The 115,343-nt window shown below is 67.5% G+C and carries 104 protein-coding genes and 1 riboswitch (1 of these 105 running past the window's edge); of the genes, 34 read left to right on the top strand and 70 right to left on the bottom strand.

Translation table 11 applies throughout. The features are described from left to right. A protein-coding gene (locus R2733_15730) for a GNAT family N-acetyltransferase (GenBank protein ID MEZ5377958.1) crosses the window boundary here: on the bottom strand, positions 1–177 show its 5' end (the start). Its footprint begins 309 nt before the window's first position; 177 of the gene's 486 nt are visible here — the first part of the coding sequence; its start codon is at positions 175–177; its stop codon lies beyond the left edge, outside the window. Between the two features lie 240 nt (positions 178–417). Here R2733_15730 and R2733_15725 point away from each other — a divergent pair, with 240 nt between their 5' ends. Further along, positions 418–1,281, top strand: a complete 864-nt coding sequence (locus tag R2733_15725) for a bifunctional 5,10-methylenetetrahydrofolate dehydrogenase/5,10-methenyltetrahydrofolate cyclohydrolase (GenBank protein ID MEZ5377957.1) — start codon at positions 418–420, stop codon at positions 1,279–1,281. A gap of 25 nt (positions 1,282–1,306) precedes the next feature. On the opposite strand, the gene R2733_15720 is transcribed toward R2733_15725, so the two are convergent. The 5 genes from R2733_15720 to R2733_15700 form a co-directional block, all read right to left on the bottom strand. Next, a complete protein-coding gene (locus R2733_15720; GenBank protein ID MEZ5377956.1) occupies positions 1,307–3,268 on the bottom strand; it encodes a multicopper oxidase domain-containing protein in 1,962 nt (653 codons plus the stop codon). A gap of 183 nt (positions 3,269–3,451) precedes the next feature. Continuing rightward, positions 3,452–4,312 carry a crotonase/enoyl-CoA hydratase family protein gene (locus tag R2733_15715; GenBank protein ID MEZ5377955.1) on the bottom strand — a complete coding sequence of 287 codons (861 nt, stop codon included), beginning with the start codon at positions 4,310–4,312 and terminating at the stop codon, positions 3,452–3,454. Between the two features lie 58 nt (positions 4,313–4,370). Further along, a complete protein-coding gene (locus R2733_15710; protein ID MEZ5377954.1) occupies positions 4,371–5,108 on the bottom strand; it encodes a GNAT family N-acetyltransferase in 738 nt (245 codons plus the stop codon). A gap of 62 nt (positions 5,109–5,170) precedes the next feature. After that, positions 5,171–5,617 (bottom strand): hypothetical protein, encoded by a 447-nt coding sequence (locus R2733_15705; protein ID MEZ5377953.1) that lies wholly within the window; start codon positions 5,615–5,617, stop codon positions 5,171–5,173. Continuing rightward, on the bottom strand, positions 5,614–6,528 hold the full coding sequence (locus R2733_15700) for a LysR family transcriptional regulator (GenBank protein MEZ5377952.1): 915 nt from the start codon (positions 6,526–6,528) through the stop codon (positions 5,614–5,616). The genes R2733_15705 and R2733_15700 overlap by 4 nt, the downstream gene beginning before the upstream one ends. A 72-nt stretch (positions 6,529–6,600) precedes the next feature. Between R2733_15700 and R2733_15695 the strand changes: the two genes are divergently transcribed. Beyond that, positions 6,601–7,557 (top strand): EamA family transporter, encoded by a 957-nt coding sequence (locus tag R2733_15695; protein MEZ5377951.1) that lies wholly within the window; start codon positions 6,601–6,603, stop codon positions 7,555–7,557. Positions 7,558–7,704: 147 nt separating this feature from the next. Here the strand turns inward: R2733_15695 and R2733_15690 are convergent, their stop codons facing one another. Together R2733_15690 and R2733_15685 are read right to left on the bottom strand one after the other, a co-directional pair. Then, on the bottom strand, positions 7,705–8,004 hold the full coding sequence (locus R2733_15690; protein ID MEZ5377950.1) for a hypothetical protein: 300 nt from the start codon (positions 8,002–8,004) through the stop codon (positions 7,705–7,707). Between the two features lie 4 nt (positions 8,005–8,008). Then, entirely contained in the window at positions 8,009–8,194 is a 186-nt protein-coding gene (locus R2733_15685) for a hypothetical protein (GenBank protein MEZ5377949.1), read from the bottom strand. Positions 8,195–8,590: 396 nt separating this feature from the next. Between R2733_15685 and R2733_15680 the strand changes: the two genes are divergently transcribed. Further along, positions 8,591–8,836 carry a hypothetical protein gene (locus tag R2733_15680; GenBank protein ID MEZ5377948.1) on the top strand — a complete coding sequence of 82 codons (246 nt, stop codon included), beginning with the start codon at positions 8,591–8,593 and terminating at the stop codon, positions 8,834–8,836. 1,054 nt (positions 8,837–9,890) lie between these two features. On the opposite strand, the gene R2733_15675 is transcribed toward R2733_15680, so the two are convergent. From R2733_15675 to R2733_15665, 3 genes are all read right to left on the bottom strand, one after another. Continuing rightward, positions 9,891–10,400 carry a hypothetical protein gene (locus tag R2733_15675; protein MEZ5377947.1) on the bottom strand — a complete coding sequence of 170 codons (510 nt, stop codon included), beginning with the start codon at positions 10,398–10,400 and terminating at the stop codon, positions 9,891–9,893. 254 nt (positions 10,401–10,654) lie between these two features. Then, positions 10,655–10,963: a hypothetical protein gene (locus R2733_15670; protein MEZ5377946.1), complete on the bottom strand. Its 309-nt coding sequence runs from the start codon at positions 10,961–10,963 to the stop codon at positions 10,655–10,657. Positions 10,964–11,246: 283 nt separating this feature from the next. Beyond that, positions 11,247–12,320 (bottom strand): hypothetical protein, encoded by a 1,074-nt coding sequence (locus R2733_15665; protein MEZ5377945.1) that lies wholly within the window; start codon positions 12,318–12,320, stop codon positions 11,247–11,249. A gap of 299 nt (positions 12,321–12,619) precedes the next feature. Between R2733_15665 and R2733_15660 the strand changes: the two genes are divergently transcribed. Further along, complete coding sequence (locus R2733_15660) at positions 12,620–13,090, top strand: cyclic nucleotide-binding domain-containing protein (protein MEZ5377944.1); 471 nt, start codon at positions 12,620–12,622, stop codon at positions 13,088–13,090. A 90-nt stretch (positions 13,091–13,180) separates the two neighbouring features. Here the strand turns inward: R2733_15660 and R2733_15655 are convergent, their stop codons facing one another. Beyond that, positions 13,181–16,012, bottom strand: coding sequence for a vitamin B12-dependent ribonucleotide reductase (locus tag R2733_15655; protein MEZ5377943.1), 2,832 nt, complete (start codon positions 16,010–16,012; stop codon positions 13,181–13,183). Between the two features lie 1,017 nt (positions 16,013–17,029). On the opposite strand from R2733_15655, the gene R2733_15650 reads away from it, so the two are divergent. Then, complete coding sequence (locus tag R2733_15650) at positions 17,030–17,794, top strand: pyrimidine reductase family protein (protein MEZ5377942.1); 765 nt, start codon at positions 17,030–17,032, stop codon at positions 17,792–17,794. Positions 17,795–17,800: 6 nt separating this feature from the next. On the opposite strand, the gene R2733_15645 is transcribed toward R2733_15650, so the two are convergent. From R2733_15645 to R2733_15635, 3 genes are read right to left on the bottom strand one after another with little or no spacing between them, the layout of a single operon-like run. Then, positions 17,801–19,135 (bottom strand): lytic transglycosylase domain-containing protein, encoded by a 1,335-nt coding sequence (locus R2733_15645; protein MEZ5377941.1) that lies wholly within the window; start codon positions 19,133–19,135, stop codon positions 17,801–17,803. A gap of 53 nt (positions 19,136–19,188) precedes the next feature. Continuing rightward, positions 19,189–19,704, bottom strand: a complete 516-nt coding sequence (gene nrdR, locus R2733_15640) for a transcriptional regulator NrdR (GenBank protein ID MEZ5377940.1) — start codon at positions 19,702–19,704, stop codon at positions 19,189–19,191. A gap of 50 nt (positions 19,705–19,754) precedes the next feature. After that, entirely contained in the window at positions 19,755–20,216 is a 462-nt protein-coding gene (locus tag R2733_15635) for a LysM peptidoglycan-binding domain-containing protein (GenBank protein ID MEZ5377939.1), read from the bottom strand. A 220-nt stretch (positions 20,217–20,436) separates the two neighbouring features. On the opposite strand from R2733_15635, the gene lexA reads away from it, so the two are divergent. Together lexA and hrpB are read left to right on the top strand one after the other, a co-directional pair. Further along, positions 20,437–21,081, top strand: coding sequence for a transcriptional repressor LexA (lexA, locus tag R2733_15630; protein ID MEZ5377938.1), 645 nt, complete (start codon positions 20,437–20,439; stop codon positions 21,079–21,081). Positions 21,082–21,167: 86 nt separating this feature from the next. Further along, positions 21,168–23,600, top strand: coding sequence for an ATP-dependent helicase HrpB (gene hrpB, locus R2733_15625; GenBank protein MEZ5377937.1), 2,433 nt, complete (start codon positions 21,168–21,170; stop codon positions 23,598–23,600). Between the two features lie 206 nt (positions 23,601–23,806). Here the strand turns inward: hrpB and dapE are convergent, their stop codons facing one another. Further along, positions 23,807–24,874 (bottom strand): succinyl-diaminopimelate desuccinylase, encoded by a 1,068-nt coding sequence (gene dapE / locus R2733_15620; GenBank protein MEZ5377936.1) that lies wholly within the window; start codon positions 24,872–24,874, stop codon positions 23,807–23,809. Between the two features lie 9 nt (positions 24,875–24,883). Then, a complete protein-coding gene (locus R2733_15615; GenBank protein ID MEZ5377935.1) occupies positions 24,884–25,480 on the bottom strand; it encodes a DUF3995 domain-containing protein in 597 nt (198 codons plus the stop codon). 22 nt (positions 25,481–25,502) lie between these two features. Here R2733_15615 and R2733_15610 point away from each other — a divergent pair, with 22 nt between their 5' ends. Continuing rightward, on the top strand, positions 25,503–26,081 hold the full coding sequence (locus R2733_15610) for a TetR/AcrR family transcriptional regulator (protein MEZ5377934.1): 579 nt from the start codon (positions 25,503–25,505) through the stop codon (positions 26,079–26,081). Positions 26,082–26,109: 28 nt separating this feature from the next. Here the strand turns inward: R2733_15610 and R2733_15605 are convergent, their stop codons facing one another. Next, complete coding sequence (locus R2733_15605; GenBank protein MEZ5377933.1) at positions 26,110–26,952, bottom strand: 2,3,4,5-tetrahydropyridine-2,6-dicarboxylate N-succinyltransferase; 843 nt, start codon at positions 26,950–26,952, stop codon at positions 26,110–26,112. Positions 26,953–27,066: 114 nt separating this feature from the next. Here R2733_15605 and R2733_15600 point away from each other — a divergent pair, with 114 nt between their 5' ends. Further along, the gene (locus R2733_15600) at positions 27,067–28,860 is read left to right on the top strand and encodes a PQQ-dependent sugar dehydrogenase (GenBank protein MEZ5377932.1); all 1,794 of its coding nucleotides are present in this window, start codon (positions 27,067–27,069) and stop codon (positions 28,858–28,860) included. Positions 28,861–28,930: 70 nt separating this feature from the next. Here R2733_15600 and R2733_15595 read toward each other — a convergent pair whose 3' ends face one another. The 7 genes from R2733_15595 to R2733_15565 all read right to left on the bottom strand — a co-directional run bounded on the left by R2733_15595 (position 28,931) and on the right by R2733_15565 (position 36,408). After that, entirely contained in the window at positions 28,931–30,040 is a 1,110-nt protein-coding gene (locus R2733_15595; GenBank protein ID MEZ5377931.1) for an aminotransferase class I/II-fold pyridoxal phosphate-dependent enzyme, read from the bottom strand. Further along, a complete protein-coding gene (hflX, locus tag R2733_15590; protein ID MEZ5377930.1) occupies positions 30,040–31,530 on the bottom strand; it encodes a GTPase HflX in 1,491 nt (496 codons plus the stop codon). The genes R2733_15595 and hflX overlap by 1 nt, the downstream gene beginning before the upstream one ends. Continuing rightward, positions 31,530–32,408, bottom strand: coding sequence for a diaminopimelate epimerase (gene dapF / locus R2733_15585; GenBank protein ID MEZ5377929.1), 879 nt, complete (start codon positions 32,406–32,408; stop codon positions 31,530–31,532). The genes hflX and dapF overlap by 1 nt, the downstream gene beginning before the upstream one ends. Positions 32,409–32,424: 16 nt before the next feature. Continuing rightward, positions 32,425–33,333, bottom strand: a complete 909-nt coding sequence (gene miaA, locus R2733_15580; protein MEZ5377928.1) for a tRNA (adenosine(37)-N6)-dimethylallyltransferase MiaA — start codon at positions 33,331–33,333, stop codon at positions 32,425–32,427. Further along, on the bottom strand, positions 33,330–34,088 hold the full coding sequence (locus R2733_15575; protein ID MEZ5377927.1) for a phosphotransferase: 759 nt from the start codon (positions 34,086–34,088) through the stop codon (positions 33,330–33,332). Before R2733_15575 ends, miaA begins: the two co-directional genes overlap by 4 nt. Before the next feature lie 30 nt (positions 34,089–34,118). After that, the gene (locus R2733_15570; GenBank protein MEZ5377926.1) at positions 34,119–34,892 is read right to left on the bottom strand and encodes a hypothetical protein; all 774 of its coding nucleotides are present in this window, start codon (positions 34,890–34,892) and stop codon (positions 34,119–34,121) included. Between the two features lie 211 nt (positions 34,893–35,103). After that, positions 35,104–36,408, bottom strand: coding sequence for an inositol-3-phosphate synthase (locus R2733_15565; GenBank protein ID MEZ5377925.1), 1,305 nt, complete (start codon positions 36,406–36,408; stop codon positions 35,104–35,106). A 61-nt stretch (positions 36,409–36,469) separates the two neighbouring features. Between R2733_15565 and R2733_15560 the strand changes: the two genes are divergently transcribed. Both R2733_15560 and R2733_15555 read left to right on the top strand, forming a co-directional pair. Continuing rightward, entirely contained in the window at positions 36,470–37,345 is an 876-nt protein-coding gene (locus tag R2733_15560) for a LysR family transcriptional regulator (protein MEZ5377924.1), read from the top strand. Between the two features lie 92 nt (positions 37,346–37,437). Next, positions 37,438–37,893: a GNAT family N-acetyltransferase gene (locus tag R2733_15555; GenBank protein MEZ5377923.1), complete on the top strand. Its 456-nt coding sequence runs from the start codon at positions 37,438–37,440 to the stop codon at positions 37,891–37,893. 90 nt (positions 37,894–37,983) lie between these two features. Here R2733_15555 and R2733_15550 read toward each other — a convergent pair whose 3' ends face one another. The 3 genes from R2733_15550 to R2733_15540 form a co-directional block, all read right to left on the bottom strand. Then, positions 37,984–39,180: a hypothetical protein gene (locus R2733_15550; protein MEZ5377922.1), complete on the bottom strand. Its 1,197-nt coding sequence runs from the start codon at positions 39,178–39,180 to the stop codon at positions 37,984–37,986. A 103-nt stretch (positions 39,181–39,283) separates the two neighbouring features. Continuing rightward, on the bottom strand, positions 39,284–40,723 hold the full coding sequence (miaB, locus tag R2733_15545) for a tRNA (N6-isopentenyl adenosine(37)-C2)-methylthiotransferase MiaB (protein ID MEZ5377921.1): 1,440 nt from the start codon (positions 40,721–40,723) through the stop codon (positions 39,284–39,286). Between the two features lie 40 nt (positions 40,724–40,763). Beyond that, a complete protein-coding gene (locus R2733_15540) occupies positions 40,764–41,753 on the bottom strand; it encodes a TIGR03560 family F420-dependent LLM class oxidoreductase (protein MEZ5377920.1) in 990 nt (329 codons plus the stop codon). A gap of 59 nt (positions 41,754–41,812) precedes the next feature. Here R2733_15540 and R2733_15535 point away from each other — a divergent pair, with 59 nt between their 5' ends. Beyond that, positions 41,813–42,250, top strand: coding sequence for a MarR family winged helix-turn-helix transcriptional regulator (locus R2733_15535; GenBank protein ID MEZ5377919.1), 438 nt, complete (start codon positions 41,813–41,815; stop codon positions 42,248–42,250). 24 nt (positions 42,251–42,274) lie between these two features. On the opposite strand, the gene R2733_15530 is transcribed toward R2733_15535, so the two are convergent. The 8 genes from R2733_15530 to recA form a co-directional block, all read right to left on the bottom strand. After that, entirely contained in the window at positions 42,275–42,964 is a 690-nt protein-coding gene (locus R2733_15530; GenBank protein ID MEZ5377918.1) for a 6-phosphogluconolactonase, read from the bottom strand. Then, positions 42,954–43,862, bottom strand: a complete 909-nt coding sequence (locus R2733_15525) for an ROK family protein (protein MEZ5377917.1) — start codon at positions 43,860–43,862, stop codon at positions 42,954–42,956. Before R2733_15525 ends, R2733_15530 begins: the two co-directional genes overlap by 11 nt. Next, positions 43,859–45,223, bottom strand: coding sequence for a glucose-6-phosphate dehydrogenase (gene zwf / locus R2733_15520; GenBank protein MEZ5377916.1), 1,365 nt, complete (start codon positions 45,221–45,223; stop codon positions 43,859–43,861). Before zwf ends, R2733_15525 begins: the two co-directional genes overlap by 4 nt. Beyond that, complete coding sequence (gene gnd / locus R2733_15515) at positions 45,223–46,254, bottom strand: decarboxylating 6-phosphogluconate dehydrogenase (GenBank protein MEZ5377915.1); 1,032 nt, start codon at positions 46,252–46,254, stop codon at positions 45,223–45,225. The genes zwf and gnd overlap by 1 nt, the downstream gene beginning before the upstream one ends. Before the next feature lie 85 nt (positions 46,255–46,339). Then, positions 46,340–47,548, bottom strand: coding sequence for a tetratricopeptide repeat protein (locus R2733_15510; protein MEZ5377914.1), 1,209 nt, complete (start codon positions 47,546–47,548; stop codon positions 46,340–46,342). Between the two features lie 94 nt (positions 47,549–47,642). Then, on the bottom strand, positions 47,643–48,749 hold the full coding sequence (gene hxpB, locus R2733_15505) for a hexitol phosphatase HxpB (GenBank protein ID MEZ5377913.1): 1,107 nt from the start codon (positions 48,747–48,749) through the stop codon (positions 47,643–47,645). A 33-nt stretch (positions 48,750–48,782) separates the two neighbouring features. Next, positions 48,783–49,892 (bottom strand): IMP dehydrogenase, encoded by a 1,110-nt coding sequence (locus tag R2733_15500; GenBank protein ID MEZ5377912.1) that lies wholly within the window; start codon positions 49,890–49,892, stop codon positions 48,783–48,785. Between the two features lie 2 nt (positions 49,893–49,894). Further along, the gene (gene recA / locus R2733_15495) at positions 49,895–50,959 is read right to left on the bottom strand and encodes a recombinase RecA (protein ID MEZ5377911.1); all 1,065 of its coding nucleotides are present in this window, start codon (positions 50,957–50,959) and stop codon (positions 49,895–49,897) included. Between the two features lie 252 nt (positions 50,960–51,211). On the opposite strand from recA, the gene R2733_15490 reads away from it, so the two are divergent. Beyond that, positions 51,212–51,538, top strand: coding sequence for a hypothetical protein (locus tag R2733_15490; protein MEZ5377910.1), 327 nt, complete (start codon positions 51,212–51,214; stop codon positions 51,536–51,538). Positions 51,539–51,619: 81 nt separating this feature from the next. On the opposite strand, the gene R2733_15485 is transcribed toward R2733_15490, so the two are convergent. Continuing rightward, on the bottom strand, positions 51,620–53,089 hold the full coding sequence (locus tag R2733_15485) for a DUF4214 domain-containing protein (GenBank protein ID MEZ5377909.1): 1,470 nt from the start codon (positions 53,087–53,089) through the stop codon (positions 51,620–51,622). Positions 53,090–53,152: 63 nt separating this feature from the next. Beyond that, entirely contained in the window at positions 53,153–54,055 is a 903-nt protein-coding gene (locus tag R2733_15480; protein ID MEZ5377908.1) for a TIGR03560 family F420-dependent LLM class oxidoreductase, read from the bottom strand. Between the two features lie 77 nt (positions 54,056–54,132). Here R2733_15480 and R2733_15475 point away from each other — a divergent pair, with 77 nt between their 5' ends. The 5 genes from R2733_15475 (at position 54,133) to R2733_15455 (ending at position 58,762) form a co-directional block, all read left to right on the top strand. Continuing rightward, positions 54,133–54,792 carry a nucleoside deaminase gene (locus R2733_15475; protein ID MEZ5377907.1) on the top strand — a complete coding sequence of 220 codons (660 nt, stop codon included), beginning with the start codon at positions 54,133–54,135 and terminating at the stop codon, positions 54,790–54,792. Between the two features lie 161 nt (positions 54,793–54,953). After that, positions 54,954–55,451 (top strand): OB-fold domain-containing protein, encoded by a 498-nt coding sequence (locus R2733_15470; protein MEZ5377906.1) that lies wholly within the window; start codon positions 54,954–54,956, stop codon positions 55,449–55,451. Continuing rightward, positions 55,448–56,590 carry a hypothetical protein gene (locus R2733_15465; protein MEZ5377905.1) on the top strand — a complete coding sequence of 381 codons (1,143 nt, stop codon included), beginning with the start codon at positions 55,448–55,450 and terminating at the stop codon, positions 56,588–56,590. Before R2733_15470 ends, R2733_15465 begins: the two co-directional genes overlap by 4 nt. Before the next feature lie 95 nt (positions 56,591–56,685). Continuing rightward, a complete protein-coding gene (locus R2733_15460; GenBank protein MEZ5377904.1) occupies positions 56,686–57,525 on the top strand; it encodes a 2OG-Fe(II) oxygenase family protein in 840 nt (279 codons plus the stop codon). 127 nt (positions 57,526–57,652) lie between these two features. Beyond that, positions 57,653–58,762, top strand: coding sequence for a sugar-binding protein (locus tag R2733_15455; GenBank protein MEZ5377903.1), 1,110 nt, complete (start codon positions 57,653–57,655; stop codon positions 58,760–58,762). Here the strand turns inward: R2733_15455 and R2733_15450 are convergent. From R2733_15450 to R2733_15440, 3 genes are all read right to left on the bottom strand, one after another. After that, positions 58,735–60,087 carry an MFS transporter gene (locus R2733_15450; GenBank protein MEZ5377902.1) on the bottom strand — a complete coding sequence of 451 codons (1,353 nt, stop codon included), beginning with the start codon at positions 60,085–60,087 and terminating at the stop codon, positions 58,735–58,737. The two genes, R2733_15455 and R2733_15450, sit on opposite strands and share 28 nt — an antisense overlap. 32 nt (positions 60,088–60,119) lie before the next feature. After that, positions 60,120–61,121: an asparaginase gene (locus tag R2733_15445; protein ID MEZ5377901.1), complete on the bottom strand. Its 1,002-nt coding sequence runs from the start codon at positions 61,119–61,121 to the stop codon at positions 60,120–60,122. A gap of 123 nt (positions 61,122–61,244) precedes the next feature. Further along, on the bottom strand, positions 61,245–62,204 hold the full coding sequence (locus R2733_15440; GenBank protein MEZ5377900.1) for a LysR family transcriptional regulator: 960 nt from the start codon (positions 62,202–62,204) through the stop codon (positions 61,245–61,247). Between the two features lie 149 nt (positions 62,205–62,353). Between R2733_15440 and R2733_15435 the strand changes: the two genes are divergently transcribed. From R2733_15435 to R2733_15410, 6 genes are read left to right on the top strand one after another with little or no spacing between them, the layout of a single operon-like run. Beyond that, a complete protein-coding gene (locus R2733_15435; GenBank protein ID MEZ5377899.1) occupies positions 62,354–63,229 on the top strand; it encodes a xanthine dehydrogenase family protein subunit M in 876 nt (291 codons plus the stop codon). Positions 63,230–63,240: 11 nt separating this feature from the next. Further along, complete coding sequence (locus tag R2733_15430) at positions 63,241–63,714, top strand: (2Fe-2S)-binding protein (protein MEZ5377898.1); 474 nt, start codon at positions 63,241–63,243, stop codon at positions 63,712–63,714. Beyond that, positions 63,711–66,125, top strand: a complete 2,415-nt coding sequence (locus tag R2733_15425; protein MEZ5377897.1) for an aerobic carbon-monoxide dehydrogenase large subunit — start codon at positions 63,711–63,713, stop codon at positions 66,123–66,125. The genes R2733_15430 and R2733_15425 overlap by 4 nt, the downstream gene beginning before the upstream one ends. A gap of 28 nt (positions 66,126–66,153) precedes the next feature. Then, positions 66,154–67,056 (top strand): XdhC family protein, encoded by a 903-nt coding sequence (locus R2733_15420; GenBank protein ID MEZ5377896.1) that lies wholly within the window; start codon positions 66,154–66,156, stop codon positions 67,054–67,056. A 44-nt stretch (positions 67,057–67,100) separates the two neighbouring features. Then, complete coding sequence (locus R2733_15415) at positions 67,101–68,018, top strand: MoxR family ATPase (GenBank protein ID MEZ5377895.1); 918 nt, start codon at positions 67,101–67,103, stop codon at positions 68,016–68,018. Next, complete coding sequence (locus R2733_15410; protein MEZ5377894.1) at positions 68,015–69,316, top strand: VWA domain-containing protein; 1,302 nt, start codon at positions 68,015–68,017, stop codon at positions 69,314–69,316. The genes R2733_15415 and R2733_15410 overlap by 4 nt, the downstream gene beginning before the upstream one ends. Here R2733_15410 and R2733_15405 read toward each other — a convergent pair. Next, complete coding sequence (locus R2733_15405; GenBank protein MEZ5377893.1) at positions 69,285–69,698, bottom strand: hypothetical protein; 414 nt, start codon at positions 69,696–69,698, stop codon at positions 69,285–69,287. The genes R2733_15410 and R2733_15405 overlap by 32 nt on opposite strands. A gap of 142 nt (positions 69,699–69,840) precedes the next feature. Between R2733_15405 and R2733_15400 the strand changes: the two genes are divergently transcribed. Genes R2733_15400 through R2733_15385 form a run of 4 tightly spaced genes read left to right on the top strand, consistent with a single transcriptional unit; the run spans position 69,841 to position 74,696 of the window. Beyond that, on the top strand, positions 69,841–71,199 hold the full coding sequence (locus R2733_15400) for an exopolysaccharide biosynthesis polyprenyl glycosylphosphotransferase (protein ID MEZ5377892.1): 1,359 nt from the start codon (positions 69,841–69,843) through the stop codon (positions 71,197–71,199). Beyond that, a complete protein-coding gene (locus tag R2733_15395; GenBank protein ID MEZ5377891.1) occupies positions 71,196–72,452 on the top strand; it encodes a hypothetical protein in 1,257 nt (418 codons plus the stop codon). The genes R2733_15400 and R2733_15395 overlap by 4 nt, the downstream gene beginning before the upstream one ends. Then, entirely contained in the window at positions 72,452–73,555 is a 1,104-nt protein-coding gene (locus tag R2733_15390; protein MEZ5377890.1) for a glycosyltransferase, read from the top strand. The genes R2733_15395 and R2733_15390 overlap by 1 nt, the downstream gene beginning before the upstream one ends. A gap of 1 nt (position 73,556) precedes the next feature. After that, positions 73,557–74,696 (top strand): GNAT family N-acetyltransferase, encoded by a 1,140-nt coding sequence (locus tag R2733_15385; protein MEZ5377889.1) that lies wholly within the window; start codon positions 73,557–73,559, stop codon positions 74,694–74,696. A 10-nt stretch (positions 74,697–74,706) separates the two neighbouring features. On the opposite strand, the gene R2733_15380 is transcribed toward R2733_15385, so the two are convergent. The 7 genes from R2733_15380 to R2733_15350 are packed head-to-tail and all read right to left on the bottom strand — an operon-like array spanning position 74,707 to position 82,690. Continuing rightward, a complete protein-coding gene (locus tag R2733_15380) occupies positions 74,707–75,816 on the bottom strand; it encodes a cellulase family glycosylhydrolase (protein ID MEZ5377888.1) in 1,110 nt (369 codons plus the stop codon). Next, entirely contained in the window at positions 75,813–76,607 is a 795-nt protein-coding gene (locus tag R2733_15375; protein MEZ5377887.1) for a polysaccharide deacetylase family protein, read from the bottom strand. Before R2733_15375 ends, R2733_15380 begins: the two co-directional genes overlap by 4 nt. Further along, a complete protein-coding gene (locus R2733_15370) occupies positions 76,604–77,722 on the bottom strand; it encodes a glycosyltransferase family 4 protein (GenBank protein ID MEZ5377886.1) in 1,119 nt (372 codons plus the stop codon). Before R2733_15370 ends, R2733_15375 begins: the two co-directional genes overlap by 4 nt. Positions 77,723–77,726: 4 nt before the next feature. Continuing rightward, complete coding sequence (locus R2733_15365; protein ID MEZ5377885.1) at positions 77,727–78,845, bottom strand: glycosyltransferase family 4 protein; 1,119 nt, start codon at positions 78,843–78,845, stop codon at positions 77,727–77,729. 25 nt (positions 78,846–78,870) lie between these two features. Further along, the gene (locus R2733_15360; protein MEZ5377884.1) at positions 78,871–79,917 is read right to left on the bottom strand and encodes a glycosyltransferase family 1 protein; all 1,047 of its coding nucleotides are present in this window, start codon (positions 79,915–79,917) and stop codon (positions 78,871–78,873) included. Further along, positions 79,899–81,203 (bottom strand): hypothetical protein, encoded by a 1,305-nt coding sequence (locus R2733_15355; protein MEZ5377883.1) that lies wholly within the window; start codon positions 81,201–81,203, stop codon positions 79,899–79,901. Before R2733_15355 ends, R2733_15360 begins: the two co-directional genes overlap by 19 nt. Further along, positions 81,200–82,690, bottom strand: coding sequence for a flippase (locus R2733_15350; GenBank protein MEZ5377882.1), 1,491 nt, complete (start codon positions 82,688–82,690; stop codon positions 81,200–81,202). Before R2733_15350 ends, R2733_15355 begins: the two co-directional genes overlap by 4 nt. Positions 82,691–82,807: 117 nt before the next feature. On the opposite strand from R2733_15350, the gene R2733_15345 reads away from it, so the two are divergent. After that, positions 82,808–83,656, top strand: a complete 849-nt coding sequence (locus R2733_15345; protein ID MEZ5377881.1) for a hypothetical protein — start codon at positions 82,808–82,810, stop codon at positions 83,654–83,656. Positions 83,657–83,663: 7 nt separating this feature from the next. Here the strand turns inward: R2733_15345 and R2733_15340 are convergent, their stop codons facing one another. The 9 genes from R2733_15340 to R2733_15300 all read right to left on the bottom strand — a co-directional run bounded on the left by R2733_15340 (position 83,664) and on the right by R2733_15300 (position 95,334). Continuing rightward, positions 83,664–84,923 (bottom strand): competence/damage-inducible protein A, encoded by a 1,260-nt coding sequence (locus tag R2733_15340; protein MEZ5377880.1) that lies wholly within the window; start codon positions 84,921–84,923, stop codon positions 83,664–83,666. A 48-nt stretch (positions 84,924–84,971) separates the two neighbouring features. Then, entirely contained in the window at positions 84,972–87,224 is a 2,253-nt protein-coding gene (locus R2733_15335) for a bifunctional diguanylate cyclase/phosphodiesterase (GenBank protein ID MEZ5377879.1), read from the bottom strand. Between the two features lie 116 nt (positions 87,225–87,340). Then, a complete protein-coding gene (locus R2733_15330; protein ID MEZ5377878.1) occupies positions 87,341–87,934 on the bottom strand; it encodes a CDP-alcohol phosphatidyltransferase family protein in 594 nt (197 codons plus the stop codon). Then, positions 87,931–89,301, bottom strand: a complete 1,371-nt coding sequence (rimO, locus tag R2733_15325; GenBank protein MEZ5377877.1) for a 30S ribosomal protein S12 methylthiotransferase RimO — start codon at positions 89,299–89,301, stop codon at positions 87,931–87,933. The genes R2733_15330 and rimO overlap by 4 nt, the downstream gene beginning before the upstream one ends. Before the next feature lie 47 nt (positions 89,302–89,348). Further along, positions 89,349–89,897 carry a copper resistance protein CopC gene (locus R2733_15320; protein MEZ5377876.1) on the bottom strand — a complete coding sequence of 183 codons (549 nt, stop codon included), beginning with the start codon at positions 89,895–89,897 and terminating at the stop codon, positions 89,349–89,351. Positions 89,898–89,904: 7 nt separating this feature from the next. After that, the gene (locus R2733_15315; GenBank protein ID MEZ5377875.1) at positions 89,905–90,822 is read right to left on the bottom strand and encodes an SMP-30/gluconolactonase/LRE family protein; all 918 of its coding nucleotides are present in this window, start codon (positions 90,820–90,822) and stop codon (positions 89,905–89,907) included. Continuing rightward, positions 90,819–91,469, bottom strand: a complete 651-nt coding sequence (locus R2733_15310) for a VOC family protein (GenBank protein MEZ5377874.1) — start codon at positions 91,467–91,469, stop codon at positions 90,819–90,821. The genes R2733_15315 and R2733_15310 overlap by 4 nt, the downstream gene beginning before the upstream one ends. 10 nt (positions 91,470–91,479) lie before the next feature. Beyond that, positions 91,480–92,436, bottom strand: a complete 957-nt coding sequence (locus R2733_15305) for a calcium/sodium antiporter (GenBank protein ID MEZ5377873.1) — start codon at positions 92,434–92,436, stop codon at positions 91,480–91,482. Positions 92,437–92,532: 96 nt separating this feature from the next. Then, positions 92,533–95,334, bottom strand: coding sequence for a DNA translocase FtsK (locus R2733_15300; GenBank protein MEZ5377872.1), 2,802 nt, complete (start codon positions 95,332–95,334; stop codon positions 92,533–92,535). A 464-nt stretch (positions 95,335–95,798) separates the two neighbouring features. Here R2733_15300 and R2733_15295 point away from each other — a divergent pair, with 464 nt between their 5' ends. Then, the gene (locus R2733_15295) at positions 95,799–97,379 is read left to right on the top strand and encodes a DUF4173 domain-containing protein (GenBank protein MEZ5377871.1); all 1,581 of its coding nucleotides are present in this window, start codon (positions 95,799–95,801) and stop codon (positions 97,377–97,379) included. 5 nt (positions 97,380–97,384) lie between these two features. Here R2733_15295 and R2733_15290 read toward each other — a convergent pair whose 3' ends face one another. Beyond that, positions 97,385–98,095, bottom strand: a complete 711-nt coding sequence (locus tag R2733_15290; protein ID MEZ5377870.1) for a TetR/AcrR family transcriptional regulator — start codon at positions 98,093–98,095, stop codon at positions 97,385–97,387. A 149-nt stretch (positions 98,096–98,244) separates the two neighbouring features. Here R2733_15290 and R2733_15285 point away from each other — a divergent pair, with 149 nt between their 5' ends. Continuing rightward, complete coding sequence (locus R2733_15285) at positions 98,245–99,168, top strand: NAD-dependent epimerase/dehydratase family protein (protein ID MEZ5377869.1); 924 nt, start codon at positions 98,245–98,247, stop codon at positions 99,166–99,168. 27 nt (positions 99,169–99,195) lie between these two features. Here the strand turns inward: R2733_15285 and R2733_15280 are convergent, their stop codons facing one another. The 6 genes from R2733_15280 to R2733_15255 all read right to left on the bottom strand — a co-directional run bounded on the left by R2733_15280 (position 99,196) and on the right by R2733_15255 (position 104,960). Beyond that, positions 99,196–100,059 carry a sugar nucleotide-binding protein gene (locus R2733_15280; GenBank protein ID MEZ5377868.1) on the bottom strand — a complete coding sequence of 288 codons (864 nt, stop codon included), beginning with the start codon at positions 100,057–100,059 and terminating at the stop codon, positions 99,196–99,198. Further along, entirely contained in the window at positions 100,056–101,801 is a 1,746-nt protein-coding gene (locus R2733_15275) for a ribonuclease J (protein MEZ5377867.1), read from the bottom strand. The genes R2733_15280 and R2733_15275 overlap by 4 nt, the downstream gene beginning before the upstream one ends. Further along, complete coding sequence (dapA, locus tag R2733_15270; GenBank protein MEZ5377866.1) at positions 101,801–102,688, bottom strand: 4-hydroxy-tetrahydrodipicolinate synthase; 888 nt, start codon at positions 102,686–102,688, stop codon at positions 101,801–101,803. Before dapA ends, R2733_15275 begins: the two co-directional genes overlap by 1 nt. Continuing rightward, positions 102,688–103,320, bottom strand: coding sequence for a hypothetical protein (locus R2733_15265; protein MEZ5377865.1), 633 nt, complete (start codon positions 103,318–103,320; stop codon positions 102,688–102,690). The genes dapA and R2733_15265 overlap by 1 nt, the downstream gene beginning before the upstream one ends. A gap of 158 nt (positions 103,321–103,478) precedes the next feature. Continuing rightward, positions 103,479–104,342: an SURF1 family protein gene (locus R2733_15260; protein ID MEZ5377864.1), complete on the bottom strand. Its 864-nt coding sequence runs from the start codon at positions 104,340–104,342 to the stop codon at positions 103,479–103,481. Between the two features lie 9 nt (positions 104,343–104,351). Continuing rightward, positions 104,352–104,960, bottom strand: coding sequence for a TetR/AcrR family transcriptional regulator (locus tag R2733_15255; GenBank protein MEZ5377863.1), 609 nt, complete (start codon positions 104,958–104,960; stop codon positions 104,352–104,354). 114 nt (positions 104,961–105,074) lie between these two features. Between R2733_15255 and R2733_15250 the strand changes: the two genes are divergently transcribed. From R2733_15250 to R2733_15240, 3 genes are all read left to right on the top strand, one after another. After that, positions 105,075–106,523, top strand: a complete 1,449-nt coding sequence (locus R2733_15250) for a carotenoid oxygenase family protein (protein ID MEZ5377862.1) — start codon at positions 105,075–105,077, stop codon at positions 106,521–106,523. 181 nt (positions 106,524–106,704) lie between these two features. Next, positions 106,705–107,436, top strand: coding sequence for a hypothetical protein (locus R2733_15245; protein MEZ5377861.1), 732 nt, complete (start codon positions 106,705–106,707; stop codon positions 107,434–107,436). Beyond that, a complete protein-coding gene (locus R2733_15240; GenBank protein ID MEZ5377860.1) occupies positions 107,433–107,924 on the top strand; it encodes an NUDIX domain-containing protein in 492 nt (163 codons plus the stop codon). The genes R2733_15245 and R2733_15240 overlap by 4 nt, the downstream gene beginning before the upstream one ends. A 28-nt stretch (positions 107,925–107,952) precedes the next feature. Here R2733_15240 and R2733_15235 read toward each other — a convergent pair whose 3' ends face one another. From R2733_15235 to R2733_15215, 5 genes are all read right to left on the bottom strand, one after another. Further along, positions 107,953–109,158 carry a PLP-dependent aspartate aminotransferase family protein gene (locus R2733_15235; GenBank protein MEZ5377859.1) on the bottom strand — a complete coding sequence of 402 codons (1,206 nt, stop codon included), beginning with the start codon at positions 109,156–109,158 and terminating at the stop codon, positions 107,953–107,955. Positions 109,159–109,220: 62 nt separating this feature from the next. Beyond that, positions 109,221–109,367, bottom strand: a riboswitch (SAM-I-IV-variant riboswitch). Between the two features lie 43 nt (positions 109,368–109,410). Beyond that, positions 109,411–110,712 (bottom strand): APC family permease, encoded by a 1,302-nt coding sequence (locus tag R2733_15230; GenBank protein MEZ5377858.1) that lies wholly within the window; start codon positions 110,710–110,712, stop codon positions 109,411–109,413. Between the two features lie 130 nt (positions 110,713–110,842). Next, a complete protein-coding gene (locus R2733_15225; protein ID MEZ5377857.1) occupies positions 110,843–111,979 on the bottom strand; it encodes a hypothetical protein in 1,137 nt (378 codons plus the stop codon). After that, positions 111,976–112,767, bottom strand: a complete 792-nt coding sequence (dapB, locus tag R2733_15220; protein MEZ5377856.1) for a 4-hydroxy-tetrahydrodipicolinate reductase — start codon at positions 112,765–112,767, stop codon at positions 111,976–111,978. Before dapB ends, R2733_15225 begins: the two co-directional genes overlap by 4 nt. Positions 112,768–112,866: 99 nt before the next feature. Then, the gene (locus R2733_15215; GenBank protein MEZ5377855.1) at positions 112,867–115,233 is read right to left on the bottom strand and encodes a polyribonucleotide nucleotidyltransferase; all 2,367 of its coding nucleotides are present in this window, start codon (positions 115,231–115,233) and stop codon (positions 112,867–112,869) included. Between the last annotated feature and the right edge of the window lie 110 nt (positions 115,234–115,343).

The raw sequence follows: 115,343 nt of genomic DNA, 5'->3' as shown, positions 1-115,343 counted from the left end.
CTCGCCGTCGTCCTCCGCCACCCAGATCTGACCGAAGCGATCGCCGCTCAGCAGCGGCTCGAGTCCGGCCAGGACACGTGGCCGATCGAACGGGTGGTCGTCGATCCGGTAGAAGGCGTCGATCAACAACAGCAGCCGATCTCGGTCTCCGGAGATGGCTCGGCGAATCGTGGGCACGGACACACGATGCCACCGGCGGACAGTGATGCGGCCCGAACCGTCGCAGGACCCACAATCAACCGGCCAACGCCGCTTCGTCGTTCGATGCCTGAGCGGCCGCCCCGATGAGGGCGGCACGAGCTTTCGCTAAGGTGACTACTGCCGCTACTGGCGCTTGGGTGGACCACCACCGGGGACGCGGCGCACTCACCAATGCCGTAGCGCCTGGGCTCTTCGAACCACATGAACGGAGCGCCCATGTCACGCCCCCAGTCGCTGCGCGGCACCGAACTCGCCAACGAAATCCTGGCCTCGGCCGGCGAACGAGCACGAACCTACGAGACCACCTACGGCCGACCACCGTGCCTGGCGACGGTGCTGGTCGGCGACGACCCCGCATCGATCACCTACGTCCGAATGAAGCAGCGTCGGTGTCAGGACGTCGGCGTGGCTTCCCAGCGTGTCGCCCTCCCTCACACCTCGACGACCGCCGAGGTCGTCGAGGCCGTTCGCCAGCTCTCCTCCGATGAGCAGATCGACGGCATCCTCGTGCAGCATCCGGTGCCCCCACACGTCGATGAGCGGGCAGTGTTCGAGGCCATCACTCCCGCCAAGGATGTCGACGGGGTGACGATGCACTCCTTTGCGTCGATGTCGTTCGCCGCCGGATCATCCGGTAGTAGAGGGTTCGAGTCGTGCACGCCGTCGGGCATCGTTCGTCTTCTCGACCACTACGACATCGAGGTGGCCGGCAAGCACGCAGTGGTCATCGGGCGCAGTCCGATCCTCGGCAAGCCGATCGGCATGCTGCTCCTGGCGAGAGATGCGACGGTGACGTTCTGCCACTCGAAGACCGTCGACCTGCCTGGCATCGTCGCCGCTGCCGACATCGTGGTTGCAGCAGTCGGCCGTCCGAACTTCGTCCGTGGCGAGTGGCTGCAGCCAGGCGCGGTCGTGGTCGACGCCGGCTACCACCCCGGCAACGTCGGCGACGTCGATCACCAGAGCGCTGGCTCACGCGCCGGCGCGATCACTCCCGTGCCCGGTGGTGTGGGTCCGATGACGATCGCCGTCCTCGTCGAGCAGACGGTGGAGGCGGCCTTCCGGCACCGGTCGGCGTAGCGCCGCCGGTGCCGGCCGGGACTCGCTACGGGAGCACCTCGAGTGGGCGCATCATGTCGTGGTCCTCGTGCGACAGCACATGGCAGTGCCACACATAGCGACCGGGACGGTCCCACTTCATCTTGATGCGCGTGACCTCTCCGGGGTGTGCCGTCACGACATCGCGTGGTGCCGCCTCGTAGTGTCCGGATTTGTCGAGCTTGTTCTTTCGGTCGACGCGACGGTTCTCGAGCCGGAATCCTTGGCCGACCGCCCCGTTGTGCTGCATCACCGGTTGCGGCACCACATCGGCGGTATAGGGCATGCGATCGATGATCTCGAAGTTCACCAGGTGGAGGTGGACGGGGTGAGCGTCCATGGTCGAGTTGTAGATCTCCCACACCTCGGTCGAACCCAACGCCGGGGTCTCGGTGATCGGCGCGTGCCAGGGCAGCGTTCCGTTCTGCACGGTCCCGTTGATGTCCTGGGTGCGCCACGCCGTACCGAGCATGGGCTGGAGCCGTCCGTACTCATCGGCACCCTCGTAGAGCCCGACGGCACGTACCTTGTCCGCTGCACCCTGCACGCCGCGATATCGCGGCAGGTTCGAAGGATCGAACCGATCGGGCACCGCATGGTTCAGCGGCACGACCACGTCGAACGCCATGATGCGGTCGGTCCGCCGATCCGGGAAGAAGTCGTCAGGATCACCGATCAATTCGCCGCCGAACGGGGCATCGCTGGCGGTGTTGGTCAGGATCGCTCGTCGACCTTGCAGCGCCGCGAAGTCGATCACGAGGTCGACGCGCTCGGACGGGCCCAGCAGCAGGTGATCCATCTGCCGGGCGGTTCCGAGACCCTGGTCGGCCCCGACCACCCAGAACGGAAGTGGTGCGCTTGCGTCGTCGAGGCTGTCATCGCCAAGCCCGACCGAGCGCAGCTGCAGCGCGAAGAACCGGGAGTCGGAGCCGTTCAGCAACCGGACGCGGTAGTGGCGGGGCTCGACCTCGGCCTTCGGCCAGACGATGCCGTTGACCATGATGAGGTCGCCGAAGAACTCGGCGAGCCCCGACGGCTGCGGCACCGCATCGTCGGCAAGGCCTTGGTCGGTGATGAAGTCGGCCCAGGCGGGATCGCCGGGGAACGCCGGATAGAACAGCTCGCCGTTGTCGCGGAGCATGCGGTCCTGCACCACGTAGCCGAGTTCGTACTGCTCGGCGGGGAGCCCCAGCGGGTTGTCGTGGCGACCAGTGTCGACGTCGTCGCGCAGGATGTAGAAACCGGCGAGACCCGCATAGACATTGAGCCGCGTGATGCCGAGCGCATGGTCGTGGTACCAGAGTGCGCCGGCTTGTTGGTCGTTCTCGTACAGATAGTCACCGCCGGTGAACGCGGGCCCCTGCACGCCGAAGTTCTGCGAGAAGAACGCTTCGGGGTAGCCATCGGCCTCGGCGCTCGAGTGTCCACCGTGGAGGTGCGTCACCATCGGCACGCCGGTGTCTTCGATGCGCAGGTGCTCATAGCCGTGGAGGCTGTACGCCCAATGGAACGACTCGTCGACCGGGAGCAAGTGGGGTCGGCCGACCGGCAGCCAGTTCCGCCACCGCACCTTCACCGGACAGTTGGTCCTGGCTTCGATCGTGCGGCCCGGCCAGCTGTGACCGCTCTGGTCACCGTAGGTGTAGACCTTCGTTGCCAGCTTGCGGCCCCGTGCATCACGGGCGCCGGTCTGGTGCCAGGTCTGCTTGGCTCGGATCTGGTACACGTCGACGTCGCCGCTGACGACCGGCGTGAACCGTGAAGCCAGCGCGTTCGGTACGAGCTCGGTGAACAGCCGCTGGCGTGCAGGGTCGACCAGCCCGGCTGCCAGTGGCGACGCAAGCGCCACACCCCAGCCCCCGAGGAAGTTGAACGATGCCGCTGCTGCGGTGAGGCCCGATGCGGCCAGGAACGACCGTCTCGAGATGCCAGCCCGATCGGTGATGCCGCCCGATGGTTGCTTGTTCATGATGCCCTTCGTTGACGCGGAGGGACACCGTGATGGGCTCACTCAGCTGGACCCGGGCTCCCTCGACTACCGAAACAAAAGGTAAAGCCAAGGGTGCATCACTCGAATGGGTGATACGGCTGTTCGAGCCTGAGGAGTACCACCCACACTGACCAGGAGAAACTTGTCAGAGTCTTGACAGACTCAGTCGTCGTTGCGGCGCTCGCCATAGTCGCCGAAGGGGCGATCTCGCTCCCGCACCGCTTCGCGGAATCCCACTTCCATCGAGCGATCGACGAAGTCGGCGCCTTCCTGGCTATGGCGGGCCACACCGTCGAAGATCGTGCCGAGCAGACGAGACGTTGCCGGGTCGTACTGATGATTGGCAACGCTGTTCAGCGCCAGGGTGATCATCTCCAGCTGGTTCGACGGCACCTGGGCGATCCGTTGGGCGAGGGCCATGGCGTGCGCTGCAAGTTCGTCGTCGGGCACCACCTCCAGGATGGCGCCCATCTCCAGCGCCTCGTTGGCGGTGAACTCGTCGCCGGTGAGCATGTAGCGGCGGGCTCGCTGCATGCCCATCCGCGCCACCCAGTTCCACGGGGCCTCCGGCACGCCCCACACGCGTGACGGTGGATAGCCGAACCGGGCCGACTCGGCGGCAACAATCATGTGGGCGTTGAAGACGACGTTGGTACCACCGGCGATGCACCATCCTTGGACGGCAGCGACGGTGGGCTTGGTCGACTCGTGGAGCTTGGCCCACGTGTTCGCATAGGCGCCGATCATGTGCAGGTCGGCGGCGGTGTCCCACAGCCGCTTGCTCGTCTTCTCGTCGCTCGACTGGGCGGCGGTCGACCAGTCAAGGCCGTAGCCGGCACAAAAGGCGGGACCTTCCGCATCGAGAAGGATCACCCGGACGTTGCGATCCCGCTGCGCATCGTCGAGCGCGGCACCGAGCTCGTCGCGAAACTGCGGTGTGATCGTGTTGTAGGCCTCGGGTCGGCACAGCGTCAGCCGCCGTACGTGTCCGTCATCGGTCACTCGAACTGCGTGGTCTGCCATCCCGATGGTCTACCAGGCATCACGGCACCGCCGCGGACGCTTCTGTCGACATCTTCGATCATTCGGTGTGGACGTACCAGTGCGACTCGGTGACCGTGCCATCGGGCAACTCGTGAGGGATCGTCTCGACGATGACGCTGCCCGTGCTGCCGATGACCGCCTGCATTGCGGCATTCTCGACGGACGTGCCGATGTGGACGACCGGAATACCGGCATCGTGGATGACCGCAAGCACGCCAGCCATCGCTTCCTTCGCGAAACCCTTTCCGCGGTATACCGGCAACACCCAGAAGCCGAGGTTCCACTGCCCTGGTGGCCGATGATTCGTGATCACGGCGCCGGCGACACACTCGCCGCTGTCGATCTCGCAGACGATCAGATGGCAGCGACGCCCGACCGACGAGAAAGCGCCAAGGAGCGCGTTGGTGGCGCCGCGCATCTCGCTCGTCCAGCCGTTTGCGGCAGCGGCCGAATCGTCCATGACCGCGTTCCCGGTGATGACGTCGTCGCGCTCGAGCCGTCGGATGACCAGCCGTCGGGTGGTGTGATGGACGGTCTTCGGCAGTGGATCGTCACTGACCGGTTCCGCCTTCGCGATCAACCAGATCGCAGACCAGCACGTGGGGAGGATGATTGCCGAGACGCCCAGGATGACCCAGCGGTTGCCTCCCACTCCAGCGGCAATGAGGAGTACACCCATGATCAGGCCGACCCACACCTGGACGGCCACCATGCCTGCCACCCAGCTCGGCGCCAAGGTCCAGAGCTGCCGGAGGAGTGTCGACGCGCTTCTCATCGCTTGGATCGTCGGTCGATCTCAACGCCAGCTGTAGAAGCGAGCAGCCACTCGCTGCCAGATCAGCGGTGGCGGGGCGCTTGCCGTTTCGGAGTCCACCGCACGCTGAGCTCGTCGCCATCGTCCAGCGCCCGCCATCGTTCGAGCATCGCATCGAGCTCGTGGTCGAGCGACGTGGGCCGACCGGCCTTCCACGCGAAGTAGATCTCGTTGACCCGCACCTCGGCGGCCTCGAGCTCGCCGAGGTGGCGAGCGATCACGGCACGACCCTGCGGCGTTCGCTTTCGACCCAGCGAGGCGAACGTCGCCCCCTCTGCGACACAGCCCCAGAAGCCGTGCTCGATGCCGAGGGCGTCCTCGATGACGAACGTGTAGAGATCGTGCGGTAGGTCGGCGCCGGCCGCCATCGACGGACCAGGAACCACCGTGCGCGGCGGGCGCAGCGCCGTCCATCCGCAGGTTCGACCCTGTCGGCGGAACGTGACGTCCATCGGCTTGGGCGTCGTCATGCGTCGGCGGTCGTGAGTGCGTCGGCGGTTGTGAGTGCGTCGATGATGGCCTGGACCGCCGGCGATTCCGACATGGTGCGGCGGTACACCACGGCAACATCTCGCGTCGGCACCGGATCGGCGACGGCGACGGCAACGAGGTCGTCGTGCAGGGTGCTCCGGCCGAGCCGGGGCACGAGGGCAATCCCGAGCCGAGCCCTTGCCATGGCGATGTGGGACTCGAACTCTTGCGATTCGTGGATGATGCGAGGACGGCGTCCGGTGCCGTCGTACATCCGGCTGAGCCACTGGCGGCAGATGGTTCCCTCAGGTGTGGCGATCCATCCCTCGTCGATCAGGTCGTGAGGGGTGAGCACGTCTCGGGTTGCCAGCCGGTGACAGCGGTGGAGAATCACGTCGGCCACGTCGTTGGCGATCGACCGTCGCTCGACGTGGTCGGGGACGTCGATGCTGACGTTGCCCCACGAGTGCACGACACCCAACTCGTACTGTCCGGTGGCCACCAGCTCGATCGTGTCCCACGGCTCGCGCTCGACGAGCGCGAGTTCGAGATCGGGGTGTGCCGCCAACAGCCCGGGCATCGCCGGAGCGACCAGGCCGCGCATGGCAGTCGAGAACGCAGCCAGGCGCACCTGCCCGGCAACGGCACCCACCGAGCGGTGGAGTCCGGACTCGAGCCGCTCGAGTTCACCCAACAAGCGGCTTCCGGCGGCGACGAGCTCACGCCCCTGAGCGGTGAGAACCACACCGCGTCCCACTCGTTCGAGCAAGGCGATCCCCGTCTGACGCTCCAATCGCTTGATCTGTTGGGACACCGCGCTCGGCGTATAGCCGAGGGCGTCGGCGGCGGCGACCACCGATCCCTGGACGTCGACCGCTCGCAGGGCACCCAAGGTGGCCAAATCGATCATGAAGCAACACTACATGAAATCATCATTCAACAATCGCTGGTACTTCATGATGATCGGCTGCACGCTGGCCTCATGCCGCTGCGTGACTCGCTCCTCGCCACCCTCGTCGCCACGATCTGGGGGTGCAACTTTCTCGTCATCGAGTGGGGCATGAGCGGTGTTCCTCCGCTGCTGTTCGTCTCGATCCGCTTCGTCGCCGTGGTGTTCCCGGCGATCTTGCTCGTCCCTCGGCCCGAGGCCAGCTGGCGGACGATCATCGGCGTCGGCACGTTCATGTCGCTCGGGCAGTTCACGTTTCTCTACGTGGCGCTCGACGCCGGACTTCCGCCCGGTATCGCTGCCCTGGTACTCCAGGCCCAGGTGGTGTTCACCGTCGCCATTGCCGCCGTGGTGCTCCGAGAGCGGCCACATCCGCAACAGGTCGTCGGCGTGTTCGTCGGTGTCATCGGCCTGGTGTTGGTCGGCCTCGGGCGGGGCGGCGACGTTGCGATCACCGCGTTCGGGCTGTGCCTCCTCGGTGCGCTGTCATGGGGGATCGGCAACGTGGTGTCGCGCTCGTCGGGCGTCACCGGTGGGTTGTCGCTCACCGTGTGGTCGGCACTGATGGTCCCGCTCCCCGCGTTTCTGCTCGCCCTTGTCGTCCACGGTCCGACGGCGGTGGCGGAGGGCCTCGGTGCGTTCGGGTGGCGTTCGGCGGTGTCGACGCTTTACACGTCAGGACTGGCGTCGCTCGTCGGCTATGGCATCTTCAACACCCTGCTCGCACGACACCAGTCGTCCCAGGTCGTCCCATTCGTGCTCCTCGCTCCCGTGGTGGCGATGAGTGCGGCCGCCGCCCTCCTCGACCAGCGACCAAACGCCCTCGAGATCGCCGGTGCCGCTTCGATGGTCGGTGGCGTCCTGATCGTCCTGCGGTCCGGCAGGACTTCAGGACCTTCCGCTGTCCATGCCATGAGCGAGGCGCTGGAAGCCGATCGACCGACGGCCACCGGCGTCGAACTCAAGTCGTACACGCCGACACGACACTGAGCTGTCCCTCACCGGCCGACACCAGGACCACGACGAAGCCGATATTGAAGCGTCGCCTATCGGCACCCTGGGGGCATGCCCCATCCGGATATCAGCCGCGCGTTGTGGGCGAGGTCGGGGCGGGCGGAGCACCCGGCACGACTGGAATCAGAAGTTCGTCACCTCGTCAACGACGATGGCGCCGGGCTCAAGCTCGACACCCCGGAATCGGCACACCAGATCACCGATCGTGACGAAGGCGTACCGAGTTGATGGATTGTCGGCATCACGCCCGAGGACCGGCCACGCACCGGCGAAGGTGAACAGCAGAGCTTGCGCCTCTTCGTGTGTGAAGGACTGAACCATCGAGGAACCTGCAGCTGCGATCGCCTCGGGAAACTCTTCGGCGTAGATCGCCGCCCGGTCGTTGAGGACGACGCTCAACGCCCGCCAGTTCGGAGCCGTCACTTCGTCAGGAAGCTTCGTCGAGCGCTTGCCGCGTTCGACTCACCGATTCCGACAGGGCCTTCGCTCGGGCACGGTCACTCTCGCTGATGTTGGACGGTCGAGGCTCAGCGGCACGGGCACGAGCCTCCGCCAGCCGCTCGGCGCTCCAACCCAGCCGCTCGGCGATCTGCTCCAGCGTCTCGACCTGCATGCGGCTAGGTTAGCCCGCAGCGCGGTATCCATGTCCGACGGTCCGAGTTGCTCGGCATTGAACAGCTTCGCATTCAGGCGCTCCCAGCGACGGCGACGGCGACGGCGACGGCGACGAGACACGCTGGAACGCTCGATTCCGCGCTCGCTGCCACTCAGGACAACCCGCATCGAAGCGGTACTGTCTCGAGATGGAACAGCACCGTCAAAGGTCGACACCGCGACGACATGCTTCGTCGGCACCGGTCGGAGCGACGTGATTCGGCGAAGTGCGTCGTGGGGCCACCTCGCTGCTATCGGAGCGCTCCTGATCGTCGCCGGCTGCGGAAGCGGAAGCGACGCCCAGGCGACCACCACCCCAGCATCGGTCATCCAGCCCGCAGCGACATTACCACCCTTGTTCCCCATCGCCGAGGAAGTCCGAAAGGTCGAAGAGGGCGTGGCGAACAACTGGACCGATCGGTCTATTCTTTCCGGCGTCACCGTGGCGGAAGCGACCGAATGGGGCAGACAGAGCGGGTTCACCAAGATCGTTGTTGCCGATGTCGAAGAGGACCTGCCAGCTATCGGCGGACCAGGTTTCACTCTCGTTATCCGCGAATCCGGCGGAATCGTCGAAAGCGCTTGGGCCACCAAGCTCTAGGCGGACCGCAACAAGCGGGTCAGCGCCCCTGACAATCTGCCCCACTGAACCGGCCCAAGAAGGCCGGAGATCAAACCCCTCGACAGCCCCCTACCGATCCCACGTCGAAGCGCTCACCCGTGCCCCACAACGCCAGCTTGATGACGCTCCCAATATTCGTGCACATGACGACCACGCCTACGCCGCAGGGTCGGCCTCGCACATCAAGCCTTCGATCGAGCATTGCCCTCGCCGACCTTTCGGCCAATGCACAGCTCACGCCCCCCTGACCTCACGTGCTTCGTGGGCTCGCTCGTCAGGGCTAGCTAGATCGACGGCTACGGACCGAGTCTTGATCGGCGGCTCTTGCCCGCGCAGCGATCACCGTGAAACGCAGTACGGTCCCGATGTCACAGCGCATCACCCTCACCACAGGAGAGCGCTGGATGAGCACGAACGACATTCTCTGGAGACAATGTGGGCCTTCCGCGTAGCGCTGCGCAGCGCATGATTGCCGCAGCTCTCTCCCACGTGGTGGGCATAACCTTGGCGTCGGTTGGGGTGGTCACAGACTCGAACCGATATCTGGCGTTCGGAGGCCTAGCGTTCTTCGTCTCGATCATGTGGCTGGAAGTCGAAGCCGAGCGTTGCCGTTCGGAGCTCCTCGTACTTGCTCGACGGAAGCTTCCATGGACCACTCCCCAGAGCGTGGTGCTCAGCCCGGAAGGATGGCGCTCCGTGTCGCTCGCCGCAGGCCTATCGGCGAGATCCGGTTCAATGCTGTACTACATCTTCGTTGGCGGCTTCTTCTTGCCCATCTTGGTCGCGATCGCTCTCACGCAGATTTCGATCGGGCCCTAGGAAGTGTCGAAGCGCACGGGCAGGATCCGACCGATCACAACCCGGGTGAGATCGAAGGTCATGCTCGCAGCGACCCAGGTTCTCCTCCACGACTGAACTGGCTTGGCCAACGACATCGCCGAGAGCATCCCCTACCACTCATGAACCGAGTCTCGGAAAGCGTCACCAAACGCCGGCTCGGCGGCGGCCGTTCAGGCGGGCGTGGTGCGTCGTTTCAGCCGCCGGAGAATCCCCATTGCGGGTTGAGCAGTTCAATGTCGTGAAGGGACACCGTCGATCCGTCTGAGGTTTCGACCAACGCAGTGTGTAGCAGCGCTCTGACCGGGCCTGAGCCTCCGCCGTCGGGGGACGCAACGATTGGATCGAGCACCTCGATGGTGCCACTGATGACCGTCCAGACGTCTTCTACGTGCTCACCGTCGAAATCGGTTGCGATGTCATGGCATGGCCACACCACCAGACCGGTTCCAACCTCCACGTACCCGCTCCACTCATCGTGTTCGAGGTCGAAGACTGCCGGATCGCTTCCCTTGGCCGCCTTCGTGGACGCGCGAACGGTGAGTCGCATCGTGCCGTCGTTGTCGCGAACGGTGAATCCATTGCCGCAGCTGTCGTGCTCGGTGAATTGGGCGGACTCGATGTCGGGTATTCCACGTGCGGCGCCGCACGAAGTGGCAGCGCCAAGGATCAGGGCGACGGCGGCCATCCCCGGCAAGTGAGTCATGTGTGACTATCGGCTTGGCCGAGCTTCAGCTGAACACCGTCGACTTGGTGACGGGGCCCATCGGTAGCGTTCGACATCGAGGTCGAAGGCTCTCCTCGAAGGCATGACATGTGCGATGCCAGCGTCAAACGGCCAGCGGAAGTGTCCAACACCACCCGCCCAGGGCGCTTTCGGGGCGCGCCCTCCTGATCGCCGGCCTGAGGTCGCACGATCTCGACGGGCGACCACGCTCAAGAATGCCGGCTACTGGTGTGTCAATCTCTCTCCGGCCAACGGTCGGGCCAGATGTCGATCACGTGGACCACCACGCCCCCGGGATCGTCGGACCAGGCGTCGAGGCCAACCAGGAGGTGGTAGCCGGCAACCGTACGCGCAGCCTCGACCGTGAATCGGCGTACGCCCGGCGACTGGTCGATCTCGGGCAGACTCCACCAGTCGACCAGCGACAGCGCCTCGATCGCTTCAGGGAGATCGTGAGCCCGGAAGACCTCCGCCCGGTCAACCGGAAGTTGGTCGTCGATACTGGCCCGTGCGTGATCCGGAACACGGACCGGTCGTCTCACCTGCTGTCGGCTCGGGCTTCGTCGTCGGACTTCGCCATAGCCTCCGGCAGCCGTTCGACGGCTCTCGCTAGCGATGCCTCAGCAACTGGCGAAAGGGGACGAGCGGACACCGCATCACCGGCGAGCGCAGCCGCTCGATCGGGCTCGACGGCAGGCATGGTCTCGGTCGGCTCCATACTCGGACACTACAGCGCCACCGTGACAACGGTCGCGCAAGCCGCGACCCCGGCGCTCCCACACCATGTGTCCTCGGCCCTGAACGCCGGCCAGGGGCCGCGAGTGTTCATTGATACGGCTCTCGGTAGGTGGCCGCTGCGGGAAGGTTGAGATCTCGTGTGGCCTTCTCGACCTCTTCCTTCCAGGTGGGGATCCCGAACATCGCAAAGAGGCGACGTGGAGACAGTGGCCGAGCGTCGCTTTGCAGAGCGGCTCGGAGGAACCTCGACTGGGTCGGGGTGAGGTCGCCTGCGAGCCTGAAGGTGAACCGGTTGCCGTCGACCTGTAGGTCGGTGGACACGAAATCGGATGCCGGGTCGACGGGATGATCCCAGGTCGCTGCGAGCCAACGACGCACGGCCGTCAATAGGTGGTGTGCGGCCACGGTGAGATCGGCGAAGAATTCGTCACGCTCGGGAACAGTCCCGAACGGCCCATCGGGAACGAGGGGGACGCGCACCAGCGACACCTCCTGGCGAGTGTGTTCGCCCCGTTGTCGTTCCTGGAGCGCCTGGTAGGTGTCGGCTGCGACGAACGCCGTGGCCACCGGCCCTTCGAGCCAGTACGCCGACGACGGAAGACCGACCACCGACAGCAGACCGTTGAGTGGGTGGAGTACCGACCGCATCTGTTCACGGGTGCCGGTGAGTTGCACACCGTCGCTGATCGGCATCGCCGCACCGGCGAGTCCGACATCGAGGACCGCCGCCAAGGAATCTTGCAGCCACAGGTGTTGCGGGTAGAGCGGGAGTTGGTCGATGGTGAGCCGCTCGGGTCCGGCTTCGTAGCCGCTCGCGATCTCTGTTCGCCAGAGCGGGGCTCGGGCGACGTCGGTGGCGATCCATCCACCACGCAGACCCTGCTCGGCCAGCGCGTCGGCGAGCGGGTCGAGTCGGCCGCCTTCGCTGCCGGCGATGACGATCCTGATCGTGGAGTGCTCGCCCTGGTGTCGAATGGTGAGTTGGCTGGCCGGCCACGGCACAACGGTGTCCTGCCACCCGAGGTGGAACTCGTCGCCGTAGTCCGTGAGTCCCGTGATGTCGGGAGCGGGAGTTGATTTGGTTGCTTCGGGAGCGATCTCGTGGATCGCCTCCCATACGAGGTCGGCATGCGCCTGATCGATGCCGTCCATCGAAGCCATCAGACTGACACCGTCGTGCGTGTCCCCAGCTACCTGCTGCAGAAGCGGTTCGGTCGGTAGGGGCGGTACAGGATGGAAACGCAGGGTCATACAACCAACACCCTCAGGGGCCAACCAGTCCGGAACGGCTGAACCACCCCAACCTAGGCGTGTCTTCTAGCGCTCGCGGACCGCCAGTCGAGGAACGTCGTCATACGCCGGGACGATGACGCACGCTATGGGCGGGCAGTCCTGCTCGAGACTGCCGACGGTGGGCCGTGCGAGCTGCGAGTCAATCCGACCATCTCTAGCATGAAGCCATGCAGTCTCACGAAGTCCTGCTGCGGGAGATGGAGTCACTGCAGCAGATGCCAGACGAGTTGATCCGTTGGCTCGCAGACCATACTGCGGTTACTTCCTTCAGCCGAGGTGAGGTGCTCATCGAGGAGGGCACCTCGACGCGAAACTGCTACTTCATCATCAGCGGCGAGACCGACGTGTTGTTCGAAGGCCGCTCGCTCGGCCCAACCGGCGCAGGCCAGCCTGAAGGTGAGATGGCGATGTTCTTCCGTCAGCCGCGCTCAGCCACCACCGTGGCGAACTCGGACACCGTCACGGTTCTCGACCTCCCCGCAGCCGCCTTCGACGAACTCCAGAGAACAAATCCCGAACTCTCGAACCGCTTCCAAGCCGAACTACTTTCCTACTTGGAGCGAGCCCGCGGGATCACCTCCTCGGATGCGCAGGATCGAGCCAGGCGCACGACCGCAGATCCAGACCCGGAGACGTAGCCGCTCATCACGGGCGCGCCCGGGGCGTCCGACGACCAACTCGTGACACCCGGCGCACACGACACCGGGGTCACGAGCTGGTCGCCTACATCACGAACAACCGCTCGTGGTACCGCACGACGGGCAGGCGTGGCAGCTACCGGCCCGCTGCATCTTGATGCCGCAGGTGAAGCAGAGCGGGGCATCGGGGTCGACGACGGGCTCGGCGTGAGCGGTCGTGCGCTGCTCCTCGGCGGCGATCATGTCGATGATGTCGTCGGCCGAGTCGACCGAGGGCGGATCGGCGGCGATGTCATGGCCCTGCACCGTGGTGGTGTCCTCGACGCCGGGCAGGGTCTGCTGGGTGCGCTCGTTGACGGTGAAGATGCCGAGCTCGGCCCGCTCCTCGTAGCTCAGGTAGAGCACCGCCAGCTTGCGGAACAGGTAGTCCATGATCGAGCTGGCGATCCGGATCTCGGGATCGTCGGTCATGCCGGCGGGTTCGAAGCGCATCCCGGTGAAGGTCTGCACGTAGTTGCGCAGCGGCACGCCGTACTGCAGGCCATGGCTGAGCGAGATGGCGAGCGCATCCATGATCCCGGCCAGGGTGGAGCCCTGCTTGGCGACCCGGAGGAAGATCTCGCCCGGACGACCGTCTTCGTATTCTCCGACGGTGACGAAGCCCTTGCAGTCGGCGACACGGAAGTCGAACGTGCGGCTCTGACGGTTGCGGGGCAGACGCTCACGAACCGGCTTGTAGACGACCTTCTCGATCACCTCGGTGACCGGTGCGGTCACGGCGGCGACCGCGGCCTCGGCGGCGGCATCGGAGCCGGCGCTCGAACCCTCGGCGTCACCCTTCTTCGCCATGGAGAGCGGCTGGGCGACCTTGCAGTTGTCGCGGTAGATGGCGATGGCCTTGACACCCATCTGCCAGGCGTCGATGTGGAGCTGCTCGACGTCTTCGACCGTGACCTCTTCGGGCATGTTGACGGTCTTGGAGATCGCCCCCGAGATGAACGGCTGGACGGCCGCCATCATCTTCACGTGACCCAGGTAGTGGATCGGGTTGTCGCCCATCGAGCAGGCGAACACCGATACATGCTCGGGATCGAGGCCAGGAGCGCCGAGGATCGACTTGTTCTCGTCGATGTAATCGATGATCGCCTGGGCAGCCTGGTCGGAGTAGCCGAGACGCTTGAGCGCACGTGGCACCGACTGGTTGACGATCATCATGGTGCCGCCACCGACGAGCTTCTTCATCTTGGCCAGACCGAGGTCGGGCTCGATGCCGGTGGTGTCACAGTCCATGAGCAGACCGATCGTGCCGGTCGGGGCCAGCACCGTGGCCTGGGCGTTGCGCACACCGACCTGGGGAGCGAGCTCGCAGGCAGCGTCCCATGACTGCTGGGCTTCGCCGAGGATGTCGAGCGGGGCGAGGTCTTCATCGATCGACGCGTTGGCCGCCCGGTGCTGCTCGAGCACCCGCAGCATGTGCTCCTTGTTGTCGGCGTAGCCGGCGTGGGCGCCCATGCGGCTCGCGATCTTGGCCGAGGTGAGGTAGGCGTGACCGGTCATCAACGAGGTGAGCGAGGCGGCGAGCGCCCGGCCCTCGTCGGAGTCGTACGGCAGGCCGAGGTTCATCAAGAGGGCGCCGATGTTGGCATAGCCCAGACCGAGCTGACGGAACTGGCGTGAGGTCTCACCGATGCGCTCGGTCGGGTAGTCGGCCCGGCCGACCATGATCTCCTGCGCGGTGAACACGTGCTCGATGGCGGCCTTGTAGCCGTCGATGTCGAAGGTGTTGTCGTCGTTCAGGAAGCTGAGCAGGTTGAGGCTGGCCAGGTTGCACGCCGAGTTGTCGAGGTGCATGTACTCGCTGCACGGGTTCGAGCCGTTGATCTTGCCCGTGTTGGCGGAGGTGTGCCAGCGGTTGATCGTGGAGTCGAACTGCATGCCCGGATCGGCGCACTCCCAGGTGGCCTGGGAGAACTGGCGCATGATGTCGCGAGCCTTGACGGTCTTGATGATGGCGCCGTCGGTACGGGCGACGAGCTTCCAGTCACCGTCGTCGAGGACGGCCTGCATGAACTCGTCGGTGACCCGGACCGAGTTGTTGGCGTTCTGGTACTGGATCGAATGACTGTCGGCACCGTCGAGGTCCATGTCGAAGCCGGCCTCACGCAGCACGCGTGCCTTGCGCTCCTCGGTGGCCTTGCACCAGATGAACTCCTCGACATCGGGATGATCCACATCGAGCATGACCATCTTGGCGGCACGACGGGTCTTGCCGCCCGATTTGATGGTGCCGGCCGAGGAGTCGGCGCCGCGCATGAAGCTGACCGGGCCGGAGGCGGTGCCGCCGCCCTTGAGCAGTTCGTGCGAGGAGCGGATACGCGACATGTTGACGCCGGCGCCCGAACCGCCCTTGAAGATGGTCCCTTCCTCGACGTACCAGTTGAGGATGGAATCCATCTTGTCGTCGACCGACAAGATGAAGCAGGCGGAGGCCTGCTGGGGTACGCCGGCGACGCCGATGTTGAACCACACCGGCGAGTTGAACGCAGCCCGCTGGTGGATGATCAGATACTTGAGTTCGTCGGAGAAGATGTCGGCTTCGGCGTCGGAGGTGAAGTAGCCCCCCTCCTTGCCCCACGTGGTGATGGTGTCGACGACGCGGTCGGCGACCTGGCGGAGCGAGCTCTCACGCTCGGCGGTGCCGAGGGTGCCGCGGAAGTACTTCTGGGCGAGGATGTTGGTGGCATTGACCGACCAGCTGCTCGGCACTTCGACGCCGAGCTGTTCGAAGGCGACCTCGCCGGTCTTCCAGTTGGCGAGACGGGCATCGCGGCGCTCCCAGCTGACGGTGTCATAGGGATCGACGCCGGCGGTGGTGAAGTAGCGGCGGAGGCCGATGCCGGTCTGCTCTGGTGCTAGTGCCATGAAGTTTGCTCCTGTGCGCACCGGCGAACGGGCGTCCGGTGCCGTTGTTCCCGTACGAGCGCTTGCCGCCGCGTGGGGTGGGGATTGGGTTGAGGGGGTGGGTCGACTCCTCGACACCGAGGCTGAGGAGCGCCGGTGCTGGCATGAGTCGGTTCAGGTGCCACGACGCAGGTCGAGGCGGTGTCGCTGCTGATGTCTGTCGCTGCTGATGCTGCTCCACCGAGACGAGAGCGTCTCGATGGAACGTGTTGCTGCCGCCCGAGAGCTTCGAGCATGTTCGCTCGACGCGAACGTTGTCTGAGGAAGGAAACCGACGGAGGGACGATCTTCTTCCTGCGGGTATCACGGGTTCTCAGGGGTCGCCCGGCCACGAGGATGGCGTGGGCGCATCGTGCGCTCCGTACCACCCGCCCGTTCCACCCACAGCGCCGTAGCGCTCTGAGTGTTGGAGCTGGTCGTGCGGGTGTCTTCCGACCAGGAGTTTTCCCCCTTCGAACTCTGGGCCGCCACCATGGGTGACCTACCAGATGTTGTAGTGAGGAGCGCTCCCGCGCCGTTCGACGCACAAGATGTAGGGGCGCATTACAGCATCGTAATTACGCCGATGTCAATGCTTCATTCGTGTGAATATTGCCGACGGAGAGTGGTTGGCCGCCGTCGAGGCGTGGCCAGAAAATCCCCGAAATTCGACCGGCCCGGTGACGTAGGTCGAGGCTGGTCACAACTCATGGCTTGCCACGCGAACGTGTCCCTCGCCCATGTGCAGTATCCGCCCAAGGGTTTCCTGCGTACAGGCCCCGGCTTCCACATCTCCGGACCGGTCGGTCCTCGATGACGCTCACCATACGGAGGCGCCACTGTGGATCACAAGGGGATGACCCTGTGGATTTCGATGGTTTTTCCCCCATCCCTGTGGACAGGGTTCGCTTGTCGAAAGAGCCGCCTGCAGCGCCGAAGATGGAGTTGGAACGAGGTCCGGTCCAGGCGCTGAGTGGCCGGCCGTCTAGGGTGCGGCTCGTGAGCGACACCACTTCCTTCACCGAGCTGGTCCCGACGACAGGACGGGTCGTCGACCTCCTGCGAGACATCACCGACGAGCCCCGTTCCGCACTCGCCGATCGGCCATGGGTGTACTCGAACATGGTCACGAGCCTCGATGGCGCGATCAGCATCGACGGACTGTCCGAAGCGCTCGGCGGCCCCGCCGACCAGGCGCTCTTCGGCGCGCTGCGTTCGGTCGCCGACGTCATCCTCGTCGGGGCCACCACCGCGATCGAGGAGAACTACCGACCCGCGAGCGACCGCCACGCCGCCGCCCGAGTGGCGCGAGGCCAACAACCCCGGCCAACCATCGCCATCCTCACGCGCAGCCTCTCGATCGAACCCGGCCATCGGGTCTTTGCCGATCCGAGCGCCCGACCCCTCATCATCACCACCTCGACCGCGCCAGCCGACCGCCGCGACGCGCTCAGCGAGGTTGCCGACCTCGTCACGGCCGGCGACGACGACATCGACCTCGCGGTGGCGCTGGCCGAGTTGGCTGATCGTGGTCACCAGCGGGCGCTGCTGGAAGGCGGACCGACCGTCAACGGTCAGTTCATTGCGGCCGACCTCATCGACGAATGGAACATCTCGGTGTCCCCCAGGTTGACGGGCGGCGACAGCGTCCGAGCCGCCCACGGTCCCGACCCCGGCGCTTCCCGGTCGATGACGCTCACTCGACTCTGGCTGGCCGACGGCATGCTCTTCGGCCGATGGGTCCGAGCCGAGCATCACGACTGACGGCACTCAGTCGAGCGACGAGCCTCGCAAGGCGGCAATCGCTGGACCCTGGCCGGGATCGGCCACCGACGTCGGTGTCGGTTCCAGCCCCACGATCTCGCGGTACTGGGCGGCGAGGTCCATCACCATCACTCCATACGGCACCGAACGGTTGTAGCCCAAGAGCGCCCGCTGATAGTTGGCGTCGTCGGCGAGACCACCGGTCGTACCACACAGGTGATTGGCGGCGGCCATCGCCGCGTCGTACATGTTGTGCGGATCGACCTCGCCGTCGCCGTTGCCATCGCCGCCGTAGCGCACCCAGCTCCCAGGAATGAACTGCATGGGACCGACCGCCCGATCCCACACCGGGTCGAGGTCATAGCGACCGCCGTCGGTGTCGGGGATGGAGGCAAATCGGGTGCCGTCGAGCACAGGACCCAGGATCTCGCCACTGGTCCGCCCGTCGGCGCCGACCACGTTGCCGCCAAACGTCCCGTGCCCGCTCTCGACCTTGCCGATGCCGGCGAGCTGATCCCACCGCACTTCACACCAGGGCTTGTCCTCACCGGTGCGCAGCGCCGCTCGGTAGTACGCGTCGAGCACGATGACCGGGAAGCCGGCTCCGACGACCGGCGCCGTGAGGAGGGCGGATTCGAACGCCGGTTCCAACCGCGCCACGTCGGCCGCTGCCGCCAGTTGTTCGCTGTCGGCCTCGACGATCGCCGACGCCACCTGCGAGAGCTCCAGCGCCGTGCTGTCGAGCTCGGTCGTCAGTCGCCGGTGTTCGGCTTCGGCCGCGACCAGCGACGCACTGGCGGCTCGTTGCGCCCCGACCAGCACGTCCTCGGTATCGGACGCAAGCGTGGGAATCGGACTCGGACCCGTCTCGGTCGTGAAGGACTCGAGATCGAGAGCGGTCGAGCCGACGAAGGTCCCGAGCGCGAAGTCGGCGAGGTCTGCCTCCACACGATCCAGCTCGGCTGCGGCCGCGTTCACCTCCGAGGCGGCCAGAGCGAGATCAAGTCGCAGCTCCCGCTGGACCACGAGCAGGTGAGCGTGGCGGCTCCGGTTCCGATCACCCAGGGCGACGGCGTCGAGCTCGCGCTGGCGGGCCGCCGACAGCTCGACCGGAATCGACCCCATGCCGCTCAGGTCGACCTGGACCTGACGAGCGATGTCGGGGTGAAGGCTGGTGGGGTTGGGAAGCAGTTCGGCCAGGTCGAGCAGATCGGTGGACGACGAGGCGGTGATCGGCGCGGCAGCGCCGGACGACGGCGAGGGGACGACCACGGACACGACGAGCGCCACCACCATCCATTTCGCGGCGTGCAGACCGCGTCGCCTTTCCGATCGCCTCACCTAAGGAGTGTCGGCGGCAACCGGCCGGTGCTTGAGCACCCGACGACGAAGTTCTAGACGACCTCAGGGGAGTCGCACTTGATGAGCGACATCTCGCGTTCGAAATCGGCCACACCGGTGAAGCCTTTGTAGACGCTGGCAAACCGCAGTGCTGCCACCTGGTCGACGTCGCGCAGACGATCGAGAACCGCGAGACCGACCCATTCGGAGGTCACTTCGCCGCCTTCGAGTCGGGCCGCGTCCTCGATACTCCCGGCAAGGGTCTCGAAGAGATCAGATTCGAGCGGGCGACCCTTGGATGCCGACAACAGGCCCCCGACGATCTTGTCTCGGCAGAACGGTTCGCGCAGGCCACCACGCTTGGTGACGACCACCGGCGGCTCCTCCACACGTTCGAAGGTCGTGAAGCGCCGTTCACACTGTCCGCAATAGCGACGGCGGCGGATGGCCAGACCGTCGTCGGCGCCGCGCGAATCGACGACGCGGGTGTCGTCAGCGTGGCAGACCGGGCACATCATCACGGCCAACGTAGCCGACGGGCGTCGCCGGGTGGCGCCGCGTTTGGTCATTTCACTCGTTGGCAAGCAGCACGACGACGGCTCGATCACGAGGCATGCGGTCAGGGGGTGGCCGCACCGTCGGCATCGGCCGCCAACAGCATGGGGGTGTCGGCGGCAACGATGTCGGCTGGAATCACGAGGAGATCGCCCGCCCGCAGGACCGTGCCCCCGTTGCGGGCGGCGAGGGCATCGACGACCGGTCGGGGGTCACGGCCTGGGGCAAGATCTCGGGCGATGGCCCACAGGGTGTCGCCCTCGTCGACGACGATGACAGTGTCGCCCGCCGCCGCGTCGACCGAACTCGATTCGGCCACGGCGGCCGACGAGGCCACCGGCGGGTCGCCCTGGAGCGAGCGGATCCCGAGGACGGCAGCAAACACGGCGACCAGAGCGGCCACGGCGATGACGACGGAATGGTCTCGAGCTGGGGCGTCGAGCCCGCCGCGAATGAGGCGGAGCTCGGGTCGAGCGGAGGAGGAGGTTGGCAGCGGGAGAGAGGAATCGGTGATGAGTGCGACCATGGCGTCATTCTCCTCAGGGGGTGTGACAGTGCCGGACAGCGAGCGTGGCGACCGGCGTACGGCTGACCGTTCGAACGGGTGTTCGGCCTCACTCAATCCAAACATTCGTTCGATTCCAACCTCGGTATCGAACATTTGTACGTTTCCGCGTGGCATACTGCTCGCAGTCCCCGCCCGACGCCACCGACCCCCGCTGGTGGCCCGACCACAGGAACGACCCATGGCCAAGCAGCACCAGCTCAGCGATCGCCAACGCGCCATCCTCGAGTTCATCAGCCAGGAGATGCGCGACCGTGGCTACCCACCCTCGGTTCGCGAGATCGGCGCCCACGTCGGCCTCACGTCTCCCTCCACCGTGCATTCACACCTGGCCAAGCTCCAGAAGGAGGGGTATCTGCGCCGAGACCCCTCGAAGCCGCGAGCGATCGAGGTCCGTTGGGACGCCACCTCCGGCGCCACCGATGTCGAACGTCGGCCGGTGCGCCACGTGCCGCTGGTCGGAAGTGTCGCCGCCGGCACCGACGTACTGGCCCAGGAGCACATCGAGGAGACCCTGCCGGTTCCGGCCGACCTCACGGGCGACGGCGATTTGTTCATGCTGACGGTCCGGGGCGATTCGATGATCAATGCCGGCATTCTCAACGGCGACTTCGTCGTAGCGCGGGTCCAGTCCGAGGCCCGCACCGGCGACATCGTGGTTGCCGGGATCCCGGGCGAGGAAGCAACGGTGAAGGGGTACTACTACGACCCGAAGGCCCGGCAGGTCGTGCTCATCCCCTACAACCCGTCGCTCTCCGAGATGCGCTTCGCCCCCGACGAGGTCACGATCTACGGCAAGGTCGTTACCGTCATGCGCCGCCTCTGATGCTGGCTCCACGCCGCCGCTGACCCCGACCGCACGCGGCTGCTGGTCTTGGTCGCATGTCACCGTGTCAGTGCGACACTGACACGGTGAGCCGTTCTTCCCGCATCGATGTCGCCCCCACCGGCCTGCCGGTCGAGGCGGCACGGGCGGAGATCGAACACGAGCTCGCTCACGGATCGGTGGTGATCCGGGCCGAACCCGGCGCCGGCAAATCGAGTCTCGTTCCTCTGTTCGTCGCCAGCTCATTTGACGACCTCGGCGACCCGACCTCGTCGGTCATCGTCACCGAACCTCGACGCCTCGCCGTTCGTGCGACGGCAGCGAGGCTCGCCGAACTGGCCGGCAGTCGGGTGGGCGACGTCGTCGGGTTCACCGTGCGAGGCGAGCGCAAGGTGAGCAACACCACCCGCATCGAGGTCGTCACCGAAGCGGTCCTCACCAACCGAATCCAGACCGATCCTGATCTCCCGGGTGTCGGCGCCATCGTTTTCGACGAGTTCCACGAGCGACACCTCCACAGCGACCTCGGGCTCGCCATGAGCCTCGAAGCCAGGGAGGCCCTGCGACCCGATCTCCGCCTCGTCGTCATGTCGGCCACCCTCGAGGCCGAGCGACTCCGGGACCTGGTCGGCGGCCGCACCGTCATCGATGTTCCCGGCCGAACGTTTCCCGTCGAGACCGTCTACCGCACCCGGCCCGACCGGCGTCGCCTTGCCGACGCCGTCGCCGATGCGACACTCACCGCACTCGATGAGGTCGACGGCGACGTTCTCGTCTTCGTGCCCGGCCGGCGCGAGATCGACGACACGCTGCGGGCCATCGACCGCCGGCTGACGTCGCGCCACAGCATCGAACTGCTCGGTCTCCACGGCAGCACGTCGGTCGACGCCCAGCGTTCCATCCTGCGCGGTGGCGCTCGCCGCCGTGTCGTGGTGGCCACCGCCGTCGCCGAGACCTCCATCACCGTGCCGGGTATCGAAGCCGTGGTCGACGGGGGACTGCTTCGGCGGTCCCGCTTCGATGCCGCCACCGGCCTCGGTCGGCTCGAGACCGGGCACGCCACCGTCTTTGCTGCCGATCAGCGCCGAGGCCGAGCCGGGCGACTCGGGCCCGGGCGGTGCTATCGCTTGTGGGCACCAGACGATCATCGCCATCTCGACGTGGCGGCACCACCCGAGATCGTCGACGGTGACCCACTGCCGGTCGCGTTCGAGCTGGCACGGTGGGGCGACCCGTGGGCGGACGACCTCCCACTGCTCGACCACCCGGGGCGACAGCGACTCCAGGCCGGCCAGCGGGTCCTCGAACTCCTCGGCCTGACCGACTCGAGCGGTCGCCTCACACCCGCGGGCGAACAGGCGGCGTCGCTCGGACTGCATCCCCGGCTCGCTGCGCTCACGTTGACCGCTGCTGCCACCGGGCAGACGGGTCTCGGCCTGCGAACGGCGGCGCTCCTCGACGACGACAGCTGGCCCCAGCGCCCCGACCTCGGCGCCGAACTCGAACAACGATGGGGAACACTCAGCCGCACGACCGAGCGGCTCGCCCGCCGACTGGGTTCGAACGACACCGGCAGCCGGGCCGGCCTGGCCGAGCTCGGCTTCCTGCTGGCGAAGGCATGGCCCGACCGAATTGCCATCGCCCGCCCCGACCGGCCCGGTCGATTCCTGCTCAACATCGGCCGAGAGGTCGAGGTCGACCCCGCCGACCCACTCGCAGCGGCCGCCTTTCTGGTGGTCGCCGACGCCGATGGCGACCCCCGATCCGCTCGCGTCAGACGAGCGGTTGGTGTCGACCGATCCACCGTCCTCGAAGCGGCCGGCGATCACGTGGAGTGGATCGACCATGTCGAATGGGACCAACGAGACGACACGCTGCGGGCCGAACGCCGACAGCGCCTCGGCAGCATCGTGCTGCACCGCCAACCACTCGACCGTCCACCCGTCGACGCCGTCAGGGGCGCCCTTCGTGACGGACTCCGCTCCAGCGGCCTGGATCTGCTGCGCTGGGGTGAGCGCGGCGTCGGCGTCCGAAGCCGTCTGGCCTGGCTCCACGACGAAGACCCCGAGCAGTGGCCTGATCTCGGCGACGACGCCTTGCTCGGGCGACTCGATGAGTGGCTCGACCTCGGTCGCTGCCGTTCGGTCGCCGATCTGCGCCGCCTCGATGCCACCGAGGCGGTCCTGAGCCTGCTGCCGTGGGAGCAGCGACGCCGACTCGACGAGCTCGCACCACCGACGCTCGATCCGCCGAAGGGTCGACCCCAACCCATTCGCTACGAATCAGGTCGACCGGTGTGGTCGGTCCGACTCCAGCACCTGTTCGGCCTCGACGAGCACCCGACCGTCGGACCACACCGGACCCCGCTCACGATCGAGCTCCTCTCCCCCGCCAACCGCCCGACGCAGATCACCACCGACCTGCCCGGCTTCTGGCGTGGCTCGTACCGGGCCGTCCGAGCCGATCTCCGCGGCCGCTACCCCAAACACCCCTGGCCCGAAGACCCCCTCGCCCCATAGCGCTCACTCCGTAGACCGCGCCCCGTCAGCCTCGCCCGTCGTGCACCCGCTCGCCGCCACGTGGTCCAACCCGATTCACGAACTGTCCGCATTCGAGCCCACCTCGGCGAACTGTCGACACTGGAGCCCGATTCTGAGCTTCAGTGTCGACAGTTCGCTTTGCGTGGGCTGCAGGGCCGAGAGTTCGGCCCCGCCCGGCGGGAGCGTCAGGCGGTGAGGAGGTGGTGGAGGGCCGACCAGGTGCGCTCAATCGAGCGGCGCTGGAGGTGCTCGTCCTTGGTGTGGGCGATCTCGGGGTCGCCGGAACCGAAATTGGTGGCCGGGATCCCGATCGCCGCCAGACGAGCGACGTCGGTCCAACCCAGCTTGGCTCGAATGGCCGGCGGGCCCGAGGAGCCTCCTTCGACCAGACGCTGGAGTATGGGATGGGTCAGCGACGGGGCGCAGGCCAGCGACCGATCGATCACTTCGACCGCGTCACCGTCGTCGAGATGCGGGGCGAGCAGGTCGCGGACGAACGCCTCGGCCTCGGCATCGGTGCGATCGGGGGCGTAGCGATGGTGAATTCGAAGCATGGCTCGGTCGGGCACGACGTTGCCCGAGACCCCGCCCTCGACGTGGACGGCCTGGAGGGTCTCACCGAATGTGCAGCCATCGATCGTCGGGCGCCGTGACTCATACGCAGCGAGATCGGCCAAGATCGGCGCCAACCGATGCACCGCATTGCGCCCCCTCCAGGGACGGGCGGTGTGGGCCCGTGCACCAGCCAGCGTGACCTCGAACCGCAGGGCGCCCTGACAACCGGCCTCGATGTCGCCGTCGGTCGGCTCGCCGAGGATCGCACAGTCGGCGTGGAGCAGATCGGGCCGTTGGTCGATCAGCTCGACCAGACCGCTGTGGATACCCGCCACCTCTTCCCTGGCGTAGAAGACATAGGTGAGGTCGACCCAGGAATCGGTGACCGTTCGGGCGGCTTCCAAGAAGCAGGCGAGCCCGCCTTTCATGTCGGCCGAGCCCACACCCCACAAGGTGTCGCCGTCGATACGGGCAATGGCGTTGTCGTTGGCCGGAACGGTGTCGGAGTGGCCGGCGAGCATCAGTCGCATCGGCTTTCCCCACGAGGTACGAGCCACCAGGTTGTCGCCGATTCGCTCGACCTCGAGATGGTCGAGGGAGCGCAGCTCGGCTTCGAGCCAGTCGACGAAGGGACCCTCGTGGAACGACTCCGACGCCATGTTCACGAGGTCGGCAGTGAGCTGGAGCAGGTCGGTCACCTGCTCACTCTATTGGCGGTCGATCGCACCAACGGCCGAGTTGTCTGCCGTCGCGGGCCGCACGGCGAGCCACGCCAGCCCAGCGAGCACGACACACAGCGGCGAGTACAGCCGGAGATCCCAGTGACGAAACTCCTCGGTCGCCTCGCCGAGCCCGAACGACGACACCACCAAGCCACCAACTCCTCGAAGTGCCAGCACTGCCGGCACACCGATCGCCGCGATACGCCGCAACCGACCCAGCGGCGTGGAAGGTGCCGTGTGCTCGTGATCGAGCCGACGGGCTTCGAGACCGACCAGCCCCGCACCGACGGCGATCAACCCCACGACGCCGAGTGTCATGGGAGCAGAGGGAAACGGCCGAACGCCCACCACGAGATCGGCGAGTTCGTTGCGTGAAGCCGCAGGCCACGAGCTCCCCGTCGCCCAGAGCGCATGGATGGCACCGGCGGCGGCCAACCCGGTCAGCGCTGCGTTGGACGCCCGTCGACGAACCTCACGGTCGCGCCGATCGCCCCCCTGCGTACCGGCCATACCGTCCGGTACGGGCACCTCCGACGCCTCCACCGTTCCCGTCACCGCTTCCATACGCTTCAGTATGTTCATGTCCATACGCTAACGTACGGACATGTCAGCTGCCAAGACCTTGTTGCCATCGGATTGGGCCGTCGCCGCGCTCGAGGCGATCGCGACCGACGGGGTCGACAAGCTCTCGATCGAGCGATTGGCCAAACAGCTCGGCGTCACCAAGGGCAGTTTCTACTGGCACTTTGCCGACCGCGCCGCCCTCATCACTGCGGCCACCGAGGAGTGGGAGCGACAGGCGACCGACGAGGTCATCTCGGCGCTCAGCGAGATCGCCGATCCCCGGCAGCGGCTGCGCTCGCTGTTCGAGGTGAGCTTCGGTGACGACGCGCTCGGTCCGATCGACACGGCCCTCGCCTCACGAGCCGATGACCCGCTCCTCGGTGAGATCGTCCGCCGGGTCACCGCCAAGCGGCTGGCCTCGCTGGAATCGATCTTCGCCGAGATCGGGTTCACGCCGACGATCGCCCGGCGCCAGGCCCGCATCGCCTACGCCGCCTACCTCGGCCACTTCCAGATGGCCTCCGCGCTGGCCGACGACGACAACATCCTGGGAGGAGGCCGATCGGCGTATCTCGACCAGATGGTGCACACCCTGGCTCGGGAATCGACCAGCCGCTGACCTCGGCCGAGCGCCGAGCCGTGAGGGCTCAGAGCGCCACGCCGTGGGTCCGGAGTGCGTCGTTCAGCGCCGTCTTGTCATGACGTTCGCCCTCCCCCAGCCGCTTGATCACGAGGGCGCACGGCAGTCCGAATGTGCCGCCGGGAAACTCACGGGGCCGGGTGGCGAACACGGCCACGCTCCAATCGGGAACGACGCCCCGACTGATCTCCTCGCCGGTCTCGGCATCGATCACCGGAATCGACGAGTTGAGGATCACCCCGGCACCGAGCACCGCTCCGGTACCGACCCGAGCCCCGCTCGTCACCATGCAGCGGCTCCCGATGAAGGCGTCGTCGCCGATCATCACCGGCGCAGCTTCGGCCGGTTCGAGCACGCCACCGATGCCGACGCCGCCGGCGAGATGTACGTTCGCGCCGATCTGGGCGCACGAGCCGACCGTGGCCCAGGTGTCGACCATCGAGTTCTCGCCAACGAACGAGCCGATGTTGCAGTAGCTGGGCATCAGTACGACGCCCGGCGCCTGATACGAGCCCCAGCGGGCCGACGCGCCGGGAACCACCCGCACCTCACGGGCTTCGTAGTCACGCTTGAGCGGGATCTTGTCGACGTACTCGAGCGGCCCCACCTCGACCGTGTCCATCGCCGAGAGGCGGAAGAACAGCAGGATGGCGTACTTCAACCACTCGTTCACGACCGGTGGCTCCCCGGCGATCCCGGGCTCGGCCACCCGCACGGCCCCGGTGTCGAGCAGTTCGATCGCCTGGACGACCGACGACACCGCGTCGAGGTCGTTGGCGGTGAGTTCGGAACGCCGCTGCCACAGTTCGTTGATGGTCGCAGCCAGCGCAGTGGTGGAGGAATCGGCCATCGCGGCACCGTAGCTCGGCGCCCATGATCGCTCCCGGATTTCGTGGCACGGCTCCCACACGGACTCGATCCGGGCCGCGGTCGATGGCGCAGCGACCTCCACTACCGTTCGGCGATGGCCCGTCTTCGCTCGCTCATCGCGGTGGTCGCCCTCGCCCTCGCCGCCACCACCCTCGCTCCCCCCACGCCTGCCGGCGCCGCCTCGCTCTACCAGGGTCGGTTCCCGACCGAGGAGGTCTTCGTCGACCAGGTGTACCGAGACTTCCTCTCCCGGGGGCCTGACCAGGCCGGTCTCAGCTACTGGTCGAACCAGCTCCGCAGCGGTGTGTCACCGGCCGCACTGGTCGAGTTCCTGCTGACCTCACCCGAGTTCGAGCAGAACACCGCGCCGATCGTGCGCCTCTACCACTCGATCCTCGATCGGACCCCCGACATCGACGGCCTGCGGTTCTGGGTCTCGCGCACGGCCTCGGGTATCCCGCTGGCCGACACAGCCGAGGCGATGCTCGACAGCGCCGAGTTCGAGGCGCTGGCGAATGCCGCCACGACCGACGAGGTGGTCACCGTGGTCTACGGCCGCTCCCTCGGCCGCACTCCCGATGCGGCCGGCCTCGCCTACTGGCGGGGTGAGATCGACGCCGGGCGGCTCACCCTCGGCGAGTTCATCGTGGTCGTTTCGGAGTCGGCCGAACACCAGGCGCTGCTCGGGGGTGAGGTCACCTCCACCCTCATCTATGTCGGCATGCTGCAGCGAGTCCCCGAACCCGGCGGCCTCGACTACTGGACCGGCCTCCTCGACGACGGTGAACCCATCCGCAACGTCGCCGGCGCCTTCCTCGAGCAGCCAGAGTGGCAGAACCGGTTCGCCACGACCCCGACCTTCACGGTCTCGTCGATCGCCGGGTTCGACCACCCATGGGACGTCGACTCGCTGCCCGACGGCACCATCATCGCCACCGAGCGGAGCGGTCGACTGGTCGCCATCGCCGACCGGGCCACCGCCACCACGATCACGGCCGACTTTGCCGACCTGTATGCCCAGGGTGAGACGGGACTGATGGGTGTTGCGGTGGATCCCAACTTCACGTCGAACCGCCGGATCTACACGTGTCAGGGCTACCGCAAGACCGGCGAGACGTCGGACATCCGGGTCGTGGCATGGACCCTCGACGCCGGGGTCACCCAAGCGACGAAGGTCGGCCCTCTCGTGACCGGTCTCCCGCTGTCGTCGGGGCGCCACGGCGGCTGCCAGCTCGAGTTCGCCTCCGACGGCACCCTCTTCATCGGCACCGGTGACGCCGCCGTCGGCACCACGCCGCAAGACCTGTCATCACTCGGCGGCAAGACGCTCCGGGTCAATGCCAGCGACGGTTCGCCCGCGGCGGGCAACCCGTTCCTGACGTCGTCGAACCCGAACACCCGCCTCATCTACACCTACGGTCACCGCAACGTGCAGGGCCTCAGCGAGCGCCCCGGCACCTCCGAGATGTGGTCGGTCGAGCACGGTCCGAGCCGTGATGACGAGATCAATCGTCTCGTCGCCGGTGGCAACGCCGGGTGGAACCCCGTGCCCGGCTACAACGAGGGCGTCTCGATGACGAACACCTCGCTTCCCAACACCTTCAGCGCTGCGTACTCGACCGGCTCGCCCACCCTGGCGCTCTCGGGAGGCGAGTGGGTGACCGATCCGGCGTGGGGCGCCTACCGCAACGGGCTTGCGGTCACCGCGCTCAAGGCCAGCCGGCTCCAGGTCTACTTCTTCAACGCCGAGGGCCTGTCGCTCGGTCGCTCACCGGTGCTGTGGAGCGGCGGTCGCATGCGCGGCGTCCACGAAGCGGCTGACGGATCGATCTGGGTCACGTCCGACAACGGCAACAACGACACCATCACGGTGCTCACTCCCAACTGACGGGCAGCGGCCAGCGGGATCGTGCGCCCGGCCGCCGGCCAGCCTGTCATCGAAGCAGCCAGTCAGCCGGTCAGTCGGCGAGACGGTCGAGGGCGAGTTGGAGCCGCTCGGTCGGCTGCACCACGGCGATGCGCACGTGGCCGGCACCGGCGTCGCCGTAGAACTCGCCGGGGCTGACCAGCACACCAGCCTCGCGAGCCAGCAACTCGGCGAAACCCCAGGCGTCGCCTTCAGGCGCAGGCGCCCAGAGGTAGAACCCACCGCCAGGCAGGGCGGCGTCGACGCCGAGACTGGCGACGAGCTTCTGCGCCATCTGCAGCCGCTCGAGATAGCGGGCCTTCTGCACCTCGACGTGCTCCTGGTCGCCGAACGAGACGATCGCCGCCGCCTGGACCGGCCCCGGCACCATGAACCCTGCGTGCTTGCGGAGCTCGGACAGGTAGTGGACCAGCTCAGGGTCGCCACCGTAGAACCCGGCGCGAGCGCCAGCGAGATTCGATCGCTTCGAAAGCGAGTGCACGGCGACGACGCCGTCGGAGCCGTGTTCGAGGATCGACCGCGGCGGACCGTCCCAGGTGAACTCGATGTAACACTCGTCGGAGAACACCGGCACGTCGTTGGCCCGGCCCCAAGCTGCGGCGGCGCCGAGGTCATCGATGCCGCCGGCCGGGTTGCCCGGCGTGTTCACCCACAGGCACAGTGCTCGGGCGGCATCGGCCGGATCGATCTGGGACAGGTCGATCCGCCAGTGCTCGTTGACCGGAACCGGCACCGCTCGGCATCCGGCCAGCGTGGCGCCCATCGCATAGCTCGGGTAACTGATCGCCGGATAGAGCACGGTGTCGCGGTCGGGCGTACGTAGCTTGAGCCATTGGGGCAGGCCCGCAACGAACTCCTTGGTGCCGATGGCGGCGGCCAGATGGGCCGGGTCGAGATCGGAGCCGACCAGCCGGTTCAACCAGTCGGCGGCCGCCTGGCGGAAGGCCGGGGTACCGATCGACGGCGGGTAGCCGCGCTCGGCGTTGGAATGACCGAGTCCCTCGACCACCGCCGCCGGCGGCGGGTCGAACGGTGTGCCGATCGACAGATCGATCATGCCGCCCGCGTGCGCCTCGGCCAGAGGCTTCAGCGTGTCGAGCCGATCGTAGGGGTAGGGAGGAGGAACGAATCCCTGGTTCATCACAGACCTTCGATCGTCGGGTCGCTGTCGGTCGAGCCGACGGCCTCGCCGATGAATGGGAGCACGGGAGCGTCGCCGACGGTGGCGACGATGTAGTCCTGCATACGCAGTGCCGAGGCATGTTCCAGCCGGGCCCGCACGGCGATGCCCGACGACTCCGACACCTCCGACAGCACCTCGCCTTCGCGATGGGTGGCGGCCAGCATGTCGCCCCGGCTGTAGGGGATGAAGAGGTCGTAGACCGAGGAGTTGGCCCGCAGCGCAACGGCGATGGCCTCGAGCACATCGTCGAGTCCTGCGCCGGTCGCGGCCGATACGGCCACCGACCCGGGATGGTGACGCACGAGTCGCTCGGCGGCAACGGGATCGAGGTCGGCCTTGTTGAACACGAGCAGCTCCGGCACGTCGACCGCGCCGATCTCGGACAGCACCGTGCGCACGGCCTGCATGTGACCGGCCGGATCGGGACCCGACGCGTCGACCACGTGCACGAGGAGGTCGACCTCGGCCGCGACCTCGAGCGTCGACTTGAAGGCCTCGACGAGCTGGTGCGGCAACTTCTTCACGAACCCGACGGTGTCGGTCATGAGGATCGTCTCACCGCCGGGAAGCTGGGTCTGGCGGGTGGTGGGGTCGAGGGTGGCGAACAGCCGATCCTCGCTCTTGACATCGGATCCGGTGATCGCGTTGAGCAGGGTGGACTTGCCCGCGTTCGTGTACCCGACGATCGACACGCTCCGGAACGGTGAACGACGACGGGCCTTGCGCTGGTTGGCTCGACGGTCGGTGATGCCCCGAAGATCCCGCTCCAGCTTGTGCATGCGGCGGACGAGGCGGCGGCGGTCGACTTCGAGCTGGGTTTCACCGGGACCTCGGGTGCCGATGCCACCGCCCTGCTGGCTGAAGTCCTTCTTGCCCCGCAGCCGCGGCAGGTTGTAGCGGAGCTGGGCCAGCTCGACCTGGGTCTTGCCCTCCATCGACGTGGCGTGCTGGGCGAAGATGTCGAGGATCACGGCGGTTCGGTCGAGTGCGGTGCGCTTGAGGATCCGTTCGAGGTTGAACTGTTGGGCCGGGGTGAGTTCGTCGTCGAACACCACGGTGTCGGCGTCGTGCATGAGGGCCGACTCGAGGATTTCGTCGACCTTGCCCTTGCCCACGAACGTGGCGGGGTCGGGCCGGTCGCGCCGCTGGATGACCCGATCGATCTCATCGGCACCGGCGGTGTCGATGAGCAACGCGAGCTCGTCGAGCGATGCCTGCGTGTCTTCTTCGGTCTGGCCCTCGCGGATCATGCCAACGAGGACGATGCGCTCACGGAAGCTCCGATCGAGGAAGCCGGCCCGGATCTCGCCGCCGTACTCGCCGAAGGCGCCACGGTGTGACTCCTCCTTGTCGAATGCATCGCCGTCGAATGCGTTGCCATCGACCGCATCGGGGTCGGGTTGATCGATGTCGAGACGATCGTTGTCGTCGAACGGACCAGTTGGCATCAAACCTCTTCGAGTGTGTCGTTGGTGGATGGATCGGCAGCGACGGCGCCGGCGGTTGCATCTGCCGAATCGACGTTGCCGATCACGATGTCGGCGATCAGGGTGGTGGGACCGGTGAGCAGCAGGTTGCCGTTCGAGTGCCGCTCGACGGTGGCGGTTCCGCCCGGCATGGCGACCTCGACCACGGGACCGGTGAGGCCCCAGTCGATCGACGCCGCCGCGGCAGCGCAGGCACCCGAACCACAGGCTTCGGTGATACCCGCGCCTCGTTCCCAGACCCGGAGATCGAGCGAGTGGTCGGAGGTGACCGAGATCAGGTGGACGTTGAGTCCCTGCGGGTAGCGGGACTCGACCGCCGGGCCGACCACGGCGAGATCGTGGGCGTCGGGGTTGGCGACCACTGCGACCAGGTGGGGATTGCCGATGTCGAGCCCGGCCTGGCGCTCGACATCGACACCGAGTGATGCCCAGTCGTCGAACGTTGGCGGACCGGGGCGAACCTCGCCCATGTCGGCACGGACCTGCGCCTCGGTGCCGTCGATGCTGATGATGTCGAGCGTGCGGCGACCGGCATCGGTGTCGACCTCGAACCGAGTGGGGGCCGGGCTTCCGGTGTAGCGGGCGAGGGCCTGCCCGACCGCCCGTACGCCATTGCCGGAGATCTCGGCGCTGCTCCCATCGGAGTTGCGCAGCACCATCGTCCACACCCCGGGCTCGTCGGCGTTGGGGCTCAGTGAGATGAGTCCATCGGCGCCGATCCCGCGATGACGATCGCACCAGGCAACGGCGTCGGCGGGCGTCAGTGGACGCGACGGGTCGACGGCGATCAGGAAGTCGTTGCCGAGCGCAACGTGTTTGGTGAGAAAAACAGCAGTCAAGACGTACAGTCTCGCATCACTTTGCGGATTCGCCCCACCAGTTTCCGACCTGCTCGACCAGATCGGGGGCCAAAGCATCGAACCAGCGGATGCGGGGATCGCGTCGGAACCAGCGCTGCTGCCGGCGGGCGAAGCGCCTCGTCCGCCGCTTGGCCTCGTCGAGCGCGTCGTCCAGCGAGCACTCACCGTCGAGGTGAGCGGCCAATTCCTTGTAGCCCAGCGCCTGGGCTGCGGTCTTCGACCAGCCGTCGGCCCGCACGTTTGCGACCTCGTCGAGGAACCCGGCCGCCATCTGCTCGTCGTAGCGGGCATCGATGCGACGATCCATCTCGTCGCGGTCGATCTCGAGCCCGGCCTGGGCGAAGCGGGTCTCGCCATAGGCGTCCACACCGGGACCGAAGCTGGAGAACGGCTGCCCCGATCCGATCGTGACCTCGAGCGCACGCACGATCCGGCGCCGGTTCGTCGGCAGCATCTTGTCGGCCGCCGCCGGGTCGAGCTCGCGCAACCGCAGCCACAGCGACTCGGTGTCGGGGTCGGCGTCGAGTTCGGCCGCCACCGCAGGGAACTGGGGTGGGATGTCGAATCCGTCGACCACCGCCCGCACGTAGAGCCCGGTCCCGCCGACGAGCACCGGGGTGATGGAGCGCCGCTCCAGGTCGTCGAGCACGGCGACGACCTCGTCGGCGAAACGCGACACGGCGTAGTCCTCGGTGGGATCGACCACGTCGACCAGGTGATGCGGCACGAGCGCACGATCGGCCGGCGAGGGTTTTGCCGTTCCCACGTCCATCGTCCGGTACACCGCCATGGCGTCGGCCGACACGATCTCGATCGACCCGGGTTCGGCCAGAGCCAGCTGGAGGGCGAGCGACGACTTGCCGGCCGCCGTCGGCCCGACGATGACGAGCGGCGGCCTGGTCATGGCAGCAAGAAGTTGGCGAGGAGGTAGTGGTCGATCCGCACCAGATCGGGATCGAGGTCGTACGCCTCGAAGAACGCAAACACGGCGTCGGGCCCGAAGTTGCGATGGATGCTGTATTGGGCAACCGCCAGATCGAGGTGGCGATCGGCCAACCGCAGCCGACCCACATCAACCCAGCCGACCACACCGGGATCGATGAGCAGGTTCGGCAGCGACGGATCACCGTGGCACAGCACGATGTCTTCGGTTCCCGGGCGACCCTCGCGCCAGATCTCGGCCAGACGCTCGGCGTCATAGCGGGCGTAGGGGTCGGGCAACGTCGACGGGTCGAGGTCGGCGATGGAGGCGGTGACGTCGGCGGCCAGGTCGTCCCAGCCGGCGGCGAAGGGGAAGTCGTCGACGTCGACCACCTGGTCGTGAAGCTGACGCAAGGCCCGTGCCAGCGTGGCGGGAACGCCCTGCATGTCGCCGTGGGCATCGACTCGGTGGGCGGCGTGTCCTGCGAGCCGAGTGGTCACGAGCCAGTCGCTGTCGGCCGCGCCCGACACCAGTTCGACGGTGGCGGTGGGGGCTCGTTCGGCCAGCCAGCGGTAGCGGTCGGCCAGTGCGGTCCCGGCGCCCGAGGGATGCTGCGACACCACTCGGTTCCCAGCGAACCAGACGTGCGAGCCTCGATTGTTGGTGGGCTCGATCGCCTCCCACGACTCGAGCGGGCCGACCGTGGCCACGACGTCGTCAGGAGGGGTGATGGGCATCGTTGCAGCGTAGGTCGGCCTCGCTCGGGATCACCGACAGTTGTCGCACCGGTCGATCAACGACAGCAACGCCCCTGCCACGGTGATCGGGTCGACCACGATATGGAGGTGCTCGCCGTCGAGCCGGGCGACCTGCCAGCCAGCTTCCTTCGCCCGTTCGTACGCCGGCTCGTAGGCCTTGCCGGTGGCGAGGAAGGCCCAGCGGACCGACTCGGGGAGCTCCGGCACCTCGATCCCCTGGTCGAACAACGCACGAGGCACGGCCTTGGCCTCGGAAAAGATCCGCTTCCGGACCTCGTCGCTCGGGATCATGTCGAGGATCATCGAGCCCCACCAGCGATGCCACGGCGGTAGGTAGTCGTTGGGCCGCACCATGCCGTCGAGCAGGTCACGCAACGGCGGATCGGCGTCGATCGGCGACTGCCCGTCGACCCACGGGAACCGACCGTTGACGGCGATGAGCGCTCGCACGTCGTGCCCCCGATCGATCAGGCGTCGGGCCACCAGCGGGAGGCGAGGACACGACGCCGAGTGCGCCACCAACACCAGCGGACTGTGGGCCGACTTTTCGACCTCGTCGACGACGTGATCGACCCACGGACCGATGTGATCGGGGTCGCGAGGGGTCGTGGTGGTGGTCGTGGTGGAGACGCTCTCGTAGCCCAGCCGACCGAGGACCTCGCCGACGCCGTGCCAGGTTTCGGGACCGAGGAGGTAGCTGGGAATGAGGACGAACGTCAGCGGACCGCGGTCGGGAACAGCAGCAGAGGTTGGGGGACTCACCTCGAATTGGTTGTCGCTCACGTGGACTCCGGCTGCGGCCTGTCTCAGCAGCTGGTGTGACCATAGTCACGGCCCCCGCGATCACCAAAGCCCGAGGCCAACGCCCCGGGCTCCAGCGCACCAACGTCAGTTGTCGTTCAGGCGACGAACCGCAGCAGGGAGACCTCAACCTGCTTCGCGGGAACCCTTCGGGTTCCTTTGCCAATGCTTCGCATTGGCCAACGCTCGGCCGTCAGCCGGCCTCGCTGTGGGTGACGGGTTCTTCGCCCATCCATTCGCGCAGGGTGTTCTTGAGCTTGGTCTGCTGGATGAACAGATCCTGTTCGGCCGGCTGGTCACCGGCGGCCTGCGGGGCCTTGAGGTAGAAGCTGAGCCACTCCTGCACGCCGGACTGGCCGGCGCGGCCGGCGAGGTCCATGAACAGCGCCAGGTCGAGCACGATCGGGGCGGCCAGGATCGAGTCGCGGCACAGGAAATCGATCTTGATCTGCATGGGGTAACCCATCCAGCCGAAGATGTCGATGGCGTCCCAGCCCTCCTTGTTGTCACCACGCGGCGGGTAGTAGTTGATCCGCACGACGTGGTCGATGTTGCCGTAGAGGTCGGGGTAGGTCTCGGGCTGGAGGATGCCGTGGAGCACGCCCAGCTTCGACTCTTCCTTGGTCTTGAAGTTCTCCGGCGCGTCGAGCACCTCGCCGTCGCGGTTGCCGAGGATGTTGGTCGAGTACCAGCCGCGGAGGCCGAGCATGCGGGCCTTGAGACCCGGAGCGATGAGGGTCTTCATGAGGGTCTGGCCGGTCTTGAAGTCCTTGCCGGCGATCGGCACGCCGAGCTTCTTCGACAGTTCGATCATGCAGGGCAGGTCGGTCGACAGGTTCGGGGCGCCGTTGGCGAAGGGCACGCCGGACTGGAGTGCGGCGTAGACGTAGAGCTGGCTCGGCGAGATGTTCTCGTCGTTGGCCTTCATTCCGGCCTCGAACGACTCGATCGAGTCGTGCACGGCCGATGGCTGCTGGAAGGCCTCGGTCGAGCCACACCACACCATGACGAGACGATCGCAGCCGTTCTCGGTGCGGAAGTTCTCGATGTCGGCCATGAGCGCCATGGCCTGATCCCACTTGTTGTCGATCTGCTTGACGCGGGTGCCCTCGAGGCGGCTCACCCACTTCTGATCGAAGACGGCGTCCATGGCGACGATGCCTTCGAGTTCCGCCGAGATGGGAGCGAGGTCCTTCTCCTCGAGCACGCCGCAGGTGCGGGCGGCCTCGAGCGCGTTGGGCGAGATGGGGTCCCAACCGCCGAAGACGATGTCGTCGAGCGACGCCAGCGGCACGAAGTCCCGGATCAGCGGCGCACGGCCCTCTTCGCGCTTGCCGAGTCGGATGTGCGCCATCTGGCTCACGGAGCCGAGGGGCGGCTTGCCCGAGGCGCGGGCGGCCAACACACCGGCGATGAAGGTGGAGGAAACGGCGCCCATGCCCGGGGTGAGAATGCCGAGCTTGCCCGTGGCGGGCGCAATGTCGAGAGGTTCAGTCATGGACCAAAGAATAAGGAGAGGTGATGCTCATCGTGATTCACTTCAGCAATACTTCACAATGATGCAGGAGCACCCGCCACTTCTCCCCCTCACGATCCAACAGCTGCACTACCTCGCCACCGTCGCCGAGCAGCCGACCTGGGCCGCCGCCGCGACCGAACTCGGCGTGTCGCCCTCGGCCCTGAGCCAGGGTCTGGCCGAACTCGAACGCCGCATCGGCGTCACGCTCTTCACCCGCAGTGGTCGTCGCCGCGAGCTCGCCCCGGGCGCCGACGAGGTGGTGGCCTACGCCCAACGAGTGATCGCACAAACCCGCGAGCTCGGTCAGTGGGCGGCCTCGGTCCGCAGTGGGTCGGCCGGTCGGCTGCGGGTCGGCATGATCGACGCGGCGGCCGTCGAGCATTTTCCCGGTGCCCTGGCGGCGTTCCGGGCCGAGCGGCCCGACGTCGACCTGCGGCTCACCGTTGCCCCTTCGGGTACCTTGCTGGAGCAGCTGCGGGCTGCCGAACTCGACGTCGCCGTGGTGGTCGACCCTCCCCCACCCAGCGACGACCTCGAACTGTCACCCCTCATCGAGGAAGACCTCGCCCTCTACGCTCCGGCCGGTGCAGCGGTCGGCGATGCGCCGAGCTGGGGACCGTTCGTGTTGTTCCCCGAGGACTCCCACACTCGGCGCACCATCGTGGCGGCGCTCCACGAGCGTGGCGCCACCGTCGACGTGGTGGCCGTGTCGCACCAGCCCGAGGTGCTACGAACGATGGTCGAGCTCGGACTCGGGTGGACGGTCCTGCCGGTGGCGCAGGCCGAGTCCGGCCCCTCGCCACTCCGCCGGGCGATCAAGGAGCCGCTCGGTCGCCGACGGCTCGTCGCAGCGCGGCGCCGGGGCTCGATCACCCAGCCGGCAACCCAGGCATTGATCGCGGCCCTGGCGACGTGAGCCATTGGCGGCGACGCCGCCCGCTTTCACCCGGCCCTCTCACTCGGCCGTCGCCGGGTCGCACGCCGTCGGTCGCGCCGTACCCTGCGCCCATGGCTGACGACGACATCGGACCGATCGAGTTCGCCGACGACGAGGTCGTGCCGATCGCCGATCTCGTTGCCCTCTACGAGGCCGTCGGTTGGTTGATCCAGGCGGCCGATCCCGATGCCCTGGCCCGAGCGGTCGACCGCTCCACCTACGTCACGACCGCACGCGACGCCGACGGTCAGCTGATCGGCCTGGCCCGCTGCTTGTCCGACGACGTCTCGATCATGTACCTCCAGGACGTCCTGGTGCACCCCGACCACCAGCGGGCCCGCATCGGCACGGTCCTGGTCGGCGCCTGCCTGCATCGGTTCGAACACGTACGGCGCATGGTGCTGATGACCGACGACGAAGCCGGACAGCACGAGTTCTACCGCTCCTTGGGCTTCACGAATCTCGCCGATCTCGCGCCGCTGAACCTCCACACCTTCGTGAAGATCTCCGCCCTTCCGCCTTCCTGACTGCTCCAGGTCCCAACCGGCACGCAACGCTGGTGCCGCGAGCATCAAAACGAGGCTCCCAGCACCAAAGTTGGTCGATCAGCTCGGAGATCAGCGGGCGGACAGACCACACCTGCGACGGAGTTCGGCTTCCAGCGCGATGGCATCGTTGCGGGTGAACGATCCCCCGAGGCCGACGGGAAGCATCGAGCCGTAGGGCCGGGCGCCAGGCTGGTCGCTGTGGCGGTGCACGGTCAGGAACCAGTGGTTTGCGTTGGTCGAGGTGCCATCGACCGTGACGCCCGACGATCGGGTGCTCACATCGATCGTCTTGATGTCGGCCCGAGGGATGGTCAGCGTCCGAGTACGGCCACGATCGACGGTGAGCCCCGAGGCATCGACGATCAGCTTGAACTTCGATCCGGTCATGAAGGCTCGGTCGATGCCGAGCCCGATCAACAGGTAGAGCAACGGCGCGAACATCGACAGCACCATGGCGTCGAGACCGTCGTCTCGGACACTGACCGCAGCGACAATGGCGAAACCCAAGAAGGTGACAGCGAGCCCGATACGAAAGCGTCGGCGGTTGCGGACGGCGTTGTCTCCACGAGGCACCATCCACGTGAGGCGGTCGGGCGACGCCTCGACGGCTCCCCGCAACGCCACGGGACCAGCGCCGGCGGCCGTGGCCGGCGTGTGACCTTCGGTGGCAGCGACAGAGCCGGCAGCGAGGTGCGAGGGCGATGGCGCCGCGGCGTGGGGCGCTGCCGGTGCGACCGAGGGATTGGCCCAGGCAAGGAAGCGAAGCAACTGGACCTCGAGGGCTTCGATCTGGTCGGCCGGCAGGTTCACGTAGGACGCCAGCGGGGTCAGCTCGGTGTGCCATCCGCCTGCCGGACTCACGGCTTCGATCGACCAGCACCAATGGGGTCGGCCCGTGCGTTGCCGTACCTCGATCGATGAGACCGTGCGCAGATCGAGGGTCGACGCCGATCCACCTTCCGCCACCGAGAGCAGGCCGTTCCGATCGATGCTGAGGGCGGCGCTGCGTGCTTTGCGCGAGGCAGTTCGGGCCCAGAACCCCAGCGTGAGGAGCATGGCCCCCACGATGACGAGGAACCGGGTCGATCCTCCTTCGCCCAGGGCCGCGAGCACCACACCGGCGATGACCGCCAACCCTCCAGCAACCCACGTTGCGAGACCGAGGAGGCGTTCACGACGCGCCATTTCCTCGGTGATGACCGGCCGCCACGTGTACACCGCATCCGTCGGCGCGGCGGACGTCGACCCTCTCGGCTGCTCCTGCATTCTTGGCTCCCTCACCAGCGGATAGATCCGGCTCCCCATCACAGCACATCGTGTTGGGCGGACGGAAGCGGTTCGACCTGGCGACACCGCGACCGGGCGCGACTCAGTCGAGGGCGAGCACGGGAATCTTGGTGCGGTGGGTGGCGCGATGAGTGACCTCGACGAAGTCGCCGAGCATGTACTGATGCTTGGCGTCGGTGACCCGAACGTTGAGGTAGGTGCCGACCCGTCCGGCCCCTTGAGGGAGCGGCTCGGCCGAGAAGTGGACCAGCTTGTTCTGCGCCGTGCGACCGGTGAGCACCGCGGGGTCCTTCTTGGACGGGCCCTCGACGATGACCTCTTCGACCATCCCGATCCGAGCCCGATACTTGGCGAGCGCCGAACGCTCGATCACTGTGCGCAGCGCGGCGTAGCGCTCCTTGACGGCATCGGGGTCGCAGAAGTCCTCGACCATCTCGGCGGCCTCGGTGCCGGGGCGGGGCGAGTAGACGAACGTGTAGGCCGAGTCGTACTCGGCCGCTGCTGCGACCTCGAGCGTGCGCTCGAAATCGGCGTCGGTCTCGCCGGGGAAGCCGACGATGATGTCGGTGCTGACGGCGAGATCAGGGATCATCGAGCGGGCCTCGACCAGCTTCTCGAGGTAGCGCTCGGCGGTATAGCCCCGGTGCATGGCCGACAGGATCCGATCCGAACCCGACTGCAGCGGGAAGTGCAGGTGCGGCACGACGTTCGGCGTCTCGGCCATGGCGGCGTAGACGTCGGGGGTCATGTCCTTGGGGTGGGGGCTGGTGTAACGGACCCGGCGGATGCCGTCGATCCGACCCATCTCGCGCAGCAGCTGGGCGAACATCGGACGGATGCGGACGTCTTCACCGGCCTTGCGGGCGGCGAGCGTGAGGTCGCGACCGTAGGAGTTGACGTTCTGGCCCAGCAGCGTGATCTCGGTGACCCCCTCGGCCGCCGCCTGTTCTGCTTCGGCGATGATGTGGGCGATCGGCCGGCTGATCTCGGCACCGCGAACGGCAGGCACGATGCAGAAGGCACAATTGTTGTCGCAGCCGACCTGAATGGTCAGCCAGCCGGCGTAGTCGACGTTGCGCTTGGCCGGGAGCGCCGAGGCGAAGGCGGCATCGTCGTCGGCGTCGGCCTGATCCCAGATCTCGGTGATCGGGCCCTGCACGCGGGCCTTCGCCATGAGTTCGGTCGCCCGGTGCACGTTGTGCGTGCCGAAGACGACGTCGACATGGCCGGCCCGGCGCTGGATCTCGTCTTTGTCCTTCTGGGCGAGGCAGCCGCTGACGACGATCTGAAGGTTCGGGTTCTCCTGCTTGGCCACTTTCAGGTTGCCGAGCGCGCCATACAGCTTGTTGTCGGCGTTCTCCCGGATACAGCAGGTGTTCAGCACGACCACGTCGGCATCGGCCACCGCATCGGTGGCCGTGTAGCCGTCGGCCTCGAGCGATCCGGCGATGCGCTCGGAGTCGTGCTCGTTCATCTGGCAGCCGTAGGTCTTGACCAGGTAGCGCTTCGGGGAGTCAGCCATCACCCGGTCAAGGCTAGGGCCGGCACTCCCCAGCGCACGCTCAGCCGTCCAGGGCTCGGGTGAGCACCTCGCCCGCCATGGCCACGGCCTCGGTCGAATGCGCCGACGGCATGTTGACCACGAGACCGTCGAGCCCGAGCGCCATCAGGCGCTGGACCTGATCGGTCACCTCGTCGGGATCGCCGTAGATGACCCGGCCCAGCAGCTTCTCGGCGGCCGGGCGATCGTCGAGGATCGCCGGGTCGACACCCATGAACCGCAATCGACCGCTCAGCATCTCGACCGCTGCGTCGTGGGTCTCGGCGAGGGCGAGGAACCCGAGCGGGGTGACACTGATGTCGGACCGATCACGCCCGAGGTCGTCGAGATGCCCCTGGAGCGCCTCGAGCTTGCGAGGTACGTCGTCGAAGTTGGCGGTCATGTTGAGTTCGTTGGCGTACTGCGCCGCCAGGCGGAAGGTCTTGCGCTCCCCCTGCCCGCCGATGAGGATGCCGATGTCGCCGTTGATCGGGGCGGGTGAGTTGTAGGCGTCCTTCACCGAATGGTGGGTGCCCTCGTAGGTGGTGGACGGCTGGCGGAACATGCCCCGGCAGATCTCGAGCGCGTCGACCAAGTGCTCGTATCGCTCGCGAAGCGGCGGGAACTCGACACCCAGCGCATCGTGTTCGAGTTCGAACCAGGCAGCCCCGATACCCAGCAGGGCTCGACCGCCGGAGATCACGTCGAGCGCCGTGACCACCTTGGCCAGCACCGCGGGCTCGCGGTAGGTCACGCCGGTGACGAGCGTGCCGAGCCGGGCCGTCGACGTGCGAGCGGCGAGGGCGCCGAGCAACGTGTAGGCCTCGACCATCTCCTGGTCGGGCGTGCCCATCATCGGCAACTGGCAGAAGTGGTCCATCACGAACACCGTGTCGAACCCGGAGGTCTCGGCGGCGACTGCCTGGGCGGCCACCGCATCGAAGAGCTGCGCCGGTGCAACGTCGGCATAGGTGAAGTTGGGGATCTGGAAACCGAGCTTGGTGGCCTGCATCATCGAGAGTGTAGATCATCGAATTCTTCGATCATCTCGGTTCACTAGAATTTTGCCTCATGGACGATCCCATCCTGAGCTCTGCGGCGTACCTGCTGTTCAAGGCCGGCCACTACGTGCACCTCGAGATCGAGAAGGGGTTGGCAGAACTCGATTTGAGCCCACGAGAAATGCTCGTGCTGAGCTTCGTCGACCACCACGCCGGGTTGTCGCAACAGGAACTCAGCGAGCGACTCGGGCTCGATCCCACGATCGTCGTCGGCTTGGTCGACGGCCTCGAAGCGCGCGATCTCCTCACTCGGTCCAAGGACCCGGGCGATCGTCGCCGCAACGTCCTTGCGCTCACCACCGCCGGGGCCGCGCTGCGCAAGCAGGCGGTCGTATCGTTCGAGGCGTTGCAGGCGAACTTCCTCGAACCGCTGTCGGCGACGGATCGTGATCGACTCCGGCGTCTGCTCGCCGAGGTGCTCGAACCTCGAGTGCCCTGGCTGCGCTGAACCCGGCCTGGTTGGCCCGGGGCGTCAGCCGTTCGAGTCGGGCGCAGCGAGGGTGTCGGCGACCACGATCGAGCGAGCGGGCCGGAGCAAGCCGGCGGGAATGGCGGAGTCGTGCTGGCGCATCTGGACGAGGGCTGGCGCCTTGCTCGACCCCTTCACCAGCCACACCACCAGCCGAGCGTTGTCGAGCACCGGACGAGTGAGCGTGATGCGCTGGTTCCCCTTGTAGACCCCGGTGATGGCGACCTCGGCATCGAGCACGTCGAGCACCGGATCACCCGGTACGAGCGATGCCGTGTGGCCGTCGGAACCGAGTCCGAGATGCAGGACATCGATCGCCGGTGGGGAGCCGGCAGCGAGATGGAGCCCGTCGATGAAGTCAGCGATGCCTTCGGAGATGGGCGCAGCGACGGGCAGCGGGAGCCACCGAACGGGAAGATCGGTGAACGCTTCGAGTTGGCCGGTCAGGTTCCTGGCGTCGGAGCCGATGGCGGCGATCCGCTCGTCGACCTGGACGAGGGTGACCTGATCCCATTCGAGGTCACGTGTGCTCAGCAGCACGAAGACTTCGTTGGGTGTGGAGCCGCCGGAGATGCCGACCACGCACTGGCCCCGCTCCCCGATCGACGATCGGATGGCGACTTCGAGGACATCGGCGGCGCGGCTCGCCCACTGATCGGGCGGGACGACGACCATCTCGATCTCAGGCGTCACGTCCGATGGCCTTCCACCAGGCTGCGGCGCCGCTCAGCGCCGCGTCGTCACCCAACTTCGCAGGAACGATCTCGACCGGCTCGATCGACGGGCCGAACTCGGCCACCCGCTGCCGGATGATCGGCAGGACCAGGTCGCTGTTCATGCCGACGCCGCCGCCGACCACGACCATCTGGGGCGTCACCAGCCAACACAGGTTGACCACGCCGACGGCGACCGCCTCGACGGCGTCGTTCCACACCTGGACGGCTCCGGGGTTGCCGTCGGCAACCAGCGCGGCGAGCTCGGCACCGGTGGCCTCGATGCCGGCTGCTACTGCGGCGCGTGCCATTGCCGTGCCCGAGCCCAGCCCCTCGACCGTTCCGTCCTCGCCAGCCGCCATGCGCACCCGATCGATCACCGAGTGGCCGATTTCGCCTCCCGAGTAGCGGCCTCGCATCAGCCGGTGCCCGAGCACGATCCCGGCACCGACGCCGGTGGACACGGTCACGTAGACGACGTCTCGGGCCTCGATTCCGGCCCCGAAATTCGACTCGCCGACGGCGGCGAGGTCGGCATCGTTGGCGAGCGCGATCTCGAGCCCGGTGTGTTCGGCCAACCAGCGATCGTTGAGCATCGGGATCCACACGGCCGGAAGATTCGGTGCGGCGATCAGCTGCTCGGCGTCGTAGTCGATCACTCCGGGAACACCGACGACGGCTCGCCTGATCTGACCGCCGGCACTCGCTGCAGCCTCGGCGACCAATTCGGCGACGAAGGCTGGGGTCGGGTGATCGTGCGGCGTCGTGCGCCGGACCCTGCTCGTGACGGTCCCATCGTGAGCGACGACGGCAGCACGAACGTGCGTGCCTCCGAGGTCGATCGCAATCGTGGGATCGGTTGGAACAGCAGTGGTCATCGGTCTCGTGCGGGGATGCGGCGATCGGACATGTCGGCGCCGTAGGGATAGATGGTGATCGGCGGCGGGGCATCGATGACGGGCTGGACGATTCGCCACGCTTCGTCGACCTGGTCGCCGCGAGCGAAGAGTCGTTTGTCGCCTTCGAGTGCATCGCCGAGCAGGCGATGATAGGGCGTCGGGCCGAATTCGAGGCCGGTGTGGTCGACCTGGAGCGCGACCGGCTCACTCACGAGGAGGTCACCGGGGAGCTTGGCCTGCATCTCGAGATCGATCACGTCGTTGGGTTTCATCTGGAATCGCAGGCGATTCGGCTCGGGCGCGCAGGCCAGGTCGGTGAACAACGGCCGGGGCGGCGTGGTGAATTCGACCACGGCCTCGGTGATGGTCCGGTCGAGCGCCTTGCCGGCACGGATGCGCCACGGGACCCCAGCCCAACGCCACGAGTCGATCGTGAACTCGACCTCGAAGTACGTCTCGGTCTGCGAGCCGGGTTCGACGCCCGGTTCGTCGAGGTACCCCTCGTACTGGCGGCGCACCACGTTGGCCGGATCGAACGGCGGCATCGACTTGAGCACCTTCACCACCTCGTCGGACATGGCGTCGGCATCGTCGGATACTGGCGGCTCCATCGCAAACAGCGAGACCATCTGCAGGAGGTGGTTCTGCACGACATCTCGCAGGGCACCGACCTCGTCGTAGAACTTGCCGCGACCCTCGACCCCGAAGTCTTCGAACATGTCGATGGTGACCGACTGGATGTAGTGCCGGTTCCACAGCGGTTCGAGGATCGAGTTGGCGAAGCGGAACACCAGGATGTTCAGCACCGGCTCCTTGCCCAGGAAGTGATCGATGCGATAGATCCGCTCCTCGGGGTAGTAGCGCTTGACCTCGGCGTCGAGGGCCCGGGAGCTGGCCAGATCTCGGCCGAAGGGCTTCTCGAGAACCACCCGCCCCCGATTCAAACCGGTCGCACCCAAGCCGTCGGTGACCGTCGAGAAGAGGAAGGGCGGGATGGCCAGATAGCAAACCGGGCAGGTGACGTTCGGGATCTTGTCGGCGAGCCGCTGGAACGTGTCCGGCTCTCGATAGTCACCGGCGACATAGTCGAGTCGGTTCGAGAACCGTCTCCACACCGACTCATCGATCTCCAACCCGCCATCGAGCAGTGCGGTGTGGGCGTTGTCACGAAGCTCGTCGAGGGTCCAGTTGGAGGAAGCGACCCCGATCACCGGGATATCGAGCAGCCCGTCGGCCTCGAGCCGGTACAGCGCTTCGAACAGTTTCTTCTTGGCCAGGTCACCGGTGATACCGAAGAGGACCAGCGCATCGGCCGGTCCGGTGATGGCAGGGTCGGCCATCAGGCACCGTCGGCGTCGTGGTCGCGCTCGACGTGTCCGCCGAACTCCGACCGCATGGCCGACAAGACCTTGTTGCCCATCGTTGCGTTGCCTCGGGACGCAAAGCGGCTGAACAGCGCATCGGCGATGGTCGGCACGGGTGCACCGGCTTCGACCGCGGCGAGCACGGTCCAGCGGCCCTCGCCGGAGTCCGACACCTGGCCCTTGAAGTTCTCGAGGCTCGGATCGTTGTGCAGCGCCGCCGCCGTGAGGTCGAGCAGCCACGAACCGACCACGCTGCCGCGGCGCCACACCTCGGTGACGCTCGGGAGGTCGATGTCGTACTGGAAGTACTCGGGGTGGGCGAGAGGTGCGGTTTCGGCGTCGGCCTGACGTTCGGCCGACCCGGCGTTGGCCCGGTCGAGGAGCCCGAGCCCCTCGGCGTAGGCCGCCATGATGGCGTACTCGATGCCGTTGTGGACCATCTTGACGAAGTGCCCGGCGCCGGCCTGTCCGCAGTGCAGGTAGCCGTATTCGGCCTGGTCGGGTTCGCCGTGGCGACCACGGGTGCGGTCGGCGGAATCAACACCCGGTGAGAGCGCCTTCCAGACCGGATCGAGCCGGTCGACCTGCTCGTCGGGACCACCGATCATGAGGCAGAAGCCCCGTTCGAGACCGAACACGCCACCGCTGGTGCCGACGTCGAGATGGTCGATGCCCCGCTCGGCCAGGGCCTTGGCTCGGTCGACGGCCTCGACATAGTGGCTGTTGCCGCCATCGATCACCGCGTCGCCGGGTTCGAGGTGCTGGGCGACGTCGTCGATGACCGCAGGGGCCACCGCTGCCGGCACCATCACCCACACGGCCCGAGGACCCTCGAGCTTGCCGACCAAGTCTTCGACCGACGAGGCACCGATGGCCACGCCCTCGTCGACCAGGGTCGCCACGCTGGCCTCATCGCGGTCGTAGACCACACATTCGATGTCGGCGAGCGCCAGGCGGCGGACGAGGTTGGCTCCCATCCGTCCGAGTCCGATCATTCCAAGCTGCACGGCGACCTCCACAAATGGTGAGCCTCCAGTGTGCCTGTCGCAGCAGGAGTTGGGACCGACCCCCTCTCGGAAATCGGCACGCGGGTCAGCTGGCGCCGGCTGCCACCTGGGCCAGGTCGAACACCCGACGCTGGGCGTGGCTGCCACCCAGCTTCCACCGTTGCTCCGCCGTCGTCGTGAACAGGTCGACGGCGTCGGCCGGGCGACCCGACCCGAGCGCGGCCATCGCGGTGGCAGTGTCGAGACCCACCTCGGCGATGACGCGACTCGCCGTGCCTGCCCGATCGCGCCAGGCCGCCATGCCGTCGAGTAGGTCGGCGACCCGCTCGGTGTCACCCGCACGAGCGATGGCGTAGGCGAAGTGGGCATCGGCGAACGGATGAGTGTGGTGGCCGATTCGGGCGCAGGACGACTCGAGCAAGGCCAGCCAGCGGTCGCCCACGTCGACCCCGGCGAACTCGAGCCGGGCAAGCCCGTCGATGGCGTTCGTCAGCGACAGCGTGTCGATCGCCTCGCCGGGCTGGATCTCGGTGTCGTACAACTCGAGCAGGCGTTCGTAGTTGCCGGTGCGGAGATGGATGATCGCGTGGTGCCACCACAGATGGCGGGCGAAGGCACCACGAGTGTGGAACGCGTCGTCGCGCCCGTCGAACCAGACCAGCCCGTCCTCGGTGCGGGCCTCCATCTCGAGCACGTGTGCCACGGCATGAATCGACCACAGATCGTACGGGTCGGCCTCGGACCCGGCCCGGCCGAGCGCCTCCGCCTCGCGGTACTCGCCCAGCTCTTCGAGCGCGAACGACAACATGCCGTCGAGGTAGCTACGCCGGGGCCGGTCCTCCCACGCGTCGACGGCTCGGCGGGTCGAGGCGAGCATGTCTCGACAGCGGCCCTGGCCGAACAAAGCGAAGTACTGCATTCGCAGGGCGAAGATGTCGGTCGGCCACCGCTCGAGCAGCTCCTCCCATCGCTCGATCGCCAGCTCGCTCTCACCGGCGATCCAGTCCCCGAGCGCAGCGCGATGCAATGACTCTCGTTCGTTGAGCTCGACGTCGGCCACCTGCTGGGCGAGGTCGACGGCCCGAGCGTGATCGGCGGCGGTGTTGGCCTGGGCGAGGAACAGGCCCATGACGACACGAGCCATCGGTGCCGCCGGCTCGGTCACCGCTGCGCCGAGATGCTCAGGAAGGAGGGCGTCGAAGGTGACGAAGTCGTCGATCAGTTGCTCGAGTCGAGCCAGGGCGTCATCGGTCGGTGCGGTGGTCTCGAGTCCCCATCGGTCGGTGCGTTGCATGCGGGCGACGCTAATCGACACCGCCGGTGTGGTCCCGCTGGTCGCCGCCTGGGGTGCGTCGGACCGCCGTCAGGCCGACTTCCGCCCACTCGATTCAGCGGGCGAACGTGGCGCGATCGTCGGCGAACGACTTGAACTCGAGCGCGTTGCCGGCCGGGTCGAGGACGAAGGCGGTGGACTGCTCGCCGGGGAGTCCGGCGAAACGTGTGTACGGCTCGATGATGAACGTGACGCCGGCGGACCGGAGCCGGGCGATCAGCGGCTCCCAGGTGGTGGCCGGAACCAGCAGGCCGAAATGGCGGGTGGGCACCGCCTCGCCGTCGACCGCATTCGCCGCAACCCTCGGGTCGTGATCAGCCACGAGATGAGCGACGATCTGGTGACCCCAGAGATCGAAATCGACCCAGTCGTCGGCGGAGCGACCTTCGGGACAGCCGAGCACCTCGCCGTAGAACCAGCGAGCCCGGGCGAGGTCGTCGACCGGAAAGGCGAGGTGGAAGCGGGGCCGCGACACCGTCGGTACCGGGCGTCCTTCCTCGATGGCGTCGAATACGCTGGGCTGGAGCTGTTCGAGCGATTCGAGCACGATGTCGGCGAAGCCGAAGGAGGCGGTGCCCCGAAGGTGCGGCGCCGGGACGGCGATGACAGCCATGCCGGCCGCCTTGCCCGAGACGCAGCCGCTCACTGCGTCTTCGAACACCACGCAGTGCTGTGGGTCGACGCCGAGCTGTCGAGCGGTGGCGAGGTAGGGCTCGGGGTGTGGCTTGCCATGGGGATCGAACTCGGCGGAGTGGATCACCTCGAACCGGTCGGTCAGGTCGAGCGCAGCGAGCGTGGCATCGATCAAGCGCTGATCCGACGAGGAGCACAGCGCCACCCGGAGTCCACGCTCGGCCACCAGGTCGAGCGCATCGACCACACCCGGAAGTGCCACCGCACCAGCGGTCAGCTCGACCACTCGATCGACCACCATTGCGGCCACCTCGTGGGTGCTCGGACCACCGTCCCAGGGATGCCATTCGAACCAACGCTTGGCGACATCGGCCATCCGCACACCCATGGTCAGCTCGAAGTCGTCGTCGGTGAGCGGAAGCCCCAACGCGGCGGCAGCCTCTCGTTCGGCGATGCGCCAACGTGACTCGGACTCGGTGAGCAGGCCGTCCATGTCGAAGAGTGCGGCGGCGAGCGTGCGTGATGCCATACGAGCAGGCTATGGCCTGGTCATTCCGCTCCGTTACTGGCCGGTCGCGTGGGGACGGTTCATGGCCACCACACTCGGGGTGACTCGGATGAACTCGGCCTTGGTCCAGAACTCGGCGATCGAGCGAGCATCGGAGTAGCTCATGCCGGACCGAACGCCAGCCATGAGCGAACCGAGGAGCTTGCCGACCTCGCCCCGGTAGGGCACAACACCTTCGACGCCTTCGGGCGCCCGCTGCTCGAAGTATTCGGCATCGATCGACTCGCCTTCTCGGGCCGCGCGCGCCTCGAGTGCTTCGAATGACGCCATGCCCCGCACTCGCTTCACCAGGCCGCGGTCGGATTGTTCGAGCTCGCCAGGACTCTCCTTGGTGCCGGCAAGCATCGATCCCATCATCACGCTCGACGCACCAGCAGCGAGCGCCTTGGCAATGTCGCCCGACGCCCGGATGCCGCCGTCGGCGATCACCGGCACCGGGTTGCCGTTGGCGTCGGTCAGTCCGGCGCAATCGTTAATGGCCGTGAGCTGGGGCACGCCGACGCCGGCGACGAGTCGCGTGGTGCAGACACCACCCGGGCCGACCCCGACCTTGACCGCATCGGCCCCAGCCTGCACCAGATCGATGGCCCCATCACGGGTGGCAACGTTGCCGGCGATCACGTCGACCTCGGGGTGTGCCGCCTTGATCTTGCCGAGGGTGTCGATGGCGTGGTCGGCGTGGCCGTGGGCGATGTCGAGCACGAGCACGTCGACCCCGGCGTCGACGAGGGCCAGGGAACGGGGAAGTGCATCGTGGTCGGTGCCCACTGCGGCACCGACCAGCAATGCGTTGCCCCGGGCACTCCTACCCGTTCGAGGTTCGGTAGTGGACGCTGCCTTGACGGCAGCGACCATGGCGGTCTGGGACTCGATGGTGAGGAACCGGTGGATGATGCCGATGCCGCCCAGTCGGGCCATGGCGACCGCCATGTCGGTCTCGCACACCGTGTCCATGTTGGCCGCGATGACCGGAAGCTCGATCCGGATCCGCTTGGTGAGCGAGGTTTCGAGCGAAACATCGCTCCGGCTTCGAATGCTCGACCGTCGAGGAACGAGAAGGACGTCGTCGAAGGTCAGGCCCGTGCGGATCGTGTCGAGGTTCACGATCAGTCGAGGCTAATCGGTTCGTCCAATTTCGTCTCATCGAAGTCGACGGCGTCGAGGTCGAGATCGTCGGCACCACCGGGAGCAAGCCCGACGGCCCGCAGGACTCGATCCTGGATCTCCATCATGAGATCGGGGTTCTCGCCCAGGAACCGCTTGACCGCTTCTCGACCCTGGCCGATCTGCTCACCGTCGTAGCTGTACCAGGCGCCGGACTTCTTCACGATGTCGTGATCGACCGCGATGTCGAGCAACGAGCCCTCACGGCTGATGCCCTGGCCGTACATGATGTCGAACTCGGCCTGGCGGAACGGCGGGGCCACCTTGTTCTTGACCACCTTGACCCGAGTGCGGTTGCCGACGACCTCGGCCCCGTCCTTCAGCGACTCGATGCGACGGATGTCGAGGCGGACCGAGCTGTAGAACTTGAGGGCACGGCCACCGGGGGTGGTTTCGGGCGAGCCGAACATGACACCGATCTTCTCTCGCAGCTGGTTGATGAAGATGCAGATGGTGTCGGTCTTGTTGAGGTTGCCGGTGATCTTGCGCAACGCCTGCGACATGAGACGGGCCTGGAGGCCGACGTGGGAATCGCCCATGTCGCCCTCGATCTCGGCCCGGGGGGTGAGGGCGGCCACCGAGTCGATGACCATGACGTCGATCGAGCCAGACCGCACGAGGATGTCGGCGATCTCGAGCGCCTGTTCGCCGGTGTCGGGCTGGGAGATGAGCAGTTCGTCGACGTCGACCCCGATGGCACGGGCATACACCGGATCCATGGCGTGCTCGGCGTCGATGTAGGCGCACTTGCCACCGTTGCGCTGGGCCTCGGCCACCACGTGCATGGCGAGGGTGGACTTACCGGAAGACTCTGGACCGTAGATCTCGACGACACGACCACGGGGCAGACCACCGATACCGAGCGCGATGTCGAGGGCCAGGGCACCGGTGGGGACCGAACCGATGGAGAGGCTGCCCTTCTCCCCCATCTTCATGACGGCACCCTTGCCGAACTGCTTCTCGATCTGGCCCATGGCCATGTCGAGTGCTTTGTCTTTGTCGACCATGATGTGTGTCTCCTTGTCGGCGCTTTTTCGAAGTGCCGTCTCGTTGTGCGAACCGGGTTTGGGGAGGGCCCGTTGGGTAGGTGAGCAAACCGTACTGATGGGGTGTGACAGCATCAGGACGCCGGGTCGGATTGGGGATCCGACACCGAGGAGGCCCGCACCGTGTCGACGGGATCACAGCAGCGTAATTCCGAACACCTGTTCGAACAACCACCCACACGAGGTTTTCTCGTGGCGCTAGGATTTCCTCCGATGTCTCGCCGGCTCCTCGCCCTCGCCGCTGCCCTCACCTCCACGCTCGCCCTGGCCTCGGCCTGCACCAACGACGAACCCGAACTCAGCAAGGCGGAGATTCTCAGCGAGCTCGAAGGGCGTGAACTCACCGCCGCCGAGCTGGCTCAGAAGGAAGAGGTCGCCCAGACTCTCTGCCGCCTCGACGACGAGGTCTTGGTCGAACTGTGGAGCCGGCTGTCGGCGAAACAACTCGAGTTCCAGGACTTCGTGTTCAGCCGGGAATGCGACGGCCGCAGCCAGCTCTACGCCGAGACCACCGGCCGCTTCGCCGTCGACGGCAGCTGAGCCGACCGCAGCTGAGGCGACTGCAACTGAGTCAAGCGCAACTGATCGGACGCCGCCTTGGGCGGCCACCGGTCGGCGACCTCAGCCGCCGAGGAACGATCGGCCGTCATCGCTCAGGAGCGAGGGTGAATACGGGTGCTGGCGGCGGAACTCGGTGCTCTGGGCGAACCACCAGATCACCTGACCTCGGCTGAGTCCGTCATCGATCAAGGCGGTCCAATAGGCGGCGCCGGCGGCGTCGGGGGGTCGACCGAACACGTTGTCGTAGATGCGATCGACGAAGGCCGAGGTGGACTCGGCCTCCCATGACAGCTCCGACTCCCTGCTCGCAACGAAGAGGTCGGCAATGGCGGTCGGCGCCAGTCCCTGGGCAGCCAGGTCGACCCAATAGCGGGCCCCGGCAACGTCGGGAGTACGCCCAAAGTAGGCGTCATACAACCGCAAGATGCCCCGAGCGACCCCCGGCGAGTCGTGGGCATAGAGAATGCCGAGCAGATCTGGGGCGTCGCGAACGAGAGCGGTCTGGCCGAACAGATCGCATGCAGTGTCACCGAAGTCCGGGGGACGACTGTCGAAGTCCACGCATGCGATCTCGGCGCCGTAGCCGTCGATCGACCAAGATGAGATGAGGCCGAAGCCGTCGGTCGTGAGCTCGACCTGCTTCCCAGCACTGATGGCGGCAGCCAGCGCCCGCCCGAGAGCTCGCGGTGGATAGACCCCGGGATGGCCGATCGGAAGAGATCCCTGCATCTCGAGGGGCGGGTCGAAGACATAGTCGGGGAAGCAGCTGAGGTCGGTGAAGTCACAGTCCTCTACCGGAGGTGTCAGCGACGAACCGCTCACCGCCGAATACAGCTCGAACGGCTCGTCGCAGCCCGGACACGTTGGCCGCATATTGAGATAGACGTATGGCGCGAGGCGGATCGACTCAAAGTACCGGGACGTCGCCAGCCGTTGCGCCGTGGTCCGGGCCGGGGTGGTCACCGTGCCACACGGGATCTCGAGTGTTGGCTGAGCGCCGACGAACCGAAGCGCGTAGCGATACTTCGTCGACGGCATCGCCGAGAGATCGACGTACGTGCCCAGGTCATCACGAGTGGCGATCACCTGTCCGTTGCGGACGAGCACTGGGGTCGATACCGCTGAGAAGGAGTAGGGAATCCGGGGCGCGCCGTCGACCACGCCCTCGATCGAGCACGTGGCGATGTCGGAAGGGAACGCCGGAAGCGCCGCGACTGGTCCACAGTCGACGATCCGCTGCGGATCGGCGTCGAGGCGGACGGTGACCGCATGCGGTTCGGTGTCCTCGGCGGGAATGCCAACGTCCGATCGGCCGCCACTCACTCCGAATGCTTCGATCAGCGCACCGTCGACGAACACCTCGACCAGTGTGTTGTCGGGTACGCCCGAGAGCCGAATGGTCGAGGCCGACAGGCCGGGCGCGGACGTACAGCTCGGCTGGGTGACCGCACCGGCCGGAACGGACTCGCCGGCGACGACCAGTGTCGTGGCGAGGAGGACAACCGTGAGCACCGACCGGAGCAACTGCATCGCCGCAACATAGTGCGACGAGTTGGGACGATCGTCGATAGAGCCCCCGCACGGTCGTCAGGATCAGTCCCGGAACGGGGCCGCCACCTCGGCGAGGAATCGGTCGAGCAGTTCGTCCTTCTTGTTGCCGGTGCCGAGCGTGAAGTCGGGAACGATGAACTCGTTCACCCCGGCCTCGACGTAGGCCGCCATCTGCTCCTGCAGCTGCGCCGCCGTGCCGATCACCGACGCTCGCTGCATCGGATTGGCGAGCAGCTTCGCCGCTTCCTCTTCGGTGTCGGTGAGGAAGACCAGCGCCACCGACGACCGCTGCACGCTTGCCGGGTCGCGGTCGAGGCGCTCGCAGTGCTCATTCAGCACGCCCGCCTTCTGCGCCATGATCTCGGGCGTCGACCAGACATTCCACTCCTCGGCGTACTGGGCGACGAGGCGGAGCGTCTTCTTCTCGCCGCCACCGCCGAGCAGGATCGGCAGGTCGCCAACCGGCTTGGGCGACAGCGGCGCATCGACCATCGTGTAGTGCTGGCCCGCGAGGTCGAAACGCTGACCGTCGCGCAGCCCCCGGATGATCTGCAGCGCCTCTTCGAGCTTCGCGAACCGATCGGTGAACGTACCGAACGGGATGCCGTAGGCGATGTGCTCGTTCTCCTGCCACCCCGAACCCAGACCCAGCACGACTCGACCGCCGGCAATGTGGTCGGTGGTGACGGCCGTCTTCAGCAGCACGGCCGGGTTGCGGTAGGTGTTGCCGCACACCAGCGGCCCGAGCCGGACCGTGCTGGTCGCCTGCCCGAGTGCAGCGAGCACCGACCACGCCTCGTGGATGGGACCGTCGGGATCACCCTGAAAGGGCATGAAATGATCGGCGAACCAGAGGCCATCCCAGCCGGTCTCCTCGGCCCTCACCCCCGATCGCACGATCTCGTTCCAGTCGATGCCGTTGCTGATCCAGTGAGAGAAGCGCATGCCAGCGGACCCTACTCGTGTGCCACTCCCCCGCCCAGCCCGAGCGGACCCGGCCTGATCTCGGCCATGATGTCGTCATGCACGACACGGCGGCCGACACATGGGAGGGGCTCGCGCCCGGATGGCGACGGGCCTTCGACGAGGCGTGGACGTCCTGGTGCAGCGGCAATCTCGGGATCGGCGCCGCGCTGGTCGATCCGGTCACCGAGGCGATCGTCGCCGCCGGACGCAATCGGGTCAACCAGCCGGTCGCCGAGCCACGGATGTTGTCGGGCAATTTCATGGCCCACGCCGAGATGAATGCGTTCGCCTCGCTCGACCGGTTCAAGGCCGATGGGCTCGACCTCTACACCACCCTCGAACCGTGTTTGATGTGCGCGGGCACGGCGGTCTTCCTCCATGTCGAGCGGGTGTTCCATGCCGCCGACGACGAGTTCTTCGCCGGCATTCACGACCTGTGGGACCACCACCCGTATTCGGCACGCAACAAGCACGAGTCGATCGGTCCGCTCACGTCGCCGCTGGCTGCGTTCGCCCGAGTGCTCCCCCTCCAGGCACAGGCGACCACCGTCACGGGCACCACGGTGATGGAGCACGCTCACCGCCACATCCCAACGCTTGCTGATCTGGCCATCGAGCTCACGGCCGACGAGACACTGCACCGGGTGCGAGACGATGGCGGGTCCACCCTCGACGCCATTCACTCGATCTGGGACCGCCTCCCCGTCGCAACCTGAGTGCCACAGCGACACCACCCACCGAACTCGAGACGAGGTGCGACAGAACGGTCGCTCTGAGTCTCGAGAACGGGGGTGGGTGTCGCTCTGGGTCTCGAGAACGAGCGGGGTCGACGGCGGTCGCTTTGCGCAGGCCGAGGCGGGCAAGCAGGATGCAGGGCGTGACTGCAACCGACGCCCCACAGCCAACGCAGCGCCCGCTCCCCGTGCCGACTCCCGAGACGGCGCACTTCTGGGAGGGCACCGCCAACCACACCCTGCTCCTGCAACGGTGTGACGACTGCGCCAAGGCCTACTTCCCTCCCCGTCCGTTCTGCCCGGCCTGCGGGTGCCGGAGTGTTTCGGTGTTCGAGGCATCAGGCGAGGCAACCCTGCACAGCTACGTGATCAATCAGCGTCCCGGCCCGGGGTTCGACGGTCCGGTGGCCATCGCCGTGGTCGAACTGGCCGAGGGCCCCCGACTGATGACCAACATCGTCGACTGCGACCAGACCGAGGAGGCGCTCGTCCTCGATATGGCGCTCGAGGCCACGTACGCCGCGTTCGTCAGCTCCGACGGCAGACACGCCGCCACCCTTCCCCTGTTCCGACCGGCATCAGGCGCCACCGAGACCAGCGAGACCACCGGAGACAGCAGCAACACCGGAGACGCAGCATGAAGCAGAAGTCGGTCGCCATCGTCGGCGCAGCGGAAACCACCAAGCTCGGCAAGATCCCCGACCAGTCGGTCATTGGCCTCCATGCCGATGCTGCGCTCAACGCGCTCGCCGACTGTGGGCTCACCCCGCAAGACGTCGACGGCGTCGCCACCGCCGGCACCAGCCCCACCGACGTCGCCCACTATCTCGGCATCACCCCCACCTGGGTCGACGGCACCGCAGTCGGCGGCTGCTCGTTCATGCTCCACGTCCGCCACGCGGCGGCGGCGATCAACGAGGGGCTGGCCGACACCATCCTCGTCACCCATGCCGAAAGTGGCCGCAGCCGGATCGGCGCCGGGCGCTGGTCGATGGACCCGTCAAGCCTCGGCGGCCAATTCGAGAGCCCGTTCGGGCCGGGCGGGCCACCTACCCGCTTCACCATTCCGTGGCTGCGCTACGCGAAGGACTACGGCGTCGGCATCGAGAAGCTCGCCAACGTGGCCGTGGTCCAGCGGGAATGGGCGGCACTCAACCCCCGTGCCAGCTTCCGTGATCCCATCTCGGTCGACGACGTGCTCGAGTCGACCATGATCGCCACACCGTTCACCAAGCTGATGTGTTGCCTGGTGACCGACGGCGGCGGGGCACTGGTCCTCACCTCGGCCGAGCGGGCCAACGACTTCCCCCAGAAGCCGGTGTACGTGCTCGGCACCGGCGAGAGCGTCGAGACCCCGATGATCTCCCAGATGGAAGACTTCACTTCGTCGAAGGCCTTCCGGGTCGCTGGGACCAAGGCCTTCGCCGAGGCCGGGATCACCCATGCCGACGTCGATCACCTGATGATCTACGACGCCTTCGCCCACCTGCCGATCTACGGACTCGAAGACCTCGGCTTCGTCGGCCGCGGCGAGGGCGCTGACTACATCTGGGACCGCAAGACCGCCATCGGCGGCGAGCTCCCGCTCAACACCAACGGCGGCGGGCTGTCCTACATGCACTCGGGGATGTACGGCATGTATGCCCTTCAGGAGAGCGTCCGCCAGATGCGAGGGATCGCACCCGCACAAGTCAAAGGTGCAGAGATCTCCATCGCCCACGGCGTCGGCGGCATGTTCGCCGCCAGCGGAACCATCGTGATGAGCAACGTCGCCCCCTGACCCAACACCGTTCTCGGGCAACTTTGGTGCGGGCAACATCAAAACGGGGCTCCCAGCACCAAAGTTGCGCAGGAGCACGCTTCTAGACTTGGGCGATGGATGTCTCCGTTGTCGACTTCACCGCGCCCGATGCTCCCGAGGCCTTCACCAACAGCCTGCTGCAGACGGGGTTCGCCGTCGTGGTCAATCATCCACTCGACTGGGCCGAGGTCGAGGCGCTGTTCGCGGAATGGAACGCGTTCTTCGACCATCCGGCTCGGTACGACTACGCCCCCGACCCGGGCTCGCAAGACGGCTACTTCCCGCCGACCGTGGCCGAGACCGCATCGGGCAACACCATCCGGGACCTGAAGGAGTTCTTCCACGTCTACCCATGGGGGAAGTACCCGGCCGAGGTGTCGAACGCTGCGCTCGACTACGCCCTGCGTGCCGCCGACGTCGCCCGCACCCTCCTCGACTGGGTCGAGACGAACACCCCACCCGAGGTGGCCGCCCGGTTCTCCCAACCGCTGTCGTCGATGATGGACGGCTCGACTCGATCACTGCTGCGCATGCTGCGCTACCCGCCATTGACCGGTGAGGAACCCGAGGGTGCCGTGCGGGCGGCCGCCCACACGGACATCAACCTGCTCACGGTGCTCCCCTCATCGAACGAGCCCGGACTCGAACTGCTGGGCGCGAACGGCGAGTGGTTCCCCGTGCCCTGTGATCCGTCGTCGCTCGCCGTCAACGCCGGCGAGATGCTCGAGCTCGCCAGTCATGGCTACTACCCCGCCACCGTGCACCGGGTCACCAATCCGACGGGACCGGGCGCGCTTCGCCATCGCATGGCCGCACCGCTGTTCCTGCACCCCGCCGATGAGGTGATCCTCGCCAACGACCGCAAGGCGATCGAGTTCCTCGAGGACCGCCTCGCCGAACTCCGAGGTTCGTAGCACCCAATCTGCCGCCCGCCGGGCGCTGCTCGAGGGCAGACCTGCTCACTGCGCAGGGGGCAAGTCGTGCGAGCATGGGATCGGCATCGACGACAGCTTCCGCGCCGCGGGAGGGAAGGCAGCGACCATGCAGCACGGCGAAGCAACACTCCGGCGACGCTTCTGGCGTCCAACCGCCGCGACGATCGGTGTGTGCGCACTCGTCGCTGCCCCGTCAGCTGCCGGGGCCGTCGACGGCATCGACCAGGTGCCAGCTCCCGTCGGACGCGAGGCGGTCTACCTCCCGTGGGTCGCCGATGGAGACCTCGGGATCACAATCGACGGCAACCTCGACGACTGGGCCGAGGTGCCAGCGATCGTCTCGACCGACGGACCGACGCCCTCGGCCGACCCCGCGACCACCGGTGAGCTCACGTGGTCCGTTGCGGCGCAGGGTTCGAGGCTCTTCGTCTCGGCCACCATCACCGATGCGTCGATCATCGCCGGCCAGCACGAGGAGAACTACTGGAACGAGGACTCGATCGAGGTGTTCCTCAACGCCACCGATGCGATCGACACCACGACCTACGGGCCGGGCATCGGCCAGGTCCGGTTCAGCGCCGTCGACATCGGCAACACTGATCCGACCACCCTCACCCTCAGCGGCACCAACGTCGACACCTTCGATGTCGAGGGCTTCGTGTTCGCCACGCCCGACGGCTGGGGGCTCGAGGGAGTCATCGACTTCTCCGAGTGGATCGAACCGGCCCACGGCCTGAGCCTCGGCTTCCAGGTGCACGCCAACGGCGCGACGACCGCCGACCGCGACCTGAAGGTGATCTGGAGCGACACCGATCCCGACGACCGATCGTTCGACGATCCCAGCGTCTTCGGCACCGGCGTGCTGTTCGAGCTGGGCCAAACCGACGTGCCGGCACCGTCCGCTCGCTCGGGAGCGAGCGCCACGACGACCGAGACGACCGACACCACCGAGGCGCCCACCACCACGACCCCGACGACCGAGGCGCCCACGACGGCCCCACCGACCACCGATGCGGCCACTGGCGACGCCGACACCACCGAAGACACCGCCGTGCTCGATCCTCCCTCGTCGAACGCCGACTCGTGGACCCAGTCACCCCTACTGTTCCTGATCCCCTTGGCCATCGGACTGGCCAGCCTCACCGGCTACGTGATGAGCCGGCGTCGCGCCGTCGAGGACGACGAGCCCTACGACGACGTGGCCCCACCGCTCTGAGCGACATCATCGGTGCCGTCGAGGCTGGCTGCCTCTCCCGACACCGTCGTACCCGACACCGTCGTTCCCGGCACCGTGCCGTCGTGCTCCGGTAGCACCCAGAACGAGTCGGACCCGGCACGACGAACGTCGATCGCCGGCCCGATCCAGCTCATCCCGAGCACGAACACCAAGACCGACGTCACGAGGATCGTGGGTTTGGCGCCGTACGCCTCCAGCGCCGGACCGACGACGGCGTAGCCCGCGGCCATGCCGAGCGTCGTCCCGACCCCGATGCCGGCGAAGGCCCGGCCGAGCTTCTCCTCAGGCACGTTGCTGACGATCGTCACCTCACCGAGCACCAACTCCGGCCCGAGGGCGATGCCCCAGATCAGCCAGCCGAGGGGCAACAGCCACGGTGCCTCGAACAGCACGCCGATCGCCGAGGAGAAGGCGTAGATCGGCGTCGCACAGAGCACGATCAGGGGCAGGGGGAGCTTGAAGTGAACGCCGCCGAACGCACCCATACCGACGGCAGCACCGACCCCGTAGGCGGCAATGGCGAGACCGAACCATGATCCCGACACATCGAGGTCGACCTCGTACCAGATGACGGCGGCCCCCATCACGGCAGCGACCGTGGCCATCACGAACACGTTGTAGGTGACCAGGCGGCGAACCCCACGGGTTGTGGCGACCACGCTCATCCCACCGAGCATCTCGCCGAACTGTTCGCCGACGGTGTGCCCCGCACGCGACGCCCGACGGGCCGACAGCCCCTTGTCGAGTCCGGGCAACGTCGCCATCAACGAGAACGAGATTGCGAATGCTGCGGCGTTCAGCAGAATGGCAGAGCGCGCTCCGACCAACTCGACGGCGACGGCGCCGAGCGCAGGGCCAACGGTGATCGATACCGCCTGGATCAACCGCCGAACGGCCAGGACCTGTTGTAGGTCGCCCTCGGCCTGGCCGGGAACGAGAGCGTCGAACGACGGATTGTCGACCGACCCCATTGCTCGCGCCAGCACACCAAAGCCGACGGCGAGCGCGATGGGCTCGACGGCGAAGGCGGCCATCAGCAACAGCCCACGGATCGCGGCGGAGATCATGAGAACGCGTCGCCGATCGAGCGCGTCGGCCAGCACACCGCCGACGACACCGAGCACGACGCCACCCACCAGCTCGGCCGTGAAGGTCAGCGATGTTGCGAGTGCGGAGTTGGTGCGCTCGAAGACGTAGAGCGGCAGAGCGACGAGGGTGACGCCGTCGCCCGATTCGGCGGCGAACTGCGACGCCACCATCCTGCGGAACACCGGGCGCCGCAGGGGCGCGATCATCGAGGGCATCGCAGCGACGCTACCTGATCTCGACTCGCTGTTCAGCGGCCTTTCGTTGCGGTCTCCACGATGTCGACCCGGCCCACCACGAGACCGTCCCAGTTCGAACGGTCCCGGTTGTTCCACTCGGTGAGCTGGTCACGCTCATCGGCCGACAGCCGACCGCCCGCCACCAGCACGTCGAGCATGAACGGAGCGATGGCGCGCTCGCCGCCGTCGTCGATCTTCATGGCGTACGCGGCGTTGCCGCCGACCTCGCCGACGACGAGCACGGCCTCGGCCCCGACCTTGGCGAACAGCCGGCCCTCGGTGACTCGTATGAGGTCCGTGTCGCTGCGGTGCTTGGACCCACCGATGAGCTCCGGGTATGCGGCGGCGGCAGTCGTCATCCGGCGACACGCAGCGGCCAGGTCGTCATCAATGCCGTCGGGGTTGGCGATGCGGGCGATGCCCTGGGCCAGACGAGCAAGCGGCATGCGGAAGGTCGGAGCGCTGCAGCCATCGGTGGCGAGCGACAGCTCGTCGTCGTCGGCGCCGGTGATCCGCTTGGTGGCCTCGTAGACGGCCTGCTGGACGGCGCCGTCGGGGTCGAGGTAGCCAGCAGGGTCGGCATCGAGCTGGCGGGCGACGGCAAGGAAGCCAACGTGTTTGCCCGAACAGTTCATCGATGCCCGCCGCTTGCCCTCGGTCGACCACGGGGCCATCGGTTGCTGGGGGCCGCATTGCAGGGCATCTTCGGTGAGACCGAGGCGCTCGAGCGAGGCAAGCACCCGCTCGACATGCATCGACTCACCACTGTGGGAGGCCATCGCCAGCGCCACGTCGCCGTCGTCGAAACCGAACGCCTCGGCAGCGCCAGAGAGCAACAGCGGGAGAGCCTGGAACGCCTTCGTGGCGCTCCGGGGAAAGGTGAGCTGGTAGGGATCACCGACTGATGCGAGCACCGAGCCCTGGGTGTCGGTTGCCACCCACGCACCGCGATGGATCGACTCGACGGCATCGCCTCGCCACATCCGAATGACCACGGGATTCGTCTCGACCATCACCCGAGTGATCGTACGGTCTCGACCACCCCCGCCCGCGCACTCCCTCACCCCCAAAACCCGCAGCAACTTTGGCGAGCTGACACCTCTGGGCGGCAACAACTCTCCAAAGTTGCAGCCGTTTCAGCTCCAAAGGGTGACGTGGACGCTGGGGCGGAAGTGGGTGATGTTGGCGCCCGAGCCGGTGAGCATCGATTGGATGGCTCGGGGCGTCGACACGAAGCGGGCCAGTTCGGCGGCTGCGGGGCTGACGCCTCGATCACGCGGCAGGGTGAGCGCCGACCAGGTGCCGCTCGCCTGGGTGCCGGGGCCGTCGACCCGGACCAGGCTGCCGGCGGCGATCTCCTTGGCGACCCGGTTCTCGGGCATGACCGCCAGCCCCTGCCCGCCTCGGGCCTCGTCGAGCGCGGCGGCGTGACTCTGGAAGATGCGCTGCCTGGCCTCGGGAATGGCGAGATTGGCGAGCATGGCGTGGGCAACCCCACCGGCCTCGACCGCCGATGGACCCAGGTACCATGTGGCCTCGGCCATCTCGCCGGGAGTCAACCGCCGCCCGGCGAAGCGGTGGTTCGGCGCCGCAACGACCACGAGGGTGTAGCGGAGGAACTCGGTGGCGACGAACTGACCGTCGACCGCTCGCAGGCTGGGTCCGATCGCAATGTCGGCACCACGCGACGCGAGCAACGCCGGGACATCGCCGGCGGGGTGCACCGCCATCTCCACGTCGAGGTCTTTGGCTCGAGTGGAGAACAGCTCGATCAGCCCCGGGGCGCAGAGTTCACCGAAGAGCGACGACACCGCGAGACGAAGCACCCGACGTCCGCTGGCCGCCGCCTTGACCTCGAGCCGCGTCTGATCCTGCAAGCCGAGGAGCTCGACGGCGCGAGTGGCCAGCCGCAGTCCGCCGGGAGTGAACGACAGGCCGGTGCCGCTCCGGTGGAACAGCTCGTCATCGAGCTCCTTGCGCAGCGACGCCACATGGTTCGATACCGCCGCTTCGGAGACGTCGAGTTCCGCCGCAGCCGCTTTCGATGATCCGTGACGCACGATCGAGGCGTAGGTGCGCAGCTGGGTGGGAGTCACGACGCCCAACGTAGAAGACGGATCGGTGCCGGACCAGAGCACTTCAGCAATCGATGAAGTCGACGTTGACCCGGCGACCGAGAACGACGATGGTCGAAACGAAAGTGACGTCCGCCACACCGACGGAGCGCACGAGGACAGGGGGACACATGCAGGTACCTGCACCGTTCGAGTACGAACGGGCGACCAGCGTCGACCACGCCATCTCGCTGATGGAGCGGCTGGGCGACGAGGCGCGCATCGTTGCCGGCGGCCACAGCCTGCTGCCGATGATGAAGCTGCGCATGGCCGCTCCCGAGTACATCATCGACATCAACGATCTGATCGACGAACTCGCCTACATCCGCTTCACCGACACCGAGGTGCGGATCGGAGCACTCACCCGCCACCGCCAGCTGCTCGAGAGCGACCAGCTGGCGGCGGTCTTCCCGATCTTCCGTGACGCCGAGCGGGTGATCGCCGATCCGGTGGTGCGCAATCGCGGCACACTCGGCGGGTCACTGTGTCAGGCCGACCCGGCCGAGGATCTGTCGGCCGTCTGCGACACGCTCGACGCCAGCTGCGTGATCCGCAGCAGCTCCGGCGAGCGAGTGCTGCCGATGCACGACTTCCATCAGGGGCCCTACGAAACGGCCGTCGGTGACGGCGAGATGCTCACCGAAGTTCGCTTTCCGATCGTGGCCAACTCGTCGAGCGCCTACCACAAGGTCGAACGACGAGCCGGCGACTGGGCGGTGGCGTCGGCCGGCGCCTCGGTGACGCTCGAGAACGGGCTGATCACCGGTGGACGAGTCGGGCTCTGCGCCGTCGGACCGAACCTCACCAACATCGGCCCGATCACCGACGCCCTCCGGGGCCAGGAGCCGTCCGAGGAGCTCTACGCCCAGGTCGGCCAGATCGCCGCCGACCATGCCACGCCGAGCACCGACACCAGAGGCACGGCGGCCTACAAGACCCATCTCGCCAAGGAACTGACCATTCGATCGCTGCGCAAGGCGGTCGCCCGAGCCAACGGAGCGCTGTGATGAACGTGACGATGAACGTCAATGGGGAGGACGTCACTCGTGACGTCGAAGCCCGCACCCTGCTGGTGCACTTCCTTCGCGACCACCTCGGGTTGACCGGCACCCACTGGGGTTGCGATACCTCGAACTGCGGCACCTGCGTGGTCCTCATCGACGACGAGCCGGTCAAGAGCTGCACCACGCTGGCCGTCATGGCCGGCGGCCATCGGGTCCGCACGGTCGAAGGCCTCGAAGTCGACGGCGTGCTCGATCCGATCCAGGAGGGCTTCATGCAGTGCCACGGCCTCCAGTGCGGGTTCTGCACCCCGGGCATGATGCTCACCGCCCGGGCCTTGCTCGACAACAACCCGCAGCCCACCGAAGCCGAGATCCGCGAGGCGATCAGCGGCCAGATCTGTCGCTGTACCGGCTACGCGACCATCGTCCGTTCGATCCAGTGGACAGCAGCCAAGGAATCCAGCGTCACCATCGGAGCAAGCGCATGACCATCGCCGAGTCACCATCGAGTGAGCACAACCTCGTCCCCACGCCCGACGACAACCTCAACGATCACAAGCCGGTCGGCTTCGGCCGGATGCTCCGAAAGGAGGATCCTCGGCTGGTCCGGGGCATGGGCCAGTTCGTCGACGACCTCCAGCTGCCTGGGATGCTGCACCTCGCCATCCTCCGGTCACCGTACGCCCACGCCAAGATCCTCAGCATCGACACCTCAGCTGCAGCTGCGCACCCCAAGGTCAAGGCGGTCATCACCGGCGCCGACCTGGCAGCGCAGAATCTCGCCTGGATGCCGACACTGTCGAACGACGTGCAGGCCGTGCTCGCCACCGACAAGGTCCGCTTCCAACACCAGGAGGTGGCGTTCGTCGTCGCCGAGGATCGCTACTCGGCCCGAGACGCTCTCGAACTGATCGACGTCGAGTACGAACGACTCGACCCGGTTGTCGACGTCCGCAAGGCGCTCGCTCCCGAGTCACCGATCATTCGCGACGATCTCGACGGCAAGACCGACAATCACTGCTTCCACTGGGAGACCGGCGATGCCGCGGCGACCGAGGCCGTCTTCGCCGACGCCGAGGTCGTGGTCAGCGAGGACATCGTGTACCCCCGGGTGCACCCCGCACCCATGGAGACCTGCGGCTGCGTCGCCGACTACGAGCGGGTGTCGGGGAAGCTGACACTGTGGAGCACCACCCAGGCCCCGCACGCCCACCGGACCGTGTACGCCCTCGTGGCCGGACTGCCGGAGCACAAGATCCGCATCATCGCCCCCGACATCGGCGGCGGCTTCGGCAACAAGGTGCCGATCTACCCCGGCTACGTGTGCGCGATCGTGGCGTCGCTCGTGATCGGCAAGCCGGTCAAGTGGATGGAGGACCGCACCGAGAATCTCGTCAGCACCGGCTTTGCTCGCGACTACATCATGCGGGGCGAGATCGCAGCGTCGAAGGACGGCAAGATCCGAGCGGTGCGCACGAGCGTGCTGGCCGACCACGGCGCCTTCAACGGTGTCGCCGCCCCGGTCAAATATCCGGCAGGCTTCTTTGGCGTCTTCACCGGGAGCTACGACCTCGAGGCCGCCCATGCCAGCATGGACGCGGTCTACACCAACAAGGCCCCGGGTGGTGTCGCCTACGCCTGCTCGTTCCGGATCACCGAGGCGGTCTACCTCGTCGAGCGCATGGTCGACGTCCTCGCCTACGAACTCGACATGGACCCGGCCGAGCTACGGCTGAAGAACTTCATCCAGCCCGACCAGTTCCCCTACGAGACCAAGACCGGCTGGGTCTACGACTCGGGCGACTACGAGCCCACCATGCGCAAGGCCATGGCGATGATCGGCTACGACGAGCTTCGTCGGGAGCAGGAGGAGAAGCGGGCACGAGGCGAACTCATGGGCATCGGCATCTCGTTCTTCACCGAGGCGGTCGGCGCCGGTCCCCGCAAGGACATGGACATCCTCGGACTCGGCATGGCCGATGGGTGCGAGCTCCGCATCCATCCGACCGGCAAGGCCGTGGTGCGACTCTCGGTCAAGACCCAGGGTCAGGGCCACGAGACCACCTTCGCCCAGATCGTGGCCGAGGAGATCGGCATCCCGCCCGAAGACATCGAGGTCGTCCACGGCGACACCGACAACACGCCGTTCGGGCTCGGCACCTACGGGTCGCGCTCCACCCCCGTGTCGGGTGCAGCAGCAGCGCTCGTCACCCGCAAGGTGCGAGACAAGGCGCAGATCATCGCCTCGGGCATGCTCGAGGTGTCGGTCGCCGATCTCGAATGGGACAAGGGCTCCTTCCATGTGAAGGGCGATCCCTCGAAGTCGGTGACGATCCAAGACATCGCGATGCGAGCCCACGGCGCAGGCGATCTGCCCGAGGGGATCGAGGGCGGGCTCGAGGCCCAGATCTGCTACAACCCGTCCAACCTCACCTACCCGTTCGGTGCCTACATCTGCGTGGTCGACGTCGACCCCGGGACCGCCGAAGTCAAGGTCCGCCGTTTCGTTGCGGTCGACGACTGTGGCACCCAGATCAATCCGATGATCATCGAGGGCCAGGTGCACGGCGGTCTCACCGACGGGGTCGGCATGGCACTCATGGAGATGATCTCGTTCGACGAGGACGGCAACTGCCTCGCCGGCTCGCTGATGGACTACCTCATTCCCACGGCGATGGAGGTCCCCGACTGGGAGACCGGTCACACGGTCACCCCGTCGCCCCATCACCCGATCGGGGCCAAGGGCATCGGCGAGTCGGCCACGGTGGGTTCACCGCCGGCGGTGGTCAATGCCGTGGTCGACGCCCTGAAGCCGTTCGGCATCCGCCACGCCGACATGCCGCTCACCCCGTCACGGGTCTGGGAGGCCATGCAGGGCAACCACACCCCGCCGATCTGATCGGCACACCGGAGCAGAAGGACCCACGATGACCGCATCACGCAAGGTGGCCGACCGAGTCGCCGAGCTCATCTCGCAACGACGCCCGTTCGTGCAGGCGACGGTGGTGCGAGCCCAGTGTCCGACCTCTGCCCGCCCAGGGGATGCTGCCGTCGTCGCCGCGGACGGCAGCATCGAGGGGTTCATCGGTGGTCAGTGCGCAGAGGAGTCGGTGCGAACCACTGCTCTCGATGTGCTGGCCACCGGTGAGCCCGTCCTGCTACGGATTCTCCCCGACGACGGCGTGGCCTTCCCGGAGAGCCCAGGCGCGCAGACGGTCGTCAATCCATGCTTGTCCGGTGGCGCCATCGAGGTGTATCTCGAACCCAAGCTGCCGTCGCCCCGGCTCTGCCTCGTCGGCGCCACGCCGATCACCGAGGCGCTGTCGGCGCTTGGCCCCCAGCTCGGCTTCGAGGTGCTGCCCAGTGGGAACGCCGTCGTCGACCCTCGTGGTGCGTCGGCGGTGATCATTGCCAGCCACGGCCGGTTCGAACACGATTCGATCCGGGCGGCGCTCGACGAAGGCGTCGGCTTCATCGGCCTCGTCGCCAGCTCGGTTCGAGGGGCCGCCGTGCTCGACGAACTCGGCCTGTCGGTGGCGGAGCGTTCGGTTGTCCACTCCCCGGTCGGCCTGCACATCGGGGCTCGCACCGCCGAGGAGATCGCCGTCTCGATCCTTGCCGACGTGATCCGAGCCATCCGGCTCGAGGGGCTCGAGCCGGCCAAGACCGCCGACATCCAACGGCCGGCCACGGCCATCGACCCGATGTGCGGTATGACGGTGACCGTGATCGACACCACGCCCCACCTCCGACACGACGAGGTCGACTACTGGTACTGCAACCCCGGCTGCCGAACTCGTCACGCCGAGGAACTCGCCGCAACCCCATGACCGACGCCGACGGCAACGTCTCGCCATCACCGGACGCACAATCGATGCCAGACGAACTGTCGACGCCCGACGCCCTGCCGACGCTGGGTGAACTGCCGACGCTGGGTGAGCTGCGGCGTCGGCTCGACGCGGCCGACTACCTGGTGGACGACGGCCTCGCCATGGCCCTGTTCCTCGGGATGTCGCTCGGTCAGCCCGTGTTGCTCGAAGGGGAACCCGGCGTCGGCAAGACGGCGGCGGCCAAAGCGCTCGCCCAGGCCCTCGACACTCGGTTCATTCGGCTCCAGTGCTACGAGGGCATCGACACCTCCGAGGCGCTCTACGAGTGGAACTACCCTCGCCAGCTCCTGTCGATCCGACTGGCCGAGGCGACCGGCGATGCCGTCTCGGAGGCCGATCTCTTCGACGCCTCCTTCCTCCTCGACCGCCCGCTGCTCCAGGCGCTACGCCACGACGGCCCTCGTCCACCCGTGCTGCTCATCGACGAGATCGATCGGGCCGACGACGAGTTCGAGGCACTGCTGTTCGAGTTCCTCGGGGAACAGAGCGTGACCATTCCCGAACTCGGCACGGTCCATGCCGACCGCCCTCCGATCGTGATCCTCACGTCGAACCGGAGTCGGGAGCTACACGACGCCCTGAAGCGACGCTGCTTCTATCACTGGATCGACTACCCCGACGTCGATGCGGCAGCCGGCATCGTGCGCCGACGAGTGGCCGGCAGCTCCGACTCGCTCGTCCGGGCGGCGACGGCGTTCGTCGGCGAGGTGCGTGCCCTCGAGCTCGACAAAGCACCCGGTCTCGCCGAGGCGATCGATTGGGTATCGGCCTTGCAGCTGCTCGGCGTCAGCGAGCTCGACCGAAGCGCGACCCTCGCCACACTCGGCGCACTGGCCAAGACACCTGACGATCTGGCGACGATGCGAGCACACGTCGACGCAGGTGCCGAACCCCTACCGTGAACACTCCCGCCGCGAACCCACGCGCCGCGACCAGCTCCGCTGGGATCAATGATCTCTTCACCGGGGTCAATCGAGCATCGTTCGTCGCCGCCTTCGCCAAACGGCTCCGCTCCGTGGGAATCGCTGCGCCCCTGAGCTCATCGGTCCGCTGCGCCGAAGCACTCGCGGCAGCGGGACCGATCACTCGGGACGACCTCTACTGGATCACCCGGCTGAGCTTCATCTCGCACCGCGACCAGCTCCCCACCTTCGACGCCCTGTTCGATGCCCTCTTTGACACGGCGAACGACCTGCGCAATCTCGCCAAGCGGGGGGACAGCGCCACCAGCACGGGCGATGAGGAGCATCGGCGGCGCACGACCGCAGAGGGCGAGGCGACGACCGGAGCCGGTCTGCCATGGGCGACACTGCCGACCATCGTCGATGACGGCGACACCGACGATGACGACGCCACCTCGATCCTGGTGCCGGAACGTCGCCCCTCGGACGCCGCCTTCGACGCGAATCGGCCCTTCGACCTTCTCGACGAGGCCGAGTTGCTGCGAGTCGGCCGCTTGCTCGAGACCATGCTCGAGGTGCCGACTCGCCGCAGCCGTCGCCGCCGCCGGTCATCGACCGGTCGTCGACCAGCACTCCGCAGCACCATGCGCCGAGCCCGACGGACCGGGGGCGACCCGCTGCGGATCGACTTCACCGAGACCACGCACGGACCTCGTCGCATCGTGGTGCTCGTCGATGTCAGTGGGTCGATGGAGTCGTTCGCCCAGGCCTACCTCCACCTCACCCGGGCGCTCGCCGTCGCCGGCCACGCCGAGGTGTTCGCGTTCGCCACGACGCTCACCCGGATCACGCCGGCGCTGCGCCACGGTTCGGCGGTCACGGCGATCGATCGTGCGTCGGACGAGGTCGGTGACCGCTTCAGCGGCACCCGACTCGCCACGAGTCTGTCGATGTTGCTGCGGCATCCTCGCTGGGGCGGGTTCGTCCGGGGCGCCGTGGTGGTGATCGTGTCGGACGGATGGGACACCGACCCGCCCGAGTCGCTCACCCGGTCAATGGCTCGGCTGCACCGTCTCGCCGAGCGGGTGGTGTGGGCCAATCCCCGATTGGCCGCCCCCGGCTATGAACCCCTGGTCGCTTCGATGGCCGCCGCCCTGCCCTACTGCGACGCGTTCGTGTCGGGTCACTCCCCCGCAGCACTCGACGAACTGGTGGCAACCATCGGTCGCCGCCAGGCCCAACGGCAATCATCGCGCGTGAATTCCGTCACGAAGGTGACGATGGACCACCGCCGCTGAGTCGCTCCCAATCAGCGTCGCTGAGGGCTGCGTCGCTCACACCGGACGCGACGGTCGCGCTCGGTGCTCGTTGCTGCTCGGCCCGCCTTCCATCAACGGACGGTTCGGTGAGATCCGACGGCGGTGCGGCGGCGGTCGAGGCCGTCGGTGGCATCGGTGGACGGGGGTGCTCGGACGTTGCGCCGTCGACGCTGGTCTCGGCCTCGATCGGTCGAGCAGCGAGGCGATCGTGCTCGGCCGCAAGCCGGTCTCGGTCGCGTCGAACCCGATGGAGTTCGCGCTCCAACATCAACCGATCCGCCCGCAGCCGCTCGACTTCGTCGACCAGCGCGGCAAACTTGGTTTCGATCCGCGCGATGGCGTCGTCGGCCGCTTCCTTCATCGCCGACCAGTGTGGCCAACCCCAGGAATTCACGCTCTAGGCAGATCGCTGCATACCGCACGACCTCGTTGATTGGCAGACTGGAACCCGTGTGGGGCCGCGATCGACGGATCGCACCCGAGAAACGGAACGGCGACTTTTCTTGCGGACACAGATCGACAACGCGGGCGTTCGCCCGAGTGGGCTTCGGCGTCGACCGTCGCCGCCCCGCATCACATGGCTGCTCCTGGTCAGTGATCTCGTCGCGCTCCTCGCCACCGGTCCTCGATCGCTCGGCTGGCTGATCGGCGTCGCTCTCTTCCCGATCCTCGCCGGCTCGGCCGGCTACTACCGCAGCCGCCTCAACCTGCTTCTGCTCGACGATCTCCCCGGTCTCCTCGGTCGGCTGTTCGCCGCGTCAGCGATCGGCGCGATGGCCCAGCAGGCACTGCGCTCCGAGATCGACAGCAACTGGTGGTCGCATCTCGTACTCGGGGCGATCCTGGTCGTCGGCTTCCGGGCAATCGTGTACGCCAGCGTCCGCCTGGCCCGTGTGCGCCGTCTCGTCAACCACCCCACTCTCATCGTGGGGCTGGGCGACACCGGCCTCCGGCTCGCCAACGCGTTGGTCGAGCGGACCGAGTACGGCCTTCGCCCGGTCGGCTTCTTCGACTCCGACCCCAAGCACACCTCCGACCTCCCCGTGTTCGGCGAGCCGACCAACCTCGCCGATGCCATCGCCGCCACCGGCGCCAACGTGGTCATCCTTGCGTTCTCGTCGCTCCCCGAGACCGAACTGGTGAAGGCCGTACGGGTCTGCGAGCGGCTGGACGCCGAGATCTTCTACGTTCCCCGCCTGTTCGATCTCCACAGCCTCAATGCCCACGATGTCGAAGAGATCTGGGCCGTGCCCCTCGTGCGGCTCCGGCGCAGCACCTTCCGCAGCCTGCTCTGGGGCGGCAAACGCCTGCTCGACATCCTCGCCGCCGGGGTCTCGCTCCTCGTCCTCAGCCCGCTGCTGCTCCTCATCGCTGCACTCGTGAAGTGGGAACTGGGATCACCCATCCTGTTTCGCCAGGAACGGGTGAGTCTCGACCATCGCCACTTCACCATCCTCAAGTTCCGCTCGCTGCCGGCGGCGAGCAGCGACCACACCGATACCGACTGGGATGCGGCCCATCGCCGCCCGGGCCGCATCGGCGCCTTCCTCCGGGCCACTTCGCTCGACGAGTTGCCACAATTGTGGAACGTGCTGGTCGGCGACATGAGCCTCGTCGGTCCGCGCCCCGAGCGAGACCACTTCGTCCAACAGTTCACAGAACGCTACGACACCTACCCCGATCGCCATCGCGTCCCGGCTGGATTGACCGGCCTCGCCCAGATCCACGGCCTGCGCGGTGACACCTCGATCGATGACCGCTCCCGATTCGACAACGCCTACGTCGAACGCTGGTCGCTGTGGAACGACACGAAGATCCTGCTGCGAACCGGCGTCGCAATGGTGCGCTGGAGAGGCCGATGAACGACCTGTTGGAATCCGAATTCGGGATGCACCTGCGGGAGATGGCCAAGCACGCTCGTGCCATCGCGCTGAGTGGACTCTTGGTTGGTCTGGCGCTCCTCGCCTATCAGCTCACCCGCCCCGACGAGTACCGGTCCACCGCTGCGGTGCGTCTCGTCGTCGACGACCAGCTCGCCGACGACGGTTCGATCACCGCCTTCCAGACCCAGTCCCTCGCCGAGACGGCGCTCGCCGCCGACATGCTCAACGCTGCCGCCGAGCGTGCCGGCATCACCCCCGATGCCGACTCGCTTCGAGATCGCATCGACGTCGAGGTCCGTTCCACTCCGGGCTACCTCGACGTCGCCACCACCGGCCCCACGGCCGCGGGTACCGCCGAGCTGGCGAACGCCATGGCGGCGGTCCTGATCGATCGAGTCGAGCTCGATGCCAGCTCGGCCGCCACCCGATCGGCATCGCTGGTCGATCCCGCCGACCCGGCTGATGCCGAGCCCACGATGACGACGACCCAGGCACTCACCCAGGCGATCGCCCTCGGACTCCTGGCGGCGATCGTCGTCGGCGAGGGCCTCGTCGCCTGGCGACTGCTGCGCGGTCGGTTCTCCCCCATCGACCCCGGCGTCGAACTCCAACGACTGCTCGGCGCACCGGTCATCGACCTGCGCGACGGCCGGCCGCTGCTCCCCTACTACCTCGACGGGTTGTCGAGCCGACCAACGCTCACCGTGCTCCAAGCAGGCACCCGGCCATCAGCCGATCTCGCACTGCGTCTCGCTCGCACCTCCGGTGAGGTCCACCGCCGAGTGCTCCTCGTCGACGGTGACACCGGCCGGCCCGTCATGCACACCGCACTGGGCGAAGCCCAGAGCCCCGGACTCGCCGAGGTTGCCCAGGGCAGCCAACCCATGCGAGCCGTGGTCCGCCCGGCCACGCCCGACATGCGGGCGGCCGTGCTCACCGCCGGCCACCGCAACCACGACCACGGCACCGCGGCCGAACTCCTCCCGACACTGCAGCGGGTCGTCGGTGAGGTCGGCGCCGATCAGGTGATCGTGTCGGTCACACAGGCCTCGAGTACCGACGAGATCCTGCGGGCCACGCACGCCTTCCCCGACGCCGTCGTTCTCGCCATCGATCCGAGCGTGCTCGGCGTCAACGACGTGCGACGGCTCATCGACATGGTGCGAAGCGTGAAGGCGAACATCGTCGGTGGCGTGATCACACGGCCGACCATCGAAGGGATGGCCCTGTGATGCGCGACGTCGTGATGGTCCATGAGCGTTTCACCGAGCTCGGCGGGTCCGAGAAGGTCGTGCGCGAGTTCGGCGAGATCTGGCCCGACGGCACGATCTTCGCTCCGATCGCCGACGAGAGCGTGACCGACCTGCTGTTTCCCGGCAGGTCGGTGTCGGTCAGTCCACTGCAACGTCTGTATCGCAACGACGGCCGCTACGCCCACCTCCTCCCCTTGCTGCCTGCGGCGGTCGGGAGCGTCGACCTGTCCGGCGCCGAACTCGTCGTGGTCAGCCACCACGCCTTCGGCCACCGCATCAAGGCGCCCGAGGGTGTGCCGGTCCTCAGCTATGTCCACTCGCCGGCGCGCTGGATGTGGGATCCCGATCTGCAGGAGCTCGAGATGGGTTCGAGCGCATCCAAGTGGGCGCTCACCACGTTTGCGGCGTCACAACGTGCGGCCGACCGACGAGCCGCCGGTCGAGTCACCCGCATGATCGCCAACTCGACCATCGTCGCCGAGCGCATCCAGAACTACTGGGGTCTCGAGGCCGACGTCATCCATCCACCGGTCGACACCGACTTCTACACCCCCGACCATCGTGTCCAACGCGAGGACTTCTTCCTGCTCGCCGGGCGCATGGTGCCGTACAAGCGGCCACAGGTTGCCGTCGCTGCCGCGGCCGCAGCCGGGGTGCCGTTGGTGGTGGCCGGACACGGCAGAGCGATGGACGCCTGCCGGGCCGAAGCCGGACCGAACGTCACGTTCATCGGCGAGGTATCCGACGAAGACCTTCGCGATCTGTATCGCCGCTGCCGGGCGCTGGTGTTCCCGGGCGTCGAGGACTTTGGCATCGTGCCGGTCGAAGCCCAGGCATGCGGTGCGCCGGTGATCGGGGTGGCCCGAGGCGGGCTGCGGGATTCGATCATCCACGAGGTCACCGGACTCCTGGTGCCGCACCAGACCGACGCGGCCATGCAAGCGGCGATCCTCGCCGATGCGATCAGTGCCTACGACGACTTCCAGTTCGATTCGTCGACCATCCGATTCCACGCCGAGAGCTTCGGCCGAGATGTGTTCAGGAAGGCGATCGAGACCGTCGCATCTCGACTTCTGTCGTGACATGACCAAGCGAACCGGATCACTCACTCGATCGCTCACGGTCGACGTCCTCACCGATCTCGAGTCGGCCTCGTCGATCAGCGACGAGTGGGATGCCCTCGCCGAACAGGTCAACACCCAGCCCTTCGGACGACCGGCCATGGCGTTGGCCTGGTGGCAGCATCTGGGCAAGGGGGCCCTCCACATCGTGACGGTCCGCTCGCCCGGCGGTGAGCTGGTCGGATTGGCCCCCTTCCATCGGCGCTCGCTACCGGTTTCCACCATGGTCCGACCTCTCGGTCATGGCGTCGGAGCCGTTGCCTGCTTCCTCATGGCCGAGATCAAGGCCGACGTCGCCAGTCTGCTGGCCTCGGCACTCGTTGCCGACGGACGAGCGGCACACCTCGCCGACCTCCCAGTGAACGACGACGTCCTGCGCCGTGCTCGTCGAGACCAGCACATCGAGGTCGATGCCCGGCTCCACGACGAGTGTCCGACCATCGTGCTCGAGGGCCTGACCTCTGCGGCCGATCTGCTCGCTGCTCCGTCTCACGCGAAGCTACGCAAACAGCTGGCCCGCACCGAGCGAGAACTCGGCGAACGCGCCTGGTCGGTCGACATTGCCACCAGCCGCGACGAGGTTGCGGCGGCATTCGAGCGCATCGGCCCGCTCAACGACGCCGCCGAAGCCGATCGTCCCCGTCTCCACTTCGGACAGGGTGCCCACGGCGCGTTCTTCAGCGACGCCCTCGGATCGCTCGCCGACCGTCGCCAGGTCGCGCTCATGACCCTGCTCGTCGACGGCGCTCCCGCCGCCTTCGACGTGCATGTGCGAACCAACGCTCGTCGCGCTGCTGCCATACTCGGCCGATTCCATCCTGACCATGCATCGCTCTCGCCCGGCCATCTGCTGCTCCGCTGCGGCGTCGACTGGGCGATCGAAGAGGGGCTCGATGTGCTCGACCTCCAGCTCGGCAACGATCGATACAAGACCAGCTGGGCCAACGCCGGCTACGACACGGTCGATGTCGTCATGGCCGACGGCGACACCTCGCGTGTCCGGGCCTCGATCGCCGGTATCGAGCAGGCGTACCAGCTCCGTCGACGAGCGACGACCCTGGTCGACCGTGTCGGACGGCGTCTCGACGACATCCGCCGTTGACCCAGAACCATCACCAGCAGTCGCCGTCGAACGAGCCTGGCGATGCCAGCAGCTCAGCGAGCGCGGTCCACGACGGGCGATCGGTGCCATCGGCATCGATGAGACCGAAGGGCAGTTCGTCGGCCGGCTCGATGGCATCACGCAGGGCGTAGACGAATACGGGGCCGGTGAAGGGCGACGGCTGGGCGCACGCCACGCCTTCGACCACGATGTCGGCCTGGCGGCTGGGATCATCTGGATCGAACGGGGCACCGAACTCGGTGAGCCAGAGCGGCAGCGGGGCGCCGGCCGCGCCATCGACCAGCACGGCGATCTCCGGAAGCCGACCGTAGGTGTTCCATTGCTCGTCTCGGTCGGTCGGATCGGCCGGGAAGCTGTAGGGGTGGATCCCGACGGCGTCGAGCGTGCCGGGCGCAAGTACGGCGAACATCTCGCTCAGGAACGTTTCGGGCGCGACCGAATTCCCCGCTTCATCGACCGCCGGTGCCAGACCGCCACTGATGATGAACGCCTCGGGGTCGGCTTGGCGGATCGCCGCTGCGGCCGCTGACGCCAGATCGGCGTAGGCCACCGGGTCGGGCGACGGCGCCCAGAAGTTCGACAGGTTCGGCTCGTTCCACAGCTCCCACGTATGCACGCCTTGCGGGGCGTAGCGCTCGGCGGCAGCGGCGGCGAACCGTGCGAATTCGGTGGGATCGAGGGGGGCGAACTTGTCGGAATCGGCGTCACCGTTCGCCCACCACGGCGTGTAGGCGAGGAGCGCGTCGACTTCGAGATCGTGGGCGAGCGCAGCCTCGATCAGCCGGTCGGTGGTTGACCAGTCGAAGTCCCCTCGCTCGGGTTCGATCACCGACCATGGGAGATCGAGGCGGATCCAGGTGATCCCCGCCGCACGGAGCCGTTCGAGGTCGGCGGCGAGGTCGTCGTCGCTCAGTCGGGCGATGCCGCTGCCGGGAGCGATGCCCATCTCGATTTCCATGGTGGGCACTCCTGCGTCGTCACGTTCGAACGGTGTTGCCGCCACGACACCGGGCACGGCGAGATCCTCGCTCGGCGACGACGCCGCGAGACCGGCGAAGACGCCGATCGCGGCCGCCCAATGGATCCACGAACCCCTCACGGGATGACCGCCCCGACCGCGTCGAGCTGGTGGTCCGGCCACGACGTCGCCGACCTCAGCAGGTGATAGCGGAGCCGCAGCGGGGTCATGTGGGTCCCCATGGTCAGTCTCGGCAATACGAATGGGTCTTCGTCGCCCAGGATTCGGCCGTTGAGAAAGGTGAAGGCGGCCCGGTAGCCGGCGTCGGCCGCCAACCGCCGAACCTCTGCGTCGTGATGCCCCGACGGGTAGGCCAGCAGGTCGATCGGGCCACCGGTGAGAAGCTCGAGATCGCGACGCGAGTCGCCCAACTCGTGCTCGACCTGCGAGGCCGAAAGGATGGGCAGCGAGGCGTGCGACACCGTGTGTGAGGCCAACTCGAGCCCGGCATCGGTGAGCGCCACCAGTTCGCTTTCGGTGAGGGTGCGCTGCACCTCGGGCCACCACGGTGGTTCCACGCCGAGATGTCCGGTGACGGTGAACACGGTGGCCGTGAGTCCTCGTGCGCTCAACTCCGGGACGGCGTGCTCGAGGACGCCGAGCAGCGCGTCGTCGAACGTGATGACCCCGAGCCGGTCGACGGGATCACCGGCGGCGAGCGCGTCGACGAGCCGTCGCAGCGACACGATCTCGATCCCCAAGTCGGCGAGCACGTCGAGATGGCGGGCGAACAGGCGCCGTCCGACGGTCATGCCGGCTGCGTCGACGTCGTCGGCGACCAGATCGTGGTAGCCGAGGACGACCGCGCCCGACGCTGCTCGCCGCCGCGGGAGCTGGCGCAGTGCGGAGATCGGTCCCTCGAATCGGCTCACGATCGGCCTCCAAGCTCCCGGGGCGACGCCGCTGCGGTGAGGACGTCGATCAGCCGGCACACCGTGCGATCGATGTCGTAGACCGCCTCGTATCGCGCTCGTCCGGCCGCCCCCATGCGGGCTCGCATCGCCGGGTCGTTGACCAGTTCTGCCAGCGCCTTTCCCATGGCATCGGGGTCGTGCGGAGGGACGTGTCGGCCGGTCTCACCGTCGATGACCATCTCGGTGATCCCGGCAACCGGAGTCGCCACCACCGGCAGGCCCGCCGCCATGGCCTCGATCACGGCGTTGGGTGCCTGATCGATGGTCGACGGGAACGCCAAGATGTCGGCGTCGGCCAGGATCTGCCACAGCCGAGCGTCGCCCTGATCGAGGTCGTCGACCACCGACAACCCAGGGGCCGGCGGCACCGGGTCCTTGGTGACGAGGAGCAGATCGGCTCGGTCGGCAACGTGGTTGCGCCACGCCTCGATCAGCTCGAGGCCACCTTTGCGCTCGAGCTGCCGCCCGAGGAAGACGATCACGGGTCGATCCGAGCGGTCGGCCGATCGTTCACCGACGGGTGCTGCGATGCCGGAGGGGCTGACGACCAGCTGGTCGCCGGCCAGGCCGTAGTCGGCGCGTAGCGACGACGCCGCCCACTCGGAGTTCGCGACGACCGTGTGCGCCTGGGCGAACACCCGCTGTTCGAACCACTTGGACAGCGGCACCGTCCACGGCGTGAAACGGGTGGGCGCCCGATACGGCAGCCGGTAGGCGTTGCGGGCGTTGGTGGTGTCGAGGCTGACGACGAGCGGCCGGCGGCGAAGCAGACCGATGCTCGCCAGGCCGGCGTTCTGCGTGTAGAGGTGAACCACGTCGGCGTTGTCGATGAGGCGGCGCAGCCGCCGACGCACGGCGAAGCTCAACGCCAATTGCGCCCGCAGCGGCTGGAGGTCGAGGTCGAGACGACCGAGCAGGGGAAGCGAGGCGCCGACGATCCGTCGAAGGAGTCCGGCCGGTGGCGCATCGAGGAACGTCGCCTCGACCTCGGGGTGGTGCTCGAGTGCGCGACGGAGGTGGTGGTGGACGGTCGCGTGGCCACCGATGTTCTCGTTGACGAACAGCACCTTCACGCGATCACTGCTCCCGCTTGACCAGTTCGGCGTGCACCGTGACCCGGAAGTCCGATTCGAGTTGATCGCGGCGCAGGAGATCGGCCACCAACTTGCGACCGGCTTGCCCCAACGTGTGTCGACGGGACGAGTTGGCGAGCAGCGTCGTGATCGCCTCGGCCAGCGCCGCCGGGTCGCCGGGTTCGACGATGAGCCCGGTGTCGAGGGCGATCTCGGGGGCACCGCCGTGATTGGTGACGATCACCGGAAGGCCGAGGCTCATCGCCTCGAGCACCGACAGCGGCCCGGCCTCGGGCTCGACACTCGCCGACACCGCGATCGTCCACTTCTGCATCACCGAGTCGGTGTCTTCGGTGTGACCGAGGAACGACACCCGACCGGCGAGATCGGGCTGCGCGGCACGCTCGCGGAGCTGCGCTTCGTAGGGGCCGTCTTTCGGCAGCGTTCCGCCGAGCAGTTCGGCGCGGGCCGGGGGGTCGACCAGTGCCATCGCCTCGAGCAGGACGTGCTGTCCCTTCCAGTGCGTGAGCACGGCATTCAGACCGATGACCGGATCGTCGTCGGTCGGCTCGGCCTCCTCGGTCCGGGGATTGATCCCGTTGCGGACCACCGTGGTCGGGATCCCCATGGCCCGTGACAGCTCGGCCGACGCCTCCGACACCGGGATCGACCGATCGACGACCGAGGCCGACCACTTCGCCATCCGCTCCAGGTCCGGTCGCGTGATCACGTCGTGCACCAACCAGGCCACCGGGGTCTCGACCCCGAGCGCCCGCAGCAGCTTGAGGACGGGCAGGCACAGCACCGAGTTGGCGATGATCACGTCGGCCCGGCGCGCTTCTCGCCACAGCGGGCGCAACGCTCGCAGGTTGTTGAGCGCGAGCCACGCTGCGGCAAGGGGCCTGGGCCCTCCACCGAGCTTGAGTTCGGGAACACGCACACGCCGGATGCCGTCGGACTCGATCCGGTCGGCGGCCGGGCCGTCGGGACACGCAATCGCCCAGGTGTCGCCGAATGACGGACCAGCCAGCGCATGACGGATCAAGACTCGCTCGGCACCCGACAACACCCCGGTGGGGGTGACGCCGAGCACCGTCATCGTCTCCTTTACGTTCGTTCGCATTGCCTCGCCCATTCCGCCATCGGCCTCACCAGGTCACCCCGAGTTGTCGGTAGACCTCGATCGTCGCCGCCGCCGTGTCGTCCCATGAGAGCCGCTCGACGGCCTCGCGACCCAACCGTAGGAGTTTGGCCCGCTGCTGTTCGTCGGACAACGCGGCCCGGAGCGCCTCGGTCAGCTGATCGAGATCGCCCGGCGCCACGAGATCGAAGTCGTCGGCGAGCACCTCGGGAAGCGCGCCGACCGCTGAAGCGACCACCGCAGCGCCGCACGCCATCGCCTCGATCGGCGGGAGGCCGAACCCTTCGTAGCGGGACGGGTACGCGACCACCGTCGCCGAGCCGTACAGCGGAGCGAGATCGGCGGCGGGCACGTAGCCGAGAAGGCGCACGTCGGCACCCTCGGGCAGGTCGGCTTCGAGCGCACCGGCGAGCACGAGGAGGACATCGAGGCGACGACACGCCTCGACGAGACCGGCCACATCCTTGCGGGGCTCGATGGTGCCGACGTGCAGTACGAAGCGATCGGGCAGTCCGTAGCGGCGAACAACCTCGGCTCGCTCATCGGCGGTCGACGGCTGCATCTCGGGTGCCGGTGCAAGGTGGATCACGGTTGCCGCGCGCCCGAACCGATTGCCGATGGCGTCGGCGGTGAACTTCGACACGGCGATCAAGGCGTCGGCCGAGCGCACGCCCTTCGCCACGGCGACCCGCTCGCCGGCGGCCCGGTAGCGAGAGAATGCCCATGGCACATCGAAGACGGAAAGGTCGTGGACGGTGGCGACCGTGGGTGCGTCAACACGCCACGGCAGGTCGACGTCGAGCCCATGCACGAGGTCGGCGTCATGCACCGGACGCCATCCCTCGATCAACCGGCGAGCACCCTTGCTGACCGGACGGGCGACGGCCTCGACACCGCTCGGCAATTCGCTGACCGCGTCGCGCTGGACCCGGGCAGCGAGCTCTACCGAATCGGGCAGCTGGGCCCGCAGCCCTCGGATGAGCTCGCGGCTGTAGGTCTGCACGCCGCTTCCACCGGGACGGAGGGCGAGCGCGTTCAGGACGATCGACGGCATAGCGATGTCATCACCCCCAGGAGGAGCCAGAAGAGAAGATCCACCGGGAAGATCTCCCAGTAGGTGGCGACGGTGCCCGCCCCGATGGGTGCGATCGTCGCGGCCACGATCCCGAAGCCGAGCCCGGCGTCGCGTGACACTCCGAGGCCGCCGTGCTCCGATGCGAGCGATCGGGCGACGCGATGCCCGTGGACAGCGGCCGCGCCCAGCACCCACAACAACAACCACAGACCGATCGGGCCCAGCTCGATCCAGGTCTTCACGTACTGATTGTCGGCCTGGTAGCGCTGGGGTCCGGTGTCGGCACCGAGGAGGGCACCGCCGTCGCCCGACGCAGCGGTCTCGAGTTTCTCGGCGGCTGCGCCGGTGGACCCGATGCCCTCACCGATCGGGTGCACACCCTGGCTGCCGACTTCGCTGACCCATCCGGTCGCTCGTTCCTGCAAGCTCGATGCCGAGAAGATCGCCCCACCGGCACCGGACGCCACGACGATCAGCACGATCACGGGAAGTGCGAACAGTCCGTGGCCGAGCACCCGGTAGCGCACGATCCCCAGGTACACCAGCCCCAGTGCGAGCCCGAGGAACGCCCCACGCACGATGGCGGTGGACATCCCGAAGAACAGCACCGGCAGCGCCGCAAGGAACAGCTGATTGCGCCGCCGACCTCGATCCTCGAGCGCCACCGGCAGTCCGACCAGGATCACGATCATCACGAAGAAGGCAAACGGGAACGGCTGGTTGAAGGTGGAGAACGAGCGCAGGTAGTCGCCGGCGAAGCGGATCACCTCGTTGTACTCATAGCCCATCCGGTTGAGTGCCTCATGGCCAACGAGCTGTTGGGCGATGCCAACGACGGACGTCACGAAGCCGCCGAACATCAGCACGCTCACCAACCGGTCGCGGTCGCGACCATCGAACGGGCACCAGAACAGGGTGAGGGGCAGCAACAGGAACGTGTAGCTGATCTTGAATCCGAGGACCGACTGCAGCGAAGGATGGACGGCGACCGACACCAAGGACCAGGCCACCAGCACGATCGCCGGAACGGCCCACGGAGGTCGGTCGTTGCGGCGAGGCCGCGTCGGCCATTCGAGCACCGCCAACCCGAAGGCGAAGGCGACCAGCGCCTCCTTCCACGCATCGACCACACGCGGCAGGCGAGCGATGAGCAACAGCCCGTCGAACGGGGCCAGGGCCACCACCAGCAACACGACCGACTGCGGTCGAAGCGACCGCTTGGCATCGACGGACGGCACTGCGCTGCCACGTACGAGACCGGTCACGACGCTCGCCCCTCGATCAGGCCTCGCAACCCCTGTTGCCCCGTGGCGCCCGAGCGGTCGACCGCCACGAGGTACAGCGCCCCGGTGAGGACGGCCGCCACCAGCCACGGCAGCGTCGCCGACAGACCGAGGCCGACGGCGATCGACCCTGCCATCACGACCGGCAGACGACCCAACGAGCCCAGGCCCGACGGGAGCAGATCACCCTCGCGGTGCGCCCACCACAACAGAATGGCGAGCACGAGCGACTCGGTGCCGAGCGTCGCCGCTGCGGCGCCCTCGATCGAGAACCGAGGAATGAGCACGGCGTTGGCGGCGATGTTCACACCGAGTCCGGCCAGCGTGATGAGCGGGTACGCCTTCTGCCGTCCCACACTGATCATCACGGCGATCAGCAGCGCCGAGCCGAACGCCAGCACCTCGCCCGACACCGCCAGGCTCGTGGCCAACCCGGCGGGCGCGAACTCCGAACCGTAGAGCAACGACACGGCGGGTTCAGCGAAGAGCCACACGCCGACGACCACGCCGCCACCGATCACCGCGAGCAACATCGCGCCACTGCGTATGTGGCCGAGGAACTCGTCGGTCCGCTCGGGCCAGGCCGCCGCCAGCGGGGCGAGAATCGCCACGGTCAGCGATCCCGGGATGAAGTGGACGAGATCGACGAACTTGTAGGCGACCCCGTAGAGACCGACAGCTTCGAAGTCGGCGATCGACGCCAGCATGATGGAGTCGACGCGGTAGTAGAGCGTGGCGAAGGCGGCACCGGCCGAGAGGGGAACCGCCTCCTTCAACATCACCCACCACAGCCTCAGGTCGACCCGGTACCGGAACGGGATCAGTCGATGCGAGGCCGGCACCTTCCACAGCATCACGAGCGCGGCATTGAGCACGCCGGGGACCGTGTACCAAACGAGCGAGCTGCCCCGGACGACGAGTGCCACGGTGAGGGCGATCTGCGCGAGCTGCCCCAGCGTGTCGGCGACGGCGATGCGAGCCAACCGACCCGTCACCTGGAAGGCGGCGTCGTAGGCGCTCGATGGGGTGGCGAGCACCACGATCAGGCCGGCGACGGCGGTGGCCTTGGGAACGGGATCGGGGTAGTCGGCGAGGGTGACCACCGCCAGGGCCAGGGCGTAGCCGAGCAGGCCGAGCGTCGTGCGCAGCAGGATGTAGGTGCCGGCAAGTCGATCACGATCGGGGGCGTCGCCCACCAACCCGCCGATGACGATCCGGCCGACCCCGAGATCGGTCACGATCGACAGCATGCCGAGCAGGCTGAACACGAGGGTGAACTGGCCGAACGCCTCGGTGCTGAGATCGCGAGCGATCAGGACCGTGCCGCTCCAACCGAGCACGGCGATGACGAGACGACCAACGACCAGCGCTGCGGTGTTGGCAAGAAGGCCCGGCTTCACGGGCTCGTCTTCGTGCACTGGAGCCAAGGTGGACCTCATGTCGCCGTCGGTGCGGCGGCCGTCTCCCATCGGCGCACCGTAGGAAGTATCGCAGCACCTCGGGGTGCTCCCCACGGGTCGATTCGCTCACGTCGTCGGGCACTTCGCCCACGATGCGTTGACTGGCACGACGCTACGCTCGGCCCCATGGCCCTGCTTCGTCTGTCCGGCGACGGTTCGCCCGACCCGGCATTCCTGTCGGCGTTCACGGTCGAGCATTCGCTGGTCGGCCACCCGCTCCTCCAAAGTCACGCGATCGCGGCGTTGGCCGGACGCCTTCCCGCGGGCAGCATCGAGGTCGGCGGCGATCAGGGCGCCGTGATCGCGGGTCTCGACTACGAGCGCCGCTTGCTCACCGACGACGCCGAGCAAGCCGTGCTCGACCTCGCGCATCAGCACCGGTCCCTCTACTTCTACGACATCGAGACCGACGCCGAGATGGCCCCGCTGGTCGCCGAACTGATCGAGGCGGGTCGATTGCTGTTGGGGGTGGATCGTGACGACATGGTGTCGGAAGAGGGCTATCTCTTCATCGCCGGTGAGACCGCAGTGACCAGTGCACACGTCGACCACGAGTGCAACTTCCTGCTGGTGACCGAAGGGCACAAACGGGTGTGGCTCGCTCCCGTCGGTGATCCCGAGGGCGAGATCGCGCTCGAGGCGTTGCACTCGGGCCGCTACGGCACCTGCAATGCGAAACCGTCCGACATGCGTCCCTACGACCTCGGTCCCGGCGACGGCATCTTCATCCCTCCACGCTCGGCGCACTACGTCGAGAACGGTCCGGGGCCGTGCACGGCGCTGTCGGTGGTGTTCCTCCACCGACAGACCCGCGACGAGGTCCCGGTCTACGCCTGGAACGCACGCCTCCGCCGGCTCGGGTTGTCGCCCACAGTCCCGGGGGAATCGCCGTGGCGCGATCGGCTGAAGCGCGACTCGTTCAACACCGCGCACGCCGTCTGGGCCCGACGCCCGAAGGCGCTCGCACGCGGCTGACGTCCGCTCAGCCGGCCAGGATCCGGCGCAACAAGTCGAGCAGTGTGATGGTCGAGAACTGCCGGATGCGCTCGCGATCGCCCGGTAGGCGAACGGTCGTGGCGATGGCACCTTCGTCGGAGGCCACCGCAAGGCACACCGTGCCGACCGGTTTGCCCTCGGCTTCGTCGGGTCCTGCCACCCCGGTGGTGGCCAGCCCGATGTCGGTGCCCATCACCCGTCGCACGCCCTCGGCCATGGACACGGCGGCGTCTTCGGTGACGACCGGCCCTTCGGGTACGCCGAGCAGCTGGAACTTGACCTTCGAGTCGTAGGCGACGACCCCGCCGGTGAACGTGGCGCTGGCGCCCGGCACCGAGGCGATACGACCGGCCACGTACCCTCCCGTGAGCGACTCCGCGACCGACACCGTGAGCCCTCGCTCGATCAGGGAGCGCACGACCACCGCCTCCATGTTGTCGTCGTCGTAGCCGAACACCAGGTGACCGATCAGCGGTTCGAGCACGGCCTGCTCGGCGTCGAGCATGGCAACGGCGGCGGCCTCGTCGGCGGCCCGGGCCGTGATGCGGACCTTCAGCCCCTCGACCCCCGACGCCAAGAACGCGAGGGTCGGGTTCCCGATCTCGTCGAGCTCGGAGATGCGATCGGCGAGGATCTCGGCCAGGCCCGACTCCGACGTGCCCCAGGTCCGAAGCACCCGGCTGCGGATGACCGCTCGCTCCCCCGAACGGGCGACCAGATCCTCGAGGATGAAGCCCTCGACCATTTCCTTCATTTCGTACGGCACGCCAGGTACGGCGTAGACGACCTTGTCGACTGCCGCCCCGTCGGGCCCGGTGACCGTGATCGGACAACGCAGGCCGGGCGCCGTTCCCGGCTGTTGGGGAATGGTGGTCGCCCCAACGGGCACCATCGCCTGACGCAGATTGTTGTCGGGCATCGCCCGACCGCGGCTGGCGAACATCTCGGTGATGCGAGCCACGATGGTCTCGTCACGGACGAGCTCGACTCCCATGAGTTCGGCGATGACTTCGCGGGTGAGGTCGTCTTGCGTCGGACCGAGACCTCCACAGCAGATGACGGCGTCGCTCCGCGAGAGTGCCAGTTCGATGACCTCGCGGATCCGGGCCGGGTTGTCGCCAACCTTGGTCTGGTAGTGTGAGTTCAGCCCGACGAGTGCGAGCTGCTCACCGATCCACGACGAGTTGGTGTCGACGATCTGGCCCAGGAGCAGTTCGGTTCCGACAGCGACGACTTCGACACGCATGACCGCAGGCTAGTGCGGCTCTGCTCGCCCCAGCGTTGCCGGCTCTGCTCAGCCCAGCGTTGCCGGTCGTGTTGCCGGGCAGAGGTCGCTCGTGATCGTGGCGCCCGAGGCCGGACGTCCGGTGAGGTACCCCTGCACATGGGTGATGCCGGAAGCAGCGAGCGAGGTCCGCTGGGCGTCGGTCTCGACCCCCTCGCAGACCACTGGCGCCTGCAGCACGCTGGCGATCGACACGATGGCCGACATGATGGCGCACGCATCGGTGGCGTCGCCGCCCGCCTGCTGGCGCATCGCGGTGAGGGTCAGCAGGAGCGAGCGGTCGATCTTGATCACGTCGAACGGCACGGTCAGCAGCTGACCGAGATTCGAGTAGCCGGATCCGAAGTCGTCGATCGAGATCCTGATGCCGGCTGCCCGCAGCTGCTCGAGCCGGGCGATGGCGACACCGGCGTGATCGAGTGCGGTGGACTCGGTCACCTCGACCACCAGCCTCGACGGAGGAACGCCCCACGCGGCTGCCGTCTCCAACACACACGGGACGAACCGCTCGTCGGCCAGCTGGCGGGGTGAGACGTTGAACGACACGGTGATCGACGGGTCGATTCCCGCTTCGATCCAGGCGGCGAACTGGCAGAACACCGAGTCGATCACCCACTTGCCGATCTCGCAGATGTCGCCCGTCGTCTCGGCGACCGGGACGAACTCGTCGGGACTGACCGGTCCGAGTTCGGGACTCGTCCACCGCAGCAACGCCTCGAGCCCGGTCACCGTGCCGGAGTGGATCTCGACGATCGGCTGGTACATCACGTGGAACTCGGCGTCGTGGTCGGCGGTGCGAAGGGCGGCGGCGATCCGGTCGGTACGCGCCGACGAGTCGGCGACCAGCGGGTCGTGCATGACCACACTCGATCCCCCCCGCCGCTTCGATTCGTACATGGCGACGTCGGCCTCACGCAGCAGGCCGTCGACCCTCGAGGGCTCGGCGGTCGTGGCTACGCCGACACTGGTGCGCACCCGCTCGACCCGTGAGCCCAACCGGAACGGGTCGTCGAAGGCGGCCAGGAGCGCTCGGGCCTGGGTCTCGGCATCGGCGACGGACGCCACGCTCGGTGCGATCAGAGCGAACTCGTCGCCGCCGAGACGGAGCAGGACGTGATCCTCGGCCTTGGCGCCGTTCAGACGCTCGGCGACACGAATCAGTAGTTCGTCACCGGCTGCATGGCCGAGGGTGTCGTTGATCGACTTGAAGCCATCGATGTCGAGCGTCATCACGGCGGTCAAACCGCCACACTCGGTCAGGCGGTTCGATGCGGTCACGAGCGCTCGCTGCAGCACTCGACGGTTGGGCAGCCCGGTCAGGTGGTCGGTGTCGGCCTGGCGCTGCAGCTCGTCGCGCAGCAGCACTTCGTTGGTGATGTTGCGTGCGGTGACCACGTGCCCGTCGACGGTGCGGTTGTCGCTCAAGTCCGAGACCCGTATCTGGTACCAGCCCCACACTCCCGACTGATCTCGTAGCGAGAACACCGCGGAGTCCCCCGAGGCATCAGCTCGGCGCAGGTGATCTCGGAGCGCGTCGCGCTTGGCCGGGCTGGCGAGGGCGACGAGATCCTCACGCGCTCCGAACTCGAGTCCCAGGAGCCGATTGCCGGACTCCGAGCGATACACGATCCGTCCCCCGAGGTCGATCACGAAGGCGCTGTCAGGCGAGTCGTCGAGCAACGCCTCGAGGCGTCGCCCCTCTCGGGCCTGGAGTTCTGCCCGCTCACGATCATGCTCGCTGCGGAAGCGTGACTTCAGCACCAGCCAGAACCCGACCATCACCGCCAGGCTCGCCAGCACCACGGCGCCGAGCGCACGCTGCTCCGCGGCGATGGCTCCGCTCTCCGCCTCATCCGCGGCATGTGCGAGCAGGTCGTGGAGCTCACCGTGACCGTGGATCTCGTGACCCCGGGCACCGTGGTCGAGCAGCGTGAGGCTGTTGGCGGCGATCTCATCGAGCAGTTCGTTCGCCCGGTTGGCATCACCGGGCGACAGAGGGCGTAGCGCCATCTCCCGATTGGTCGACAGCGCAAGGACCGCATGACCGAGCTGGAGACCGCCGGGCTGCTCGCCATCGAGCAGGAGCGAGTCGGCGGCAGCGAGCGTCATGGCAGCGACCTGGAGGTCGGAGGCGGCCGTGGCAATGTGCCGCTGCTCGCTCGCGTGGGTCCAGGCCGCGCCGGCGGTGCCGACGGCGAGAAGGACGACGAGCGCGAGGGCGACGGCAAAGGTCGTCTTGAGAATGCCGCTGTCGTTTCCCATGCCAAGCCGTCTGCCCGCAGCTCGACTCCGAGACTGTCAGGCACCGCCCTGGAAGCTTCGGCAGGTCAGGGCGGACAATGAAGCGGAATCGTCCGAATGGACCAGATGTAAACGGCTCAGCCCAGCGGGCGTTCCACCGCCCCGGTGGTACTCATGGCGTCTCGCCCATCGATCAGATATTGCACCGCCGTGACCACGGTGAAAACCACCGAAACGTACAGCAGCACATCGGCGACCCACAGCGCACCGTCGAGGAGCGGCAGCATCGCCGCTGCGATCGCAATGCCCTGGATGAAGACCTTGTACTTGGCCGAGCGCCGCGCCGGGATCGCGAGTCCACGTCGACTCCAGTACGAGCGGTACATCTGGATCCCGACCTCACGTATCAGGATCACCACCATCGGCCAGAGCGGGAAGCGACCGATCTCGACGAGCGCGAAGCCCGCAAGGAGCACGACCAGCTTGTCGGCCAGCGGGTCGAAGAAGGCGCCGAACTTCGTGGGTGCGGCGTTGCGGGCGAGCTTGCCGTCGAAGAAGTCGGTGGCACCCATCGCCCAGCCGAGCGTGAAGTTCAACCAGGTGGGATTGGAGCGGAGGATGAGCAGCGCCAGCACCGGAGCCAGGAAGAAGCGGCTGATGGTCAGCACGTTGGCCGCGATGGCCGCACGGGAGCTGCCGATCAGGTCGACCGGTGGCATCGCCGCACTCACGACATCGCTCCTGCCCCGGCGCCATTGGCCACGGCATCGTCGACCGGCACGGCGTCGAGGTCAGGTCCCTCGGCCCCGGTGATTTCGACCTCGACGAAAGCCCCGACGCTGAGATGTTCGGGCACCCGCACCACGCCGTCGATCTCGGGGGCTTCGCGGTGGGACCGAGCCTCACCCGGAGCGTCGATGAGCACCCGCATGGTCTCGCCGATCAGGTCGTCGCGCCGTTCGGCGGTGATCCGGTCCTGCAGCTCGACGAGCTCGGCCAGGCGCTCCTGGGCCAGCCCCGCCGGCACCTTGGCGTCGAGGTCGGCCGCATAGGTGCCCGACTCCTCGGAGTAGGGAAAGAAGCCGCACCAGTCGAGTCGGGTCTGTTCGACGAACTCGATGAGCGCGTCGTGGTCGTCTTCGGTCTCGCCGGGATAGCCCACGATGAAGTTGGAGCGGAACGTTGCATCTGGCTCCCGGGCCCGGATCGCGTCGATGCGTTCGCTGAAGATCGAACCGTCGCCCCAGCGACGCATGCGTCGCAACAACGGACGAGACACGTGCTGCAGGGAGAGATCGAAGTAGGGCACGCCGGTGGCGCAGATGGTGTCGATGAGGGCGTCGGTGAGGTCGGACGGATAGAGGTAGAGCAGTCGGACCCGCTCGACGCGGTCGGCCACCGCCCGAACGAGCGGGATGATGTTGCGCTCGCCCTGCCCCTGGTCGCGCCCGTAGGCGGCCAGGTCTTGGGCAACCAGCACGATCTCGTGCGCTGCGAGCTGGTCGACCTCGGCCAGGATCGAGTCGATCGATCGGCTGCGCTGCTTGCCCCGGAACGAGGGAATGGCACAGAAGCCGCAGTTGCGGTCGCAGCCTTCGGCCACCTTGACGTACGCCCAAGGCGAGGCCGACGCCGGTCGTGGGAGCTCGAGCAGGTCCATCGACGGAACGGTCGGAGCGGACGGGTCACCGTTGGTCGAGCGCCGGGTGGGGCTGAGCCCGACCAGCACACCGCCACCAGCGGGCGCAGGCGGTGTGAGGGCGACACCGAAGCCGGCGACACGGTCGATCTCGGGGAGCAACTCGGCGAGTTCGTCGCCGTAGCGTTCGGCCATGCACCCGGTGACGACGATTTCGGAACCGTCGCGTCGAAGATCGTCGAGCGACAGGATCGTGTCGATCGACTCCTGGCGGGCTTCTTCGACGAAGGCGCAGGTGTTGACCACGACGAGGTCGGCTTGATCCGGCGAGTCGGCACGGACCATCCCATCGGCGACGAGCGTGCCGAGGAGTTTGTCGGAATCGACCTGGTTCTTCGGGCAGCCGAGGGTTTCGATGAAGAAGGTCTTGGGCGCCGCTGGGGAGTCTGGTTCAGGCACGGTTCGACAAGCCTACGCGAGGACGGCGCCGTCCCGATGGAGCGGCGTCAGGCGGTGATCCGGGCCAGGGCCCGGCGGCGACGGCGCAGGCGCTCGGCGAGCGCGATCACGGCGACGATGACCGGCACGAGCACGAGCCAGGTTCGCCAGGAGGTCCCCGAGCGCTCGACGATGGTGGGCCCGCTGATCGGCAGCGGCGCCGGCGCCGTGCGGTCGAACTCGAACGCATGCCCGAGCTCGACCCGATCGTCGTCGATCGAGAGGAACGCGTATCGAACCCGGTAGATGCCTTCGTCGGCGAGCGGCGCAAACGCCAGCTCGAACTGTTGTGGCGTGATGGTCGCCACCGTGGCGTCGAGGAGCCGGCCGTCCGGCCCCTCGATGGCGGCATCGAGCTCGGTGATGGGCTCGTCGAACACGAGCTGCACCCGATCGATGGTGCCGCCGGCCGGTTGGCCGACCGCCGGCGAGGCGGCCAGGAGATTGGCGTGCGCCGCCACACTCGAAGGCCAATTGGCCAGCACGCCAACGGCCAATGCGGCCAGGAGTCGCAACGAACGCCGACTCGAGCGACGTGCGATGTGCTCGACAACCACCGATGCGTCAGTAGGCGAGTGCGAGACCCGGTGTCTCCCAGGTGCAGCTGACGAGCCGCCCGGTCGCCGACAGCGTGACGAACGCCGTCTGGAGGCCTTCGCCGCCGAAGCAGATGTTCGTGGTCAACGGATCGGGGAACGCGACGTGATGGTGCGCACCCTCGGGGCTCACGACGGTGATGCCGCCATTGCGGATGGTGGCAACGCAGATGTTGCCCTCGCCGTCGACCGCCAGGGAGTCGAACAACGGACCGCCCTCGGGGTCGGCGAGGACCTCGCCTCGATGCTCGGGTCCGAAGTAGCCCTCGATCTCGCCCGGCCCCGACAGCTGCCACTGGTAGAGACGCCCCTCGTAGGTCTCGGCGACGTACAGCCGGGAGCCGTCGGGGGACAGACCGACGCCGTTCGGCGCCAGCAGCGGGTAGACCACCTCGCGCACCTCGGAGCCGTCGGCCTTGGCGTAGTAGAGCCCGCCGCGATCGCGTTCGCGAGGACGGTTCTTGCCGTGATCGGTGAACCAGAAGCCACCTGTCGAGTCGAAGACGATGTCGTTCGGGCCGCGAAGCCCGTGACCGCCGACCTCGGTGTAGAGGTCTTCGACCTCACCGGTCTCGATGTCGACTCGCTGGATCTTGCCACCGGTGTAGTCGGCCGGCTGATTGCCGGGCAGCAGGAGGCCATTGACCTCATGCCACTCGAACCCGCCGTTGTTGCAGACATAGACCTTGCCATCGGGCCCGATCGCCGCACCGTTGGGTCCGCCGCCGCACTCGGCGACGACCTCGACGCTCCCGTCGGTGCCGACTCGGCTCAGGGTGCCTCGAGCGATCTCGACCAGGATCACCGAGCCGTCGGGCATGGCGATGGGGCCTTCAGGGAAGCGGAGTCCGCTGGCCAGTTCGGTGATGTCGGGAGTGGTGCTCATGCTGCTCCGATGTCGAGGACGCCGTTCGGTGTCTGGATGGATGCGTTCAGCATTGGTCGATCAGCAGGCGTGACGCCAATCGTCAGGCCGAGTGCGTCGAACATGGCGGCCAACGGTTCGCTGGCCGGCGACTCGACCGACAGCTCGAGCAGTTCCGCCCCGCCGGGCAGCGACTGCGACGGGTGCGGCGTGTCGCCCCACTCGATCAGGAACGGTTGGGCACCGCCGTGTTCGGCGAGGTCGGGGACGGCCAGCCGCCAGGAAAGACGCACACCATCGGGGCGGAGTCTCGACATGGCGACGATGGGACCGGGAGTGAGGCCGACCGAGGCGACGGTCGCGACGGCCGACTCGAGATCATCGACCGAGACGGCGAAGGTGACGAAGGTGGGGACCTCGGGAGGAAGGTCGTCGATACCGAACGACCGGGGCTCGGGCGGCGTCGGCTGTTCCGGATCGGGCCCGATCAGTTCGAGGTAGGTGGTGGCCCCCACACCGCCGGCCAGGCCGACCAGCGCGTTCCGGGTGCCCCGACCGTCGTGTGCTCCCCCATCGACCGCATGCACGCCGGTGCGCTCGTCCCACCACCGGCGGAGCCAGGCAAGGTCGGTGGCGGCGATGACGAGGTGATCGATCTGGGCGGGCATGGCCCCTTTTCTATGCCGCTTCGCTGACGTAGCTCAACACGAGGAACGAAAAGAACACCATCAGCAGCACGATGCCTTCGACCCGCTCGAACCGTCCACGAGTCCGCATGGCGACATACGCACCGAGGGCGACCACCAGCATGAAGCCGGTGTCGAGGGTGTCGAGCGAGGGGTCGACGATGGGCCCGGACCCGAGGATCGCCACCGTGCCGCCGACGGCCAGCGAGTTGAACAGGTTCGAGCCGAGCAGGTTGCCGACGATCAGTTCGGTCTGGCGCGCTCGTGCGGCAGCAAGGGCGGTGACGAGTTCGGGCAGCGAGGTGCCGATCGCAACGATCGTGACGCCGACAAATCCGCCGCTGACGCCGAGTTCGTCGGCCAGTCGGAGCGCTCCCCAAACGAGCACCCACGCGCCGACGATCGTGATGATCAAACCTGCGAGGGTTCGCAAGGTTTCGACCCGAGCCTGGAGATCACCGTGCCCGGCGAGCTCCTCGACCTCATGGGTCAGCTCGGCGACGTCGTTGCCGTCGCCCTTGATGATTCGGTGGAGGAAGCCGGCAAGAACGACGAAGAGGGCAACGCCCAGAGGCCAGTTCATGCCAAGACGAAGCACGATGGCGAACAGCACGACCGATGCCAACGACAGTGGCGCTTCGCGCCGGAGTACGCCCGCCGTGATCCCGATGGGCAGCACGAGGGCGGCGGCCCCGAGGATGAGCGAGAGGTTGGCGATGTTCGAACCGATGATGTTGCCGACACCGACGTCGATGTCGCCGCCGGCGGCGGCGATGCCCGACACCAGGAGTTCCGGCGCGCTGGTCCCGAAGCCGACGATGATCGCACCGACGACCACCGGCGAGATCTTGAAGATCAGCGCCAAGCGAGTCGCACCGAGGACGAACTCGTCGGCCGCCTTCCAGAGACAGCCGACACCGGCGGCAACAGCAAGAAGGGCGAGCAGCATCAGGGCAGGCTAGGCAGCAATGGGCGCGGTCCGCGGCGACGACGTCCTGACATCGGTGCGGCTCGCCGCTGCGCTGCGCTCACACTGCGCCCGACGTCACGACGGCGTCCGGTACCCGGGTGGTGGGGCGAGGGCCGGATCGAAGTCGCCGTCGAGGTCGAAGTCGTCGGACGAGTCCGGCGCCGAACCCAGCCGTGAGGCCAGGGTGTCCTGCTCGTCGTCGTCGAAGATCGACCGCACGGGCGGCTCCTCGCCGTGCGATGGGCTCGGGGCGGACGAGGTGTCATCGAACAGCGGCCGATCGGGTGCGGTGACCTCACGCAGGCTGATCGGCTCGTCATGCCCGGTTGCCGCCCGGGTCGGTGCGCTGCTCGAAGCGATCGGCGCAGCAGCCGGGCTCGCCGGGGGATTCGCCGACGGAGTGGTACCGGCCGACGCACCGCCGCCCTGGCTCCGCATGGCGGCGGGCCAGCGACCGGCATCGAGATCGTCGGGGGTCATGAGGACGTCACGAGCCTTGGAGCCGACCGATGGGCCGACCACCCCGCGCTCTTCGAGCAGGTCCATGAGTCGACCGGCTCGAGCGAAGCCGACGCGCAGCTTGCGCTGCAGCATCGAGGTCGAGCCGAGCTGCGAACGGACGATGAGCTCCATGGCCTGGAGCAGGAGGTCGTCGTCGCCCTCGTCTCCCGTGGTGCCCCCGGGAATGGCCGCAGCCGCCTCGGACACCTCCTCGCCCTGCACACGAGAGTCGAACACGACGTCGGGCGCCTGGTCTCGCCAGTGCTCGACGATCTGGTTGACCTCGGTCTCGGTGACCCAGGCGCCCTGGAATCGAGCCGGCGTGCTGGTGGAGCCGTCGAGCAACAGGCCGTCGCCCTTGCCGACCAATCGTTCAGCGCCCTGCTGATCGAGCACGACGCGGGAGTCGGTGAGGCTCGACACGGCGAAGGCGAGACGGGCCGGGACGTTGGCCTTGATCAGACCGGTGATGACGTTGGTCGACGGACGCTGGGTGGCGATCACGAGGTGGATACCGACCGCACGCGCCTTCTGGGCGATACGGCAGATCGACTCCTCCACGTCACGCGCCGCCACCATCATGAGGTCGGCCAGCTCGTCGAGGATGATGACGATGTACGACATCCGCTCGTACTCCTGCAGTTCCCCATCGGGACCCATGCGGGGTGCGAATCGGCCCTCGTCGACCGCCTCGTTGTAGCCGTCGATGTCGCGCACGTGGACGTCAGAAAGCAGGTCGTAGCGACGCTCCATCTCCCGGACGCCCCACGCCAGAGCGTTGGCGGCCTTCTTCGGATCGGTGACCACCTCGGTGAGCAGGTGGGGCAGGCCCTCGTATTGCGTGAGCTCGACTCGCTTCGGGTCGACCAGGATCAGCCGCACCTGATCGGGGGTGGTGCGCATGAGCAGAGAGGTCAGCATCGTGTTGATGCACGACGACTTGCCCGAACCCGTCTGGCCGGCGACGAGTAGGTGGGGCATCTTCGCCAGGTTGGCCATGACGGTCTTGCCGGTGATGTCGCGGCCGAGCGCGACCTCGAGCGGATGCGTCGACTTGCTCGCCTCTTCCGAGAACAGCAGATCGCCGGCGGTGATCATCTGGCGGCGCACGTTCGGCACCTCGACCCCGATGGCCTGCTTGCCCGGGATCGGGGCGAGGATGCGGACGTCGGGCGTCGCCATCGCGTAGGCGATGTCCTTGTGCAGGCTGGTGACGCGGTTGACCTTCACACCCGGACCGAGTTCGAGTTCGAAACGGCTGACGGTGGGGCCGACGACCACGCCGATCAGGCGGGTCTCGACGCCGTGTTCGGCGAGCGCGTGCTCGAGCTGGCGTCCGGTCTTCTCGACCGTGACCCGGTCGACTTCCTGACCCTCGCTCTGCACGAGAATCTCCATGGACGGCAGATGCCAGATGCCGTCGGGGGCCTGCGGGGCGACGACCGAAGGATCGCTGATCATCACCGGCGGGGCCGGCACCTCGATCACCGGTGTCGGGCCGGCATCGGCCCAGCGCACCGGTTGGGTCTCGTCGCCTTCGGCGGCTGCGGCCGAGTCGTCGTCGTTGTTCTTGCCCTTGCCTCGTCCGACGACCGGCACCTCGCCGGTCGGCAGATCGCTGATCGACGGGCCATCGTCGACGTTCGGCTGCCGGAGGTCGATGTACTGCTCCTGGTCGAACAGTTCGACGTTGACGCCGGTACCCCACCCATCGCTCGCACCGCCCGTGGTAGCGGGCGCGACCGGCGTCTCGGGGAACTCGAGGTCGAGGAACGCCGCCTTCTTCTTCGCCGGCTTCTTCTTTGCCGGCTCGGTGTCGCCGGCCTTCTTTGCGTTGCGCTCGGCCTTGGCCTCGACGCTGCGGGAGGCCTCCCACCAGTCGAGGAACTGATCACGCAGGCTCGAACCGCCCTCGGCCAACACGTCGGCGGCGAATCCGAGTGAGAGCGAGGTGAGGATGACGAGCGCGACGAGCACCATGGTGACCGTGATCACCAACTCGCCCCAGTAACCGAAGTAGCGCTCCATCGTGCCGCCGATGTTGACGCCGATCCAGCCGCCGGCACCGGACAGCCGCTCGACCGATGACCCCCAGCCTGGGCGACCGCCCACGAGGTCGAGGACGGCGAAGAGCGCAAATCCCAGGAGGAACCACGAGATCACCTCACCCCGGGGACGCAGCGCTCGACGCTTGGCGTCGACGGTGCGCAGCCGCTGGAATCCGGCGAGCGCCAGCGCCAACGGGAGCCCGTAGCGCGCCAGGCCGAAGAAGGCGCCGAGACCGACGGCCAGCCAGCGGCCGACGACGCCGGTGGCGGGGGTGTACAGGGCAAGGCCGAGGAAGATGCCGAGTGACAACAGGATGATTCCCTGCACTTCGGCTCGCTGATCTCGGGCGCGACGAGAGGACCCTGAACGGGTCTTCGATCGTCCACCCGCAGCCCCCCGACCGGAACGTTGAGTCCGATTCGATGTAACCACAGTGCGGTCACTCTAGCGGGTGACGTCGCCACGTTGAGGGAGCACCCCAGATCTCCCCCTCCACCCGCTCCCCCGCCCCCGTTCTGTGCGCCATTCTCACCGCCCCCACCGTTCTGTGCGTCAAACTTCCCGCAGACGGGAAGAACGACGCACAGTTCGGGATTGGCGGTGGGTTTGACGCACAGAACCGGCCGCACCGGGAGGACCGAGCGACTGCACGACACCTTCACATGAGCGGTGAGCGCCCCACACCATCGGCCTTCGACACTGCTGGGCGGAGGTCCACCGTGACGAACACACCGCCCCATCCCCCGCAGCCACCGAATCGGCCGGAACCGACAGCACCGGCATCGACATCGATGTCGACATCTTCCCAGGCGTCGACGATTGTCGACCCCGAGTTGACGCCACCACCACCCGAGCAACCGCCACCCGAGCAACCGCCACTCGACCAACCGCAGCTGCCGAGGCCGCAGGTCGAGCCGGTCAACATTCGGCGACGCGACCTGGCGGCCGTCCTGGCCGTCGGCGTGGCCTGCGACCTCGCCGTCCGGCGCCCACCGGGAGCGAATGTGGCCGGCACCCTGCTGTTCACCACCATTGCGCTCGGCTTCTTCGTCACCGGCCGAGCGACCACGCCGTTCGTCCGCCGGAGCCTTGCGGCCGCAATCGGCTTCGCTGTCATGCTGTCGGTCCGCACTGACCCCCGGCTCGTCGCCTTCAACCTGCTGGCATCGGCGGGCCTGCTGGTGCTTGCTGCCGCCCCGCCCGAGCGTTGGTTCGACACTCGACCCATCCAGGGTCTCCGCAATGCCGTGATGGCCCTGGCGGTCGCAATCGGGTTCATGGTCGAGGTACCACGGCAAGCCCGTGCTCACCAGCGCCGTGCCAGCGAGGCCGGCGCCGCCCGCCACGTACTGGCAGTCGGGCGTGGACTCCTGCTGGCGCTCCCGATCGTGGTGGTGATCGCCAGCCTCCTTGCATCGGCGGATGCCGTGTTCGCCTCGTTCTTCGACTCCGTCCCCTTCCACGCTCTCGACTCAGCCGGCCATGCCGCCCTGATCGCCATGGGGAGCATCGGCATGGCCCTCCTGTTCCGACTACGGGCGACCACGACCGAGCGGTCCGACACGCCATCGGCACCGCGCTTGGGACGGACCGAAGCCATCGTGACCCTGGCGCTCCTCGACGTCTTGTTTCTCGTGTTCGCCGTGGCACAGGTCGTTGCCCGGGTCGACGTCGACAACTCGACGGTCCTCGACCACGCACTGGCCGATCGCGGGCTGACCTACAAGGAGCACGCACGTCAAGGCTTCTTCCAACTGCTGTGGGTTGCAGCGATCACGATGACCGTCCTGCTCTCGCTGCGCTCCATGATCGGTGAGACAGCGCGCACGACGCGGGGTTTCCGAGTCCCCGCACTTCTCGCCGTCGCACTCACCTACCTCATCATCGCGGTGGCATTCACCCGACTCCAGCTCTACATCGGCGACAACGGCTTGACCCCGCTTCGCTTCTACAGCTCGGTGTTCTCCGTGTGGATCGGCGTGGGGTTCGCGATGGTGAGCCTGCGCCTCCTCGAGTGGCGACCCGATCGCGCCTGGATGCTGCCCGCCCTCGTCACGTCCGGTCTGACCACCCTCGCCGGCCTCGACCTGGCGAACCCGGAGGCGATCATCGCTCGTGACGCTCTGGCTCGCAACGAACGCTCGGTGCTCTGGCATGTGGACAAGCTGAGCGGCGACGGGATCGCCGTGCTGGTCGACGGGATGGGGACACTCGACCCCGACCTGCAGATCGAACTCAGCGACACGCTGTGTTCGGTCGCTCTCGGTCGTCGCGGCGATCTCATCGACGGCGGCGACGGGTTCCTCGACTGGAACGTCGGTCGAAGCCGAGGCCGAGATGCCGTAGTCGAGCTGTGCGCCTTCGACCGGTAGCACCCTCAGCCAACGAGACCCATGTGCCGAGCCATGAGATCGACCTGATATCGGAACAGCGGCTCGGCCTCGTCGAAGGTGTTCTTGAACGTGCCGAACAACTCGAAGTTGATCATGCCGAACACCATGGCCCAGGCACCCAACCCCTGGAGCAACCGGGCCTGATCGACCGGGCCCGGCATGTTCGCAACGAGCGCCTCGAGTTGCTGGGCCAGGAGCGGGTCGACCGGCAGGGGTTCGGCGATCGGTGAACCACCGACGGCGGCGTCGATGTCGACCAGCAACGTGAGCATGAGGTAGGGCACCCGGGTGGCAGGGTCGATCGTGTCGTCGGGCGCGGCGAATCCTGGCACGGGCGTGCCGTAGATCAGGGCGTATTCGTGGGGATGGTCGATGGCCCACCGCCGGGTGGCCAGCGCAATGCTGCGCCATCGCTCGAGGAGGAGGTCTCGTTCGACGGCCGCTTCGGCCTGTTCGCAGGCGTCGCCCAGTGCGTTGTAGGCATCGATGATGAGCGCGGTGAGCAGAGCATCGCGACTGGCGAAGTAGCGGTAGAGCGCCGACGACACCATGCCGAGTTCCCGGGAGATGGCACGGAGTGACAGCGCGTCGGCGCCGTGCTCGGCGAGCTGTCGCCTGGCCTCCTCCTTGATCTCGTTGGTGAGCTCCTCACGAGCTCGTTCACGAACGGTACGGGCGGTGCTGCGACGGGCCATGGCGCCCATCCTGACCTAGATCAAGAGCAATGACAACAAATGTGAGCACTGCTCTTGACGAGACGATCCCGATCGGTCAGAGTTCGAAATCAAGAGCACTGCTCTTCTATCGGATCAACGATCACTCACCACGAGTTGCGAGGAACATCATGGGAACCCACGTCATCGTCGGAGCCGGGCCCGTCGGCTCGGGCACCGCCCAGCGGCTGGCCGACACCGGCCATCACGTCAAGGTCGTCACCCGCTCGGGGTCAGGACCGCAAGATCACCGCATCGAGTGCGTCGCCGCCGACGCCGGCGATGCCGACGCGCTGGCCAAGCTCTGCGCCGGTGCCGACGCGGTCTACAACTGTGCCAATCCGCCCTACCACCAGTGGGCTACTGCCTGGCCGCCACTGGCCAACAGCTTCCTCGGGGCCGCCGAGGACAGCGGGGCCAAGCTCGTGACGATGAGCAACCTCTACGTCTACCCCGCCGGCTCGAGCCCGATGCGGCCCGACACACCGCTCGACCCGCCGAGCAAGAAGGGGGCCATCCGCGCCGCAATGTGGAACGACGCGCTGGCCGCGCACGAGGCGGGCCGCCTGCGAGCAACCGAGGCCCGGGCCTCGGACTTCTTCGGTCCCGGCGTGGGACCGAACGGTCACTTCGGCGACCGTGTCGTGCCCAAGGCGTTGACGGGCAAGAACGTGTCGTACATTGGCGACCCGAACGTGCCGCACAGCTGGAGCTACCTGGACGACGTCACCGCCACCCTGGCGGCGCTCGGCACCGACGATCGAGCCGACGGGAGCGCCTGGCACGTCCCAACCCTGGCGCCGATGACGGCAAGCGAGATGGTCGCCGCGATCACCGCAGCGGCCGGTGTCGATCCAGTGAAGGTGCGACAGATACCCCCGATGGTGCTGCATCTCATGGGGATCGTCGTTCCCGTCATGCGAGAGCTGCGGGAGATGCGATACCAGTTCGAGGCGCCGTTCGTCATCGACGCCTGCGAGACCGAGGCGACCTTCGGCCTTCGCCCGACGCCACTCACCGACCAGCTCGCGGCCACGATCGCGTCGTATCGATGATGGCCCACCCGACCACCTTCTGAGCGCTCAGGTGTCGGCGAGGACCTCACCGACACCGGGCACCGGCAGGCCGAGCGTTCGGGCCAGGCGGAGATCGAGTCGCAGGTCGAGCGGCTGTCCCTCGAGGTCGGCCGCCCGAGTGATGTCGATCCGCCCCGATGCGTCGACACCCCAGTGCGCGAGGAGTCGACGAGCGAAGTCGGCTCGACTCATGGCCTCGTCGCCGGCGACGTTGAGCGTCCCCGTCACGTTGGTGTGCACCAGCGCGAGATCGAGGAGCGCACTCGACAGCGCGTCGATCCACACCGGCTGCCGGATGGCGTCACCCCACAACGACAGCCGCTCCCCGCGTTCGAGCCGCTCGATGAAACCGGCCGTCCCTCGGTCGACTCGCTCGATGCCGTAGATCAGCGAGGTACGAACGACGGCGGCCGCCGGGAGGGCGTCCAGCACCAACCGCTCCCCCACCGCCTTGGACCGGCCGTACGGGTTGATGGGCGAAGGTTCGGCGTCGTCGGCGTAGCCCGTGGCGTCGGCTGCGAGGTCGCCGCCGTGGACGATGTCGCTCGAAACGTGAACGAGCCGGGCGCCATGGCGAGCGCACACGCCGGCGACCGCCGAGGCGCCGATCTCGTTGACGGCGTAGTCGGTGCCCTGACCTGGGTTCGTTGCTGCGGTCGAGATCACCGCCGCCGGTGCGACGTCGGCGAACAGCGCCGACACCGCCGGCCCGTCGAGAAGATCGAGTGACCGCCAGTCGACGTCATCTCGCCACCAAGCATCGGGCTCGGACCGGGACACGACGACGACTCGGTCGTGCTGTCGATCGAGCGCCAGCGAGACCAGGCGACTGGCCAGATAGCCGGACCCGCCGGTGACGAGGAGGCTCAGCGTTTGCCCTTCGCGGCGTTGTCGTCTTCGAGGCCCTCGTGGGCGCCGAGCACGACCGGCACGATCATCGGGCGGAGGCGGGTGCGATTCGAGACGAATCGACCGAGCGCGCGCCGAGAGACTCGCTCCAGGTGCTGGCGGGAGAACTGGCCGTCGTTCAGCGCCGACTCGACGGTCTGACGCACGGCGTCGGCGGCGTCCTTGCGGAGTTGGTCGCCCTCGGGCCCGTGCACCCAGCCGCGGGAGATGATCTCTGGCAACCCGACGAGCTCGCCGTGTGGCCCCTCGATCGACACGGTCACGACCGCCGAGACGAAGCCGTCGGTACCGAGCGTTCGCCGCTCGACGATCACGCTCTCGTCGAGATCGCCGACCTTGCCGTCGACGTAGATGTACTCGGCGGGTACGGGCTCACCACGCGAAATACCCGCATCGGTGAGGACCACCGAATCGCCGTCTTGGCAGACGATGACGCGGTCGGGCCGCGTGCCCATTCGAGTGGCCAGGCGAGCATGCTCGGAGAGGTGGCGATACTCGCCATGGACCGGGATGAACCACTCCGGCTGCACGATCGAGTGCAGCACCTTCAGCTCCTCGGCCTTGGCGTGACCGGTGGCGTGCACCCGCGCCGTGCCCGAGTGGATGACGGTGGCACCCTTGCGGATCAGCCCGTCGATCGTGCGAGACACCGACGACTCGTTGCCCGGGATCGGGTGCGACGACAAGATGATGACGTCGCCCTCGGTGATCGTGAGCCACTTGTTGTCGCCGGTGGCCATGCGGGACAGCGCCGACATCGGCTCACCCTGCGAACCGGTCGAGATCACACACAGATCCTCGGGAGCGATGTCGCCGACCGAGTCGATGTCTCGCAGCTTCGAATCGGGGATGTTCAGCAGGCCCATGCGACGGGCCAGCGCCACGTTGTTGTTCATCGACCGGCCGAGCGTGGCAACGGTACGACCGTTCGCGATCGCAGCATCGGCAATCTGCTGCACACGGTGAATGTGGGAGGCGAAGCAGGCGACGACGATGCGGTGACCCTTGTTGGCCTGGAACAGATCGTGGATCGACTGGCCGATCGAGGTCTCGGAGTCGGAGAACCCGGTCTCCTCCACGTTGGTGGAGTCGCAGAGGAAGAGACGCACGCCGTCGTCTTTGGCCATGTGTCCGATGCCGGCGAGGTCGGTGAGGCGACCGTCGACCGGGGTCATGTCGAGCTTGAAGTCGCCGGAGTGCAGGATCACGCCCTGCGGGGTGTGGAAGGCCGTGGCGAACCCGTGAGGAACCGAGTGCGTGACGGGGAAGAACTCCATGTCGAACGGTCCGACCTGGATCCGATCGTTGTCCGAGACCTCGATGAAGTGGGCCCGCTTGGACATGCCCGCTTCCTCGATGCGGTTCCTGGCCAGTCCGATCGTGAGCGGCGACCCGATGATCTGCAGGTCCATGTCGGCGAGCAGGTGCCCGAGCGCTCCGATGTGGTCTTCGTGGCCATGGGTTGCCACTACACCGACCACACGGCTCGCGTTCTCGCGCAGCCAGGTGAAGTCGGGCAGCACGAGGTCGACGCCCGCCATGTCGATCTCGGGGAACATGAGCCCGCAGTCGATGAGCATGATCTGCCCCTCGACCTCGATACCGGCACAGTTACGGCCGATCTCGCCGAGACCGCCGAAGAAGATGACGCGGACGTCGCCCGACGGCGTGGGGGTGTTGGTGGACGAGGTGGTGTCTGTCATCAGATCGACCGGCCGAGACCGGCGAGGACGGACCGCGCTCGATCGTCGAGGTCGTCGGGGGCATATCCCATGGGCGGCCGGCAACTACCGACCTTCACACCGAGGAGGTTCATCATCGCCTTGCTCGGCACGGGGTTGGGTGCGTCGTCGGATCCCTCGAAGTCGAACGACGGGATCATCAACGCGTTGAGGCGGATGGCTTCGGCGACATCGCCCGCCAGATAGGCGGCGATCATGTCGGCCATCTCCTGCCCCGCCCAGTGGGTGGCGACGCCGATCACGCCGACGGCGCCGACCGACAGGAATGGCAAAGTCAAGCTGTCGTCGCCGGAATAGACCTCGGTCCCGGGGGGCGCCTTCGAGATGAGGGACGCAGTGCCTGCCGGGTCCTTCGCTGCGTCCTTGACGCCGAGGATGTTGTCGACCTCGAGCAGCCCGAGCAGAGTGGCCTCGGCGATCTTGCGACCGGTGCGAACCGGGATGTCGTAGAGCACGACCGGCTTGTCGGTGGCACTGGCCACCGCCCGGAAGTGGGCGTCGATTCCGGCCTGCGACGGACGGTTGTAGTAAGGCGTGACGCTGAGGATGCCATCGGCACCGGCATCGGTGGCCCGCTCGGTCAGCTCGACTGCAGCCTGGGTGTCGTTGCTTCCGGCACCGGCCACCAAACTGGCGTTGGGGATGGCCTCGCGTACGGCCTCGATGAGTGCAATCTGCTCATCGTGCGTGAGGGTGGCCGACTCGCCGGTGGTGCCGGCGACCACGACGCCGTCGTTGCCATGTTGGACGAGGTGTCGAGCGAGCGCCTGCGCACCATCGAGATCGAGCGTGCCGTCGGACGCGAAGGGCGTGACCATCGCCGTCAGGACGGTTCCAAAGGTGGGCATCAGTGACTCTCCGAAGCTCGGTCGATCCCGAGCGTGCCGAAGAAGTCCTCGTGCAGCTCGAACCAAACGGTGTGGTAGGACTCCATGATCGGGCGAGTGAACCACTCCTGCTGACCCGCTCGTACGTTCGCCAGCGCCGTGTCGAACCGACCGGCATAGATGCCGTAGCGGTCGAGCACCTCGGCGATCTTCGCCACGATGGGCTGGACGCCGGCATCGAGGCGACCGAGTTCGTCGATCACCGCTGCGTCGTAGGCCTCGTCGGTGTGGTCGTTGATGACCTGCTCGCCGTCGACATCTTTCACCTGCCAGCGGGTGCAGAGCGCCAGCATCTCGGTGTTCAGCACCTTGAATTCGTCGTAACACCCGGCGACCAGGTCACGAGCACCAACCGCATCGAGCTCGGCCGCCATCAGCCGCTCGCCCTCGGCCTTGCCGTCGGAGGTCTGCATCCAGAAGGCGGTGCGCCCCTCACGGAACTGGGCGAACCCGGCGTCGGCCAGGCCGGCCAACGCCGCTTCGACCGTGGCCTGATCGATCCCGTACAAGGTTGCGATCGCATCCGGCTGCGTGCGCCCCTTCAGGCGGAGACCTTGCAGGGCGAGGAGCGCAGTGTCAGAAGCGTGGGCCATGGCTGACCAGGCTAGCGCAGCAGCAATGTCGCCGAACGCGGGGAGATGTTGGCAGCGCGTCGGGACGTTGGGAGCGCAACGAGCAACTCCGGAAGCGGCGGGACGTTGTGAGCGAAGCGAGCAACTCCGGAAGCGACGAGCGCAGCGAGGAGCGGCGATCACTCGCTGCGCTCGCCTGCCTTGCGCAGGAGGATGAGGCCGTACACGAACGCCCCCATCATCGAGAACGTGAACCACTGCATCGCGTACGACAGATGCGATCCCTCGTCGAGCGGGGGGAGCGGGACGGGATCGGGCACGAGCGGCGTACCGACCTGCTGTGCATCTGGCGCATACGCACGCTCGGGCGCCGCCATCTGCACCCACATCGGTGCCACCGGGCCGTCGATTTCGCCGGCATCGACCCCTCGTTTCGCGATCGCCGCAACGTCGAGCCGTGGCACTCGGAACGTGTCACCCGGATCGACGGCGCCGAGGCTCGAGGTCCGAGTCTGGGACTCCCGCAGCCACCCGACGAGCGGCCCGTCGGCAGGCACCGCGGCTTCCTCGTCGCGGGTCAGGAACCCGCGATTCACCAGCACGTTCAGTCCGTCGTCGGTTCGGAACAACCCGATCACCCAGTCGCCGGCGGCGCCGTCCTGGCTGCGGTTGGCCACCCTCACCAGCTCGGGATCGACGAAGGCCCCGGTGTCCGTGATCGCCGTGAACTCTCGCTCGGCCTCGGGCCGGGCGAGCGCCTCGGCGATCGACATCGGATTGGCCTCGGCGTGGGCGGCAACCTGGGCATTCGTGGCTCGGCGCTGGTCGAGCCGATCGAGCTGCCAGAACCCGAGCGCGATCATCGCCACGATCACCGTGGCCGCGAAGACGTGCGATGCGATCCACCCTGGGCGACGGAGGAATCCCCACTGCCGCTCACCCGAGACCCTTGGCTGCGGAGGAAGTTCCTCGTCGGCGAACCGGTCCTCGCCTCCGACCATCGGGGTGTCGCTTGGCGCGTTGGTGGTCGGCGGAAGGGACACGGTGGGACTCTACTGGCGACCGCCGATGCCCGAGCCGTCGCCCACCACCGCCGCCGGCCGGCAGACCAGGCCGAGCGCGCATCCCAGTTCCGACAGCAGGTCGTCGGCGCTGGGCTCACCCGCGACCGGCGGGAGGTGCAGGGTGGCGATGCCGTGGATCCAGGTGTGCACCAGCAGCGCGACGAGTTCGGGGTCTCGGTGGTCGCCATTGACAGCGAGGATCCGCGCCACGGCGTCGACCAGCTTGGCGAACACCACCCGCCCGTCGTCGACTCGGTTCACATCATCGAAACGCTGGTCCATCAGCACTCGATAGATCCCGGGGTACTCACGGGCAAAGGCGATGAAACCCTGTCCGCACCGGAGGAAGTAGTCGGCCGGGTCGGCGCCGACAGGGTCGAGCTCGTGGCCGAAGACGGCGGCGTCGAACTGTTCCCAGCACCAGGCAGCCACAGCGTCGAGGAGGGCCGCATGATCGGCGAAGTGCCGATACACCGCCGTGGGGCTGACACCGGCACCGGAGGCAATGGCCCGCAGGCTGACCTGATCGAACGATCCCTTCTCGATGAGGAGGTCGACGGCGGCCGTGAGCAGGCGATCGCGCGTGGAGGGTGGCATGCGCTTCACCCTACCCGGCGACGAGGTTTTGGTTGACAAGTGTGCACCGAAGGACTTGGCTGGGTTGACACCTGTTCACGTGCCCGTCACCACCTCGCCGAAAATGGATCGACCATGACCACTCTCGACTCGAACACCCACGCATCGGCGTACGCCGCCAATCCCTACCTCTCCGACGCCACCCGCCCGGTGACCGAGGAGGTCACTGCCTTCGACCTGCCCGTGCTGGGTACGATCCCCGCCGACCTCGAGGGTCGCTGGCTACGCAATGGTCCGAATCCGATCGAGGCAGTTGACCCCACTCGCCACCACTGGTTCCTGGGTGACGGCATGGTCCACGGTCTGCGTCTGCGGGGCGGCAAGGCGGAGTGGTACCGCAATCGCTACGTCCGGGCCGACCACGTGGCCGGTGTCCTCGGCGAAGAGCCGCCGGGAGGACCGGCCTTCGGTGGCCGTACGGCCCACGGCCCGAACACCAACGTCGGCACGTTCGCCGGCAAGACCTGGGCCATGGTCGAGGCCGGCGGCACCCCGACCGAACTCAGCTACGAGCTCGACACCATCGCCCGCAACGATTTCGAGGGCACGCTCCAAGGGCCGTTCTCCGCCCACCCGAAGTTCGACCCGGCCACCGGTGAGATGCACGCCATGTGCTACGCCTGGCCCGATCTCTTCACCGACCGCGGCCTGCTCCTCCACTATGTCGTCGTCGGTTCCGACGGTCGCGTGTCGCGCACCGTCGAGGTGCCCGTCGACGGGATGCCGATGGTGCATGACATGTCGCTCACCCCGAACTGGGCGCTGGTCTACGACCTCCCGGTTGGCGTCGATCTCGATGTCGCTGCCAAGGGCTACCCCTTCCCCTTTGCGTGGAACAACGACTACCCGGCACGCGTCGGGCTGCTCCCGCGCACCGGGGCGAACGCTTATGACCCCAGCGCCATCGTGTGGTGCGACGTCGAGCCGTGCTACGTCTTCCACCCGCTCAATGCCTACGAAGACCACGCGGGACGGATCGTGGTCGACCTCTGCCGCTATAAGCGGATGATGGCGACCGACCGGCTGGGCCCGTTCGGCGACGCCATGCCCACACTCGACCGGTGGACGATCGACCCCGCTCGGCGCACCGTCGCCGAGGAACGCATCGACGATCGCGCCCACGAGTTCCCCCGCCACGATCCCCGGGTCGGCACCCGCGAACACCGCTTCGGCTACACCGCCGGGGTGGTCTCGCTCGGCACCGAAGCTGCGCCGAGGTTCGACCACACCGGCCTCTACAAGACCGACTACACCACGGGGACCGTGTCGATCCACGACGTGGGTGGCGACAAGGGGGGCGCCGAGCCCGTGTTCGTCCCGAAGGCGGATTCGACCGCCGAAGACGACGGCTGGATCCTGTCGATGGTGCACGACCGCGCCACCGACACCTCCGAACTCCACATCATCGACGCCGCCAACTTCGACGAGCCGGCCGTCGCCGTCATCACTATGCCCCAGCGAGTCCCGCTCGGCTTCCACGGCAACTGGTGCCCCGACTCGTCGTCGCCCCCACCCGCCGGCTGACGCTTGCGCTCCAACACAAGCGGCCGCCGCCCGCTCCAACACAGGCGGCTGACGCTCGCTCCAACATGTGCGGCCGCCGCCCGCCTCGCATCGACGGTGCCGGCCTACCGGACGCGGTAGCTCGGCACCGTCGATCGCCCCGTGCGAGGCGATCCGGTCCGGTCGTGCGACACTGGCCCCGGTGAGCGAGTCTCGATTCTTCCGACCAGGGCATCCACCGGCCAAGTCCATCGTCACCGTGGCGATCGCCATCTCGATCGCCTCATTGGTGGCTGGTTGGGTCGGCGACGCCATCTGGGTCGAGCTGGTCGAGCCTCACCCCCTGCTCCTGATGGCGCTCACGCCTCGCAATCGCTACCTCGCGCTCGTCAGCAACGAGGTCTCGACGCTCAGCTACTACCTCGTGGGTTTCCTGCGACTCGTGGCGTCGGACCCGGTCAACTACCTGCTCGGGTTGTGGTTCGGTGACAAGGCGATCGCGTGGGTCGGCCGCAAGTCCAAGACCTACGGACCGCTCATCGACGACGGCGCCGCCTTCTTCCGTCGCTACTCGGCGCCCCTGATCTTCCTCATGCCGAACAACATCATCTGCGCCCTCGCCGGTGCGAGCGGCGTGAAGGTCCGTACCTTCATGGTCGCGAACATCACCGGCACCGTCGCCCGCCTGGTGTTGGTGCGACAGTTCAGCTCGTACTTCGAGTCCGAGATCGGCGGAATCACGGAGTGGATCGGCAGGTACCGCACCCCGCTCCTGATCGTCTCGGTACTCGCCGTGGCGTGGACCGTGTTCGGCGAGTTCCGTGGTGACAACTCCGAGCTCAAGAACCTCGTCCACCTCGAGGACGAGCTCGATGGCGACGAAACCGGCGCGACCGACGGACCCAGCACCGACGGACCCAGCGCCGACCAATGAGCATCACCGGACCCCGGGGCCTTCCACTACGTCGGGCGGCGCGAGTCATCTTGTTCGACCCCGACGACCGGGTGCTGCTCGTCCAGTTCGCCTGGCCCGGCGGCTCGATCTGGGCCATGCCCGGCGGCGGCATCGAACCCGGCGAGACACCCGAGCAGGCGGCGCGCCGCGAGATCGATGAGGAGACCGGCCTGGCGCACGGACCGCTGGTCGGCCCGGTGTGGCTGCGCACCGCCATCTTCGATCGCATGGCCGGTTTCGACGGCCAGCACGAGCACTACTTCACGGCGCGGGCACAGTCGACCGAACTCGCTCCGTCGATGACCGCCGAGGAGCTGCGCGCCGAGTTCCTGGCCGGCGCTCGCTGGTGGTCGATCGACCAGGTGGAGCGAGGCGTTGACCGCTTCGCTCCCCACGACATGGGGTCGCTCCTGCGTCGGCTTCTCACCGATGGGCCGCCATCGGTGCCGCTCGAGATCGGCAACTGACCGAGCGACCAGGCGCCAGGCCGGGCAGTCAGCCGATCCGGTCGATGGCCCCGATGATGTCGGCGATCACGTCGTCGGTCGACTCGAGCCCGCAGCTCAGCCGGATCGTGCCCATGCCGATCTGGGCATCGGCCAGCTGGTCCTCGTCGAGGATGGCGTGGGTGGTCGACGCCGGGTGGCACGCCAGGGTTTCAGGGCCGCCGAACGACACGGCGTGCACGGCGAGCTGGAGTCCCTCGATGAACGACGTGCCGGCGGCGAACCCGTCGGCGAGATCGAAGGTGACGAGGCCCCCGAAGCTCTGCAGCTGCCGCTTGGCCAGATCGAACTGCCGGTGCGAGGCGAGGCCGGGGTAACACACCGCCGACACCGCATCGTGGGCCTCGAGCGCCTCGGCGAGTGCCTGTGCCGTTTCGGCCTGCTGACGAAGGCGAACCGACAGAGTGCGCAGGCCGCGCAATCCGTTGACGGCCTCGGCGGGCGAGGCACAGGCGCCGTGAAGGTTGCCGAAACCCGAGATCCAGTCGATCAGGTCGTGCTCACCGGCGACCACACCGAGGAGCGCATCATTGTGGCCGCCGATGCCCTTGGTGGCGGAATGCAGGACGAGGTCGACCCCGTGGGCGAGGGGTTGTTGTCCGAGTGGGGTGGCGACCGTGGAGTCCACGAGGGTGAACGGACCGGCGATGGCACCGAGCTCATCGAGGTCAACGAGATCGAGCCGTGGGTTGGCCGGCGTCTCGGCGACGACCAGCGTGGTCTTGCCCGGGATGACGGCGCGAGTGAGGGCGCCGGGCTCGGTCCCGTCGACGAACGTGACCTCGATCCCGAAGCGGGGGCAGGCGTTCTCGAGGAACGCCCGGGTGCCGCCATAGAGCTGACGAGAGGCAACGATGTGGCTGCCTGCCGAGCACAGCGCCAGGATCACACCGGTGACCGCTCCCATTCCCGACGAGAAGGCTCGGGCGGCGTCGGCACCTTCGAGTTCAGCCACGGCGCTCTCGAACGCGGCGACCGACGGATTGCCGTGGCGGCCGTAGAACTCGGGCGGCTTCGGCTGTTGCGCCAGTTTGCGGGCTTCCTTGACCGACTCGGGGCGGTAGATCGTGCTCGAGTACAGCGGCGTCGACAGCGCTGCACCGTTGTGCTGGCGCCCGGCGGTGATCGCCGTCGTGGCCTGCCCGGTGGTGGCCGGTGCACTCGTGGCCGGATCGTCGGTCGGTTGATTGGTCATGTCACGAACTCCTTGCCGTTGGAGTGGACACCCGTGTGGTCTCGCCACGCCTTGTGAGGTTGCTACCGACACTTTGTTGCTTCGGCTCGAAGCGAGCCTTGGCCACATCGCTCCCCGCCGGAGTGTTGCCACGCCGGTGAGTGAGCAGGCACCTTGGGTGTCCATCCCAGGTTGCCGGACCCCTACTGGGGCCACTCGAAATGCTGTTCGGCAGTGTATTCGTGGCGAAGCCGATGTCAACCAGATTGATCGCTACCGCTGGTCCGAGGGTCGCGCTCCGAACCGCTGCGTGGCGATCCGTCCGAGCACAGTCACCGTCACGAGGGCAGCACCCATCGCCAGCGCACGCCCGTCGACCCAGAAGGCGAGGAACGCGCAGCTCGCCAGGCCGAACCACGACAGCAAGCGCGGCGCCCATCGGTCCGCCGCCGGTAGCCGCAGGGCGGCCGCGTTGGTGACGGCGTAGTAGAGCAAGACCGTGAACGCCGAGAAGCTCCAGGCCAATCGAAGGTCGCCGAGCAGCGCGATGGCGCCGACCACCACGCCGGTGACCACGACCGCCAGCGTCGGATTTTGTTGGTCGTCGAGCGTGGCCAGCGCGTGCGGAAGATCTCGGCGGCGGCCCATCGCGAGCCAGACCCGGGAGAGGCCGAGCACCAGGTTGAGCAGTACGCCGACCATGGCTGCAAGAGCACCGAGCTCGATGACTCGCGCCACTGGGCCGTCGAGCAGGGCAGCGAGCGGCGCGTTGATCCGCTCACCGTCGGCACCGTCGACCCGCCACTCGATGCCACCGAGCCGCCACCCGACGACCGCGACGCTCGTGTACAGCAGGGCCGATACCGCAAGGGTCGCGATCACGGCCCTTGGAATCGTCTGTCGAGGATCCCGCACCTCCTCACCCAGGGTCGCGATCCGCCCGTAGCCGGTGTAGGCGACGAACATCAGGGCGGTCGCCTCGGGCAGGACTCGCCACCACGCAGCGAAGCCCGACATGTCGAGACGAGCCGGGTCGAGGTCGTCGGTCGCGAGGCTGACCGTCCCACCGACGACGAACACCAGCAGGGCACCGATGGTGAGCGCCACCAGCACCAGGTTGACCGTGGTGGTCCGACGAACACCGGCAATGACCAGGGCGGTCACCGCCACGACCGTGGCAACGGCAATGGGAACTCGCCAGCCGTCGTCGACACCGATCAGGGCGAGGAGATAGGTGGCGAAGCCGAGCGCCGCGGTGGCAGCCGACGCCGACTTGGCGGTGAGGAACAGTACGCCTGCCACGTGGCCCGCCCACGGGTGCAGGTAGCGATAGCCGTACTCGTAGGTCCCGCCGGCCACCGGATGAGCGGCGGCGAGCTGAGCCGACGACATCCCGTTCCCGATCGCCACCAGCGCCGCGAGCGGCGCTGCCAACATCACCCAGGCGCCGGCCTCGCCGGCAGCGATGGCGATGGAGACGAAGACGCCCGTCCCGAGGATCGACCCCAGCCCGGTGACGACGGCACCACCGAGGCCGAGCTGTCGGACGAGGGTGCCACTCGACGTCGAGGTCATCGCCGCACCGTAGGCCACCTTCTGTGGGTCATTCTCACCGCCCCCACCCGTTCTGTGCGCCAGAGTTCCCGCAGCCGGGAAGTTTGGCGCACAGAACGGGGATCGCGAGGTGTTTGACGCACAGAACGGGTCAGCGGCGGCGGAGGCGGTCGGTGATCGGAGTGGCGAGGTCGCCGAGCAGCGACGGCGCTTCCTTGCCTCGGGCGATCTGGTCGGCGGTGTAGTCGAGCTCGTTGCGGACCCGCCGGACCGTCGGGCGGAACACGAGCCGCGAGGTGAGCACACCGGCGCCGGCAACGACCGGGAGCGCCGCCAACACGACCGGCGTGGTGACGAGCGCCAACGTGCCGACGGTGAGGGTGCCGACCGCCGTGACCGCACCCCCGCCAGCCATGGCCGAGACCCGCCGGTCCGAGATGTCGGCTACCAGCGCCACCGCTCCCCCGTGACCGACGTTCGACCCGACGGCGTAGTCGCTGTCGGAAGCGTCACGCATGCCATCGCCTCGGGCATCGCCGCTGATCGAGACCGAGGTGGCCCGCACTTCGCGGACCTTTCCGAGGCCACCCTTGCCCTGGGCCGAACGGACCGTTCGTACCACCGAGCCTGCGAGTCCGGATCGACGAGTGGCGATCACGACGCCGTCATCGGTCATCCGTGGCCGCAATCCGTGGCCCCGCTCGAGCCACTCGGCGACTCGTTCGGTCGACTGCTCGCTGGACTCGGCCGATTGGCGGCCCGCCCAGATCTGGTCGGGCCCGATCAGGCGATCGAGCCACGAGGCGTCGGTGTCGATGCCGACCCTGCGCTCAGCCACCGCTGCTGCCACCGCCGAGGCCGGGATACCAACCTGGGCGGCGATCTCGGCGAGAGTGGCCGAGTCGAGCTCGGCCGGGTTCGCGTGCGTGTGCGCCCCGAGCTGACTGGCTCGGCGCAACACCGCCTCGATCTCGTCTTGGTCGAAGTCGACGATGGGCGGCAGGTCGTGGCGCTGCGCCTCGGCCTGGCGCAACAGTTCGTCGCCCAGTTCACGGACCGCCGGCTGATCAGTCGAGGGCCTGCCGTGCTGCGCATGCGACGTTGACGACACACCCGAGGGCCGGGCCGGCACCGCAGGCGGGGCCCACGTGGCGTCGGCCTCGCGCTCGGGCGCGGAGGAGCGGTCTGATGGCCGGGCGGGCGGAGCGGGGGTCGGCGGTGGCGCCGGCGCGACCTGTTCGGCCGCTCCGTCGGCATCACGCCGGCCGGGCGACCGCCAGCGACTCACAGGCCGAGCACCCCGTCGAGTCCGATGGTCAACCCGGGCGTGTCGCCCACACGTTTGGTGGCGAGCACAACGCCGGGCATGAACGACGAGCGGTCGTAGGAATCGTGGCGCAGGGTGAGCGTCTGGCCCGCGGCGCCGAGCAGGATTTCCTGGTGGGCCACCATGCCTCGCATCCGGACCGAGTGGATGGGGATCCCGGCCGGACCCTTCGCGCCACGAGCGCCGGCGATGGTCTCGTGCTTGGTGGGATCGACAGCCCACTGTGGCGAGGCCTTCGCCATTCGTTCGGCCGTGCCGACGGCGGTGCCGCTCGGCGCATCGATCTTGTTGTCGTGGTGGAGTTCGATGATCTCGGCGGTGTCGAAGAACGGTGCCGCCAGTTCGGCGAAGCGGATCATCAGCACGGCGCCAATCGCGAAGTTCGGTGCGATCAGACAGTTCGACGAGGTGAACCACGAGGCGATCTCGACATGGTCGTCTTCGGTGAACCCGGAGGTGCCGACGACGGCATGAATGCCGTTTGCGCCCAGGTACTCGAGGTTGGCCCGGGTGGCGTCGAGATGGGTGAAGTCGATGGCGACGTCGGCGCCGGCCTCGCTCAGCGCCTCGACGGACCCGGCCACCTCGAACCCACAGCCGAGAACACCGGTGACCTCGCCGACGTCGATGCCGGCGAAGCTCGGATCGACCGCAGCCACGAGTTCGAGGTCGGGATCGGCACACACGGCCTGGCACACCGCCTGGCCCATTCTGCCCCCGGCTCCCAACACGCCAACGCGAATCGTCATGGGCTCGAGTCTAGATGCCGAAAACGGGCTCGGCCCCCGCCCACCCGGAGGTGGACGAGGGCCGAGGGGCCGAGTTCGTTGGCGTGCCGAGCGATGGGCTCAGTTGCGACCGCGGCCACGGCCGCGACCACCGCCACCACCACGGCGACGACGGGGACGATCCTCCTCGGCGGGCACCGGCGCACCTTCGGGACCGAGATCACCGAAGTCGGCGGCAAAGTCCTCGTCGAAGCTCATCGACACCGACTCGGCGCTGCCGGCGTCGGCGTCGTCGTCGGACGAGCGGGACGACGAGCGGCCGCTCGGAGCATCGTCAGACGATGCCTCACGCGGGGCCCGCGCTTCGCCGGCCATGGCCAGCGACACCTTGCCGTTGGGGTCGATGTCTTCGACCACGACCTCGACCGGTTGGCCGAGTTCGAGGACGTCTTCGACCTTGTCGATCCGCTTGCCGCCACCGATCTTGGAGATGTGCAGCAGGCCGTCACGGCCGGGAAGGATGTTCACGAACGCACCGAACTTGGTGATGTTCACGACACGACCCTGATAGGTGGCCCCCACCTCGGCGGTGGGCGGGTCGAGGATCAGACGGATCTGACGCTCGGCCTCGGCCACCACGCCCGAATCGGACGACGAGATCGACACCGTGCCGACCATGCCGTCGTCGTCGACGCTGATATCGGCGCCGGTTTCGGCCTGGATGGCGTTGATGACCTTGCCCTTCGGGCCGATGACCTCGCCGATCTTGTCGATCGGGATCTCGAAGCTGACGATCTTCGGTGCACCTTCACGCACGTCGTCACGGGGCGCAGCGATGGCACCCTGCATGACCTCGAGGATCTGGAGACGGGCGTCCTTGGCCTGGTTGAGGGCCGCAGCGAGCACGTCGGAGGGGATGCCGTCGATCTTGGTGTCGAGCTGGAGGGCCGTGACGAAGTCGGCGGTGCCGGCGACCTTGAAGTCCATGTCGCCGAAGGCATCCTCGGCGCCGAGGATGTCGGTGAGGGTGGTGTACTTGCCCTCGGCGTAGACCAGACCCATGGCGATACCGGCGACGGGCGCCTTGATCGGCACACCGGCGTCCATCAGCGACAGGGTCGAACCACAGACCGACGCCATCGAGGTGGAGCCGTTGGACGACAGCACCTCGGACACGAGGCGCAGGGTGTAGGGCCATTCCTCGAGCGAGGGGATGACCGGGACAAGAGCCCGCTCGGCGAGCAGGCCGTGGCCGATCTCACGCCGCTTCGGTCCCCGCATGAAGCCGGTCTCGCCGGTGGAGAACGGCGGGAAGTTGTAGTGGTGCATGTAGCGCTTGCGCTCGACCGGATCGATGCCGTCGATCATCTGGTCCATGCGCTTCATGCCCAGGGTGGTGACGTTGAGGACCTGGGTCTCTCCCCGCTGGAACAGGCCCGAGCCGTGCACCTTGGGAAGGATGCCGACCTCGGCCGACAGGGGCCGCAGATCGGTCGGGCCACGACCGTCGATACGGGCGCCTTCCTCGACGATGCGGCGACGAACGATGGTCTTCGACAGGCTGCGGAAGGCTGCCTTGAGCTGCTTTTCGGTGTCGCGGCCGGCGTCGTCACCCAGATCGGCGAGGACCGAGGCGACGGCCTCGTCGCGCAGGGCGGACTCGGCATCGGCCCGCTCGGTCTTGTCGGCGATCGACATGACCTCGGTGAGCTTGGCCTCGGCGGCGGCCTTGATGGCGTCCATCTGGGCGTCGGTGTAGTCGGCCTGCTGCGGGTAGGACATCGGGGCTCGGCGGCCGCCGATGGCCTCGACCAGCTGGTTCTGAACCGCGATGGATTCCTTGATGTACTGCTCGGCCTCGAGCAGACCCTGCGCCAGCGCCGCCTCGTCGACCTTGGGGGCACCGTTCTCGTACTTGGTCCACGAGCCCTCGGTGCCGCCGGCCTCGACCATCATGACGGCGACCTTGCCGTCTTCGAGCTCACGCCCGGCGACGACGACCTCGAAGACCGACTCGTCGCCCTCTTGGTAGGTGGGATGCGGGAGCCATTCACCATCGGTGGTGTAGGCGAGACGCACGGCGCCGATCGGACCGTTGAACGGCACGTCGGACACCATCAGGGCAGCCGAGGCCGCATTGATGGCGAGGACGTCGTGCGGGTTCTTCTGATCGGCCGACAGCACGGTGACCACGATGTGGGTCTCGTTGCGGAAGTCGTCGGGGAACGACGGACGGAGCGGACGGTCGATCAGGCGGCAGGTGAGGGTGGCGGCATCAGATGCCCGGCCCTCACGCCGGAAGAACGAGCCGGGGATCTTGCCGGCTGCATAGGAACGCTCCTCGACGTCGACCGTGAGCGGGAAGAAGTCGATCCCGTCGCGGACGTTCTTGGCCCCGGTGGCGGCCACCAACACGGTGGTGTCGCCCATTTGAGCGGTGACCGCACCGCTGGCGAGTCCTGCCAGCTTGCCGGTCTCCAGGATCATGTCTGGACCGTCACCACCGGTGACGGTTCCAGCTACGGATTTCGCTTCCATCAAGGAAGCCTCCTTGGGTTTCTCGTCTGCCGCAGCGACCCTCGCTGCGGCTGGCAGAC

Source organism: Acidimicrobiales bacterium, from assembly GCA_041394265.1.
GTDB lineage: Bacteria > Actinomycetota > Acidimicrobiia > Acidimicrobiales > SZUA-35 > JBBQUN01.
The sequence above is the reverse complement of the archived record's forward strand: the minus strand, read 5'-3'. Positions and strand labels throughout refer to the sequence as shown.

Bases quoted from the DNA above. Each gene is read 5' to 3' on its own strand.
- R2733_15605 (MEZ5377933.1), bottom strand. From the start codon at position 26,952: ATGGCCGATTCCTCCACCACTGCGCTGGCTGCGACCATCAACGAACTG.
- R2733_15240 (MEZ5377860.1), top strand. From the start codon at position 107,433: ATGAGCATCACCGGACCCCGGGGCCTTCCACTACGTCGGGCGGCGCGA.
- miaA (MEZ5377928.1), bottom strand. From the start codon at position 33,333: ATGACCAGGCCGCCGCTCGTCATCGTCGGGCCGACGGCGGCCGGCAAG.
- R2733_15710 (MEZ5377954.1), bottom strand. From the start codon at position 5,108: ATGAGAAGCGCGTCGACACTCCTCCGGCAGCTCTGGACCTTGGCGCCG.
- hxpB (MEZ5377913.1), bottom strand. From the start codon at position 48,749: ATGGCATCACGCACGCTCGCCGCCGCACTCTTCGACATGGACGGCCTG.
- R2733_15540 (MEZ5377920.1), bottom strand. From the start codon at position 41,753: ATGCAGGCCACCAAGCTCGGTTTCCAGATCCCCAACTTCACCTATGCC.
- R2733_15695 (MEZ5377951.1), top strand. From the start codon at position 6,601: ATGCCGCTGCGTGACTCGCTCCTCGCCACCCTCGTCGCCACGATCTGG.
- R2733_15230 (MEZ5377858.1), bottom strand. From the start codon at position 110,712: ATGACCTCGACGTCGAGTGGCACCCTCGTCCGACAGCTCGGCCTCGGT.
- miaB (MEZ5377921.1), bottom strand. From the start codon at position 40,723: ATGGCTGACTCCCCGAAGCGCTACCTGGTCAAGACCTACGGCTGCCAG.
- R2733_15390 (MEZ5377890.1), top strand. From the start codon at position 72,452: ATGCGCGACGTCGTGATGGTCCATGAGCGTTTCACCGAGCTCGGCGGG.
- R2733_15700 (MEZ5377952.1), bottom strand. From the start codon at position 6,528: ATGATCGATTTGGCCACCTTGGGTGCCCTGCGAGCGGTCGACGTCCAG.
- dapA (MEZ5377866.1), bottom strand. From the start codon at position 102,688: ATGCCCACCTTTGGAACCGTCCTGACGGCGATGGTCACGCCCTTCGCG.
- R2733_15490 (MEZ5377910.1), top strand. From the start codon at position 51,212: ATGTCTCGCCGGCTCCTCGCCCTCGCCGCTGCCCTCACCTCCACGCTC.
- R2733_15555 (MEZ5377923.1), top strand. From the start codon at position 37,438: ATGGCTGACGACGACATCGGACCGATCGAGTTCGCCGACGACGAGGTC.
- R2733_15415 (MEZ5377895.1), top strand. From the start codon at position 67,101: ATGCCAGACGAACTGTCGACGCCCGACGCCCTGCCGACGCTGGGTGAA.
- R2733_15405 (MEZ5377893.1), bottom strand. From the start codon at position 69,698: ATGAAGGAAGCGGCCGACGACGCCATCGCGCGGATCGAAACCAAGTTT.
- R2733_15395 (MEZ5377891.1), top strand. From the start codon at position 71,196: ATGAACGACCTGTTGGAATCCGAATTCGGGATGCACCTGCGGGAGATG.
- R2733_15725 (MEZ5377957.1), top strand. From the start codon at position 418: ATGTCACGCCCCCAGTCGCTGCGCGGCACCGAACTCGCCAACGAAATC.
- zwf (MEZ5377916.1), bottom strand. From the start codon at position 45,223: ATGGCCGACCCTGCCATCACCGGACCGGCCGATGCGCTGGTCCTCTTC.
- R2733_15285 (MEZ5377869.1), top strand. From the start codon at position 98,245: ATGGGAACCCACGTCATCGTCGGAGCCGGGCCCGTCGGCTCGGGCACC.
- R2733_15275 (MEZ5377867.1), bottom strand. From the start codon at position 101,801: ATGACAGACACCACCTCGTCCACCAACACCCCCACGCCGTCGGGCGAC.
- lexA (MEZ5377938.1), top strand. From the start codon at position 20,437: ATGGCCAAGCAGCACCAGCTCAGCGATCGCCAACGCGCCATCCTCGAG.
- R2733_15250 (MEZ5377862.1), top strand. From the start codon at position 105,075: ATGACCACTCTCGACTCGAACACCCACGCATCGGCGTACGCCGCCAAT.
- R2733_15465 (MEZ5377905.1), top strand. From the start codon at position 55,448: ATGAAGCAGAAGTCGGTCGCCATCGTCGGCGCAGCGGAAACCACCAAG.
- R2733_15615 (MEZ5377935.1), bottom strand. From the start codon at position 25,480: ATGAACATACTGAAGCGTATGGAAGCGGTGACGGGAACGGTGGAGGCG.
- hflX (MEZ5377930.1), bottom strand. From the start codon at position 31,530: ATGCCAACTGGTCCGTTCGACGACAACGATCGTCTCGACATCGATCAA.
- R2733_15430 (MEZ5377898.1), top strand. From the start codon at position 63,241: ATGAACGTCAATGGGGAGGACGTCACTCGTGACGTCGAAGCCCGCACC.
- R2733_15345 (MEZ5377881.1), top strand. From the start codon at position 82,808: ATGGCCCTGCTTCGTCTGTCCGGCGACGGTTCGCCCGACCCGGCATTC.
- R2733_15475 (MEZ5377907.1), top strand. From the start codon at position 54,133: ATGCACGACACGGCGGCCGACACATGGGAGGGGCTCGCGCCCGGATGG.
- R2733_15460 (MEZ5377904.1), top strand. From the start codon at position 56,686: ATGGATGTCTCCGTTGTCGACTTCACCGCGCCCGATGCTCCCGAGGCC.
- R2733_15340 (MEZ5377880.1), bottom strand. From the start codon at position 84,923: ATGCGTGTCGAAGTCGTCGCTGTCGGAACCGAACTGCTCCTGGGCCAG.
- R2733_15595 (MEZ5377931.1), bottom strand. From the start codon at position 30,040: ATGAACCAGGGATTCGTTCCTCCTCCCTACCCCTACGATCGGCTCGAC.
- R2733_15385 (MEZ5377889.1), top strand. From the start codon at position 73,557: ATGACCAAGCGAACCGGATCACTCACTCGATCGCTCACGGTCGACGTC.
- R2733_15310 (MEZ5377874.1), bottom strand. From the start codon at position 91,469: ATGCCCGCCCAGATCGATCACCTCGTCATCGCCGCCACCGACCTTGCC.
- R2733_15235 (MEZ5377859.1), bottom strand. From the start codon at position 109,158: ATGACCAATCAACCGACCGACGATCCGGCCACGAGTGCACCGGCCACC.
- R2733_15685 (MEZ5377949.1), bottom strand. From the start codon at position 8,194: ATGCAGGTCGAGACGCTGGAGCAGATCGCCGAGCGGCTGGGTTGGAGC.
- R2733_15720 (MEZ5377956.1), bottom strand. From the start codon at position 3,268: ATGAACAAGCAACCATCGGGCGGCATCACCGATCGGGCTGGCATCTCG.
- R2733_15600 (MEZ5377932.1), top strand. From the start codon at position 27,067: ATGGCCCGTCTTCGCTCGCTCATCGCGGTGGTCGCCCTCGCCCTCGCC.
- R2733_15290 (MEZ5377870.1), bottom strand. From the start codon at position 98,095: ATGGCCCGTCGCAGCACCGCCCGTACCGTTCGTGAACGAGCTCGTGAG.
- R2733_15435 (MEZ5377899.1), top strand. From the start codon at position 62,354: ATGCAGGTACCTGCACCGTTCGAGTACGAACGGGCGACCAGCGTCGAC.
- R2733_15420 (MEZ5377896.1), top strand. From the start codon at position 66,154: ATGACCGCATCACGCAAGGTGGCCGACCGAGTCGCCGAGCTCATCTCG.
- R2733_15665 (MEZ5377945.1), bottom strand. From the start codon at position 12,320: ATGGCTTCGATGGACGGCATCGATCAGGCGCATGCCGACCTCGTATGG.
- R2733_15350 (MEZ5377882.1), bottom strand. From the start codon at position 82,690: ATGGGAGACGGCCGCCGCACCGACGGCGACATGAGGTCCACCTTGGCT.
- R2733_15255 (MEZ5377863.1), bottom strand. From the start codon at position 104,960: ATGCCACCCTCCACGCGCGATCGCCTGCTCACGGCCGCCGTCGACCTC.
- R2733_15360 (MEZ5377884.1), bottom strand. From the start codon at position 79,917: ATGCCGTCGATCGTCCTGAACGCGCTCGCCCTCCGTCCCGGTGGAAGC.
- R2733_15425 (MEZ5377897.1), top strand. From the start codon at position 63,711: ATGACCATCGCCGAGTCACCATCGAGTGAGCACAACCTCGTCCCCACG.
- recA (MEZ5377911.1), bottom strand. From the start codon at position 50,959: ATGGTCGACAAAGACAAAGCACTCGACATGGCCATGGGCCAGATCGAG.
- R2733_15715 (MEZ5377955.1), bottom strand. From the start codon at position 4,312: ATGGCAGACCACGCAGTTCGAGTGACCGATGACGGACACGTACGGCGG.
- R2733_15455 (MEZ5377903.1), top strand. From the start codon at position 57,653: ATGCAGCACGGCGAAGCAACACTCCGGCGACGCTTCTGGCGTCCAACC.
- R2733_15675 (MEZ5377947.1), bottom strand. From the start codon at position 10,400: ATGACTCACTTGCCGGGGATGGCCGCCGTCGCCCTGATCCTTGGCGCT.
- R2733_15480 (MEZ5377908.1), bottom strand. From the start codon at position 54,055: ATGCGCTTCTCTCACTGGATCAGCAACGGCATCGACTGGAACGAGATC.
- nrdR (MEZ5377940.1), bottom strand. From the start codon at position 19,704: ATGACCAAACGCGGCGCCACCCGGCGACGCCCGTCGGCTACGTTGGCC.
- R2733_15450 (MEZ5377902.1), bottom strand. From the start codon at position 60,087: ATGCCCTCGATGATCGCGCCCCTGCGGCGCCCGGTGTTCCGCAGGATG.
- R2733_15535 (MEZ5377919.1), top strand. From the start codon at position 41,813: ATGGACGATCCCATCCTGAGCTCTGCGGCGTACCTGCTGTTCAAGGCC.
- R2733_15335 (MEZ5377879.1), bottom strand. From the start codon at position 87,224: ATGGGAAACGACAGCGGCATTCTCAAGACGACCTTTGCCGTCGCCCTC.
- R2733_15525 (MEZ5377917.1), bottom strand. From the start codon at position 43,862: ATGACCACTGCTGTTCCAACCGATCCCACGATTGCGATCGACCTCGGA.
- R2733_15295 (MEZ5377871.1), top strand. From the start codon at position 95,799: ATGTCGACATCTTCCCAGGCGTCGACGATTGTCGACCCCGAGTTGACG.
- R2733_15705 (MEZ5377953.1), bottom strand. From the start codon at position 5,617: ATGACGACGCCCAAGCCGATGGACGTCACGTTCCGCCGACAGGGTCGA.
- R2733_15550 (MEZ5377922.1), bottom strand. From the start codon at position 39,180: ATGCAGGAGCAGCCGAGAGGGTCGACGTCCGCCGCGCCGACGGATGCG.
- R2733_15485 (MEZ5377909.1), bottom strand. From the start codon at position 53,089: ATGCAGTTGCTCCGGTCGGTGCTCACGGTTGTCCTCCTCGCCACGACA.
- R2733_15445 (MEZ5377901.1), bottom strand. From the start codon at position 61,121: ATGGTCGAGACGAATCCCGTGGTCATTCGGATGTGGCGAGGCGATGCC.
- R2733_15560 (MEZ5377924.1), top strand. From the start codon at position 36,470: ATGCAGGAGCACCCGCCACTTCTCCCCCTCACGATCCAACAGCTGCAC.
- R2733_15565 (MEZ5377925.1), bottom strand. From the start codon at position 36,408: ATGACTGAACCTCTCGACATTGCGCCCGCCACGGGCAAGCTCGGCATT.
- R2733_15610 (MEZ5377934.1), top strand. From the start codon at position 25,503: ATGTCAGCTGCCAAGACCTTGTTGCCATCGGATTGGGCCGTCGCCGCG.
- dapB (MEZ5377856.1), bottom strand. From the start codon at position 112,767: ATGACGATTCGCGTTGGCGTGTTGGGAGCCGGGGGCAGAATGGGCCAG.
- R2733_15315 (MEZ5377875.1), bottom strand. From the start codon at position 90,822: ATGAGCACCACTCCCGACATCACCGAACTGGCCAGCGGACTCCGCTTC.
- R2733_15305 (MEZ5377873.1), bottom strand. From the start codon at position 92,436: ATGCTGCTCGCCCTTCTTGCTGTTGCCGCCGGTGTCGGCTGTCTCTGG.
- R2733_15365 (MEZ5377885.1), bottom strand. From the start codon at position 78,845: ATGCGAACGAACGTAAAGGAGACGATGACGGTGCTCGGCGTCACCCCC.
- R2733_15215 (MEZ5377855.1), bottom strand. From the start codon at position 115,233: ATGATCCTGGAGACCGGCAAGCTGGCAGGACTCGCCAGCGGTGCGGTC.
- R2733_15660 (MEZ5377944.1), top strand. From the start codon at position 12,620: ATGCAGTCTCACGAAGTCCTGCTGCGGGAGATGGAGTCACTGCAGCAG.
- R2733_15265 (MEZ5377865.1), bottom strand. From the start codon at position 103,320: ATGGCCCACGCTTCTGACACTGCGCTCCTCGCCCTGCAAGGTCTCCGC.
- R2733_15655 (MEZ5377943.1), bottom strand. From the start codon at position 16,012: ATGGCACTAGCACCAGAGCAGACCGGCATCGGCCTCCGCCGCTACTTC.
- R2733_15510 (MEZ5377914.1), bottom strand. From the start codon at position 47,548: ATGCAACGCACCGACCGATGGGGACTCGAGACCACCGCACCGACCGAT.
- R2733_15575 (MEZ5377927.1), bottom strand. From the start codon at position 34,088: ATGCCCATCACCCCTCCTGACGACGTCGTGGCCACGGTCGGCCCGCTC.
- R2733_15635 (MEZ5377939.1), bottom strand. From the start codon at position 20,216: ATGGTCGCACTCATCACCGATTCCTCTCTCCCGCTGCCAACCTCCTCC.